General features: G+C 48.6%; 62 protein-coding genes and 1 pseudogene (2 of these 63 cut by a window edge). 12 read left to right on the plus strand and 51 right to left on the minus strand.

Annotation, left to right across the window (positions count from 1 at the left end):
- Together KWJ01_RS18925 and KWJ01_RS18930 are read left to right on the plus strand one after the other, a co-directional pair.
- Positions 1 to 877, plus strand: the 3' portion of a protein-coding gene (locus KWJ01_RS18925) for an EamA family transporter (RefSeq protein ID WP_224998607.1). 44 nt of this gene lie to the left of the window's left edge; 877 of the gene's 921 nt are visible here — the last part of the coding sequence; its start codon lies off the left edge, out of view; the stop codon is at positions 875 to 877.
- Positions 878 to 1,245: 368 nt separating this feature from the next.
- Positions 1,246 to 3,240, plus strand: coding sequence for a T9SS type A sorting domain-containing protein (locus KWJ01_RS18930; RefSeq protein ID WP_224998608.1), 1,995 nt, complete (start codon positions 1,246 to 1,248; stop codon positions 3,238 to 3,240).
- A 121-nt stretch (positions 3,241 to 3,361) separates the two neighbouring features.
- Here the strand turns inward: KWJ01_RS18930 and KWJ01_RS18935 are convergent, their stop codons facing one another.
- From KWJ01_RS18935 to KWJ01_RS18945, 3 genes are all read right to left on the minus strand, one after another.
- Complete coding sequence (locus tag KWJ01_RS18935; protein ID WP_224998610.1) at positions 3,362 to 4,903, minus strand: reverse transcriptase family protein; 1,542 nt, start codon at positions 4,901 to 4,903, stop codon at positions 3,362 to 3,364.
- 225 nt (positions 4,904 to 5,128) lie between these two features.
- Positions 5,129 to 6,778: an SWIM zinc finger family protein gene (locus tag KWJ01_RS18940; RefSeq protein WP_224998611.1), complete on the minus strand. Its 1,650-nt coding sequence runs from the start codon at positions 6,776 to 6,778 to the stop codon at positions 5,129 to 5,131.
- The gene (locus KWJ01_RS18945; RefSeq protein WP_224998613.1) at positions 6,775 to 9,945 is read right to left on the minus strand and encodes a WGR domain-containing protein; all 3,171 of its coding nucleotides are present in this window, start codon (positions 9,943 to 9,945) and stop codon (positions 6,775 to 6,777) included. The genes KWJ01_RS18940 and KWJ01_RS18945 overlap by 4 nt, the downstream gene beginning before the upstream one ends.
- Before the next feature lie 310 nt (positions 9,946 to 10,255).
- Here KWJ01_RS18945 and KWJ01_RS18950 point away from each other — a divergent pair, with 310 nt between their 5' ends.
- Positions 10,256 to 11,710 (plus strand): pyridoxal-dependent decarboxylase, encoded by a 1,455-nt coding sequence (locus KWJ01_RS18950; protein WP_224998614.1) that lies wholly within the window; start codon positions 10,256 to 10,258, stop codon positions 11,708 to 11,710.
- A gap of 137 nt (positions 11,711 to 11,847) precedes the next feature.
- Here KWJ01_RS18950 and KWJ01_RS18955 read toward each other — a convergent pair whose 3' ends face one another.
- Both KWJ01_RS18955 and KWJ01_RS18960 read right to left on the minus strand, forming a co-directional pair.
- Positions 11,848 to 16,539: a DUF3320 domain-containing protein gene (locus tag KWJ01_RS18955; RefSeq protein WP_224998616.1), complete on the minus strand. Its 4,692-nt coding sequence runs from the start codon at positions 16,537 to 16,539 to the stop codon at positions 11,848 to 11,850.
- Between the two features lie 203 nt (positions 16,540 to 16,742).
- Complete coding sequence (locus KWJ01_RS18960) at positions 16,743 to 18,485, minus strand: glycosyl hydrolase (RefSeq protein WP_224998617.1); 1,743 nt, start codon at positions 18,483 to 18,485, stop codon at positions 16,743 to 16,745.
- Between the two features lie 406 nt (positions 18,486 to 18,891).
- Between KWJ01_RS18960 and KWJ01_RS18965 the strand changes: the two genes are divergently transcribed.
- Together KWJ01_RS18965 and KWJ01_RS18970 are read left to right on the plus strand one after the other, a co-directional pair.
- Positions 18,892 to 19,725: a helix-turn-helix domain-containing protein gene (locus KWJ01_RS18965; protein WP_224998618.1), complete on the plus strand. Its 834-nt coding sequence runs from the start codon at positions 18,892 to 18,894 to the stop codon at positions 19,723 to 19,725.
- A 75-nt stretch (positions 19,726 to 19,800) separates the two neighbouring features.
- Positions 19,801 to 20,172 (plus strand): glyoxalase/bleomycin resistance/extradiol dioxygenase family protein, encoded by a 372-nt coding sequence (locus KWJ01_RS18970; protein ID WP_224998619.1) that lies wholly within the window; start codon positions 19,801 to 19,803, stop codon positions 20,170 to 20,172.
- Between the two features lie 24 nt (positions 20,173 to 20,196).
- Here KWJ01_RS18970 and KWJ01_RS18975 read toward each other — a convergent pair whose 3' ends face one another.
- The 8 genes from KWJ01_RS18975 to KWJ01_RS19010 all read right to left on the minus strand — a co-directional run bounded on the left by KWJ01_RS18975 (position 20,197) and on the right by KWJ01_RS19010 (position 31,979).
- Entirely contained in the window at positions 20,197 to 21,555 is a 1,359-nt protein-coding gene (locus KWJ01_RS18975) for an MFS transporter (RefSeq protein ID WP_224998620.1), read from the minus strand.
- 572 nt (positions 21,556 to 22,127) lie between these two features.
- Positions 22,128 to 25,457 carry a putative Ig domain-containing protein gene (locus tag KWJ01_RS18980; protein WP_224998621.1) on the minus strand — a complete coding sequence of 1,110 codons (3,330 nt, stop codon included), beginning with the start codon at positions 25,455 to 25,457 and terminating at the stop codon, positions 22,128 to 22,130.
- 302 nt (positions 25,458 to 25,759) lie between these two features.
- Positions 25,760 to 26,515, minus strand: a complete 756-nt coding sequence (locus KWJ01_RS18985) for a LytTR family DNA-binding domain-containing protein (protein WP_224998622.1) — start codon at positions 26,513 to 26,515, stop codon at positions 25,760 to 25,762.
- Complete coding sequence (locus KWJ01_RS18990) at positions 26,512 to 27,543, minus strand: sensor histidine kinase (protein WP_224998623.1); 1,032 nt, start codon at positions 27,541 to 27,543, stop codon at positions 26,512 to 26,514. Before KWJ01_RS18990 ends, KWJ01_RS18985 begins: the two co-directional genes overlap by 4 nt.
- Entirely contained in the window at positions 27,540 to 28,235 is a 696-nt protein-coding gene (locus KWJ01_RS18995; RefSeq protein WP_224998625.1) for an ABC transporter ATP-binding protein, read from the minus strand. Before KWJ01_RS18995 ends, KWJ01_RS18990 begins: the two co-directional genes overlap by 4 nt.
- A 3-nt stretch (positions 28,236 to 28,238) precedes the next feature.
- On the minus strand, positions 28,239 to 29,486 hold the full coding sequence (locus KWJ01_RS19000; RefSeq protein ID WP_255651143.1) for an FtsX-like permease family protein: 1,248 nt from the start codon (positions 29,484 to 29,486) through the stop codon (positions 28,239 to 28,241).
- A gap of 2 nt (positions 29,487 to 29,488) precedes the next feature.
- Entirely contained in the window at positions 29,489 to 30,646 is a 1,158-nt protein-coding gene (locus tag KWJ01_RS19005) for an efflux RND transporter periplasmic adaptor subunit (protein ID WP_224998627.1), read from the minus strand.
- Positions 30,647 to 30,650: 4 nt separating this feature from the next.
- The gene (locus KWJ01_RS19010) at positions 30,651 to 31,979 is read right to left on the minus strand and encodes a TolC family protein (protein WP_224998628.1); all 1,329 of its coding nucleotides are present in this window, start codon (positions 31,977 to 31,979) and stop codon (positions 30,651 to 30,653) included.
- 250 nt (positions 31,980 to 32,229) lie between these two features.
- Between KWJ01_RS19010 and KWJ01_RS19015 the strand changes: the two genes are divergently transcribed.
- On the plus strand, positions 32,230 to 33,093 hold the full coding sequence (locus KWJ01_RS19015; RefSeq protein WP_224998629.1) for an MBL fold metallo-hydrolase: 864 nt from the start codon (positions 32,230 to 32,232) through the stop codon (positions 33,091 to 33,093).
- 150 nt (positions 33,094 to 33,243) lie between these two features.
- On the opposite strand, the gene KWJ01_RS19020 is transcribed toward KWJ01_RS19015, so the two are convergent.
- The 6 genes from KWJ01_RS19020 to KWJ01_RS19045 all read right to left on the minus strand — a co-directional run bounded on the left by KWJ01_RS19020 (position 33,244) and on the right by KWJ01_RS19045 (position 47,433).
- A complete protein-coding gene (locus KWJ01_RS19020) occupies positions 33,244 to 34,905 on the minus strand; it encodes a glutamine--tRNA ligase/YqeY domain fusion protein (RefSeq protein WP_224998630.1) in 1,662 nt (553 codons plus the stop codon).
- A 338-nt stretch (positions 34,906 to 35,243) separates the two neighbouring features.
- Positions 35,244 to 38,381: a glycoside hydrolase family 2 TIM barrel-domain containing protein gene (locus KWJ01_RS19025; protein ID WP_224998631.1), complete on the minus strand. Its 3,138-nt coding sequence runs from the start codon at positions 38,379 to 38,381 to the stop codon at positions 35,244 to 35,246.
- Between the two features lie 178 nt (positions 38,382 to 38,559).
- Positions 38,560 to 40,974, minus strand: coding sequence for a sugar-binding domain-containing protein (locus KWJ01_RS19030; RefSeq protein ID WP_224998632.1), 2,415 nt, complete (start codon positions 40,972 to 40,974; stop codon positions 38,560 to 38,562).
- A 13-nt stretch (positions 40,975 to 40,987) separates the two neighbouring features.
- Positions 40,988 to 42,565, minus strand: coding sequence for a glycoside hydrolase (locus tag KWJ01_RS19035; protein ID WP_224998633.1), 1,578 nt, complete (start codon positions 42,563 to 42,565; stop codon positions 40,988 to 40,990).
- 112 nt (positions 42,566 to 42,677) lie between these two features.
- Positions 42,678 to 44,381: a RagB/SusD family nutrient uptake outer membrane protein gene (locus tag KWJ01_RS19040; RefSeq protein WP_224998634.1), complete on the minus strand. Its 1,704-nt coding sequence runs from the start codon at positions 44,379 to 44,381 to the stop codon at positions 42,678 to 42,680.
- Between the two features lie 13 nt (positions 44,382 to 44,394).
- On the minus strand, positions 44,395 to 47,433 hold the full coding sequence (locus KWJ01_RS19045; RefSeq protein WP_224998636.1) for a TonB-dependent receptor: 3,039 nt from the start codon (positions 47,431 to 47,433) through the stop codon (positions 44,395 to 44,397).
- Between the two features lie 460 nt (positions 47,434 to 47,893).
- Here KWJ01_RS19045 and KWJ01_RS19050 point away from each other — a divergent pair, with 460 nt between their 5' ends.
- Positions 47,894 to 52,009 carry a two-component regulator propeller domain-containing protein gene (locus KWJ01_RS19050; RefSeq protein WP_224998638.1) on the plus strand — a complete coding sequence of 1,372 codons (4,116 nt, stop codon included), beginning with the start codon at positions 47,894 to 47,896 and terminating at the stop codon, positions 52,007 to 52,009.
- An 89-nt stretch (positions 52,010 to 52,098) separates the two neighbouring features.
- On the opposite strand, the gene KWJ01_RS19055 is transcribed toward KWJ01_RS19050, so the two are convergent.
- The 11 genes from KWJ01_RS19055 to KWJ01_RS19105 form a co-directional block, all read right to left on the minus strand.
- Positions 52,099 to 52,971, minus strand: coding sequence for a family 16 glycosylhydrolase (locus KWJ01_RS19055; protein ID WP_224998640.1), 873 nt, complete (start codon positions 52,969 to 52,971; stop codon positions 52,099 to 52,101).
- 7 nt (positions 52,972 to 52,978) lie between these two features.
- The gene (locus KWJ01_RS19060) at positions 52,979 to 53,779 is read right to left on the minus strand and encodes a DUF1080 domain-containing protein (protein WP_224998642.1); all 801 of its coding nucleotides are present in this window, start codon (positions 53,777 to 53,779) and stop codon (positions 52,979 to 52,981) included.
- 200 nt (positions 53,780 to 53,979) lie between these two features.
- Complete coding sequence (locus KWJ01_RS19065; RefSeq protein ID WP_224998643.1) at positions 53,980 to 56,034, minus strand: DUF2264 domain-containing protein; 2,055 nt, start codon at positions 56,032 to 56,034, stop codon at positions 53,980 to 53,982.
- A 69-nt stretch (positions 56,035 to 56,103) separates the two neighbouring features.
- Positions 56,104 to 57,273, minus strand: a complete 1,170-nt coding sequence (locus KWJ01_RS19070; RefSeq protein WP_224998644.1) for a glycoside hydrolase family 88 protein — start codon at positions 57,271 to 57,273, stop codon at positions 56,104 to 56,106.
- A gap of 69 nt (positions 57,274 to 57,342) precedes the next feature.
- On the minus strand, positions 57,343 to 58,746 hold the full coding sequence (locus KWJ01_RS19075; protein WP_224998645.1) for a BNR repeat-containing protein: 1,404 nt from the start codon (positions 58,744 to 58,746) through the stop codon (positions 57,343 to 57,345).
- A 24-nt stretch (positions 58,747 to 58,770) separates the two neighbouring features.
- Entirely contained in the window at positions 58,771 to 61,038 is a 2,268-nt protein-coding gene (locus KWJ01_RS19080) for a family 43 glycosylhydrolase (RefSeq protein ID WP_224998646.1), read from the minus strand.
- A gap of 93 nt (positions 61,039 to 61,131) precedes the next feature.
- Positions 61,132 to 62,406: a DUF2264 domain-containing protein gene (locus KWJ01_RS19085; protein ID WP_224998647.1), complete on the minus strand. Its 1,275-nt coding sequence runs from the start codon at positions 62,404 to 62,406 to the stop codon at positions 61,132 to 61,134.
- A 200-nt stretch (positions 62,407 to 62,606) separates the two neighbouring features.
- Positions 62,607 to 64,223 (minus strand): RagB/SusD family nutrient uptake outer membrane protein, encoded by a 1,617-nt coding sequence (locus KWJ01_RS19090; RefSeq protein ID WP_224998648.1) that lies wholly within the window; start codon positions 64,221 to 64,223, stop codon positions 62,607 to 62,609.
- Between the two features lie 30 nt (positions 64,224 to 64,253).
- Positions 64,254 to 67,544 (minus strand): TonB-dependent receptor, encoded by a 3,291-nt coding sequence (locus tag KWJ01_RS19095; protein WP_224998649.1) that lies wholly within the window; start codon positions 67,542 to 67,544, stop codon positions 64,254 to 64,256.
- Positions 67,545 to 67,704: 160 nt separating this feature from the next.
- A complete protein-coding gene (locus tag KWJ01_RS19100) occupies positions 67,705 to 68,724 on the minus strand; it encodes a FecR family protein (RefSeq protein ID WP_224998650.1) in 1,020 nt (339 codons plus the stop codon).
- A gap of 86 nt (positions 68,725 to 68,810) precedes the next feature.
- Positions 68,811 to 69,404 (minus strand): RNA polymerase sigma-70 factor, encoded by a 594-nt coding sequence (locus KWJ01_RS19105; protein ID WP_224998651.1) that lies wholly within the window; start codon positions 69,402 to 69,404, stop codon positions 68,811 to 68,813.
- Positions 69,405 to 69,915: 511 nt separating this feature from the next.
- Here KWJ01_RS19105 and KWJ01_RS19110 point away from each other — a divergent pair.
- From KWJ01_RS19110 to KWJ01_RS19120, 3 genes are read left to right on the plus strand one after another with little or no spacing between them, the layout of a single operon-like run.
- Positions 69,916 to 70,083: a hypothetical protein gene (locus KWJ01_RS19110; protein ID WP_224998653.1), complete on the plus strand. Its 168-nt coding sequence runs from the start codon at positions 69,916 to 69,918 to the stop codon at positions 70,081 to 70,083.
- A 19-nt stretch (positions 70,084 to 70,102) separates the two neighbouring features.
- Positions 70,103 to 70,513, plus strand: a complete 411-nt coding sequence (locus KWJ01_RS19115) for a hypothetical protein (RefSeq protein ID WP_224998655.1) — start codon at positions 70,103 to 70,105, stop codon at positions 70,511 to 70,513.
- 10 nt (positions 70,514 to 70,523) lie between these two features.
- Positions 70,524 to 71,861: a carbohydrate-binding domain-containing protein gene (locus tag KWJ01_RS19120; protein WP_224998656.1), complete on the plus strand. Its 1,338-nt coding sequence runs from the start codon at positions 70,524 to 70,526 to the stop codon at positions 71,859 to 71,861.
- Between the two features lie 303 nt (positions 71,862 to 72,164).
- Here the strand turns inward: KWJ01_RS19120 and KWJ01_RS19125 are convergent, their stop codons facing one another.
- Together KWJ01_RS19125 and KWJ01_RS19130 are read right to left on the minus strand one after the other, a co-directional pair.
- Positions 72,165 to 73,265, minus strand: a complete 1,101-nt coding sequence (locus KWJ01_RS19125; RefSeq protein ID WP_224998657.1) for a sensor histidine kinase — start codon at positions 73,263 to 73,265, stop codon at positions 72,165 to 72,167.
- Positions 73,266 to 73,417: 152 nt separating this feature from the next.
- On the minus strand, positions 73,418 to 73,624 hold the full coding sequence (locus tag KWJ01_RS19130; RefSeq protein WP_224998658.1) for a twin-arginine translocase TatA/TatE family subunit: 207 nt from the start codon (positions 73,622 to 73,624) through the stop codon (positions 73,418 to 73,420).
- A gap of 467 nt (positions 73,625 to 74,091) precedes the next feature.
- Between KWJ01_RS19130 and KWJ01_RS19135 the strand changes: the two genes are divergently transcribed.
- Positions 74,092 to 76,308: a S9 family peptidase gene (locus tag KWJ01_RS19135; RefSeq protein WP_224998659.1), complete on the plus strand. Its 2,217-nt coding sequence runs from the start codon at positions 74,092 to 74,094 to the stop codon at positions 76,306 to 76,308.
- Between the two features lie 332 nt (positions 76,309 to 76,640).
- On the opposite strand, the gene KWJ01_RS19140 is transcribed toward KWJ01_RS19135, so the two are convergent.
- The 3 genes from KWJ01_RS19140 to KWJ01_RS19150 all read right to left on the minus strand — a co-directional run bounded on the left by KWJ01_RS19140 (position 76,641) and on the right by KWJ01_RS19150 (position 80,630).
- Entirely contained in the window at positions 76,641 to 78,197 is a 1,557-nt protein-coding gene (locus KWJ01_RS19140) for a YdiU family protein (protein WP_224998660.1), read from the minus strand.
- 221 nt (positions 78,198 to 78,418) lie between these two features.
- A complete protein-coding gene (locus KWJ01_RS19145) occupies positions 78,419 to 79,117 on the minus strand; it encodes an alpha/beta fold hydrolase (RefSeq protein WP_224998661.1) in 699 nt (232 codons plus the stop codon).
- Positions 79,118 to 79,127: 10 nt separating this feature from the next.
- Positions 79,128 to 80,630 (minus strand): NAD(P)/FAD-dependent oxidoreductase, encoded by a 1,503-nt coding sequence (locus KWJ01_RS19150; RefSeq protein ID WP_224998662.1) that lies wholly within the window; start codon positions 80,628 to 80,630, stop codon positions 79,128 to 79,130.
- A 345-nt stretch (positions 80,631 to 80,975) separates the two neighbouring features.
- Here KWJ01_RS19150 and KWJ01_RS19155 point away from each other — a divergent pair, with 345 nt between their 5' ends.
- Positions 80,976 to 82,217, plus strand: coding sequence for a serine hydrolase (locus KWJ01_RS19155; protein ID WP_224998663.1), 1,242 nt, complete (start codon positions 80,976 to 80,978; stop codon positions 82,215 to 82,217).
- Positions 82,218 to 82,364: 147 nt separating this feature from the next.
- Here KWJ01_RS19155 and KWJ01_RS19160 read toward each other — a convergent pair whose 3' ends face one another.
- The 16 genes and pseudogenes from KWJ01_RS19160 to KWJ01_RS19235 form a co-directional block, all read right to left on the minus strand.
- On the minus strand, positions 82,365 to 83,693 hold the full coding sequence (locus tag KWJ01_RS19160) for a TolC family protein (protein WP_224998665.1): 1,329 nt from the start codon (positions 83,691 to 83,693) through the stop codon (positions 82,365 to 82,367).
- Positions 83,690 to 84,370, minus strand: coding sequence for an ABC transporter ATP-binding protein (locus KWJ01_RS19165; protein ID WP_224998666.1), 681 nt, complete (start codon positions 84,368 to 84,370; stop codon positions 83,690 to 83,692). The genes KWJ01_RS19160 and KWJ01_RS19165 overlap by 4 nt, the downstream gene beginning before the upstream one ends.
- 3 nt (positions 84,371 to 84,373) lie before the next feature.
- Positions 84,374 to 86,761 (minus strand): ABC transporter permease, encoded by a 2,388-nt coding sequence (locus tag KWJ01_RS19170; protein WP_224998667.1) that lies wholly within the window; start codon positions 86,759 to 86,761, stop codon positions 84,374 to 84,376.
- 290 nt (positions 86,762 to 87,051) lie between these two features.
- Positions 87,052 to 89,502 carry an ABC transporter permease gene (locus KWJ01_RS19175; protein WP_224998668.1) on the minus strand — a complete coding sequence of 817 codons (2,451 nt, stop codon included), beginning with the start codon at positions 89,500 to 89,502 and terminating at the stop codon, positions 87,052 to 87,054.
- 11 nt (positions 89,503 to 89,513) lie between these two features.
- On the minus strand, positions 89,514 to 91,931 hold the full coding sequence (locus KWJ01_RS19180; protein ID WP_224998669.1) for an ABC transporter permease: 2,418 nt from the start codon (positions 91,929 to 91,931) through the stop codon (positions 89,514 to 89,516).
- A gap of 18 nt (positions 91,932 to 91,949) precedes the next feature.
- On the minus strand, positions 91,950 to 94,352 hold the full coding sequence (locus KWJ01_RS19185; protein ID WP_224998670.1) for an ABC transporter permease: 2,403 nt from the start codon (positions 94,350 to 94,352) through the stop codon (positions 91,950 to 91,952).
- 10 nt (positions 94,353 to 94,362) lie between these two features.
- Complete coding sequence (locus KWJ01_RS19190; protein ID WP_224998671.1) at positions 94,363 to 96,786, minus strand: ABC transporter permease; 2,424 nt, start codon at positions 96,784 to 96,786, stop codon at positions 94,363 to 94,365.
- A gap of 11 nt (positions 96,787 to 96,797) precedes the next feature.
- Complete coding sequence (locus tag KWJ01_RS28390) at positions 96,798 to 97,913, minus strand: ABC transporter permease (RefSeq protein ID WP_370634735.1); 1,116 nt, start codon at positions 97,911 to 97,913, stop codon at positions 96,798 to 96,800.
- A gap of 111 nt (positions 97,914 to 98,024) precedes the next feature.
- A pseudogene (locus tag KWJ01_RS28395) lies at positions 98,025 to 99,233 on the minus strand (ABC transporter permease); the annotation flags it as partial.
- A gap of 389 nt (positions 99,234 to 99,622) precedes the next feature.
- Complete coding sequence (locus KWJ01_RS19205) at positions 99,623 to 102,058, minus strand: ABC transporter permease (protein ID WP_224998672.1); 2,436 nt, start codon at positions 102,056 to 102,058, stop codon at positions 99,623 to 99,625.
- A 10-nt stretch (positions 102,059 to 102,068) separates the two neighbouring features.
- Positions 102,069 to 104,450, minus strand: a complete 2,382-nt coding sequence (locus KWJ01_RS19210) for an ABC transporter permease (RefSeq protein ID WP_224998673.1) — start codon at positions 104,448 to 104,450, stop codon at positions 102,069 to 102,071.
- 75 nt (positions 104,451 to 104,525) lie between these two features.
- Entirely contained in the window at positions 104,526 to 106,925 is a 2,400-nt protein-coding gene (locus KWJ01_RS19215) for an ABC transporter permease (protein WP_224998674.1), read from the minus strand.
- A gap of 134 nt (positions 106,926 to 107,059) precedes the next feature.
- The gene (locus KWJ01_RS19220) at positions 107,060 to 107,809 is read right to left on the minus strand and encodes a GIN domain-containing protein (protein ID WP_224998676.1); all 750 of its coding nucleotides are present in this window, start codon (positions 107,807 to 107,809) and stop codon (positions 107,060 to 107,062) included.
- Between the two features lie 250 nt (positions 107,810 to 108,059).
- The gene (locus KWJ01_RS19225) at positions 108,060 to 110,447 is read right to left on the minus strand and encodes an ABC transporter permease (RefSeq protein ID WP_224998678.1); all 2,388 of its coding nucleotides are present in this window, start codon (positions 110,445 to 110,447) and stop codon (positions 108,060 to 108,062) included.
- Positions 110,448 to 110,657: 210 nt separating this feature from the next.
- On the minus strand, positions 110,658 to 113,066 hold the full coding sequence (locus KWJ01_RS19230) for an ABC transporter permease (RefSeq protein WP_224998680.1): 2,409 nt from the start codon (positions 113,064 to 113,066) through the stop codon (positions 110,658 to 110,660).
- A gap of 320 nt (positions 113,067 to 113,386) precedes the next feature.
- Positions 113,387 to 115,343, minus strand: the 3' portion of a protein-coding gene (locus KWJ01_RS19235; protein WP_224998682.1) for an ABC transporter permease. Its footprint extends 407 nt past the window's final position; 1,957 of the gene's 2,364 nt are visible here — the last part of the coding sequence; the start codon falls outside the window, past its right edge; it ends in the stop codon at positions 113,387 to 113,389.

A 115,343-nucleotide genomic window follows, 5' to 3' on the forward strand; every position in this document is an offset into this window, starting at 1 on the left:
CTGTGTTGTGTGGGGCACTACCTACCTGGCGTTGCGCATTGGCGTAGAAGGTTTCCCTCCCTTTCTCTTTTCGGGCATCCGCCAGGCTGTTGCGGGTAGCATGCTACTGCTGTTCCTGCTCCTGTTCAGAAGAAAGTTTGAATGGCGCTGGAAAACCGTTCAGCAGCAGATAGTTCCCGGCATTTTAATGATCGGCTTTGGCAATGGCCTGGTGGGCTGGGCAGAAATGTATATTCCCAGTGGCCTGGCAGCCCTGCTGTGTTCCCTGATGCCGCTGTTTGTAGTCCTCATCAACCTGTCTTCCGAAGGTGCTGCCAAGCTGAACTGGAAGATCATCAGCGGGCTGATGACAGGCCTGCTGGGCATGGCGGTAATTTTCCAGGAAAACCTGCACGACCTGATGAACAGGCAGTACTTCCTTGGTATTCTGTTTACCTGCATAGCTGCTTTCAGCTGGGCGTTTGGCAGCATTCTTAACAAAAGAAGATCAGCAGGTGCCGATCCATTTTACAATGCTTCTCTGCAGATGATCTCCGGAGGGGTATTTATGCTGCTGCTAAGCCTGTTGTTCGATGATCTTAAAGGCGTTTCCATGACGCAGGAGAGTTTTTATGCACTCATCTACCTGATTGTATTTGGCTCCATTGGCGCATTTATTGCCTACCTCTATGCCCTTACCAAGCTGCCTGTGGGGCTGGTATCAGTGTATGCCTATGTAAACCCGCTGGTGGCGGTGCTGCTGGGTTATGTTATCCTGAATGAAAAGCTAAACGAATATACCATTGTTGCCTTTGTACTGATTGTGCTGGGTGTTTACCTGGTAAACTGGGGATACAGATCGCAAACTATTGTAAAAAAGAAGCTAGGGTTTAGCTGATTGGGAGAAACCTTTCATTTTGTAATTACCCATACTTAAGCTTGTCATCATCTTGGAACGGCCTTAGAATTACACTAGGGCCGTTTTTTTTTTGTAACGCAGCCATTGCTCTTTTAACCTGTACCTGTAGTAAGCTTGGGTGCTTTCCATTGATCAGATTTGTACGCTTTAGGAGTACGAATAAGCGCTTAGCCCAAGCGTCTGTGATTCAACACCAATTTTTGCCGCTCAACATAAAAACCATTGCAGCCGGCAGAAGGTAGCCATAATTTTGTCATTGACAAATTTTTTCCCCAGCCCTCGATCTGCAATTCAATTTTTAGATGAATCCCTTTCTCAAGCCCTTACTACTGTGCTTTGCTCTATGCATGCATGCATCAACCTATGCTCAGTCATTCTGGAAAAAATGGGGTATGCAAAGTGCAGAAACAGCCGCTCACTCCAGCATACTGTACCTGCCAGAGCAAAATACCCTGCTGGCAGCTACTTACAACATGGGCATTTTCAAATCTGATAAAAATGCTGCGAATTGGGAGCATGTACTCTTTCTTGCCAAGGACGAACCCATCTTTTGCCTCTTTGAGACCTCCACAGGAACCATACTGGCCGGTGGAGCAGGTGTAATTTACCGTAGTATTACCAATGGAAATAAATGGGAGTTGCTGCCTGTACCGATGCGCGATGTGCAAAAGATTGCGGAAGATGGGGAAGGCACCCTCTATGCTTACTCTTCTGCAGCCGAAGGCATTTATAAATCAGCTGATGGTGGATTAAACTGGCTGCCCTACAATACCGGCCTTGCAGTACTGGATGTAAACGGCTTATTAAGCGATAAAGAGGGGAACGTATTCTGCTCCACCATAGAAGGTGAAACATCAGGAACAGGTGGTTTGTATCAGCTAGATGCGGCCAGCGATAGCTGGAAAAAGAAATCAATCAAGCTTATGCTGGATGGGGAAACGTATACTTTGAAGGTAGTTTCCATTACCAGTATGGCCACCTCAGCCCAGGGAGAAATTATAATATCTGTTGATGGTGTAATCCTGAATTTCAGTTATCCCGGCATTTTGAAAAATACAATTGAAGGAGCTGCCCGGGAAGATTTGTGGCAGCTGGAAACTGAAAATGCAGCATTGGAACAGCCAATGCATACAATGATGGATGAACTTTTTGTAACCAGCAACAGACATATTTTCGGAGGCAGAACCAGTACATCAACTGCAGGCATCTATGCTAAACTCCAGTACATGCCCGACTGGAACTTTTACATAGATGGAATAGACCCTGTTGCCCAGGTAAAAGGAATCTTCTGTGAGTTGGAAGATGGCTCTGTGCTGCTGACCACCACCTTCTCTAACCAACTTTACATAACGCACGAAACCGTAGCAGGCAAAAAAGTACAGCAGATCAGTTTTAAACTGCCTGAAAGAATGAAGCTTTACGAGGAGACAAACCTCGAGGCAAGTGCCACCTCTGGCAAAACTGTGAAGTTCAAAAGTATGAACAGCAACAAAGCGTATATTCAGGGGAATCACCTTAGGGCAACCGGCCTCTATGATGCTGGTGTTAAAGCCTATATAGACGGCGATTCAGAATATTATTATTCAGAAGTGATAAAGCCCCTGTACATCGAAAAAGCAGAAAACATTATAACACTGGAGGGCGTGCGGGACATCACAGACGGAGAAACCATGGAAATCCGGTCTATAGCTTCATCCGGCTTTCCTGCGCAAATACAAATTACAATGGGAACCGCCCGGTTTGAGGGCAACACCCTGGTATATGAGCAGCCAGGGCCAGTGCAGTTTATTGCCACTGAACCTGGCAACGAAACCTATGCTCCAGCCGATCCTTTAACCGTATACTTTTGCATCTTTCCAAAGCAGCCGCAATTTTCTGTAATAGAAAATCCTGTAAACAACAAGATCATGCTAAGATCCGAGCTTGCCAGCGGTAATGTCTGGTACCTGAACGGAAAACCCTTACACTATGGCGGACAGGAGATTGAAGCCACAAATACAGGCCTATACCAGCTACAGCATATGGCAGACGGTTGTGGATCCGAACTATCTGAACCCTACCTGACTACAGGTTTAAATGATAGCCTGGCCTTAGCCTTAACTGTTTATCCGGTTCCCTTCTCTGATAAATTGATGCTGCAACGTAATGAAAGCCTGAAGGGCAGGAAGCTAAGCATTTCTTTGGCAGATACCAGGGGCATCTCCATCATGGAACGCAGCATACCCGAAACTGAAATTTATCAGCTGGAGACAAAAACACTGGCACCGGGCATGTACATGCTCACGGTAAGGGATGAGCAGAAAGTAGCACGGTACAAAATATTTAAGGCCAGTGGGCAATAAGCTTTAGGCTTTACTGGCTTCATTTACCCAAAAGCACCAACTAACACAAGCCAGGCAGCATGTTCTATGCCGGTGTAAGTCATTACATGTTCCTGTGATAGACCATGGAATTGGGCTGCGCCTACCAAAACTTCCACCAGGGCTTCTTTTTAGGAACCTCTGTTGTCTCGGGCGCTGCTTTTTGCACTGGTTTTTTGGCCGGATGTTTAATGATGTGTTTGTAGTGGTACTGCTTCAGGATGGCTTCCACCCGCGCTACCAGGGGCTTACCAAGCTCGGGATTTACCATGGCAATGTAGTGGGCATATCCTTTAATGGTAGCCAGCAGATTATCGCCTGATCCCTGCCAGGTTTTGTCTTTAATCCCATCTTTCTCTATCTGGAAGAGAAGGGCTTTAAAGTTCCTCACCTTTTTACGGCATACGTTTGGCTTCTGGTTTACCACCACACCGGTCACCTCCTGCCGGCTGCCCTTACGCATAACCCGCAGTTTTTCTGGGTGGGTGACAAATCCTTCGTCTTTGATGATCCGGCGGACATTGCCCAGCAGCTTTGTGAGGTTTTCTTTACCCTCGCCCCTGGCAGAAAAGGAAAGGTCGTCAGCATAGCGGGTGTAGGTAAATCCGTATTTCTTCGCCAGGCCTTTCAGGCGCACATCCAGCCTTCGGCAGAGGATGTTGGTCAGGAGCGGACTGGTGGGTGCCCCCTGTGGCAGGTGGCGCTCCCCGCTGGCAATGTAATAGGTCCTTCCATCCATTTCCACTTCCGTGATGTCTGGTTCGGTACAGATGAGACCAAATATAGAGGCAAACTTTTCGGAATAACCCAGCGAACGGAACACGCCTTTGATCCGCTTATAGCTAACGGTGGGAAAGAAATCCTTGAGATCGAGGTTTACCAGCAAGTCTGGCTGCAGGTGCGGGCTGGCATTGGATACGATAGACTTATTCAGCACAAATCCATGAGCCGCCTCATGCACTTTCACATTCTCCAGGATGTTGGTCAGGATCCATTTCTGGGCCTGCTTTAGCCGGGGCATGGGCGCCGAGATCATACGCTTGCCCCCTGTTTTCTTCTGAATATAGAAGCGCTTGTAATGCGAAACCTTGCTTACTTCCCGGTTGTAGGCCAGAAAGCGCAGGGCAGCCACCTCTGTTTCCATGGCCGCAGCCAGGGCTTCTGTATCCTTAAAAGTGGGCAGGCCATTTAGTTTCAGCTTTGCCTCATCATCATCAGTGCCTGCCAAACCTGCCGATACTCCATCGCCCAGGTAGGAGATCTCCTTTTCTTTTTGGGCTTTCCATGCTGCTGCTCTTTGCAGTCGCTCCTGCTTACGCCGCTCTTTATTCTGCTGTTGCTTCTGGCGAGAGGCCTGCATGCGCTGCTGGCGAATCTCTTTGAGCATCTGCTCCCGGTCTGTATTCTGGCGCTGCTGCACCAGCATATCGGCGAGCTCTCGGCTAAGTTCCCCTTCCCGCCTGATCAGCTGTTCGGGCAGTGAGGGCGCACCTTCGCCATCGGGCCAGAAGCCCAGCTTTTTCATCTCCTCCAGCACTACCTCCTCACGGGAGCTCTGGCGGATACGGTCGTATAATTGCTGGCGGGTTGGTTTTGACTGGTCGGCCATATAAAGAAAAAGCAGCAGCAGGCTTACTTCGTACACTCACAGGACTGGAGTGTTCAACTCAAGCAACCCGCCTTAGCATACGTATTTCACATCTCCGATGTGGCACCGGAAATGCGTATGCTAAGGCAGGGTTGCACCGTTAAGAACGCGCCAGTGACGCGTTGCATTGCTGTATGCCGGAGTGGCGATCCGCCACTCAGATTGCAAGTCTTATTGCCTGCTGCTGCCTGGTTTTAAAGTTAATATTATTCTGTTGTTCTCTTAATATTTTTCTACTGCTTTTTGCCCCCAGCGCATGCGCAGGGCCAGCATATGCTCACAGGGGCCCTTAAAGAGCTTATTCTGCTGATAAAAATTGCAGGTACAAGTAGGTTGCACCAGCCGCTCGTCCCTGTCGATGGTAATAACAGGCTCATACTCGCGCCCCTTGTCTTCTACCCTTCCCTTAATTTTTGTCCCTGTTGCTTGCTGGTCAACCTGCCCCAGCTTTACCCTGTTGGTCTTCAGAAAGAAATGCGCAAACTCCTCCCTTATGCTGGCAAAGCGCAGCTCTGCTACCGGCAGTTCCTCCCGCCGTAGTTCCCTGATGCGATAAACGCCTTTGTGCATATCGTAGATGGCCCGCCCGGCCTGTACAAAAGCGGTGAGGGCCCCCAGCACCAGGCTTTTATCCAGTTGCAGGCGCCCCGCCAGCGAGTCGGCACTCTCCTGCCAGTTTTCCTTAAGGGCCCGGTATACCTGCTGCTGGGTGATGGCATCTACTTCCCGCCGTGGTGCAAGCAGGTCGAAGTTGCCAAGCCGCGACCAGTCGTTGGCCGTCCAGCCGGAAAGGCCAAGGGTAAATTGCATATCGCCCAGGTCGGCCTCGTAGAAAGATGGCATGCCCGTACCGAGCAAGGTAACGCTAAAGCGCTTTGCCACTGGCAGCAAGCGCTCCAGGATCAGGAGACGCCTTCTGCCCCATATCCTTATCTCATCGGGCTCATGGCCGGTGTAGGGAGAGCGCTCGCACACCACCTCGTAATTCCAGGGCTCAAACACTACCTTTATGGGCAGACCTGGGGTAAGGTGAAAACGCATGGCCCGCGGCCCTTCTTTTTCCTTATGCCGCTTGAGGATAAATAGCAGGTTGTGCATATCCATAGGGTGCAGCGAAAGCGTTCTGGCGGGCATGGTCATGGCAGAACTGACCTGCAGAAAACCACGCACCCAGGAGTCGGGCAGGTCTATTTTCACCTCCCGGTAGCCATCGTCCTGTCCCGTTTGCACCTCAAAGCCCGAAGGATCTATTTTAAACTCTGTTTCCTTATAGGTCCTGATCTTCTGGAACTGCTCATAAAGAGCCGAGGAGTAATCGATGTTGGTAGTACCGCATTTAAACTCATCGATATTCTTGAACACCTCATAGCCACAGCTAAGCTTGCCGTAAGAAGATTCGTCCTGGCTGAAACATTCAAAAAAGACCTCGTCGGGATGTACACTGATTACCGGGTCGAGCACCACCCACATATCCCGGTCGCGCTCGTAGATGTAGTTGAAATACTTGCGCCTTGCTTTATAAAAGGGGCCCATGATGGCATCGCGCTGCTCCCGAAGGTCCTGCAACTCCCGGGTTTTCAGGTCTATCTGCTGTTTTAGCGCCTGTTTTTGTGCCAGGGCTTCGGCCAGCCAGAGCGGTTCCTGCTCGGCCAGCCATGCTTTGTACTCGCTGCGCTCCCTGGGCTTAAAGCGCAGGTCAGATACCACCACCTCATGCAGGGCCGAAATTGCCTCCCGGAACGACAGGTGCTTGTTGAGCTGGCCAATAAAATAAGTAGGCTCCCGCAGGGTATCGGGGGCAAAGCTTACGCCTACGGCAGCTGAGCTGCTGTTTACCCTGGTTTCTCCCCCATAGCGGTAGTTGAATATCATACAGTTTTAGGTTCTTTGATGGAAACAGGAGAATCCAGCCCTGGATATCTCTTTTTCATTTCGGCCAGCAGCTGCAGGCAGCGCGCTTTATCGCGCAGGGCAATGGTAATGGAGATACGGGAAATCAGGGGCACCACTATAACGGCTACCGCTTCGCTGGCCAGGGCCTCCTGCTGCAGAAAATCAAACACCCTCTCTTTGGCTACCCGCCCGCTGTTTACCTGCGAGAGCACAGCTGTAAAATAATATTCCAGCGCCTCGATACGACGGGGTTGTCCGGCGGCATATTGCTTCAGGTAATTAGTTACATACAACTGAAGCCTTGTATTTGGGTGCTGGCTTAGCTTAAGCATATACTCCACACCATCCTCCTCCTGAAAATACCTGTTGATGAGGCGAAGTCCCCATTGCTGCACTTCTTCCCGCTTATGATCACAGACGCTCACCAGCAGGGCCGGGGTCCAGTCTTCAGCTTTGAAGTAAGTTTCCAGGTACTGCTTTGTAAACAGCCAGGTATCGTCCCAGGGAGCATCCAGCAGCTTAAGCGTTGCTTCACGCTCGTAACGTGCCTGCTCTACATGGCTTTCGAAATAGGCCCTGGCGAGTTGGCGCAGCTCCAGCAACTCATGGTTTGCGAGGGCAGCAATCCGCTCCAGGGGCACATCTTCCAGCCTTAGGTGCTGCTGTAACAGCTGAGTACCCAGCAGATGAGCGGCCCTAAAGCGGGCATCGATCAGCTTCCAGACTTTATCTTCCGGAATTTCCTTGAAATAAGGCAGTAAGGACTCCTGAAACAGGACCAGCAGATCGGCATGGATGCCTTCATGGCTCTCTTTCTGCCAGAATAGTGGTAAAAGCAACAGCAGCAGTTCCCTCCCAAACTCGCTGCGGTACTGCACCAGTTTTGCCACAATGGGCATTACCTGCTGGCGCACCTCCGGGTGAACGGAAAGGCAAAAGCTCACCAGCACCTCACGCCGCTCATAAAGAATATAATTGGTAAGCTGCCCAAACAGATTTACTCCCAGGGCACGTACAGATGCATATGAGCTTGTCAGCAGTACCTCAAACAGGCCGGCTGGCAGTTCCTCGGCCCTGGTACGATGGCGCAGCAATATTTTTACCCCAAGGGCCTGCATAGCCTCCAGCGGGTGCGAGAGTAGCAGCTGTACCTGCATAAGAGAAGCTTCTTTTAACACCTCCGGGAACAGGATCAGCAGGAGATCCGCTACCTGACTTACCCAGGCATTGGCTGTAGCAACCTCTGCATCCGGTGGCACCAGCACTGGCAGTTGCTGCAGCACATCTTCCACAATGCCCCTGGCAAGGGTAGTGGAAAACAGGTTAGGACTTAAATTATCTTTTGTCCACTGGCCAACCGCAGGCTGCTTTGCCAGCAGCAGCCTCACTACATTTTCTTTTTCCTGCAGCAACTTTCTTCTGGCAGCCTGCAGCCAGCTAATGCCAAGCGCCTGCGCCTCCAGTAGCTTACAGTTGAGCAGGGCAAAAAGAAGTTCTACATCGGGATTGTCAGGATCGTAGCGTTCCCTGGCCAGTTCAAGTCCCAGCTCATGGCTTTCGGGGTAAACCTTGTTGAGCAGATCCAGTACCAGCGCAGGAGAGGTATAATCTTTTGCATGTGGGTTAGCCCTGAAGGCTTTCACTGCAAATGTATTTACCGGCTGGCACTGGTTTGCCTGCAACAGCACCACAAGATCCTGTGGTGCAGCATCCCAGAGGGCCGGAAACGCCTCTTCCCGCTGGGCCGCACCCGGCTGGGCCGCACCCGGCTGGGCAGTGCCAGCTGGAGCTACAGGGGAACCTTCCGGCAGGTGTGTTGCCCGGTAGCGCAGCTTAAGGGTTCTGGCCGGCAGCTCGAAGCGCTGGCTGTTGCGGTACAGCAGCAGGTTCAGGAGCGGATACTGCCAGAAGGGAGGATAATGGATGGTGAGCAGGGTACTTCTGCGCGTCTGGGGATCATAGTCGTAGGTGTAGGTTTGGCTGGGCCCCTTGTTATCGGCATCTGTAAACTGTAGCAGCAAATCCCGGGCAAAAGCAGTATAGCTACTATCGCCTGCCTCACCCATGCGTGTAAAGAGGCGAAGTGCCCTTTTCTGAAGATACTTCCTTGTTTTGTCGGAATACGCAGCCCTGGAATTATCTTTCTTCAGCTCAGTATCGATATGCCGGATGTACTCACCCTCCACCAGAGCGCCACCACCCCAGCGGCTCTTCTTGAAATAGCTTTGATTTTTATCAATGCGGGCATTGATCACCCCCCACACCCTGGTATCATCCAATAGCTCACTTGCTTTCAGCAGGTAGCGGATCTGCTGAAAATAGGGCGGCCGGAAAGGCAGCGTTTGCAAAACAAGCTGGAGTACAGGGCTTACAAAAGAGTGCTTACGCGAAAGCAGGTAAATGGTAAATAAGAAATCGGGCTGCCGGCTCCTAAGCTCGTAAAGCAATTCATTGAGCCCCTCCAGCAGGGCCGAAGCATTTTTGTTCCGAAGAGCTTCCCGCAGGGTAGAAGGCAGCCTGCCCATCAGCTCATCATCCAGTGCATTCTGAGCCGCAGGGGTACCGGCTTTGCTGAGGGCTACGGTGGCAATTCGTGCAATTTTCGGCTCGGTGCTGCGCCTAAGCTCCATTAGCTTATCGGTAGCGAGGGGACCTGCACAGCGCCCCAGGCTCCAGGCCAGGGCATAATTAAAAAATTCATCCTTATGCCGGGGAAGGTTTAGCAGGTAGGGTTCTGCTTCTTTCAACCTCAGCTCACCGGCACGCCAGACCAGACGGGAGAGTTTCCAGTGATCGTCCTGCCACCTGCCCTGGGCAGCAATGCGCAGGTATTCCAGTACTTTTACTGCCTGCTCCTGCCCTGTGGCTGCTCCCTTAAGTGTTGAATGATGAATTGCTCCTGCACTGCCTGCAGACTGGTATCCCTTATCGGTCTTTTCTTTCAGCAGCTTTTCATATACCTTTTCTGCTTCTGCCAGCGAAACGGGAAAAATGGTTTTGGTACCCTCCCGCAAAGCAGTGCCCCGTCTGCCGTAGCGGAAATTCACTACATATTCTCCTGCCCCTACTTCCTGCAGCTCAAGCTCGTAAACTTTATCTGAATTGCCTTCCCTGAAATAGAGCAAGGCCTCTTTGACTATCTGCACCGGCTATTTCTTTAGGTTTAAAATCTAAAAGATTTTGGAAGCAAATGAAAGCCAACACATGAGATTATGGAAAGAATCCGGTTTTTTGTGAACACAATGCCACAAACTGTTATGCTCTAATTTTCAAAAAGTACATCTGTTCTTTCTTTATTTTTATTTTGAATTTTGTGCAAGGATTTGAAGCAGCCAGTGGTGCAGAATTTCAGAATAGATTTTTTCCCAATAAACCATAGACAGCTAGGTTTGAACCTTACAGCTGCTTGACACCCAGAACAATATAACTAGTAATTTTTTTACTGATCAGAAGATCATGCAAAACACCTCATCCATGACAACAGCTGCCCCTACCAGCCTTGATGACAATTCTGTAAACAACATGCTCCTGCACGATTCAGCCAATATAGAGGAGCTGTTTCGGCAGCTAAGCAGCATTGCAGCCAATTATCTAACTAACATCCATGAGCATCCTACCAGCCTGAAAGAGGTCCCTCCTATATCACTAAGCCTGCCAGAGAATGGCCCGGGAGCAGCAGAAGCTACACAGCTATTCCTGCAGCAGATCAAACCATTACTCCTGGCAGCCTCGGGTCCCCGCTATTTTGGTTTTGTAACCGGCGGCGGTACACCTGCTGCTATTGCCGGCGACTGGCTCACAGCTGTTTTTGATCAGAATACCCAATACACCCATGGTAAAGGCGATGCCTCGGCAGCCGTTGAGCAGCAGACCATCCAAATGCTACTGGATCTTTTTGGGCTTCCGCAGCATTTTAACGGTGGCTTTGTAACAGGGGCCACCCTCTCTAACTTCACCTCCCTGGCTGTTGCCCGCCAATGGATCGGGCATCAATATCAGAAAGACATTGCACGGGAGGGCCTGCAGCTTCCTGTAAAGGTGTATGCGGCAGTGCCTCACTCCTCTTCGCTCAAAGCCCTGGCCATGCTGGGCATAGGCAGCAGTCAGGTACAGCTGGTGCCTACCCTGCCCGATCGAGAAGCCATTGATATGAATGCCTTGGAAAGCCTGCTCACATCTGCACCAGAGGAGCCCTTTATCCTGATCTCCAGTGGTGGCACCGTTAATACAGTAGATTACGATGACCTGGCAGCCATTGTAAGGCTAAAAGAAAAGTACCGCTTCTGGTGGCATATAGATGCTGCTTTTGGTGGATTTGCCGCCCTATCGCCCCAATACCGCCACCTGCTGGAAGGGTGGCAAGGCGCCGACAGCATTACTGTGGACTGCCACAAATGGCTGAACGTACCCTATGATAGCGCCCTGTATTTTACCCGAAAGGAGCATGCCCTGCTGCAAACACAAACATTCCAGAACTCCAATGCCCCTTACCTGGGAGACCCCATGGAAAATTTCTCCTATGGTAACTTTGGACCCGAGAATTCCAGGCGGTTCAGAGCCCTGCCGGTATGGTTTACGCTGATGGCCTACGGAAAGCAGGGCTATCAGCAAATTGTAGAAACCAACATAGCGCAGGCCAGGCAGCTGGGAAAGGCGCTCGTAGCCTCTGGCTGTTATAAACTTTTAGCACCCGTACGGCTAAATGTGGTTTGCTTTACCACAAGCGAAGAAAAGGGCCGTAACGAAAAGCTAAAACAAATACTGGAGAAGCTCTATGCAGGCGGCAAAGTGTTTGTGACGCCTACAGTTTACAAAGGCACCCCCGGCTTAAGGGCAGCCCTGGTAAACTGGCGCACCACCGAAAAGGATATTCAGATTGCTGTGGATGAGCTGGTGCGGGCTTGTTCCTAAGTCTCCAAAACTTTGACTGCACCCCTCCGGGCCCTGGGCTAAGTATCTTTATCTATTTACTTCTCCAGAACAAAAAGATTTGCATAACCAGCCCAGGACTTCAGTCCTGGCTATGCTCCGCTCAACCAGACTTCAGCCTAAACTACTTTATCAGGCATCCTTAGCCAATCCCCATCCTGCACAATTTTGCCTTCCCGGATCGACTGATCTATCGCCTGCAGAAGTTCCTGTTTCATGTCTTCAGTTACTCTTGAAAAGCCGAAGAGCCTGGCGATGAGCGGAACTGCCTCCTCAGGCTGGATGGCAACGGAGGCTTTCACCACCTTTTCCACTGCCAGGCTTATTTCTTCGGGAGCAATGAATTTAAGCTTCTTAGAGCCTGATGGAAAGCTGCTTCGATCCCTGATGGGTGGCTCCTGCATCTGTGGGTGCCATAGAAAATCGCCCCTGCTGATGATCTCTCCCTTTTCATGCGCATAGGCTAGTGCTTCCTGCAGGCTTTGCCTGATCCTGGGTCCTACGCGGGTAATTTTTGCAGCCTCTACCATCCGCCTGGCTGCCTCCTCGAAATGCACAGGACTTTCTGTTTCCACCAGCCTGCTCAACCAGCCGGCAAGCTTTTCCAGCGGATAAAGATGGAGCTCCTGTGCTGCTATTTCAGCAGGCAGGCTGGCATAGGTGTAGGCTGGCACTTCTGTCGTACCGGGTCTCTCCCCTTCTTCTCTTAGAAATACATGAGTTGCTGGCTGCTCGTCCTGCCCAGCTTCCTCATCGTCCAGGGCTGACATGCTGCGGGCGGCTTCAATGGCAGCTACCACTCTTTTCAGTTCGCGCTCCGGGTTGCGGAACCAGTCGGTACTCCAGATGCGGTGAATTCGCCAGCCTATGTTTTCCAGCACCTGCTGCCGCAGCCTGTCGCGGTCGCGGGCAGAGCGGGCGGAGTGGTAGGCGGCGCCGTCACATTCAATGCCCAGCAGGTACCTGCCGGGGTGTTCGGGATCTACAATGGCCAGATCGATGTAAAAACCCTGGGAGCCCACCTGCTTTCTAACAGAATAACCGAGGCGCTCCAGCTGGAGGGCTACATTTTCTTCGAAGGGACTCTCGGCTGCTCTGCCGCTTTCTTCGGCAAAATTCAGCTTGCCATGCTGGGCATAGTAGAGAAAGTTTTTTAGTGCCCTGATGCCCACACTCTTTGTGCGCCCGGTATCTATATCATCTGCCGTGATGTTGGTGAACACCTCGCAACGCAGCTTTGCCCTGGTGATAAGAACGTTAAGGCGCCGCTCGCCTCCTTCGTTGTTCAGAGGCCCGAACGACATGCTCACATAACCCTCGCTGGTGCGGCCATAACCAATGCTGATGTAGATGACATCCCGTTCGTCGCCCTGCACGTTCTCAAGGTTCTTTACAAAAAACGGCTCGTGGGGATGTTTCTGGAAAAATTCCTCCAGCTCAGGATGCTTACGCCTTCTTACCTCAAGCTCCTGCTGAATGGCCTGCATCTGAGAAGTACTGAAAGCAACTACTCCCAATGTACGATGTGGCGTATTAAGCGCGTGGGCCATCACGGCATCAGCTACAGCAGAAGCTTCCTGTGGGTTGGTGCGGGTTTTGCCCCTGTCGTAAGCAGTATCCTTCAGGTGATGAAATACCAGCCCCATGCGGTCTTTAGCCCCGGGGCTGGGAAAGATCACCAGCTTGTTTTCATAAAATTCGTGATTGGAAAGGCTGATGAGCGACTCGTGCCGGCTGCGATAGTGCCAGCGCAACATCCGCTGGGGTGCTCCCTGGGCATCGCACATACCCAGGATACTTTGCAGATCAGCAGTAACGTTTTCTTCGTCCTCCACTTCTTTGGTAAGCGAATCGAAAAAGCTGGTAGGGGGCAGCTGTTTGGTATCGCCCACCACCACCAGTTGCTTTGCTCTTAAAATAGCCCCAAGCGCCTCCACCGGCCGCACCTGGCTGGCCTCATCAAAAATTACCAGATCGAACTCCATACTACCCGGGGGCAGGAAGTTGGCAATGGAAAGGGGGCTCATCATAAACACCGGCTTGATTGCCTGAATAGCCAGCCCAGCCTCCCGCATTAGCTTGCGGATGGGCATGTGGCGGGCCTTTTTGTTAAACTCGGTGCGCAGGATGTTAACCTGTCCGCCGGCCTCCAGCCGCGGAATATTCTCCCAATGCCGGGAAGCGGCTCTTGCACGGTTATACTGAAGGTTCAGCAGGTCCAGGCGCTGAAAATGTTTAACTGCCTCCTCGTGGCTGCTGCGTTCAAATTTACGCAGGGCCGGTGCTTCCGTTATTGCCTGCTCCAGCAAATACTCGTACCAGGCTTTTTGCAGGCTGAACTTCAGGTAATCTTTGGCAATAGGCCAATGAATGGATGCCTCTGCCAGGCCAGAGAAGCCTTCTTCGGCAGCTGTTTCTGCCAGGTTATTCCAGGATACTACCTGGTGAATCTCGGGCAGATGCGCAACCCAGTCGCTGATTAACGCCAGTTGTTGCACAAAGGGCTGTAGCAAGAGTGTGGATCCGGCAAAGCGTAAGTTTTCGTCAAGCGCTGTTTTCCTCACTACTTCCTGGATTTCTGCCTCATGCTCCCCCAGCCTGTCGCCAAGCAAATGGTAGTGTTTTTTAGCAACTGCAGCATCCGGGTTAGCTCCTGTATATTCCAGAATCTCCACAGGCCATTTCCGGTTCCTGATCTTTTGGTGCAGCTCTGCCAGGTAATGGGCAGCGGCAGCCAGGGCGGCCCAGTCTGACTTTAGTTTTTGCCAGCGCCTGCCAAAAATGCGTGCAGCCAGGTTTTCGTGTTTAGCCAGCTGGTGGCTAAGCTGCTTTGCCTCCAGGATACTATCCACCCATTTAAGCCTGGTTTCTACATCTTTTGGCAATGCTGTTTTTAGCAAACCAGCCAGCTGTTTGTTGCTCCTGCGGTAATCACCTACGATGAATTTGTACCACTTATCGCCCCACGCCAGCAGGTTCTGCCGGATCTCCAGCACATTTTGCTCCCATGCTTCGGCAATAAATATATCCTGGTACTGCTGGTGCAGTGCTGCCAAGCGCCTGCCCGTTTGCAGCAGCTCTGTTATATCTGCCGATTGGAACATCCAAGCATCTTCGGCTACAGCCAGCTCGCTTAGATCGGGTTGCCGGGAAAGAATTTCTGCAATGTCCAGCAGCTTCAGGCTATCCCTTCTGTCGGTGGGGGGTGTGAGTCCGAAGCTTTCTGCAGCTGCTGTGCTCTGCTGCCTGAGGTTTTCAACAGCCTGCTCTGCCCCCTGCAACAGCTGCTGTAAACGCTCCTGCCCGTGGGGTAACAACACTTTTAAACCACTGCCCCAGAAGCGAAGCTTAGCCGGTGTGCCAATGTCTTTTAACCGGGCCTGGATACGATCTGCCATCGCCTCCGCCTTTCGCATGGTTCCGCCATCCCAGCTGCGCAGATGAGGGAGTGGTATTTGCTGCAAAGAAACGCTTTTGATCTTTTCGGCCAGCTGCAACAAGTGCCCCTTTACCTGGTAGGGCGTAAGACCGCTTTGTCCCACCTCTGTATTTAAGGCACTGCTGTAGTTATTAAGCTCTGTCCGGTAATCTTCCAGCAGGGCTACCTCCTGCTCCAGATGCTGCAGGGCAGGCTTCCCTAACTCCAGCACACGCCTAAGCTCCTCGTGCAGCACCTTTTTATTGGCTTTATGGCTATGCAGCTCCAGGCATGCTTCTCCCAGGTTAATGGTATCCAGGCGGCGCTTTACCACCTCCAGGGCAGCCATTTTTTCAGAAACAAACAATACCTTCTTCCCCTGCCCGATGGCGTTGGCTATGATGTTGGTAATGGTTTGCGACTTACCGGTACCGGGAGGACCCTGGATCACCAGGTTGCGACCTTCATGCACCGCCAGCATGGCCAGCACCTGTGTGCTGTCGGCGTCTACTGCCTGGAACAGCTGGTTTGCTTCGGTTTCATCATCCAGGAAAGCATCTTCCGGAACGGATGGTGGTGGCTCGCTGAAGCCTTCATGGAACAGCGCCTGTAGTACCGCATGCTCGGCTGGTTTACTGCCTTCGGGCCATTTGGCATTATCCAGATCGTGGTAGATCATGAACTTGCCAAAAGAAAAGAAACCCAGTTCAATAGAATCCTGCTCTACCTTCCAGCTAGGCTGATGGCCCACGGCTTCCTCTATCTCTTTGAAATATTTATCGAGGCTAAAATCATCGCCCTCGGGCAAATCAGGCACTGCAATCCCAAACTCTGCTTTTAGCTTTGCCTGCAGTGAAAGGTTTCCCTCCAATTCTGCCAGGGTATAGCGGGTGCGAAAGCGCTCCCTGGCCGTGTGGCGCTCCAGCGAAACGGGAACCAGCAGCAGGGGCGCAAGCCGCACCTCCTCACTGCCAGGGCTTTCGTACCAGTGCAGTTTACCCAGGGCTATGTAAAGAATGTTCACACCCTGCTCTTCCAGGCTGGTTCGGGCAGCATAATAGGTGTTCAGCAGCTTGTTCTGAAGCGATAGCTCTGTTTCTTCTGTCTGGAGCCTTGTATCAGCATAGGCCTGCTCCAGGGCATCTGCAGGTTCCAGGTATTCCAGCCCGGCCTCTTCACCTTCTTTAGCCGCACCCTCCGCTTTTTTCCTGGGCAGAAAAGTCATGGCCTTTCCCTGCTTTACCAGTATATCATAGATGCAGGCAGACTTTTCCTGTACAATATGCAGGCCTCTGCTTTTAGAGCCCCGGTAGTTCAGCAACGGATTCCTTAGCCCCAGGTCGAGCAGTTCTTTGCGGGAGGCCTCCAGGCGCGATAAGATTGTTTCCTGCATAGGATAACTTCAGTGAGTAGGCAATTATGGTGTAAAACCTGCTGCCGTTAAGGCAAAGCAGGCTGTTGGAGTTATAAGGGCGAAAGTACCCTTAATTCAGTGGGGAAAGATAAAAATTCTGATTGTATCCCCTCTTATTTTTCACCATAAAAACCAGCAGGTTCTGCCCTGCTACCGAGAAAGGGCCAGCTGCAGCTGTATGTTTACTCCTCCGCGACCAGGCTCTCTGCAAAGCTGTTGAACGACGCTTCTGACACACTCCAGTCGGGTGCTTTTATTTCTCCCCAGGCATTGGGAGAATCATGCAGGTTAAAATAGCATACCCCCACCACAGCGGGGTTGGACTTTATTGTTTTTGTAGCACCTTTCAGCCAGCGTTCTTGGTAATCATCTGGCCCCTTTACACCAAACTCTGTAATAAAGATAGGTTTATCGACAAAGCGCATCCGGTAAAACTTTCGCTGAAAGATTTGTTGAAACGACTCCTGTTTCCGATGATCAGTAATATTTTTATCGGGTAGTCCATAAATGGCTATGCTGATGTAATCAACATACTCGTCTCCCGGCCACCACTCCAGTGAACCACGGTCGCCGGCGGGTCCCCATACAATGCGGATGTTACTGGCCAGCGGTGCGCCAAAGTCTACAAAGTAGCGAAATGCCTTGATGTACTGCACAGGATCTTTACTTTGCCACTGGTACCTGGTGATGGGAATTTCCATTTCATGGGCCCATCTTAAATATACTGTACTGCCTGCATCTGAAATGGTCGCATACAGCTCCTGCAGTACATCATCATAATCTCCCCTAAGGGTCTTTTCCAAAACATTGGGCCCGCCTTCTGCCACTGTTGTATCCTTGGGCTCCATGGTAACAATCACATCATGCTTGCGGGAAACCACCTCATTGAAAATTTTACGAAAGCTACCGCTCCTGACCTCCTCTATATCTGTAAAAATATGTTCTACCGATACTGCGCTGTGGTCGGTTAATGCCAGTTCAGGATCGTATACTCCCAGCATCAGGCCCTTTGCTGCCTCTTTCTTCTCTCCCGCTGTGTAATCAGCAGCTAAGGTAACCGAACCAGGCCTCGATGCACTGTTATGCACTGCAGCATTCAGGTACTGGCGAATGCTATCAACATCAACTTTAAATATTTCAGGGTTGTACTCTTCCTTATTTACCTTATCAGTAACCATGATCAGTGCAGGCTTGTTGGCAAATCTTAACCTGTGCAGTTTACGCCTGATGATGTTTGTAACAGAACTGTCTTTAGGGTAAACATCGGTAAGCTCTTCTGATTGCGCCCTGATGGTAAGACTTACAACATCTACAAAATCACCCCCGGGCCAGTATTCCATTGCACCCGGATAGCCTGCAGGGCCCCATACAATTTTAGATGCCGGTGCAGTTTGTTTACATAGCCCTGCGAAATGACGAAAACCCCTGATGTACACCAGCGGGGACTGGTTTTGCCAGGGATACAATTCTACCGGCACCTCCATTTCAGGATTCAGTCGCAGATAAGTAAGTCCCTGCCTGTTAGCTATTGCGGCACATAACTGTTTGATCTTTTTATCATACCGGCCTTCGGATATTGCCTTCCAGGTAGCTTTATAAGCCCCTTTTTTACGAGTACCGGGCCATATTTCTACAGTTAACAGCAGATCTCCATCTTCGGCCAGGGCTTCTTCCAGCTCCTGCGAGGGCTCCCATGCTCCCAAATTATTCCATTTAACTGCATAATGCCTGATCTCCTGCACCTTATTTTCTGCAGCACTCTGATGCTGATGAAAATAGGCAAGCACAGGTTCTGCAAACCTTGCCTCAACCCTATCCTCTGCGGGTATCACATAGTTTATCAGATCATAATACAACACTAAAAAACCCAAGCCCACCAACACTACCCCTGCAATCAAAACACCAAAGATCCTGCTCAACTTCATTCTACTTTTCTGTTATCTGCAAATTTTAAGATGATTCAAAACCCATTAAAATACTGCTACCGGCTGGTGGTTAGCATTGGTACCTGATGTTGCCGCTCCATAGTATCTGTACATAAAGCTGCATGAGCAACTAAGGCTTTGACTGTGTTTTATCTTTTAACAGAATCCTTAACAATACTCCTTATGACAATTGTTTTGGATTACTTTATAAAAAAATTGAGGAGTATAGGATTTTTCCGCTCGTGCTGCACAGGTTATGAAAGACTGCACTGCCGGAATGGAGACACAGGCCTTGCTGGTTCCTGTTTTTGGCTGAAGAACATTTGACTGTTTTAGGTTTTAGAAAGGGTAAGTACTAAATTCCCAGACACCAGCCATTATCTACTATTCATCAGCTGAAGGCCCCATGGCAACTGTATATTATACCATACCACCCCCGGCGCACCTGGCACCCTATATCAGGTTCTTTTGGGTACTGGAAAGCGATCATCGTTCGTACCTGCACCAGGCCATGGCCGATGTATGCCCGGAGCTGGTGTTCCACTACCGGGGTCAGTTCGATGAGATAAAAGCCAATGGGGTGCGGGTGAAATCGTCTGTTGCCGGCCTGCAGGGCCAGACGAGCAACACATCCCGTTTCCACATCAACCAGCGCTTTGGCATATTTGGCACTTACCTCTACCCCTACACACTCACCCTGCTGTTTGGCATACCGGCTACCGAAATTGTAGACCAGTATACAGATCTATGTGGCATATTGGGTGCCGAAGGAAAACAGCTGGAGGAAAAAATAATGGAGGCGGCACATAATACAGATAGGGTAAACATCCTAAGCCGGTTCCTGGAACACCGGCTGAAGGGGCACTCCGGTAAAGCTGCAGCATCAGCCATTTGTAGTTCTGTACACCTGATCATGCAGGAAGGGGGCAGCTTAAGAGTAGATGCCCTGGCTCAGGAGGCATGCCTCTCCCAGCGGCAGTATGAGCGGAAGTTCAGGCAGCTCACGGGTTTTAGCCCAAAACTTTTTTCAAGAATCGTACGCTTTCATTCAGCTTTCAATGCTTACAAGCAGCCCTCCGGAGGGGGGGATGCTGCCGGGCACACCCTTACCCAGCTGGCCCTGGAGAAAGGGTATTATGATCAGTCGCATTTCATCCAGGACTTCAAGCAGTTTTCAGGGCTTAATCCCGGTCGCTTTTTCTCCGGTAAGGCGGAGGGCCTGGACTGGTTGAGGGGCTGAAAATGTCGGGTTTTTCCAATTACACTCCTGCCTCCTGCACTACCTTAGCATCATTAATAACCAAAAGCAAGTACCATGAAAATTCCAGCACAATACCTGCCCCTAATGCCTTACCTGATCCTGAAAAACGCAAAGGCATTCTCCGATTTTGCCAAAACTGTTTTCGGCGCAAAAGAGCAGCTGACTGTTCCTGCAGCAGATGGCAGCATAATGCATGCAGAGCTAAAAATACATGATGCAGTGATTATGCTTGCACAGGCCGGCGATAACTGGAGCGAGAAAACGGCCGGCATGTATATTTATGTTGAAGACGTTGACAGCGTTTACCATGCGGCAATCAATGGTGGTGCGCAAAGCCTGATGGAACCCCAGAAAAAGGACTATGGCTACACCGCAGGATTCAATGATCCTTTTGGCAACCAATGGTGGATAGTAGCAGCGGAATAACCCCCTTCTGTTGCAGGTAAGGCACTATGCTTTATGCTCATCCACATCATTTACAATAAGGGTAAGAAAGCCACCAACGATCATGGCACCACCTCCGAGCACCAGTGCCAGCACTGCCTCACCATCAAAAATATTGTTGGTTACATAGTCCAGGATGGAGCCCGCTATAATCTGGGGTATTACAATAAAGAAATTGAAAACCCCCATATAGTAGCCCATTCGCTTTGCCGGAAGGGCACCTGCCAGAATGGAATAGGGAATAGACAGGATGCTGGCCCAGGCAATACCTACCCCTACCATAGATACCAGCAGCATATAGGGATCAGAGATGAAGTAGACGGAGATCAGGCCAAGGCCACCAAGCACCAGGCAGATAAGGTGCGTTAGTTTTCTGCTGGTGCCTTTCACCAAAAAAGGTAGTAGCAAGGCAACCAGGGCAGAGATGCCATTATACACAGCAAAGCAAACGCCTACCCAGTCGGCACCCTCATTATAGAGTACAGAGGTGGTATCGGAGGTGCCATATACATGGCTGGTTACAGCTTTGGTAGTATAAATCCACATAGAAAAAAGTGCAAACCAGGAGAAGAACTGCACCACTGCCAGCTGTATCATGGTTTTAGGCATAGAGAAGATGCCCATTACCGTTTCTTTTACCCCATCCCAAAAGCTGGTGTTCTCGTTCTCAGCCCGGAATTCCTCCATGTCTTCAGGCGGATACTCACTGGTACGAAACACCGTCCAGAGCACTGCGGAAAAGAACACCACACCACCCACATAAAACGACCATTTCACCGAGGGTGGAATTTCTCCTTCGGGAGCAGTATTGGGAATGCCAAGCCAGTTATTGAAAATGAAGGGTAACAGTGAGGCCACAACGGCGCCTACGCCTATAAAAAAAGTCTGCATACCAAAACCAGTGGTGCGCTGGCTGGAGGGGAGCAGATCGCCCACCAGGGCTCTGAAGGGTTCCATGGAAACGTTGATGGAGGTATCCAGGATCCAGAGCATGCCTACCGCCATCCATAAGACAGAGGCATTGGGCATCACGAACAAAGCAGCAGAGGCCAGCAGTGCACCAATCAGGAAAAACGGACGCCTGCGGCCCAGGGTAGGATGCCAGGTACGATCGCTTAGGTAGCCAATAATGGGCTGTACAAACAGGCCCGTGATGGGAGCAGCCAGCCAGTACAGCGCAATTTCGGTACCACCCAGCGTTTCGAAAATGCGGCTCACATTTGCATTCTGGAGGGCAAAGCCAAACTGGATACCCAGAAAGCCAAAGCTCATATTCCATATTTCCCAAAAGCCCAGCTTTCTTTTTCCGGCAACCAGGGTTGGTTGTGCTGTTGAGGTCTTTGGAGTTTGTACTGCCTGTGCCATAGAAGTTCTTTAAAAAATTGAGTTGGTGCTCTTTAGGCTGCAAACGATTGCAAATCTAAGTATTATAAAACCCACACAAAGGTGGGTAAACAGTCTTTTATCTTTAAAGCCAGCCTTAGCAAACTTAACAGCTGCTACCGATGATACAGAAGAAATGCTACCTTATAAGAAGGAGGGCTGCAATACTAAAAACAGGCTTTGGATAGGCGAAAGATACTTAGTTTTAGTAACATTCCAATTAAATATATAGCCTTAGCAGCGTAGACAGCTACAATATTCATAAAAAATTATGTTTGTTGCTTTATGAAAAGAAGTTCTGTAGAAGGCCTGCCAGTGTGTGGAAGTAAAAGGTTCAACACATTTTATACACTGAAGCTCAAGGTTAAAACAGCTACAGCGCATGAGCTGGTTTCAGGGCTGTATGGTCTTGGCATACATGCGCCAACCCAATATCATGCTTAACAACAAATCGGCCTTAGTTATTAAACTAAGGCCGTTTATTGATATTGTGGTGTTAAAGTGCTGACAATAAATCTGATCAGTAAAGTCAAGCCTGAACAGGCACAGGCAATTTACTGCTTAACAATCCTGATGTTGCTTACTGCCTGCTCATTGCTAAGCTTCAAAATATAGATACCCGCTTTTGAGGTAAGGAGGAAACCGTTAAGCTGGCTATTGATGTGCTCCATAGAACCTGTGGTGCTAAGTATTAACCTGCCATCCACTGAAAGTAAACTGGCCGCTATAGCCTTTGCCGGGGCTTCATTCATACTAATCAGCACACTGCCCCTGGTAGGGTTAGGAAATACCTTTATTGCAGAACTGGCGTTCAGGCCATCTTCTATGCCTGTTGGTGCCTGAACGGTAAGCGTAAACTGCTGATCTGTTTCCAGGATACCATCGCTTACTTTCAACACAATCTGATGTTCTTTTACATCTGAAAGCACAGGAGAACCAGATAATATGTGAGTACCAGCATCCAGGCTTAGCCATGAAGGCAGCGTTAGGGCTGTATAATAAAGGGGATTCCGGGGCAGGTCTGCATCTGTAGCTGATAACTGATACGAATATAATTCTCCAGCCCTTGCAGTGGTTACTGGCTGTGAAATAAATGTTGGTGGCACATTTACTTCTTGTACCTCAACTGCAATTTCTTTTACATCGGTTAAATAGCCATCCGTCACAGTGATATTGAATGTATACCTGGCCGGCCCCTGTTCTTCGGAGGGTGTCCAGTTAAAGACACCTGTAGATGGCTCTATGCCTGCTCCATCGGGTACACTGCCACTAAGGCTGTACCTTAATTGTGTAGCCTCATGGTCAACGTCAGTCGCGGTAATTGTAAAAGAATAGGGCTGTAACTCATTCATCAACTGTGAAGATATTGCAGCTAACACAGGAGCATCATTCTCCGGGTTCAGATCATACCGGAATCCTCCCTTCACTGCCTGGGCCGCTTCGTTGCCTGCTTTATCCTGGTAAGAGATATCTACTGAGTATACGGCTCCTTCAACCAATGCATCGTGTGGTGATGAGCTTGCCTCCACCACATGTTCCGTGCCGGATAACTTGCTACCCGCTAGCAGTATGTTGTGGAGTTGTGCCATCTCATGGGTAGCATCCAGCGTTAAAACATGAGGCGCATGAGCATCAGCCAAGCCACCGGTTCTGTTAAAGGTGATTTTTACTGTGCCTGCTCTGGCTGTTTCTGGCAGTGTGAAGTTTATCTCCACTCCCTGGGCTAATCCAACAGCTGTAATCTGCTCAAGTGATGGTGATTTTGTATAAATATCTCCGCTGATTGCAAAAGAGTGATTAGCACCAGCCTCCACCATTTTGAATGTGTTCTCACTTATCAGGCGAGTTGGAACACTAAAGTCGGTTGGATCCATGATCAGATCTGTGTCATATTTTCCCCATGCCCTCAAGGAGCCATCATTTTTAAGTCCTACACTGTGAGATGAACCAGCAGCAACCTGTTTCCAGTCTGTATCACTGCCAAGCTGTACTGGATTTTCTATGTACTGAGGCTGAGTAGAACCCGTTCCTAACTGATAAAAATAATTTGCTCCCCATGTCCAGAGTGTGCCATCTGCTTTTATCGCTAAAGTATAATTCATACCGAGTGAAACAGACTTCCATGCTACTGATGGACTAATCTCTACTGGTTGCAGAATAATATTATTTATGTCACCAGTACCAAGTTCGCCATACCAGTTACTACCCCACATCCAAAGACTACCGTTTGTTTTGATAGCCCCGGAATGATTATTCCCTGCACTAATCTTATCCCAATCTGAATCCTGTCCAATCTTTACCGGATAGTTTCTCCCAACCTCTTCACCATCACCTAAATAGGACCCTGCTGAACCCCAGGACCATAAAGTTCCGTCTTTCTTGATAGCCAATGCATGACTATAACCTGCATCAACTGTTTTCCAGTCAGCATCTGACCCTATCTTTACAGGTAAAACCCTAGTTGTAAAAGTACCATCACCCAGTTGTCCGTATCTGTTATCACCCCAGGTCCAGAGGGTTCCGTCCTTTTTTATAGCAAAGCTTTGCTGCCAACCGGCAGATACCATAGTCCAGTCTGTATCTGACCCAATTTGCACAGGCACTGCTCTATCTAACAGGGTACCATCACCTAATTGACCATACGAATTATTGCCCCAGGACCAAAGTGTGCCATCAGCTCTTAAGGCCAGCGTGTGGGAGTTACCCGCAGCAACAGCACTCCAGTTAGCGGTAGAAATAGTCTCTTCTGGTGTAGCAAATTTAGCAGGCACACTATTCCCAAGCTGACCATATCTGTTACCTCCCCAGGTCCATAAAGAACCATCTGTTTTCAGTGCAATGGAATGGCTTTCACCGGTTAATATTTCTTTCCAATCTTTTGAATCACCAATCATAACCGGCGTGGTTTCAGCCTGTAGTGTACCATTCCCAAGCTGCCCTGAATCATTACTGCCCCAAGCCCACAGGCTACCATCAGTTTTGATTGCAAGCGTGTGGCTGTAGAATGCATTTACTTTCTTCCAGCTTGTTTCATTTCCAATCTGAGTAGGCCTATATCTGTTTGCTGTTGTTCCATCTGCTAACATTCCATTGTCCTTTGATCCCCATGTCCAAAGTGTTCCATCTCTTTTGATCGCAGTTGCATTATAATATCCCAGGTCAACAACTTCCCAGTCAGTGTCAGATCCTATTTGTACAGGCACTTTAGAATCCTCCCCCTCATATCCTAAAAGGCCAAGCCAGTTTGCGCCCCAAGCCCAGAGGGTTCCATCCTCTTTTATCGCAATTGTATTCATCAATCCTGCGTTAACGGCCTTCCAGCGAGATCCTTCCGCTATAAGTTCTGGAGTATTGCTAGATGATTCATTGCCATTTCCCAACCGTCCGGCAGTATTATCACCCCATGCCCACAGGGTTCCATCGTTCTTCAAAGCAACGGTATGGTAAGCACCTACTGAAATCATTAGCCAGTCTGTATCAGTACTGGTTTGCACAGGAGTAATCTTAGAAATGTTTGTTCCGTCTCCTAGCTCACCACTTTGATTGAAACCCCAAGCCCACAGAGTTCCATCTTTTTTAATGGCTACTGTATGATGAGCGCCAGTTGATACAATTTTCCAGTCTGAATCAACTCCAATTTGAACAGGTGTGATTTGTTCAGTATATGTACCATCACCTAATTGACCGTAATTATTCCTGCCCCATGCCCAAAGTGTTCCATCAGTTTTTATACCAAGTGAATGAAATTCATGTGTACTGATCACAGACCAGGAAGTTCCTACCGCAACATTAGCCGGCTGTTTTGCTTGTTGAACCCCTTTAGCCAATTGTCCTTTGTCATTGAGGCCCCAGCCAAATAGTTTATCACTTTCTTGGGCTATCACTGCCTGTATACAGCTTAATAACAACACCAAAAATATCGTAAAGCATTTTCTCATTGGAAGTATGTTAATCAGTAAGCACAGTGTTTGCCTGCTATAGACAAGCAAACACAGTCAGAGGGATTGATTTAAGTATTAAACTTACTACAAACCTGATAAAGTAAAAATGACACAGCGCCAGCCAAACAGTACGCACATGTAATGTTTAAGTCGATTAATACTTTTGTATGGCAGCAGCATACCTGGCTATATGCAGTTTGTTATTCTGGATGAGCCGACCAGAAGTATCAGCTTACTTTGGTAGGCTATTTACTCAACCACTCCTTGAAAATGGCTGCTTTTTCACGGCTGATGTCGATCTCCTGGTTGAGGGGCTGCTTCAGGTGAACGGTGAGGCCCTTGTAGGTAGAGCGTATCCTGTCGATGGTATGGATGTGGATGAGGTACTGCCGGTTTGCCCTGAAAAAATGGGCAGGGTTCAGGAGCTCCTGGATTTCATCCAGGGTAGCATATTCGGCAATGAAGCGTTCGTTACCAAAGGTGTGGAGGTAGATGAGCTCCTCTTTATGGAAGCAGGCGATGTCATCTACTTCTACAGGCACCATGATGTTGCGCTGGGTAACCAAAAAGCGTTCTTTGTACTTTTTGCCAGCTGTTGCCGTGCTTCCCAACAGCTGCTTTAGCTGCTCGCTGAGCAGGTGGGTGTTCTCCAGCTTTTTATACTTCTGCAGGGCTTTCTGCAGCTCTGCTTTATCAATGGGCTTGAGCAGGTAATCTACGCTGTTCAGCTTAAAGGCTTTCAGGGCGTACTCATCGTAGGCGGTGGTAAAAATAATGGGCGCTGCTACCTCTACCTGGCTAAAAATATTAAAGCTGATGCCATCGGAGAGCTGTATATCTGCCAGCACCAGGTCGGGCTGGGGTTGCTGCCTGAACCAGGCTAAGCTGGCGGCTACACTATCGAGCACGGCCAGTACCTGTGCGGCCGGCTCCAGCTCCTGCACCATTTTCTGCAGGTTACGGGCTACCAGGGGTTCGTCTTCAATGAGTAGTATGTTCATAGCAGCGGAAGTTTTACAGTGAAGCTGGTACTGGTTTCTTCTACCCTCATGGGTTTGGCAGAAAGGTAGGCGTACAAGGAGCGAAGGTTTTGCAGACCCTGCCTGTTAGAAGCATCGATGATGTTTTTAGGCTGAAGGTTGTTGCACACACAAAGATAGCCTGAAGCAGTTTCGATGGTAATGGTAAGCGGGTTTGCCTTGTTCAGCACATTATGTTTGATGGCGTTCTCGATCAGCACCTGCAGGCTTACTGGCACCACCCCCATTTCCAGATCATCTTTGCGGATATCAAAGTTAAAGCGCAGCCCATCGCCAAAACGGGTTTGCAGCAGGTTGGTGTAGTTGGCAATAAACTCAAGTTCGGTGGCCAGGCTTACCTGGCCCGTTGCCTGGTGCTGCAGCAGGTAGCGGTATACTTTCGAGAGCTGCTGCAGGAACTGGGAGGCCAGCGCCTGATCTTCATAAATAAGGCTGTTGAGTGAGCTAAGGGCATTGAACAGGAAATGCGGGTTCAGCTGGTTCTTAAGGTTATCGAACTGCACCTGTGTTTTTTCACGCTCCAGCCGCTCTGCCAGCCGGATGGAATCCTTCCAGCGCCCAATGAAATAATCGGCTACAAAACCCAGGTTTAGGGCAACTGCCGCAAAGATATAGAGCACGTAGGTTGACAGTTTAAAGAAGCCCTCTATCTTGAAAGGCACATAAGGCTCACCAAAAACTTTAAGGATGTAGCGTACAAACAAGGCTACTGCAATACCCAGCAGCATCTGCACCACTATGCGCAGGCTCATGGAACGCTCATAGGGTAGCAAGCGGTTAAGCAGCTTGTTAATCCCGTAAAAAGACTCCCATAAGAGCACCACCAGAACCAGCGATGTGAGTGCCATCAGCAGGTGAAAAGGCAGGCTTAGTTCCGGCAGTACATACAGGCGTACAACAAAGCCCACTACCACAATGGCAACGATAATGCTGTAAGTGCGCAGCAGCCTTTTTTTCTCTCTCAAGCCAATGTTGATTATGGCATTCAAGATACCAAAATGTTTGATCCTGTAATACGACCATCAACCATTTCCACAATGCGATCGGTGCGATGGGCAAAGGCATCATCGTGTGTAACCGCAATAATGGTTTGCCCATAGGCCTGCTTCAGCTCCTGGAAAATTTCGAGCACCAGCCCGGTGTTGTAGCTGTCGAGGTTGCCGGTGGGTTCATCGCCCATCACTATGGCCGGATCATTGATCATGGCCCTGGCAATAGCCACCCGCTGCTGCTGCCCGCCGGAGAGTTTGTTGGTTGGCTTCAGGGCCTGGTCTTCCATACCCAGCAGCTTCAACTTACTGTAGGCCCGCTCTTCTATTTCTTTGGTGCTGTAACGCCCCAGCTTTTGTGCCGGCAGCATTACATTTTGCAGCACCGTAAACTCGGGCAGCAGGTAGTGAAACTGAAACACAAAGCCAATGTGCTCGTTCCGGAAACGGGCCAGCCCATTTTGCTTCATGCCGCTTAGCTTCTGCCCCCTGATGCAGAGCTCACCTTCGTAATCGGTATCCATGGTGGAGAGTACGTACATGAGCGTGGATTTACCACAGCCCGATTTACCCACCAGGGCAACAAACTCTCCTGCCTGTACCTGCAGGTTTATGTTCTTGAGCACCTGAAACTTCTGTGGTTCGTAGAAGTACTTGTTCAGCTGCCGGGTTTCTAATACTGTCGTTTTCATGGCTTACTGTCCTCTGATAATTTCTATTGGATCTACGCCTGCGGCTTTGCGGGAGGGCATATAGCCGGCTATGGCTGTGGTAAGCACACCAAATATGATCCCGATAAGGTAGTACTGAGCATCGAAGTTTACAGGCAGGTGGTCCATGGCAATCATGTCGCCACCATCGAATGGTGCCTGCACAATTAAGCTGGAAAGTCCCCATCCAATGAGCAGGCCCAGCAGGCTGCCCACAACACCAATAATCAGCGACTGGATCATAAAGATCTGTTTTACATCCCTGCCTGCAAAACCGGTTGCTTTCAGGATGGCAATGTCCTTCATCTTGCTCATGATAGTCATGTTCAGGATGTTGTAAATACCAAAACCAGCCACCACCAGGAGAGTAATGGATACAGAATAGGTAAGTATGTTGCGGATTACTACCCCCATCAGCATGGTGGCATTGGCAGTTTCCCAGTCTTCGGCTTTGTAGCCTCCTAACTTTTGCAGCTTAGGGGCCAGGGCTTTTGCCTCTTTAAAATTGTGTAGCTTGATGTTGATGTCGGTAACATAGCTATTGTCAACACCCAGGATCTTCTGCACAGTACTGATGTTGGCGTAGCTCTTGCTGTTATCGATGGTGCCAATGCCCATCTGAAAAGTGGCCACCACCTTCAGGCTCATTACCTGCCCGGCAGGCGTAGTAATCACCACCCGGTCGCCCCGCTGTACCCCCAGCTTTTTAGCCAGTCCTGTGCCCATGATTAGTCCGTTATGGGTGGCCACCAGGTCCTCCAGTTTGCCAGACCTGATCTTACTCTTCAGGTCGAAGAGCTTGTCTTCTTCCAGGATATTTACACCTGCCACTGTGCCGTTCAGCTGACTTGGACCATTGTTGTAAAACACCTGCGTTGCCAGCTGGGGGGCGGCTCCTTTTACCTGCGGGTACTGCCGTATCATGGCTGCCAGCTGTGCAGCATTACGCAATTTTGGCTGCTCGTTGCGTGCTTTCTGATGGTGCACCACGGTAGCTGCCTCCGGGTAGTGGCGTTCCAGCAGGGTGCTGCGCTGCTCGTTTACATCATGGTATATGCGTATGTCGGGCACAGAAGTCATGGCCAGGTCTTCTGTCAGGTCATTAAGGCCCGACATCAGGCTGATCATGGTAATAAACATGCCAATGCCAAAGGTTACGCCCATCATGGCCACGAAGGTTTGCCGTTTGCGGGAAAGCAGGTGCGTTTTGGCTATTTGAAAAGACAGCAGCATGGCTATTTCATTAAGAGTTGTGTTTGTGCATCCAGCCCGGCAAGCACCTCCACCCGGTCAAGGGTTTCAATGCCTTTTTGTATCCGGATCTTGCGTTCTTCTCCCTCCTGCCTGATCCAGACAGAGTCCTCACTGACAAGGGCTTCTTTTGGGATCACAAGCGCATTTTGCTTACGTGCTATGATGATGTTGCCTTCGGCGGAAAGACCTGAAAATCCTGCCGGCAAACTATCTGTAAAAGTTGCCTCTACCCGAACCGCCTGCTCCCTTGCACTTACCTGCGGATAGATCTTGCTAACCCTGGCCCGGAACAACTGTCCCGGAAATGCATCGAGCTCAGTGAGCACCTCCTGCCCCAGGGAGATTTTTCGGATGTCGAGTTCATCGATCTGGAGTTCCAGGTGGAATTGTTCACTTTTACCCAGCGTGGCCAGCAACTCGTTGCGTTTTACCAGCTCGCCAACCCGCTTGGCGGTGTAGTATACTTTTCCATCGCGGTCGCTTCTTACAATGTAGCGGCCACTTTCATCAGAGGCTATGTTCAGCTGGCTCCTGGCAGAGGTAAGCTCCTGCTGCAGCTGGTTAATAGTACGCTGCAAACGACTTTGCTGTGCCCGGTATTCGCTTTGAGAATTTTCATAGGCCAGGCGCATGCGGTCCCACTCTGCCGGGGAGGTAGCACCAGCCTCTATCAGGTTTTTATAGCGATGGTAGTTTACCGAATCATAGGCCAGCTTAGTTTTGGCAGCCTGTACCCCCGCCCGCAGCTCCTGCAGCACCGGGGAGTTTTCGCTTAGGTTAAGCTGGGCCAGGCGGTAACGCTCCTGTGTTTCGGTAAAGCGTGCATCCTGCTGGCTGCTCCCAAGGATGTAGACTGGATCGCCGGCTTTAACTTCTGCTCCTTCCTCCACCAGCTTTTGGGCAACCACTCCTTCTGTCTGGGCAAAGAGCTGGTACTCTTCATCGGGCACCAGGTAGCCGGAGGCATACACTGCTTCTATAATCTCCTGTTGCTGTACGGGGATGGTTTCTGTAGTATCGTTACAAGATGTAAAGGCGAGTGTGGTGAGGGCAAGAAGGCCCCATAGGTGGTTTAGTTTCTTTGGGGAAAAGTTTAAACCCTTTGCCTGGTAGTGTATATATGCATTTAATGTTCTCATGACTTTAATAGGTATTTCTGGTGGTGATAAGGGCACTGTAGTAGAGGTGATCGGAGAGCGCTTTCAGGAGGCTGTTCTGGGCTCTTAGCTTCTCGTGGTACACATTGATGAGCCCGTCCAGGGGCAAAACGCCGGCATTGTATTTCAGCCTTGCCAGCTGGTAATTCTGATTTCCCAGGGCAAAGGATTCCTGGGCAAAAGCCAGGCTCCGGCTGCTCTGCTGGTAGTTGGTGAGCAGCTCCTGCTGTTCCTGCTGCAGCTGGTTAGCTGTATGCTGCAGCTCCAGTGTTGCGGCCTCCCATTGCAAATGGGCTTTACGGGTGGAGGCAAGGCGGTGGAATCCGGTAAAAAGAGGCCAGTCCAGCCGCAAACCTGCAATACCAATATTAAACCAGGGCTGTCCGCTTTCTGTAAAATTAAAGGCATCGCGCTGCGCCTGCCGGGTGTAGCGGGCGTAGGCCGATAGCTCCGGCAGCAGCTTACGCCGTTCGCGCTGCCAATTGAGTTTGCTGCTCTGAACCCTTGCCTCTCCCAGCCGGTAAACTGGCAAAGCAGTGTAGGAGTAGGCTGGCGCCTGGAGTGTCCGGATCTCTCCCCCGGGTTCTTCGGTTAAAAGCAGTTCCTCCCCTGGCGCCAGCCCCAGCAGCACCTTCAGGCGGCTAAGGTTGTTGGCAAAAACAGCTCTGTTTTCTTCCAGGTTACGGTTACTTTCCAGCTGCAGGTTACGGATGCGATTCGCTTCCAGCGGCTCAAGAATACCATTTTGCAGCTTGTGCCCAGCCTGCACCATCAGCGAATCGTTGGCTGCTTTAGTATTTAGCGCCAGCGCTACGGCCTGCTGGCTTAGCAGGGTTAGGTAGTAGGCCCTGGCCACACTTTCGGCTGTGTTTAGCCTGCTGTGCTCGAGCTGCAGCGCTGCAGTTTTAGCCTCCATGGCTGCCTGCTGTGTGCCAGTCCAGAGGCTGGCGTTGATGAGGGGCATGCTGGCCTCCACCCCCAGGTTCAGGGCGTAGGGCTGACCAAAGCTAACTTCCAGGTAAGTGCCTGGCTCACCCCCCAGCACTTCTGCCGGGATCAGCTGCACCGGCAAGCTAAAATAATAATCCAGGGTGGAAACTGCCTTTAGCTGCGGCATCAGGGCGGCTCGCTGCATGGGCTTTGCCTGGGCTGCGGCATCGGCAGTATGCTGTACTGACTTAAGCTGCAGGTTGTTTTGCAGGGCATAGGCAATACTGGCATCTACATTTTCCAGCACCAGCTGTGCCTGTGCGCTTAGGCTGCCAGTCTGCATCAGGCTGCCGAGCATCAGGATAAAAATGAGTATTGGGCGCATGGCTGTTTGTTTTTTCACCAAAATTGCTGCCCAGCGCATTTAGCTGAAAATTTCTTTGACTGAAGCCTGAAAAAATGGGGTTGAAATGTAGTGTTCAGAAAATAAAGTGAATGGCCAGAAAGGGCAGAAACTGCTGTTACATGCATCTGGCATCAAGAACCTGCAAGCAGGTCCTCAAGCAACATCAGCACCTTAAACATCTGGTATATAAGCCGGTTAGCATTAGGAGACCCATTAATTTTTTTACCTTATGGATACTAACATGCACCAAAGCGGGGATGACAAGTTCATTCCCATGACATCTTTCTCGAGCGGAAAAGGGCATCAGGTCGGGGAGGATGTTTATTATTACACCAACCAGATCGTAAACTTTGCCCTGGTGGGTACAACTGAACACTGGGTACTGGTAGATGCCGGCATGCCTAAATCTGGCTCCGAGATTATTTCTGTGGCTGAAAAAAGGTTTGGAGAAGGCAGCAAACCTGCCGCTATTATTTTAACCCACGGACATTTTGACCATGTAGGCGGTATTGTTGAACTAATTGAAACATGGGGCGTACCGGTCTACGCGCATACATTTGAATTTCCCTTCCTGACCGGGCAGCAAAGTTATGCAGAACCCGATGCTACAGTTGAGGGAGGCATGCTGGCTAAAATATCATCCATTTACCCACATGAGCCAGTCAACATCAGCGGAACGCTTCGTTCCCTGCCTGCAGATGGAAGTGTGCCTGAAATGAGAGGCTGGCGCTGGATTCATACCCCTGGTCACACCCCGGGACATGTTTCTCTATTCCGTGAAAGTGACCGTACCCTTATTGCCGGCGATGCCTTTGTTGCCGTTAAGCAGGACTCGTTCTACAAAGTGCTGGTGCAAAAAGCAGAGATACAGGGACCTCCCAGGTACTTAACCACCGACTGGACCTCCGCCAGGCTTTCGGTAAAAAAGCTTGAAGCCCTGCAGCCACAGCTGGCCATTACGGGCCATGGCCCGGCTATGGAAGGCAGAGCGCTACGCGATGGCCTTAGCAGGCTGGCCCAGGAATTCGACAGGATTGCCCTGCCGGATCATGGTAAATATGTAAAAGACAGGGATAAAACTACAGATCGTTAAACAGACTCAGCTGGTTTCGGGTTCTGTTACCAGATCACAGAAACAAAGAAAACCTCCTGCTTTGGAAATTGAATTGTCATGCTTCAAGAACCAAAAGCCAGGAGGTTTTTTATGTATTCAGGAAATGGGATTTTCAGCTGCCCCCTTCTTTTACTTCTTAGATTCCTTGGCCCACATATCTCTTAAGCCTACGGTACGGTTAAACACCAGCTTATCTGCAGTAGAATCGGGATCCAGGGTAAAATAGCCCTTGCGCAGAAACTGGTAGCGCTCCTCGAGTGTGGCTTCTTTCAGTGCTGGCTCGGCATAGGCTGTTTCTATCACCTGCAGGGAGTCCGGGTTGAGGTGCTCCTTGAAATCACCTTCGGCATCGGCTACATCTTCGTGCATAAAGAGGCGGTCGTACAGCCTAACCTCAATCGGCAGGGCCTGTGCTGCACTCACCCAGTGAAGGGTGCCTTTTACATTGATGCCTGAGGTGTCGGAACCGCTCCTGCTCTCAGGCACATAGGTGCAGTGCAGTTCTGTGATATTGCCCTGCGCATCTTTCACCACCTCCTCGCACTTAATGATGTAGGCATGCTTTAAGCGCACCATTTGTCCGGGCGCGAGGCGGAAGAACTTCTTGGGTGCATTTTCCATGAAATCCTCCTGCTCGATGTACAGCTCACGGCTGAACGGGATATCCCTGGAGCCACTGTTTGCATCTTCGGGATTATCCTCACCCGGCAGCATCTCCACCTCTCCTTCGGGATAGTTGGTAAGCACTACTTTAAGAGGATCCAGCACTACCATACGGCGCTGGGCAACTTTGTTCAGGTGATCGCGCACGCTAAACTCCAACAGCCCCACATCAATCAGGTTTTCACGCCTGGCCACACCAATGCGCTCGCAAAAATCGCGGATACTCTCCGGCGTATAGCCCCTGCGGCGCAGGGCGCTGATGGTAGGCATGCGCGGATCGTCCCAGCCGCTTACGTACCTGCCATTTACCAACTGCAGTAATTTGCGCTTGCTCATTACCGTATAACTTAGGTTCAGGCGGGCAAATTCATACTGCTGCGAAGGAAAAATTCCCAGCTGCTCAATAAACCAGTAGTACAGATCGCGGTGCGGGATAAACTCCAGTGTGCAGATGCTGTGGGTAACATTTTCTATGGCATCGCTCTGGCCATGGGCAAAGTCGTACATGGGGTACACACACCAGGTATCGCCGGTACGGTGGTGATGGGCATGTTTAATGCGGTACATGAGCGGATCGCGCATGTGCATGTTCTGATGCGCCATATCTATTTTGGCCCTGAGCACCTTCTCACCATCGCGGTACTTACCCTCCTTCATTTCCTGGAACAGGCGCAGGTTTTCTTCTACACTACGATCGCGGAAGGGGCTGTTGGTACCAGACCTGGTGGGCGTACCTTTTTGTGCGGCAATTTCTTCGCTGGTGCTGTCGTCTACATAAGCCAGTCCTTTGCGGATCAGCACAACGGCCCAATCGTACAACTGCTGGAAATAGTCGGAGGCGTAGAGCTCGTGCTGCCAGTTAAATCCCAGCCAGCGAATATCATTCTTAATGCTTTGTACGTATTCGGTATCTTCGGTGGTGGGGTTGGTATCGTCGAAGCGCAGATTGGTGTACCCGCCAAACTCCTGCGAAAGACCAAAGTTCAGGCAGATGCTTTTGGCATGACCAATATGCAGGTAACCGTTTGGCTCCGGCGGAAAGCGGGTAACAATGCTTTTGTATTTTCCGGTTTTAAGGTCGTTGGCAACAATCTCTTCGAGAAAGTTTGGGCCTTTATTATCACTCATAAAAATCTATTGCTTCAGCTTATGTAGAAAAGTTTAAGGGGCCTGAAGGCGGCTAACCTTAGACAACACTGCAAAATTACTGTTTTTTGGGAATTTCTTAGCGCTGCATCCTTTTGATGACAGCCGGAAGCTTAAATATCATGCGCTGATAATTGTTCAGGACGCTAAGTTTCTGGAACAGTACACTGTGGTAAACTTTCCATCGATAACCTTTTGGCCAGGGCAGGACACCCTTTGATGAAAACCAAAAAAAAACATGACCTGGCCTTTGCAGCAGCAAACAGGGGCCAGGTCATGCAGAAAAAACACCTTCAGGATAGCCTGAAGTCTTTACAGCACTACTTTTTGGTTAGCAATCCGTTTTCGATGTAGCGGATTACATAGGAGTAGCTGTACTGATCGTCCAGGAGCCTGTACTGCTCATAAGGAAGTGCTCCCCAGCTGTTATCGCCTCCTACGCCACGCTGCTTCAGGTCTATGTGCAGGCTTACCGCATTTCTTTTTTTCAGATCTGTAGGATGCTGCTGTTTCTTGGTCAGGCCCGGGTCCAGGTCTTCTGCCCGGTAGGGTAAAGCACTGAAACCAATTGGTTGTACACCTTCTATTCTAAGGCCCACTCCGTCTTTATTGGTAAGCTGCAGCCAGCGAACATCTGTTTTATAGCCGTTCTCCTGCGGGCGGATGTAATTTGCCACAAACTGGTTTTCAACCTTATCCTGGTATAGGCCTATAAAAGCCGATGATTTTCTGTCGCTGTAGTTTTCCCAGGGTCCTCTGCCATAGTAAGACAGGTTTTCCATTTCATCAGGCAGCTCCATGCGCATGCCAAAGCGCGGCAGCTCCGGCAGGTCCCTGTTTTTCATATCCATAGATGCGGTTACTTTGATGGAAGCATCGTTCTGGATCAGGTATTCCACCGTATAGGGTACATTAATCCCTGTTAACTCGTAATTAACTGTAATGGGCAGTCCTTCCGGACCCTGCTCTCCCACCCTTACCTCTTTCACTTTCCTGTCTATATGAGCGGTGCGCCAGATGCCCAGCTTCTCCTGCATGCCATTGCCAAAGTCGTTATCGGTTGGCGCTCGCCAGAAGTAAGGTTCGGGGTATTGGTTAATGATGCGGCTGCCTTTTTTGCCATACCAGTTAAGTCTGCCGTTTTTGGTGTTGAATTCTCCTTCAATTTCGCCGGAGCTGAACCGCAGTTTGTTGGCCTCTTCTTTGCTGATCTTTAGCGCCGTTTCGGCAACAGCTGCTTTTTTGAGGTAGGCATTGCTGCTAAAGGCCAGCTGCTCCCTTGCAATTTCATGCCCGGCCGGTATCAGTGCCGTTGGTTTAGCGGTATAAGCATAGAGGTTCAGGAAATATTCATCTCCCTCTTCCGGGGCTATTTTAGGCAGCTTCAGTTTTACTTCTTTCTGCTGGTGTGGCGCAAGGGCTACCGTAAAAGCCTCTTCTTTCTCCAGTTTACCATTTTTGTAAAGCTGCCATTTAAAGCTGTAGTCTTTAAGGTTGGTAAAGTCGAAGCGGTTTTCTACGGTAATCACTCCTTTTGCGAGATCTTTAACTCCAAAATGAACATTCTGGTAGATCTTTTTTAACTCATGGATACCCGGGTGTGGGCTGCGGTCGGCTGCCACCAGGCCATTGGCGCAGAAGTTTTCATCGTGCTGCAGGTGCAGGCCTCCCAGGTCGCCGCCGTAAGCCCAGTAGGTTCTGCCGTTATCGTCGGTTGATTTCAGGCCCTGGTCTACCCAGTCCCAGATAAAACCGCCCTGCATATGCTTGCTGCTGTTAATAACATCCCAGAGCTCCTGCAGGTTGCCGTTGCTGTTGCCCATGGCGTGTGAATACTCGCACATGATGTAGGGGCGCTCCTGCGGTTTAGAGGCATATTCTTTCATGCTGTTATAGCCGGGGTACATGGGACCAACAATATCAGTATTCCAGTCCTGGCCTGCCTGCTCAAACATTACCAGGCGGGTGGGGTCCTCTTTTTTGATCCAGGTGTAGGCATCGTGAAACACTTTACCATTGCCGCACTCATTGCCCATAGACCAGATGATTACGGAAGGATGGTTTTTATCCCGTTCCACCAGGCGGGTAATGCGGTCCATGTGCGCGGGTGCCCATTCTTCCAGGTAGGCGGGATGCTTGCTTTTATCGAACCAGCCCTGGTGTTCAGCACCCATGCCGTGTGTTTCGATATTGGCTTCATCCACCACATACAAGCCATACTCATCGCACAGGGCATACCACTCCGGATCGTGCGGATAGTGGCTCATGCGTACAGCATTGAGGTTGTACTGCTTCATCAGCTGTACATCTTTGAGCATGGTTTCCCGGCTGGGCACATGGCCCAGCACATCATCATGCTCATGACGGTTTACACCTTTAATGGTAACAGGCACTCCGTTTACCATCAGCTGTCCCTCTTTCAGCTCTACTTCGCGGAAGCCTGTTTTACCTGCCGTATAGGCAACAGCCCTGCCTGCTGCATCTTTCAGGCTAATGATGTACTCGTAAAGGTTAGGCTCTTCTGCACTCCAGCGGGCTACCTGCTTTAGGATGCCATTGAATGTTAGTGGATCTGCAGCAGAAGCAAAGCTTTTCTCCTGTGAAAATACCTTTTTGTTGTTTTTATCATACAGCTCCAGGGTAAGTGTTCCTTCCTGCTGCTTGCTCCCTTCAAAGGCCCGCAGGTCTACCGAAACCTCCAGCTCACCATTTTTATAGGTTTTATCAAGCCCTGCGTTGATGGTAAAATCCTCTATGCTTAGTTTGGGCAGGGCGTGCAGGTACACATCCCGCTCGATACCACTTAAGCGCCAGAAGTCCTGATCTTCCAGGTAGCTGCCATCGTGCCAGCGGAATACCTGCACGGCCAGCTGGTTTTCGCCTTGTTTTAAATAGGGAGTGATATCAAATTCAGCAGGTGATTTCGCCACTTTGCTCATGCCCACTTCCTGACCATTCACATACACCTGTGCATAGCCGGAGATAGAGGCAAAATGCAGCATTACCTCGCGATCCATCCAGGTGGCAGGCAATGTAAATGTTCTGCGATAGGTACCTACCGGGTTATACTCATTATCTACAAAAGGCGGGTTCTTTGGAAAGGGATATACAATGTTGGTATAGATAGGGGTATCATAGCCTTCTATCTCCCAGTTGGAGGGTACCGGTATTTCATCCCAATCCCCATCGTTCAGGCCTGGCTGGTAAAAATCTTTCGGACGATCTGCCGGTTTCTTTACCAGGTTAAACTTCCACTTGCCATTCAGGGACTGGTAATATGGCGACTGCTGCTTATCACCTTTTCGGGCGGCGGCGGCATTATCGTACAGGATAAAGGTAGCATGACCCTTTTCTTTATTCCGTTCATACACCTGGTGGTTCTCCCACTCATTCCCGGGCGACTGTCCGTAAGCGACAGCTGCGTTCATGCCTAATAGCAGCAATAAAAGTTTTCGCATTTTGTATAGGTTGTTTTCAGTGATCAAGATCGGGTTACTTCACTGTTTATAAAACAGCATCTGTGATGGTACTGCATGTTTATCTGAGGCAGGCGGTAAAACTGGTTTGCTATCACCAACACCTGGCACACCAAAAAAATGCATTTTACCTATTTTTGAAAGCATATGTGTCTCATACTTAGTCTACAGTAAGGCTCACCTCCTGGGGCTTTAAGCCACTGGATTGAAAGGAAATGTTTACTTTTCCCGGTTTATGCTGACTTTGTACATATGCCAGCAGCTTTCCATGCTGTGCTTTCCTTTTGTTGGACCTGTAATCTTCGTGGCTCGTGAGGCTGCCGCTTTCCAGCCCCAGCAGTTTTGCAGGCCCCTCTACGGCAACAATAATCTCGTTATCTGCAGCATATACAGGATTACCCTCTTTATCTACTACCATAACTTCCAGCTGTGCCAGTTCTTTGTTAGCAGCATTCAATTGCTTTTTATCTGCCACAACCTTAATGGCATAGGGTTCACCAGCAGTTTTAAGGGCATGGGTACTTACTTCTTTTCCGGCATTATATCCTTTAACCAGTAAGGTTCCCGGCTGATAGGCTACATCCCACTGAATAACCCTTCCGGTTGCATCTGAAAGCTTTTTCCGGCCTAAGGATTTTCCATTGAGAAATAGTTCGGCTTCCTCGCAATTGGTGTAGCTGCTTACCCTTACCTGTTCGCCAGTCGGCCAGTTCCAGTGTGGGGCCGGATTCCGGCCCCTTCTTTCTTCTTCTTTCGGTATTTCCGAAGTTCCAATGTAGATCATGGGTTCGCTGGCCCAGAGGCTTTGCCGAAAGTAGTAGTCTGGTTTGGGAAAACCTGCCATATCCAGGATACCGGCACCACTGCTGCGGCTTGGCCAGCTTCTGGCTTCTCCCAGAAAGTCAAAGGCCGTCCAGATAAATTGCGATGAGATGTAAGGGTTGTTTTCCACGGCAAGCCATGCCTCGAGGGCATCGCCATTTTCGCTGCCATAAATAATTCTGTTGGGGTATTTCCGGTGATCTTCCTCGTAACGATATTCCTGATAATTGTAGCCTACAATATCAAGCGCATCTGGATAACTGGTATGGTTAGACATGGCTACCCCGGCCAAAGCAGCTGTTACCGGGCGGGTGGTATCCCACTTCTTGGCTTCCTTCACCAGCATCTCTGCGATTTCGCCCAACCTGCTGGCAGGCGGATTACCGGGTACATATCCTTTTCCATAAATTTGAGGATTGCGCCCTTCATCGAGTACCGGGTGGGTGTAAGGGTCGTTAGGGTAATCTATTTCGTTGCCAATACTCCACATGATGATGGAGGGGTGATTGCGGTTACGCAGGATCATATCACGCAGATCCCGGGCAGCCCATTCTGTAAAATGCTCAAAGGCGCCATCCTTGCCGGGGGTACCCACATTCCAGCCCTCAATCCATTTATTTTTTCCCACCTCCCACTCATCGAAGGCTTCGTCCTGCACCAGGAAGCCCATTTTGTCGCATAAATCGTAGAGGTAATCCTGGTGTGGGTAATGGCTCATGCGAATGGCATTGCAGCCCAGGGCTTTTAAAGACTGAAGCCTGCGCTCCCACACTTCCTGCGGCACGGCAGATCCCAGGGCGCCTGCATCCTGATGAATGCATACGCCTTTGATTTTCATGTTCTGACCATTGAGAAAAAAACCTTCGCTGGCATCGAAGCGGAACGTACGGAAGCCAACATTTTGCAGCAATTCATCTGTTGTTTGATTATTTACCGCCAGGCTTACTTTAAGCTGGTACAGATTAGGGTTTTGCGGTGACCACAGCTGTGGATCGCGGACCTGAAATTCAAGCCCTGCTTCTGTGGCTTTTCCAGCCCCCAGCGATACTGTTTTTTGCGCTTCTGCCACTGCCTGCCCCTGCTGGTTAAGCAACTGCCCTTTTACCAATACCTGCGCGGCCGCTGCCGATTTGTTTTCGAGCTTAACCGCCGCGGTGGCCTTCGCCTGTGCTGCGCTCACCTCCGGCGTGGCAAAAGCAACACCCCACTGGCTTATATGAACAGGCTCTTTTGCAATCAGGTATACATTCCGGTAAATACCAGAGCCGTTGTACCACCTGGAATCGGCTACCTTGCTGTGGTCTACCCGAACAGCAATGGTGTTTTTACCACCTTTGTTCAGGTATGGGGTAATTTCGTATTGAAAAGGAATATGGCCATTGGGCCTTTTGCCAAGGGAATGCCCGTTTATCCAAACTTCGCTGTTCTTATAAACGCCATCGAAATACAGAAAGAGGTGCTTCGCCTGGAGCTCAGGAGCAATATCAAAGGTTTTACGGTACCAGCCTATGCCGGCGGGCAGATAGCCTGTTCCGCTTGCCCACTGATTACTGAACGGTCCTTCTACACTCCAATCGTGGGGGAGCTCCAGCGCCCGCCAGCTACTGTGGTCAAAGGCTGCTTTTTCTCCCTGGGGCACCTCCCCTTTATGAAAATACCATCCTTCGTTGAACAACTGCTTTACCCTTCCGTTTTGGGCAAAAGCGGTGCAGGCCCACAAGGCTGCAACTATGCATATGTAAAACTTTTTCATGTACATAAGTAGGTTACTTTATATTGCCAACAACTGTAATAATGCTGCGGGGAGGAATGGTAAACATATCCTCTGCACGGCCCCTGCCGGCTGTGAGCGCATCGCTTTCTGAAGTCTGGTAGAAACGCAGATTCTCTACCTGAATTCCGGCGAACTCCAGCTTTACACCAACAGCTGCTATGCCTGAATTGATGATTACGCTGATGATCTGGTTGTCCTGCGGATGGGTGTAAGCCGAGAACAGCAGGGAAGAATCGTCTACTGATAAATCAGAAGATTGCGCAGCAATTCTGACTGCTCCCGGACGTATGAAACGGCTGTAATTACCCAAAGCCCACAGGAGCTTGCTCTCGTAATAATTGCCGTTGGTCTTTTCTTTATCTACATAAACGAGTCCGTCTTTATAGTTGTAGGGCGATACACCCAGCCACCAGTGCCAGGCTGTGGCATTTGCCACCACCAGGTCGTTATGAATTACCCGGGCCAGGTAAATGGCCGGATCAATGCCTAAATTTCTACCCTCTCCTTTTATTTCACCCTCATTATCGCCCAGGATGCAGTATTCCGACATCCAGTATTCCAGGTTCGGCACAGCCGCTACTGCTGCCGCCAACTGATTTCTTTTTTCAACAGCCTCCGGAAAAGGTGAGGTGGTAAAGTAGCTGTGTGCTGAAATAACGTTTCCTACCCTGGAAAAACCTCCGATATAGAGGGGTGAGGCTGGATTGAAAAAATCGTATACCTGGTTGCCACGCCCCGGCCTGTCTTCTGTTGCATACAGATAGTTGATCTTGCCTGCCTCTGCTACGTCTATTTTAGTATCAATGCTTTCTTGCTCTAACTGCTCATTCAGCTCTTTCACAATACCAAAAATTTCTTCGTTGGTGAAAGGGGTTCCCTCCTGCCCCCCATCACTCCAATCCCACTGGGGTTCGTTCACCGGGCTAAGGTACTGTATATCGATTCCCTTATCCTTCAAGCCCTTCAACACTGTTAGCAGGTAAGCCGCATAGGCTTGGTAACGGTCGGGGGCAAGGTTGGATTTTCCGGCAGTGGCAAAAGCTTTCCCGTTCTTGTTGAGCCACACAGGCGGGCTATTTGGAAAAGCCAGGAATTTTTGAACACCTCTTTGCCTGGCCGCCTGCATAAACCACTGTTGCCCCTGCTGCCGTTGCCAGTCGTAGGTACCATCTTGCTGTAAAAAAGATTCTGCCCGTCGCCACTCATCTCCAATACCGCTGTTACTGCCCTGCTGTGCACTACCTGCTCCAATGTTAAACCTCCACAATGACAAACCAATGCCCTTTGGTTTGCCCTCAGCAGTGGTATCGGTACTGAAGAGCAGATCTGCAATGGCATTGCGTTTATCATCTGGCCAGTTACCAACAAACTGGCAGGCCCAGGCATCCGATGCACCGAAGTTATCAATGGTCTGATAGGTTTCAGCAGGATTAAGCCTGATGGTGACTGTTTTGGTGGCCATGTCATCAGGCATTCTGCCGGCTTCCTCAGAACTTAGTCCGCAGCCCCAGCACAGAAAACAAAGTACAATAAGCAGTATGGATGCACTTATTGATGTGGTTTTTGTCACGATTAGGTATTTGATGATGAATAGATGGTATTTGCTGCCAGAATCAGAGAAATGTTGCAGGAAAGCATAAAGCTATTCCTGCAACTTTCTACAATAAACCAACCAACAAAAATCAATTACTATATCCGGGATTTTGCTGCAACAGATTGTTTGATGCCTGAATCTCTGATCGGGGAATCGGCAACCAGTAGTGCCTTTCCTCAAACCTGCGGCCGGCAAGCGCTACCTTTCTCTGGTAGGTGAAGGTACCGTCTGGCTGCTTCAAAATTTCAATGCCATAGGCCGGTTCATTTTCTGTTACATCTGCAATTCTCCATCTGCGTACATCATAGAAGCGATGTTCCTCAAAGGCCAGTTCTATGCGGCGTTCCTGCCGGATACGTTCGCGCATTTCTGCCTGCGAGAGCCCTTCCGGCAGCGGAGGCATTTCTACACCTGTTCTGCCCCTGATGCTGTTGATGGCCTCATATACGCTGGCATCAGGACCTGTTGCTTCGTTTCTGGCCTCGGCATAATTCAGTAGTATTTCTGCATACCGGAAATAGATCCAGTTTTGGGTACCGGCCACTTCCCAGGGATTTTGGATGGGCAGGTCCTCGTTAACATACTTCCGCAGGTAGTAGCCAGTCTTGGAGGTATTCCAGTTGGAGGGGCCATCGTTGCTGTCTAAACCTCCGGGCAGGAAAGTTTCTACCTGGCGGTTTCGGTAAGGAGCACCGTTGAAAAGAATGGTTTCGTAAAAACGAGGGTCTCTGTTCTCGTAAGGTGCGGCTGCATGCGCAGGATTCTCCCAGTTAAATTCAGAGCCATCCAGCATGTTATAATCATCTACCAGGTTTTGCAGCGGAACATTACCGCCCCATCCATCATAGCCGTTAGGTCCGTTGGCTATTTCCATGCGCACATGTTTGGCGTTGAGGTTATGGTACCTGGCAAAAATGATTTCTGCATGGGTGCCAGGGGTCAGGAACAATTCGCCATAACCTCCCTGGTAGAGGCCATACATGCCCAAATCCATTACCTCTTTGGCAGCAGCAGCGGCTTTTTCCCATTTTGCGGCATCATTTACACCACCTGTGTACAGGGGGCTTGCAGCATACAGCAGCAGCCTTGCCTTTAAGGCCAGAGCGGCTCCTTTGGTAGCCCGGCCCAGCTCCCAGTCTCCTTCGTTGTTCAGGGGCAGCCCGCTGCCAGCCTCATCGAGTTGCTGAACGGCATAGTTAATACTTTCTTCAATTGTGGCTCTTCTGAAAAGCTCTGGATCTGTGAAATCCTCTCCCAGCTGGGTTACCCTGTCGCCCATCAGCACCACACCACCGTAGTTACGAATCAGGTCGTGATATCGAAAAGCCCTGATAAATTTCAGCTCGGCAATCAGCTTGTTTTTGCGGCTTTGGCTCATCGGCACCTGGTCAATGTTCGTAAGGGCATAGTTTACTTCGCGTATGCCACGGTAGCTCCTGCCCCAGAAGGTGCCAGCAATGCCGGTGTTCTCAGGAGAAAGGTTCCCCTGCTGAATTACCCAGGTGTTATCATCGTTGTTGTAGATAGACTCGTCGGTAAGCGAACTCCACAACGCATACTCCAGGCCGCGGCCAAAGCCCGGTGGCACGCCCTCTGCTTCTTTATTCGTTAATCTTACGCCCATGTACCTGTTGATCACATAAGATTCGAAGAGGGTGGAATCGGAAAGAATAGCCGCATCAGATACACGGTCCGTAGGTACCACATCCAGAAAATCGTCCTGGCAGGAGATGAAGGTGGCACAAACAACAGCAGCTATATAGAAAATATGTAAAGTCTTATTGCTTTTCATGTTGAGGTTTAAATTAAAATCTGACATTCACACCCAGGTTAATGATTCGCTGCTGCGGGTAAAACTGGCCGCTTTCGTTGTTTCCTTCCGGGTCATAATCTTTCACTTTAGTGAAGGTTAACAGGTTAAAAGCGTTGGCATATACCCGCAGGTCGGCAATGTTCACTTTTGACAGAAGCCCTGCAGGCAGGGAGTACCCCAGCTGAATGTTCTTTAAGCGAACAAAAGAGGCATCGTTTAGCCAGAAATTATTACGGTACAAACCGCCGCTGATGGCCGAAGAAGCTCTTTCATCCACGCGGGGGTAGGTTCCCTCCGGGTTGGTGGGAGACCAGCGGTTGTCGGCCCAGCTGCTGTAAAAGTTGCCGATGGTACCAGACTCAGGCAGCACGTACTGGCTTACCCTGGACTGCCCGGAGAACAGCACTGCAAAATCAAAGTTTTTCCAGCCGGCATTCAACGACAGACCATAGGTCAGCTGCGGAATGTTGCCATATTTGGTTCTCACCATGTCGTCGGCAGTAATCTCACCATCGCCATTATAATCCTGGTAAATCAGGTCTCCTACCTTAGCGCCTGGCACAGAAGGATACTGCTCAAGATCTTCCTCGCTGCGGTAAATACCAATGGCATTGTACAGCAGGTAGGTGTAGAGGGTTCTTCCGGTTTCCTGCTGATAATCCAGTACACCAGGGGCTTCGTCTTTGAACACCAGCTCGTTTTTGGCATAGGTAAGATTACCCGATACACCCCAGCTGAAATTGCCTGTTCTGTTATAGGAAAGGGTGGTTTCCAGGCCCTTATTGTTTACTTTACCTATATTTTCTGATGGCACCAGTGTTTCTGCATCATAAGGATTTACGATACCGCTGGTAGCAGGAATAGAGGCATTGCGGGTGGAAAGAATGTTGTTTCTTTTCTGATCAAAGTAGATCAGTTCCAGACCAAAGTTTTTCAGGAAAGTTGCATTAATGCCAATATCTGTCTTGGTGGCTACCTCCCAGGTAATATTCGGGTTGCCCAGCTTCGTCAGGTTAATGCCTGGGTACACATTATCGCCTATTACATAGAAGTTATTGAAGGAGTAGTTATCGTAGTACTGGAACTGGCCCACATTGTCGTTGCCCAGCTGCCCCCAGGAAGCCCGGAGCTTCAGGTTATTGATAAAGGAGATGTTATTCTTAAAGAAATTCTCCTCTGATATGCGCCAGCCTGCCGATACAGATGGAAAGAATCCCCACTGGTTGTCTTTAGGAAAAATGGAGGAACCGTCTATCCTTAACTGCACCTCTGCCAGGTATTTCTCATTGTAGTCGTAGGCAATTCTGCTGATGTAGCTTCTCCTGGTAAAGTTGTAGCTGCTGCCCCAGTTGTTGTAATCGGTAGCGGCAGCTCCACCCTGCGATAATTCCGGGGTTTGGGTAGTAGGAAAATGCAGGCGGGAAGCTCCCATGGTCTGTTGCCTGAATTTACTCTGCTCATAACCAACAAAAGTATTTACGTTGTGGCTGCCAAAGTTGCGGAGGTAGTTCAGTTTTATATTGCCCACCGTCATAAACTGGTCAAAGCTCTCCTCATTCAGCTGTGCTTTACCATTGGGGCCACCGCCGGCAACTGTTTCGTCGTAGTTCCCGGTAGTGGCGTTGTACCGGTACAGTGCGTAAGGGGTTCTGAAATTTTTAGAAGTGCTGAAAGATCTGTCAGTTGAATAAAAACCGTCTAGGGAGAGTCCTTTCACCAGGGGAAGATCGTAGCGCCCCTTTAAAATACCATTGAATATGTAGGTAGGATTGCTGTGGGTACCCCCGGCACTGGTGGCCATCATGATAGGGTTCATGTTTTCCACACCTGTAGAAGGCAGGCCATTGGGGTAACGGGCCACCACCGTAGGATATGCCCGGTAAATGGAGCGAAATATTGTTCCGGCACCCTCTGTCGGAAACTGCCTGTCTTCCTGACGGCCGGAAAGGAACAGGCCAACGCTTAGCCTATCTGTAATATCGGCATCTATATTAGATCTGAAATTGTACTGGTTGTACTCTGTTGCGCCGTTTTTGTACAAACCCTCCTGGAATAACTTGCCCAGGGATAAAAAGTAGTTGATTCGCTCGGTGCCACCATTTACAGAAAGATTGTGCTGGTTCTGGAGGGCTACCCGTTGCAGGGCTTCCTGCTGCCAGTCGGTATTGGGGTAAAGAAGCGGATCGGAGCCATCCCCGAACTTTTGTATTTCCTCTTCGGTATACACCTGGTTTAAACCTCCATCCTCATTATTATAATAGGCAATCTCATTCCTGATCTGAGCATACGTGGCAGCATCGGCCATTTCAGGCAGGCGTGTGGGGGAGGAAAACCCCTGGTTAAAGGTATAGGAGATGGTTGGTTTTCCGGCTTTCCCTTTCTTGGTAGTCACCAGGATAACCCCATTTGCAGCCCGGCTGCCGTAAATAGCGGCAGAGGCATCTTTCAAAACTGTAATACTCTCAATATCGTTAGGATCCAGCCGGTCGAGGCCACCAATCTGGCCCGGCACCCCGTCTACAACTATCAGCACATCATTGTTACCGGTAGTTGCCAGGCCCCTGATGGAAAAATTAGAACCATCGTAGCCTGGTTCGCCACCGCGGTTATTGGCTATAACACCGGAAATACGGCCAGCCAGGGAGTTCGAAACGTTTGGCTGGGGGCTCTGGGTGATTTCCTTGCCCTGCACTTCCGATACAGAACCTGTAAGGGTAGCCTTCTTTTGGGTACCATAACCAACAACCACCAGCTCCTCCAGGCTTTCAACATCCTCTACCAGCGTTACATTGATGGTAGACTTGCCTCTTACGGGTACTTCCTGGCTCATATATCCAATAAAAGAAAACACCAGTACAGCATCTTCTCCCGGAACCTGCAGATTGAACCTGCCATCAGCATCTGTAACGGTTCCACTTGAAGTTCCCTTCACCAGGATGGCCACGCCGGGCATACCTTCTCCGGAGGCCTGCTCCACCACAGTACCATTCACTGTTAGTCCCTGCGCAAACGAAGTCGCAATCGTATGCATGAAAAGACATAAAAATAGAATGTACTTTTTCTTTGTTAGTAGTTTTTCTTTCATAAGCTGAAAAATTGATTGGTTTGTCTCTTCTATATTTTCTACTGTGGCTTTATGTAAGCCGTAGTTTTGAATACAGCGCTGTTCAACGATCGTTAGCTAGTATGTGCAGCAGCCGGTGTATAGTATACCCCAGGCTAAGCACAGCACTTTATGTAAATAATGCTGCTTAAATGAGCTGCCCTGTAACAGCCAGCACTGCTGTGGCTGCCCCCTGCCTGCACTATAGTTTAAGGTCTTCTGAAGATCTCTGCTCTTGGAAATTGCCGACCATCTGTTACAAACTTCAGCAAAAATTGAGCATCGGGAGGGGCAAAAAATGGCAAATGAGGGGGTACAAACTGTTCAATTATGCTTAAATTAATGCATTATATATGAGTTACCTGCTTTGCCAGGTGCTGTTCCTGAAATGAAAAAAAATATCTTTTCACTCCTTTTCCTCATCCTCTGTTGCATCAGCAGCCATGCGCAGCATACTGCCGGACTTGTGCCTAAGGAAATAAAGAAAGGGCTTAGATTTTACCTGATCGATGATGAGGCCGGACTCTCGAACAACACCATCAACAGCATGGTGCAGGACAAGCAGGGATTTATCTGGATAGGTACCATGGATGGATTGAACAGGTATGATGGCAGCAGCTTTGTTAAATATAAAATGGATGGCCGCTCTCCTTCGCTCTTGTATAATTACATACAGCACCTGGCGGTAGACGAAAAAGGAGACATCCTGATTTCTACAGATGGAGGATTAAATGTTTTTGATGTAAGCAAAGAAGCTTTCCGGGCTTATACCACCGAAAACGGTCTGCTACAGAACTACGTGAATACTGCCATACCCATGCCCGATGGCAGCATTATCCTGGGCATTTATAAGGGTGGCATACAACTGCTGCAGCCCAATGGCAGCCTTAAACAACTAAATGGATCGGTACGGGAACAAAAAGACCTCTCCTCCATAGAAATATCCTGCATGGCCCTGCAGGGCGACAGTATCTTATGGGTGGGTACCTACAATGGCGGCTTAAATAAATTTCGGCTTAAGGATAAAAAGGCAGATCACATCACTTTTAGCTACAAAGAAGCCGCTTCAACCATCAACCACCTCTACCTGGATCAGGAGGGCAACACCTGGGTAGGTACAATGTCGGGGCTCTATGTAATTACCGTTTCTGCAGACACCATTTTTACAGGAGCCTCTCACAACCGGGGCAAGGGCCTAAGCGATGCAGAAGTATTATGCCTGCAGGAAGATGATAGGGGCAATATATGGATTGGTACCCGCAACGGTGGCTTGAACATAGTTAACAAGCAGGAGTTCCTGACGAAAAAGGGGCAGGCCCAGTTTGAATGGTTTCTACCCAGAGATGATGGCGAAAGCGTTTACAACCGTACTGTATCCAGCATTCTTAAGGACCGGAACGGCAATATGTGGCTTGGCACCAGCACAGGCATCAATTTTGTAGATCCCAAGGGCGAAAAACTAATGCTGCTCCGCCGTAAGCCCACAAGCAGTGGAGAAACGCTGGCACACAACCGCATTGGTGCCCTTGAGCATGATGCAAATGGCGATCTGTGGATCGGAACAGATGGCGGCGGACTCAACCTGGTGGAGGCCGCAAGCGGCAGCATCAGGCACTTTCAGCATTCACCCACCGATCCTGCCAGCCTCAGCAACGATTATGTTCTAGCTTTGAAAAAGGACAGCCGGGGATATCTGTGGGTGGGCACCTACCGCGGGGGGCTCAGCCGTATGGATCCTGAAACAGGAAAGTGCAGGCATTACCTGCAGGGGCCGGTAAGCAGCGGCAGTGATGTCAGAACCATTGTGGAAGATTCTAGAAACAGGTTGTGGGTAGGCACCAACCGGGGTGGACTCTACCGCTACGATGAACACGCGGATAAATTCCTGCCTATTGAAAAGACAGGTGCATTGGATATCCGCGACATAGAGGAAGCCCCAAACGGAGGCCTGTGGCTTGCTACTTATGGAGATGGCATTGGCTTTTATCTGCCTGAAGCAGATTCCATAAGATTTTTCAACACCTCCAACACAGCAGGTTTAAGCAGCAATATTGTTTTTTCCCTGGTGCAAACCCTAAATGGTGAAATCTGGGCAGGCACACAATATGGGGGACTTATAAAATTTAACCCCAGCACCGGTTCGGTACAGGTTTATTCTGAACAGCATGGTCTTGCCAACAACACCGTCAGTAGCCTGCTCCTGGAAAATGAGCAACACCTGTGGATCGGTACCTTAAGCGGCATTTCCCATCTGCATATCCCCACGGAAAAGATCAGCAGTTTAGCCTACCCTGCAAACAACAGTGCCGGCGAATTAAACCACAATGCGGTAAGCAGGGGGGCTGGTGGCTACATATATTTTGGAGGAAATAAAGGCATTAGTTTGTTCCATCCTCAGGAAGTAAGAGCAGCGCAGCCTGCTCCTCCCCTTATGCTCACCGCTCTTAAGCTGTTTAACAAGCTGGTACCGGTAAATCATGATGATGAACAGGCAGTGCTCCGGCAATCCCTCTCCCATCAAAAAGTGGTTGTACTACCCTATGACCAAAGCCTGATCTCGATTGATTTTGCTGCCTTACAGTACCCTTTTTCTGATAATGTTTCATACTCCTACACCTTAGAGAACTATAACAGCCACTGGATTGAGGCAGGCAATGTGGGCACGGCAAACTTCAGCAATCTGCCCCCTGGCAGGTACCTCTTCAGGGCTAAGGCACAGCACTCGTCCGATGCGGAAAATGCCTCCTACGCAACCCTAAGCATTATTATTACGCCTCCTTTCTGGAAAACACTTCCGGCCTATGTTATCTATACCCTGCTGCTGATCCTGCTCTTTTATGGGGCCATGAAATACTACACCGAACGGGTTAAACTCCAGAACTCGCTGCTCTTGGAGAAAAAGCAGCGCCAGCTGGAGCACGACCTCAATGAGGAAAGGTCACGCTTTTTCACCAGTTTTTCGCATGAGCTTAAAACACCACTCACGCTTATTCTGGCACCGATAGAAGATTTAGCCGCTAAAGCAAAAAGCAGAGAAGATAAAACAAGCCTGGGGCTGGTGCAGAAAAATGCCAGATACCTGCTACAGCTCATCAATAAGCTGCTGGACTTCAGAAAAACAGAAGTGGGCCTCAATGAGCTAAAGCTTGCCCAGTACAGGCTTAAGCCCATTGTTGAGAACTGGTTCAACAACTATAAGCCCCTGACTTACAAAAAGAAGATTAACTTCTGTTACCAGGCTCCGGAAGAGGAAGTTGTGGCGTGGGTAGATCTGGAAAAGCTCCAGATCATGGTCTACAACCTGCTCACCAATGCCATTAAGTTTACTCCTAAAAATGGTACCATTGAATTAAAGCTCTTTGCCGACCACACCCATGTGTACATTCAGGTGCAGGATACAGGCGAAGGCATCTCCCCGGATGCCCTGCCACACATCTTCGAGTGGTACTACAGAGCCGGTGATACAAATAAAAAAGGTACCGGAATAGGCCTGGCCCTCTCACAAAGGCTGGCAGCGCTTCACCATGGTAACATTCTGGCAGAAAGCAGGCCAAAAGAAGGCAGCAGCTTTACCATATCGCTGCCCCTGGATCACGAACTACCCCCGCACCTGCAGCAGGAGCTGGAAGCCGTACTTAGCCCTCAGGAGGACACACAACTGATTCCCCTCCTGCCCGGGGAAGAACTGGCAGGCCCCCAGGAAGAGTGCGAAGAAAAAATTATTCATACCGGCGATGGCAACAGGGAAGTGCTCCTGCTCATTGACGATAACCCGGGCATCCTTCAGTATCTCAGCGGCCTGCTGAAAAACGACTATCACCTTATTACCGCACAGGATGGAGTGCAGGGCCTGGAAAAGGCCTGCCAGTATGTTCCTGATCTGATCATCTCCGACATCTGCATGCCTGGTAAAAACGGACTTGAGCTATGCAAATGCCTGAAACAGAATGCTGCTACCACGCATATCCCGGTAATTCTGCTAACAGTCAACGACAGCGATGAATCTATCAAAGAAGGGTTTGAGGAAGGGGCAGATCACTACATCACCAAGCCCTTCAATGGACAGCTACTTTTAACCAGGATCAAAAGCCTGCTCAGCAAACGCAGGCAACTCAGAGAATACTTCCAGAATAAAACTGGAGAAACTGTAAGTGCAGAGGAAGAGAACTCGCCCCTTTTCCGCCGGGAAAAGCAGTTCCTGGAAGCCCTGGAAAGCACCATCCTTTCCCAGATTCAGGCAGATGAGGCCAATGTTGAGGCTATTGCACATTCTATGGCCATGAGCAGAACATCGCTTTACAGAAAAATTAAGGCAGTTACCGGGCAAAACATCAATGAATACATCCGAACCGTTAAATTAAAAAGAGCTGCCCAGCTCATGAACGAACAAGGGCTAAATGTATCTCAGGCCGCACACGAGGTAGGCTTTAGCAGCATGAAATACTTCCGTAAACTATTCAAAGACCAGTTTGGGAAGCTGCCCTCCGATCTTACTAAAGAATAGACCTGGCATTTACCGCACCACAAGGCATGTATTCAGGTGAGGCAGCAGCAGCATAACAGAAATAAAAAAGGGTGATGAATGAACAAGCTCTATTTTGATTGCTTCTGATAAACCCTCACATAATCTACCATATACTTCCTGGGAAAAGCAGTGGCTGAAGGATCTCCGCCGTTTGAGCCAAGGGCAAGGTTCAGCAAAATGTAATGGGGCTGGTGAAAAGGATTGAAGCCATCAGGATTAAGGGTCTGGCTTAGGTCAACCTCATTGAGCAACTCATCATCCAGGTAAAGCCGGAGGTAACTTTCTGTCCAGTCCATTTTCCAGACATGGAACTTCTGCGGCCATTCAGGATCCTTTTCGATAAAATGGGTAAAAGGGATTTTTTGCTCATCCCAAACTGCCCGATTTCTTTCATCAGCCCAGGCAGCATTCGCCAGGATTGTTCCTTTCCTGTTCACTCGGTAATACTCCATCAGGTCTATCTCGCCGTTGGCCGGCCAGGGCTTGGTTTCGCCCAGGGTCCAGATGGCAGGCCACAAGCCCATGGCCGTATCAATTTTTGCACGCACCTCCAGCATGCCGTATCTAAAGCTTCTTTTACCCCTGCTGTTAATGCTTGCCGAGGTATATTCCGCAAACTGACGATTCTGCTTCCAATCCTGGCTGGAGGCTTCATAGCGGGGGTTGCTTACCTGCTCACGCTTTCCTTCTATCACCAGCACTCCGTTAGAAACATTAGCGTTCTCCGGCTGGTACCACTGCAGTTCCTGGTTTCTTACAAAGCCTCTTTCATACGACCAGCTGCTGCTATCAGGCTTTCCGTCCTGCTCAAACTCATCGTGCCAGAGCAGGCTGTAGCCTTCCTTTGCTGCCGGCGGGGCAGTGTCTGGCCTGTAGGCGGCCTGTTTTTTACTGCAGGCAAAAAGGCCTATGATCAACAAAAAGAGATAGCTGTGTTTCATGCTCACATCAGGGCTTCTGCTCCAGCTTTCTGATCTTTATTTCCCTGAAATCTATAGCCTGCCCTTCGCTTTGCAGGGCAATGAAGCCCTCCTTCAGCAATTTACCATCCTGTTTAAGGGAAGGATCGAAACCATTTACCACCCCTCCCCCAACCTGGGGCTTGCTGTATTGCAGCACGGTATCGCCATTGATGAGGTGGGTGATCAGCGAATCTCCCCATACGATAAGTTCTGCCCGTACCCACTCACCGGCCTCATACGTTTTAGAGCTTGATTCGATACAATGCCTGGGATCTACCTGGCCCTGGTAAACTACATCGGTGCCAGGAGAACACATATTGCCGGTGGGCCGGGGTTTGCCATCGCCAAAACCGGCGAGGAGCTGCAACTCTACAGAAATCGGCCAGTCCTGCTCCTTCAGAATGGTTTTGGGGTCCTGGCTGTGAAACATAATGCCGCTGTTTTTATAGGTGTAGTCCGGCGCATCTTCCATCCATTGGTCGGCAAAGCGGTACTCTGCTACCAGGTGGTAAGAAGAGAAAGGTTCCTTATAGTACAAATGCCCGAAGCGATTATTAAAGGTTTCGTAATCATCATAGCGCACCTTCAGCAGTCCGTCTTCTACCCGAAAGGTATTGGCATAATTATCACCAACCTCATGATGGTGAATCTTTACAATCCAGTCGTTAAGATCCTTGCCATTGAAAAGCGTCTGCCAATCCTCCTGGCTGTTATCTGTCTGAATGGAGGTGCACTGAATAAAAATGAATGCCGCCACAAGCAATGCAGCACCTGAATAAACCTTCATGCTCTGTTTTTAATAAGTATCACTAACAATTTGAACCCTGTACCACTGTAAAGCAATCAACAAAAATCATCAACCCGGCTGTATTATTGAAAATATGCAGTCTTCTCCAAGTTAAGCATCAGGCTTCGCAATCCTATTTTAAAACCGGGTAAAAGAACCCCTGCACCAATGTTTCTTTTTATGCGGGCATACACTTATCATCACTCAAACCTCACTACTTTCCTGTGCTGATCCCTGAACAACACTGTAATGCTATTGTCGCTTTTAGCCTGCTTTATGCTCTTCACAGGCACGAGCTCTTCATCTGTCCACTGCTCACCTGATTTTTTCCAGAGCATGAGTGTGGCATACAGTTCAGGCCCCTGCGGTTGGGGTTTAAACGAATCGGAGACATTGATCACTTTGCTTTCCTCACTAACAGGGTTCAGTCCACTGGTCTCCACTACTTCCATGCCCTCCCAGCCCTCCAGGGGAACCATGGCCAGCTGATAGCTGCCGTTGTCGATGATCTGCACTTCGTAGCCTTTTACCTTTTGTACCTCTTGCCTGATTGGGGCATGTAGCTGCGGCAAAGCATAATGGCCCAGGCGAAGCTGCCCTATATCGGTACTGATGTTTCTGTCGATGCGCAAAATGCCGTTGGGCAGGGGGATATCGGCCAGCTGCAGTTTATACTGATCGTTGGTTTCCAGCACAACATCACGGTAGTACACCCCTTCTTCAAACTTTTTGAAAGTATACAGCCGCAGGGCCTCCCAGGCACCTTTGCTGTTCCTGAACACATAGTTCATGGCTACTGCTCCCTCCTCACCATCGGCCTGCCAGGGAAATGCACTGTTGTAGGAGAGGCGGTTGTAGTTCTCAGTTGATCTGAACTTTTGCCAGTCGTCGGCTACCTTCTCGTGACACCAGGCGCGCACCTCTGCAGCACCAATGGCGGGGTAGTCGGTGATGAGGATGTTAGAACCTTCCTGGAAGTTGTTGTACACCTTATTACTATCAAACTTATCCTCCCAGGGGCCTTCGTTTTCTGTAGCGGTCCAGAAAGGGTTATCTGCCGGTACCAGCAGGCCCAGAAATGCCTTGCCCATCCAGTACACACTGCCACGGCAGCTATAGACCTGTACGGCAGGCTCATAATGCCCGTAGAACCCAAGGGTAGGAACCCCATCTTCCATAAACCCGGGGTTTTGCATAAACTGGAGCAGGGTACCTGAGGCTATTCTGCGCATCCAGCCCCAATTGATGTCTTCATCCTGCAGAAAACCCATAAACGGAAAAGGACTGATGGAGGCAAAGCGATAGCTAATGCTGCGGCCCCACATGATCATGTTGCCGTCTTCTGAAAACAGGTAGGGATAGTTGCCGTTCAGGTCTTTGAAGTTATCCTGAAACCGGGAAGCATACCGGGGATAATACTCTTTACCAAAAAGCTCTGACCAGAGTATGCCGTACAGCTGGAAAGCCCACATGCTGTAGAAATCGTAAGCAGGAGAATCGTTGTACCAGCCATTGCCCCTGTAATGTGCCAGCGATTTTTCCAGGTATTCTTCCAGCAACGCTTCGTTTACCGCATACCCCTGCTCTTTGAAAAAGCTTAAGACGAAGATGTTGAAGAACTTCCAGTTGGAGTCTACCGTTGGCCCGTCGCCATAGCTGATCATGGTGGCGGCAAGCTTGTCTTTTTGCTCCTGGCTAAGCGGATCCCAGATGGTTTCCGGCGTTACAAAGAGTGAAATAGCCAGGGCACCAAACTCTACCAGGATCTGGCTGGGGCCACCATTCTTTGCCCGATGGGGAATAAAAGAGGGACTATCAGGATCGAGTAGCCTGCCGATCTGATGCCTGTAATACTCCGCCACCTTTATGCCCCCTAACTCCAAAGCAGGATTCTCTTTCAAAAGCGGGGCTGCTACAAACAGGGTGCGGCATAAGCCTTCCAGCTTTTCCGTAGGTACCTGCTTTTCGTTGTGAGGGTAACTTTTACCTGGCTGCTTCGGGAACTTCATCGGGTCGTTCAGCTCGTTTATGTAGCCGAAAGCACCTTCCAGCAGGTAGCGGGCGGCATCAGCCCAGTGCGCCCGCGTCATGCCCGTGTGCGGGCTCAGCGTATAATCAGGATTGCTGATCGTGAAAACCGGCTTATCTGCTACTCCTTTTGCTTCAGAAACAACAGACTGAGCCTGTAGCATCCCTGCAGAAAATGCACTACAGCAAAGGAAAAGCAGTATCAGGCTATATTTGGGGTGCTTCATAACTGTTGCACGATTGTAAATTGATCAGGCAGATTAAAAAACAGATACTGGCAGAATGTTAATTTGTATTTACTTTGGCAGGCTTTTCTCTACATAGCGGTACATTTCGGAGGCTGCCAGCAGAAAAGCTCCTACCCCAAAGCCAGAGGTTGAATTAACATCCACCACCTGTCCCGGAATTGCTCTTTCTCCAATAGGCTGCACATAGCCTACTTTACCATTTGGTTGCATGGCAACATTGGTTAGGTAGTGGTATCCCTTTGCAGCAGCCGGCAGGTAGGTACTCTTATCGAAGTGCCCATTATTAATCCCCCACAGCAGGCCGTAGGTAAAGAAAGCAGTACCGCTGGTCTCTGGTCCGGGGGCATGTGCCGGATCCAGAATACTGCGTGTCCAGTAGCCTTCCGGCTGCTGTGATTTTATAATGGCTTCTGCCATTGCTTTATACCGCTGCACATAAAAATCATGTTTGGGTGCATCTTTTGGCAGGTCCTGCAGCACTTTGGCCAGGCCGGCAAATACCCAGCCATCGCCACGTGCCCAGAAGTCTTTTTTGCCGTTTGCACTTTTATGTTTCGGGTATACGTACTTGGCATCGCGGTAGTAGAGCTGTTCTTCCGGATCATACATAATGGAATCGGCGTAGCTGTAGTACTCATACAGTTTCTCCAGGTACTGCTCATTGCCGGTTTGCTTGTAGAGTTTTGTCATTACGGGCATTACCATATACAAGCCATCGGCCCACCACCAGTAATCCCTGTTAGGGGTGCTCATCTGGTACTCCATCACCTCTCGGGCACGGGCTATCTTGCGCTCATCCTTTTCTTTATCCAGGTTATAAAGATCAATGTAGGTCTGGAAAGCAATCTGCCAGTCGCCAAAGAGTACATAATCATCCTTTTCGCCATAGCTGTACTTCCAGTTAGCCTTGTCTGCAGACTTGGCCCCCATCCACTCGTTCTTCTCCGCCCAGGCTTCAGAATACTGCCGGTATTCCTCCTTATTTGTCACCTTATAGGCTTCCATATTGCCGGTGTGGTAAGCTGCCACATCCCAGAAAGCCCAGCCGTGTTCAGGATTTGTTTCCTGCCAGTATTCATTTACTTTATGTATGACCCGGGCAACCTCTTTCTTTGATTTAGGCAGGGCAGGATAATTAGACTGACTGAAGGCTGCCATCAGCACAAAGCCACCCAGCAGAGCTCCTATGGTGTAGTAGGTAGTTGGTATCTTCTTCATCTTTAACATCATTAAAATCAATTATTACTTACTGATACACAGTTTAAAAAAGGGCTGAACCATCAATCATCAGAAGTCGGGCTTCCACTCCACCACCTGGATGGGTTGCGGCGGAATACTGGCACGGCCTTCTCCATCTACCTGTTCCACCTTCTGCACAAATAGGTTCAGGATGCCTTTATCTTTCCAGAGTTCTGTGTCATAACTGGGCTCCCAGGAGCCTAAAGATTCTTTAGTCAGGTCCAGGATCGTCCATTTTCCACTCGCAAGTGAATTAATGACCGCTGCCGAGGCTTTACTTCCCCGCTCCTCATCCCGAAAAAGCATGAGCACCGAGGTATTGCTGCCTGCATTCTTCACCAGCACCTGTGGCCTTGCAATGGGAATCCGTTTGGTACCTACGCCGCTTAGGCTGAAGGGGGTGGTACGAAAATCGAGCGGAAGCATTTGCCAGCTGTTGCCATTGTGATACACCAGGTGGTACTGTGGAATTTCAGAACCAGCCTCCCGCCAGTAGGTGGCAATAAAAGGGTTCCCCCTGGCATCGGCCCCCATGGAAGTCTGGTTGATAAGCTCACTGTTTTGTGGTATCTCCCAGGCTTTTTCTGCAGTAGCTTCGGTGATAGGCAGGGCATACGGAGCTCCGCCAGAGTTTTGCCAGGTTTTGCCCCCGTCTGTTGAGCGGGCATAGCTAAGGTCGTGGTTGCTGGCCACATCGGGACTTTCGCGCCACACCCAGGAAACATGCAGCGTGCCCTGCCCATCGATGTAGGCCTGCCAGTAAGCATTGCGCTCCCCCTCGCCGCTGATAAGGTTACTGTGCAGCTGGGTCCATTGCCTGCTGCGGGTATCGTAGGTGTTAATCACCATATTGCCCTGCCCCGATCCGCCATCGCGATAAAAGAACAGGAGGTTGCCATTTTGCAGGCGGTAAAACTCGGGGTATGATACTACCTGCTCCTGCCGGCCCGTCATGGGCATCTTTTCTGTGAGCGTTAAGGAACCCGGACTGATACTGCGGGCATAGTTTAGCGGGTTGTTGTGGTGGTCCCAGGCGAGGTGTAAATACCCTGCCCCATCTACCATAATGCTGATGGAATTATGCGCATCTGCAGCATTTCCCTTGAAGGAGGTTTGCTGTACCTCCCATTCGTCAGCGCCTGTTTTACGTTTGGCCAGTACCACATGCTGATCGGCACTATACCAGGCTGCATATTGTGTATCTTTATGCGTAACAAGTGAGTTTTTGCGGAACACCGCCACATTCACAGAGTTGTTTGCCCAGCCACCTTCAGACACCTGCTGGGTTACGGGCTCCGATTGACGTGCCGTTGAACAGGAGCAGAAAATTACCAGAGTGGCTCCCACAACCAAGACCTGCTGCAGGCGTAGCCTTACATGCTCCACTAGCAGCAAAAAGCTTCTGGAAGTTAAACAGGCAGCCTGGGCAAATGTGTTTTTCTGTCTTTTCATCACTGGGATTATTCCGGTACTACCTTAATCTATCTGGGCATTCTTCAGGCTGATGGGTTCTACTCCCTGGTGTGTTGGCGTAACCTGCCTGATGCTGCCGTCCTCATTAAACTCCAGTTTATCAATACTAACCTCCCGGTTGTAGCCGGCGGCACTTCCCATTGTGATTCCTTTTGGATAGTTAAAGCGGTGGTACACTATGTACCACTCATCCCGGCCGGGAATCTGAATTACCGAATGGTGACCTGTTGCATAAATGCCTGCGGCCGGATCTTTGGCAATCACCAGGTTATTTTCAGGCACATTGATTTTACCCAGTGGTGTGCTGGCAGTTCCGTAGCGTACGCGGTAATTTTCGCTGCGGGTATCGTCTTCAGACCACATAAAATAGTAGGTACCGTTTCGGTACAAGGCATGTGCCCCTTCACGAAAGGTGGCATCCGGGGTCATTATCCTGGTAGTGCCTGGCCTGAGTGAAACCATGTCGTCGTTAAGCTCGGCACCGGCCATATAGCCATTGCCCCAGTAGAGATAGCTTTTCCCGCTTTTAGGATCGGTAAATACATCCGGATCGATCTGCTGTCCTCCCTTCACCCCTTCCGGCAGCTTGTCGATCAGGGGTTTTCCGCTGTCTACAAATGGTCCTGTGGGATGATCGGCCACGGCTACCCCTATTTTCTGGGCAGCAGTAAAGTAGTAAAAGTATTTGTACTGCCCGTTTATCTTCTTTTCTATGATGGTAGGTGCCCAGGCATTCCGGTCGGCCCAGCTAACATCTTTGTGCAGGTCCAGGATCACGCCTTCATCTTTCCAGTTCACCAGGTCATCAGAAGAAAAAGTCTTGAAATAAGTGCCAGACCAGCCGGTGAAACCATCACTGGTCGGGTAAATGTAAAATCGGCCGGTTTTTTCAGCGTACATCACATCCGGATCGGCATAATACCCCTCCAGAACGGGGTTATGCACCACTTCTGCACTCAGTTGGTATACCTGTGGCTGCCTTCCCTCAAGGGCTACCGTATAGGCTACAGGTCCTGCCTCAAAATTCTGCGGACCGGTGGGTGTAATGCTCATGCCCGGAAACAGTGTGATTTCGGGATCAAAGCTTTTCAGGTCTTTTCCGGGTTTTACAGGCAGGCGTAAGGTATTGGCGGCAGTATCTAAAGCAATGTTTATTTTCCTGATCTGTGGCGCTTTTGCAGCCTTTACCAGATCGTCTGCCACGCCCCACTGCTGCACCAAGCGGGCAGCTTCGGTTTGTGTGATGGGCAGCACTGTGCCATGGCGTGGGTGAAAATCCATGCTTACCTCCTGATCTATAACACTGAAATTCTGCAGATCGGTGCTTTTGGTAAACTGGTACTTTCCCTTCGTGTACACATCGTACATCAGGATGTATTCGTCGCTGTTGTTGAGCCTGAAAACCCCGGAGCCCTCTACCGGATCTGTAGTCTGCTGCACATATTTATCCTGCAGCACATAGCCTTCTGTGAGTTTGTCGGAAGTGGCAATTTTAATGCCCGACCCCTCTCCTTCTGTTTTAAAGAACAGGTGGTATTTCCCATCCTTAAAAATAATATCCCCATCGATGGACGCCCCATTGGTAGGGCTGAAGAAAAGCTGCTTTGGAGCACTTTCCAGGGCAGTAAAATCTTCATTGGCATAGGCATAATAGATCTTATCCGGATCATCGCCATGCTTCATCGAAAAATAGATCATATATTTTCCGGCTTCGGGATCGTAGATTGTCTGGGGCGCCCATACCCTCAGCAGGCTGTCGTTACCCGGAAACTGCTCCTGAATGTTTACAATGCTGGAGGTCCAGTTGATAAGGTCGGTAGATTTCAGGAGCACCATGGCCCTGTTAGAGCTCCAGCCGTTGGCAGATACCATATCGGTTACCACCATATAAAATGTTTTTCCATCGGCTCCGCGCAGAATATGCGGATCGCGCACACCGCCTGTAGAACTGATTGCTTCAGAAGATATCACGGGTTTGTTCCTATTCAGCGCTCTGTAGTTATAACCATCGGTGCTGAGGGCAAAGCGAATGGCTTCCTCACTTTTCTGGTTGCCGGTAAAATAGGTAAACAGGTAGGCACTGTAGGGCTCTTCTGCAGGCTTGGTGGTAGCATCCTCGTTCACCACCTCACCTTCTGTAGCATTGCCTGTTAGCTGTTGCCCACATCCCGAGACGAGTAAAAACAAAATTAAGCCCAGGCAACCCACCCTGGCAGCTGCATAGCCTTGATGTAAAATTCTCTCCGGCTTTTGATAATACGCTGTGCTCATGCTTGATTCCTTGATTTTCTTCCTGTTTCCTGCTCTAGACACCCTCTATTCTTGAAACCCACTTTCCACTGGTAATTCTCTGCTGATATAGGATCAATCCAGATGTAGTGCATGATCGGCAGGGAAGTCCTCGCCTGTCCATGCTTTTACCGCAGTCCAGGGTGCAGCGGGTGCAGACCAGAAGGGATCGGTTTCGGGTAAACCCAGGGGCAGAAAAATGGTAGCACAGAGGTACAGGCTACCGGTGGTAATATAAAAATCCGCTGCATCGGGCTGGTAGCCGTACAGGCCAATATTGAGCCAGCCATCTTTTGTGAAGGCAGAAGGTGCCTGTAGGGTCTTGTTGTTTACGGCAGTGAGGGCACTCCGTACCTGGGCCGGGCTCAAAGATCCCGGCAGCTGCTGCCGCATAGCCATATCGGCCAGGTGATGGAAAGCCCCGCCCCGATAGGCGATAGAACGTCCTATAACAGGAAAAGAGCCATCGGTATTGATCAGTCGTTCCTGTATTTCGGCATAACGCTTACTGATTTTATCAAACTTTGGTGCGTAGTTTTTGTAACGACCATTTTTCTCTGCTGCTACCTCCAGAATGGTAGCCAGGTAAGGCTGAATAACATAGCTGTTGTAGTAATCCAGGGCGAAGCTCATACCATCGGAAAACATACCGTCACCCACATACCAGTGCTCCATAAATTCCCTTACGCCAAATTCCACCCTTACCGCATCATATTCAAGTCCGTATTTGGCAAAGAAGGCTTCGATCATCCCTGTAAACAGGATCCAGTTGGTGTACACGGGCACCATCTCCCTGGTATCCTTAAAAGCTGCTACCACCTGTTGCTGCACATGGGGCTCCAGGTGCTCCCACAGCCACGGACATTTAATGAGGCCCAGGGCCAGGAAAGAAGCATCTACCAGGGGCTGCCCACCCTTCCACTGCATATAGTCTTTTGCTTCGGGATTTACGGCATTGGCTACTGCTTTTATAGCCCACTGCCGATACTGGTTCCGCAGGGCTACTTCTTCTTTAGAGCCTCCTTCCAGGTTTAGCCACGGACCAATGCCGCTCATTACCCTGCCAAATGCTTCGAGGTAGGCTACTTTTTCACGCGAGGCCTTATTATCGATTTTAGCCGACAGGGCAACGGGCATTTTTTCTTTTAACTGATCGGCTGCCAGGTTTGACAATACCGGCCTGGCTACCTTATCCATCTGCTGCAGCCATATTTCCCTGTCTCTGCTGACAGATGACTGCTTTTTCTGGGCAAGTCCAGTACTAAGCAGGCTAGAAAATGCAAAAATGAGGCTGGTGAGCAAAAGTAGTTTCTTCAATTTCTGTTGTTTACCTTCTGCGAGTATTGTCATGTGTAGGTATTTACAGGTACCGGACTTTAGCAAAATATTTGTGAAAAATGCTTTAGAAATCTAAACAGGCTCAAAAGCAAGAAGAAAAATGACAGTAATTTCAGTTAGCTGTAACCTTAATTACTGTCATCTGTTCTTTTCATCTGGTAGCTGGTACTTTAGTCTTTAAGTTTAACTTTTAATTACTTGCCAAGCCAGTATTAATAACCCGGATTTTGCTCCAGTACGGCATCCTTATTCAGGTCGATTTCATTTTGTGGAATCGGCATCAACAGATGTGTCTGGGTCAGGCCTGTGATCGGATTTATAGGAGCATCATCATTCAGGCGGGTTGCTCTTTCTACCAGCGTTCCAGTGCGCATCAGCGTAAAACGGCGGTTTTCTTCGGCCAGCAACTCTCTTACCCGCTCATCCAGGATGAAGTCCAGTGTAATATCCCCTGCCTCTACAAGCGGTGCATGCGCCCGTTCCCGTAGTACATTGATGGTTTCAGCAGCCTCCTCGAGTTTACCCTGCTTGAACTCTGCCTCTGCCCGTAACAGATATGTCTCACCCAAACGCATCAGGATGTGATCTTTCCACATACCATAGCCAAATACATCCTGCGGATCGAAATGGCCCCATTTCGTGATATATGGGTTGATGATGAAAAGTGTATCCGGACCCTCATAAGGCACTTTCTGGCCGTACAGATCTGGATGGGCAGGATCGTTATACCAGAACTCCCTGCGTATGCTGTAGCGCGAGTTGCGCATATCACCTTCATCATAAAGATCGTACAGCACCCAGTTATTCAGCCTCATTCTGGCTATGCCTCTGCCACCGAGTGAATCAGCAGGAATCAGACCTTTTCTGTTATGGTAAGAGGCTTGCCAGTTACGGCGATGTTGTGGATTGTCCGTCATACCACCGGGAACATTTCTTGGGTTTTCGGCTTCCATTACCCAAATAGCTTCGGTATTGCCCTGGTTTCTGCGCTGGTTGCCATAGATAAACATATCAGAGAAAGGATCTCCGGGTTGATTAGCTTTTACGCCGTAGCGCTCGGTGATAAGGCTAAACTTGCCGCTGTTAATAATAACGTCCGTTTGGGCTTCGGCTTTAGCAGGCTCTCCAATGCGCAGGTACACCTCCGCCAGGAGTTGATTGGCCATGTATTTATTGGCTCTTGATTGCATCTTATCACCTAAGAGATCAGTCAAAATATCCACATCTGGTAGGTTTTCTGCGGCAAACAAAAGATCTTCCAGAATCTGTGCATTTACCTGCTCAAGGGGAGCGCGAACGAAATCTGTTTTGGGAGCGGTAAGCGGCTCAGTGATGAGGGGCACACCACCAAAAGCCGTGGCAAGTGTGTTGTAGGCTACCCCTCTAAAGAACCGGGCCTCTGCATTGATACGAGTTTTAACTTCATCTGAAATACCTGTAAGGGCAGGGTCTTCTATGTTCTTAACAATGATGTTGGCATTGTTAATCATCGTATAACTCCAGTTCCAGGTGTGGTCTGCAGCGCCATCGGTAGAGTTTAAGCGTCCATATTCAAAATAGGGGGCCTCCATACCCTGTGGCTGGGTGGGCCATACAATATCGGTTCCAACCTGCCATACCGATACCCATCCCTGTGCCCAGCTAACCGAATGGAATGTACTATAATGATTGTATAAGCCAATCAGTGAGGCTTCAAAGCCAGGAAGGTCAGTTAGTGTAGAGGGGGCATAGTCGCTTAGTACTTCTTCGTCCAAAAAACTATCATCACATGCAGCAAAGACCTGCAGGCTTAGGCACATGTAAAGGGCATATTTTATATACTTTTTCATAGGTATCTATATAATAATTGAGCGAGGGTATTAGAGCGTCAGGTTTAGGCCGAAAGAAATGGTTCTCACAAGGGGATAGTTGTTATTCCAGCCTTCTGAACCCCTTGATACCTGGTTACTTTCTGGATCCCAGCCAATCCAGTTGGTGAAGGTGTGCAGGTTTCTGCCAGTAGCGTAAACTGTTAAACCCTGCATGCTAAACCTATTTAGTAAAGAGGCCGGCACGGTATAGCTCAGGCGCACATCTTTGATTCTTAAGTAGCTGTTTTCCCTTGGAAAACCATAACCAATGGTATTTCTGTAGTCCAAAGAGGGCCATTCATTGCTTCTGTTTTCAGGTGTCCAATAGCCTACTGCAGCCGGTATATTTCTGCGGCCGGCTTCATCACCGTAGAAGATATCGGGATTACCCTTCAGAGATCCTTGTGAAGTTTGCAGGAATACACTTAGGTGAAAGTTACCATAATGGAGGGTATTGGTTAAGCCTCCATACCATTTGGGCAAGGTACTACCCAGGATCATCCGGTCTTCACTGTTAATTACCCCATCTTCATTCAGGTCCTGGAACTTTAAGTCACCAGGTTTTGCATTCAGGGTGGAAGGAATATCATCTCCATCCTGCCAAACACCCTGCCAGTTGTAGTCATAGATAATGCCTAAGGACTCACCTATAAACCAGCGATTGCCCACGTCATCCTGTCCGTCGCCATAGAGCTCCAGAATTTCATTTTTAAAGGAAGTGAAGTTCAGATTTGTTTCCCAGCGAAATTTGCCTGCGTCGATGTTAATGGTATTCAGCGTAAGCTCAATTCCTTTATTTTGCAGCTCACCCAGGTTATCCCAGACCACCGAATAGCCTGTGATATTCGGTATACTTCTTCTCAGCAGGATATCTTCTGTTCTGGATCTATACACTTCCAGCGTACCATTAATCCTGTTCCTGAGAAACCCAAAGTCAACCCCCAGGTTTGCCGTGGTAGTAGTTTCCCAGTTAAGGTTGGCATTTCCCATATTGTCGGCCAGTACTCCAATAAAACTCTCACCACCAAATGGGATTCTCACCGCTCTGGCTTTGGTAGCTGTTTGCGTGGGGTCAATGGCCTGGTTACCGGTCTGACCATAGGAAGCCCTTAGTTTCAGATCATTTACAAACCTGGAATTTGACAGGAAACCTTCATTGGCTATATTCCACCCAAGTGCTACTGAAGGGAACACCCCGTATTTATTGGTATTGACACCAAAAGCAGAATAGCCGTCCCTTCTTGCTGTTAACGTTAAAAGATAGCGGCTATCATAGGAGTAATTTATCCTTCCCATCTGAGAAAGCAGTGCAGTGCGGTCGCTATATGATGACACTGTCCCAGTTTGACCTGCACCAAGATCATAATAATCCAATTCATCATTCACAAATTGATTTGCAGTCGCTCCAGAAGAAAAGTAGTTGGATTTTTGGGCACTATAGAGTCCGGTAAAATCAATGCGGTGTTTACCAAACTCCCTGTTAAACATCAGGATGTTTTCGATTACCCAGTTCCGGGTTTCGTTATTATTTGCATAGCCTTCACCAGCCATATTATTTGCCGCCCTTCCAGTATAACCTGATTGCCGGCCAATCTCATAGGTAGTAGAAGCATTCATCCGATAAGTAAGCCCTTTAAGAAATCCTGGAGTTACTTCAGCATATGCATTAGCCGTTATAAGTTTTCTTCTGTCGAGCCGCTCTGTGGCCAGCCCAAGCAAAGGGTTTGCAAATAATAGTTCAGGGAACATAGGGTGGATCAGATAATTACCCTGTTCGTCATACACCTGACCATAGGGACTCATGGCAGTTGCATTTAGTAAATTTGCCCTGCCTCCGTCAGAATTATGATCAGCAAAGTATAGAGAGGTACCTGCTTTTAAAAAGCTGGTGAAAGTTGCATCCAGGTTAGATCGTACACTTGCCCGCTGAAACTGATAACCTTTCACCACACCATCCTGATTCAGGTAACCACCTGTTACATAATATTGCAGATTATCGGTACCACCGGAAATGCTTAGGTTGTGCTCAGTGATTTTGCCAGTCTGGGTGGCTGCATCAAGCCAGTCGGTGGTAAGGCCGGCATTATAATTATCTACCTCATAGGTATTGGGCAGTACCTGGGTTTGGGTAAGTCCTCTGGCAATCATATAGTCTTCGTACTTCTGTACATAAGATTCCGCAGAGGCCGGTTCCAGGATATTTGATAAACCCTCAACCCCATAATAGCCATTGTAGCTGATCCTGGGTTTGCCGGATTTCCCTCTTTTGGTAGTCACCAGCACTACACCATTCGAGCCCCTGGTGCCATAAATGGCTGTTGCTGAGGCATCTTTCAGGATCTCGATAGATTCAATGTCATTAGCATTGAGGTCGTTGATCTCGCCAAAGAAAGGCGTACCATCTACTACAATAAAAGGGGAGGTTCTGGCATTGATAGAGTTCAAGCCCCTGATCTGCATACCACCTGAGCTGCCGGGTACAGAGGATCCCTGGGTGATGTTAAGGCCTGCCGTGGTGCCCTGTATGGCCTGGGTCATGTCTGTTACCGGCAGGCTTGACAGTCTGTCTTTAGGTACAGAAGCTACCGAACCGGTGATGTCTGAGCGCTTTTGGGTACCATAACCAACCACTACCACCTCATCCAGCTGCTCCAGGTCGGGCTGTAGCTGCACATTGATGGTTTGCTGGCTACCTACCATCACTTCTTTGCTTACATAACCTACAAATGAATAAACCAAGATGGCCTCCGGTCCCGTTGCTTCAATTTTATACCTGCCATCCATATCTGTTACCGTACCTGTACCTGTGCTTTTCACCAAAATGTTTACACCGGGCAGGGTTTCACCGCTGGTGCCATCGGTTACTGTTCCACTCACGGTTACAGCCACCCTCCTTACTTCTATATCCTTAAGGGGCTCCAGCAGAAATGCCTGCCGCCGGGGCTTCAGGATGATATTAGTGCGGATTACATCGATGCTTATCTCGTTCTCGAAAATGTTGGTTAAAACATCCCTGATCTTTTGCTCCTTTGCCGCAATGGAAACTTCCTTATCTGCCTGGATCTCCTTTGGTATGTAAGTGAACTTTACATCGGCCTGATCTTCAATTGCATGAAGGATGCTTTTTATTTTTTCATTTCTGATGTCGAGAGTCACGGTACGTTCCAGCACTTCCTGGCCTCTTAGCTCATGCGCATGAACCAAAAAACTAGACGCGCTTAATGTTACAAGAAGTATCTGAATGATGCTCACCTTCATAAAGAATAGAAATATTTCTTGTAATGATTTGGGTTTATTCATAAGTTTATGAGTTGATTTTTAAAAAATTGACATAGGGATTCTTGTCTCGCATGAGCTGCGAGAAAAATGGCTGATGATGTTGCGAGCATCATCAGCTTTTCTTTTTTAAGAGATTGTGTATTAGTAGAGGCTTTTCTTCATAGGCATTTCTAATAGTATTTTATTTACAACCTTCGCTTTCAATCAGTATATAGGAATCTGTTTTTCTATAGGTAGCATTGATAGCAGTGCTAATAATATCCAGCCTTTCATAAAGGCCTTCGTCTGTAAATGAAGTTGTTAGCTGACAGCTGGAAAGCTTTTCCTTATCGTAGCTGATGGAAATTCCATAGCTTTTTTCAATAGCTTTCAGTATTTCCACTACAGAAGCGCCCTGGTATTCTACCATGCGCAGGGATAGATCTTCTGAAATTACTTTCGGGTTTGCAATCAGCCCCCGCTCCACTTTTTCTTTTGCGGTATTGATAACCACCTGCTGATTAGGTGTGAGAATGATTTCCTGCCCCGGGTTATCCTGCTTATCTGTTGCCTCGTGGGTGGATTTATAAACTGACACTTTCCCGGTTCTTACCACCACAGATACTTCCTCCTCTTCATCATACGCTTTAACCAGAAAGCTGGTACCCAGTACTCTTGTTGTTACCTCCTCTGTATACACATAAAAAGGCCTGCTGGCATCTTTTGTGATCCTGAAAAAGGCCTCGCCTTTCAGGTATACTTCGCGTTTGGAAGCACCAAACTTCTTTTGGTAAGAAATCTCGCTGTTGGGCTGAAGCTCTACTTCACTACCATCCTCCAGCACCAGCGTCTGTGGGTATTCCTTCCCGTTTGTATACTCGATTAAAGCATCAGTATCTGCATAATAGGCTGCACGGGGGTCCTGGTTCAGGAATAGGAAAAGGGCAGAGAAGGTAATCAACAAAATAATGGCTGCCGCTGCACTGTAATACCAGCCCCTGTTACGCCAATTGCTTTGATCTTTTACATCAGCTTCTGAAACCTTAGCCTGAATACTGTTCCAAATCCTTTTTTCGGTCTGTGCTTCCGACACCTCCTGCTGCTGACTTTGATCATCAGCAGATATTTTATTGTACCAGCTTACCACCAACTCTTCTTCTTCAGGCGTGCATTTACCCTGAAGGTACTTGTCCAGAAGAATTTGGAATTTGCTTGAATTCATGTTTTCGCTCATGTAATAGGTAAGACACTTAAAACGGAATGTACCCTAAAGCGAAAGTGAATTATTTTTTAAGAAACCATAAAAAATTAGTACAGCAAAAGAAGAATTAAATAGATAAAGTCTTTTAACTGCACCTTGAGCACCTTTAACGATTTGGTGACATGATATTCAATGGCTTTTTCAGATAGCTTCAGGCTTTTTGCAATCTCCTGTACCGACTTTCCTTCAAAACGGCTAAGCCGGAAAATAGTCTGCGATTTTTCAGGCAGTGCATTTACTGCATTTTCAAAGGCCTCATTTAAATCGTTGTATTGCACTACCTCTTCGGTAGAAGATTCGCTCCTGGGAATAAATGTTCTGTAAAAGTCCCAATAGGATTTGTGTACTACTTTAGAGCGTATAGCATTGATAACACGGTACCTGACTGCAGAAAACAGATAGTGAGAAAGGTTTGTGATGATTAAGGTATTTCTCTTTTCCCAAAGGGTAGTAAACAGCTCCTGCACTACCTCTTCTGCCTCCTCTGCAGACTGAAGCTTAGCAGCGGCAATGGCATACAGGCGTTTCCAGTATAACTTATATATCTGCTCAAAAGCTTCCATATCACCGGCTCTTAGGCCAGTAAGCAGACATTCCTCCTGGATGTCTTCGGCTGCTGTATGTTGAGGTAAGCTTTGCAAGTTATTTCATGCTGTACAAGACAATAATAAAAATTATAAACTTAACTCGCAATCGATTGCGCGAAAGAAATCACTACTTAAGCAGGATTCAGCTTTATTTATTGTAAAATCTACACTTTTTGAGTTATAGCCTGTTGTGTTGCAGTAACTTTTGTGTTCAAACATCCGATTTTCAGCTCCTTTTTTCTGCCCCAGCGCTGCTAAAAGCGCCCCTTATCAGTTGGTCGTCAGTTACTATAAATCTATAAGCTGCCGGGCTGACAAAACCCCATAGATATTCAATCCTACTGCTCTGCTGGAAGCTTAGTACTGCCTCAACCGCTTTATCGGTGAAAGCCGGGGGTTTGTCGGGTATAATCCCCCCTCCGGCCATATTTTTTTCAGGCCAGAAATTCTCGCCTTTACTTTACATCATCATCAGCAGCAAATGGCTGCATCATGAAAGTTAAAACAGAACAACAACATTACTGCATACTACCTGATGGAACGATACATAAACCACCCAAAGCATATGAAAACAGCAAGAGTTGAAGAATATACAGCACTGCTAACAAAGCTTAACGGAGTGCTTGCCAATACCATTGATCAGCTTCAGCATGAAGCTACACTTCTGGAAAACATGCTGGCAAAGAGCCGCAAAAGCTTCAGTTCGTCCATTTCTAAAGCAACTACTCTTTAAATCTATAAATTTAAAAAGCATGAGAAATCTCATAGAAAAAAATGCACGGGTGATCTACGACAAAGAGCTGGACTGCCTCTATGTACATTTGATTGGATTTATCTCTTACAATGACCTGGTAAGGGTGCTGCAATATGAATTTCAGATGGTCCAGTACTACAAACCTGATAAATGTGTGGTAGACCTGACTGCAATTAAAGTTTACCCATCAGGCGGCAAGGAGTATATTAAAGACGTGTGGTTTCCGCATATGGAAAGCAATGGCATGCAGTACGTTGCCTGTGTTGTTCCTGATAATCCTTTCGGAGAAGCCTCTATGCAAAAAGCCCATGAAAAAGCAGCGGAGCATAAAAAACTGGAAGTAAGGCATTTCAGGGATATCGCCAGTGCAAAAGCATGGGTAAGTTATTCAATGGCAGGCAACGTTTAACCATAAAGCAATGACTAAATCAAAATATCCCCTTTTAGCGCTGCTACTGCTGCTGGGTTTGTTTTATTCCTGTGAGGATTCAGGAGTTGATCCTGAACAGGATAGTACCGCTGAAACAAACGTTGAGGAATCGGATGATTATGCTTTCGATACAGACATCACATACATTGTTCTTGATGGAACAGCGGTATATGTTACCGGCAGCGGCGCAACAGCAGAGGGCACTGTTGCAACCATTACCACAGCTGGCACCTATAGTGTGAGCGGCAGCCTTACAAACGGACAGCTTATTATTGATGCGGCTGCTACTGATAAGGTAAAGGTAATGCTGAACGGGGCAAACATAGCAAATTCTTCCAATGCACCTTTATGGGTAAAAAGTGCAGCAAAAGTAGTTCTTTACCTGGCCCCTGAAACTGAAAATTCACTCACTGACGGAAGCGCAAACTCCCGGGAAGGAGCCTTGTACAGTGCCACAAAACTCTCCCTCTTTGGTACAGGAGCGCTTAGCGTTACCGCCAATGCAGATGGAGGCATGGTGAGTGCCGGAGGTATGATCATCAAGGAAGGCGTTTATACCGTATCCGCAGCAGGCTCTGCCATTAAAAGTGATAAAAACCTGGTGATTGATGGAGGCACCTTCACCCTCGCAGCCGGAAATGATGGCATCCATGGAGAAGAATCCCTAACCTTCAATGGCGGCGATATCCTGATCTCCAGATCTGAAGAAGGCGTGGAAAGTGCAGAGATCACCATCAACAGCGGTACCCGTATACAACTAACCGCTACAGATGATGGCCTCAACGCCTCTTCCGGCGACGATAGCTCCGAGAATCACTTCTACATGCGGGGTGGCTACCTGTATATTAATGCCGCCGGTGATGGAATCGACGCTAATGGCTACATTGAAATGACAGGGGGAATTGTTGTGGTAGACGGCCCCACCGCCAGTGGCAATGGGGCAATTGACTATGACAAGACCTTTACCATTTCCGGTGGGCTTCTGGTAGCGGTAGGCAGCTCCGGCATGGCACAGGCTCCAAGCCAGTCTTCAACACAAAATGTAGTTAAGGTTTCATTTGGCTCTGCTAAACAGGCCGGCCACCTTGTTCATGTGCAGGATAGCAATGGAAACGGATTACTGACTTTTAGTCCGGCTAAGAGCTACCAGTCCCTGCTCTTCTCCTCCCCTTCCCTGAGCACCGGTTCTGCTTACCAACTGTACCTGGGAGGAGGCGCCAGTGGCACAGCCACCAATGGCCTGTTTGAGGATGCTGCCTACACAGCAGGCACGCTGAGCAACAGTTTTACCATTAGTGGCTCCGTTACAACCCTCAATGCCAACTAAACGGCTGCTACTTAACTTGCCTCTGTGGCTTTAGCTGGTAACTCCGGCAGTTTCTGAACGCCCCTGCCGGAGTTACCAGCTCATTATACAACTTATCGGGACATTTCTGCCATTCACAGATACTCTCCTAAAATGGCGCAATTTCAGTACCCTGGCCTCCGTCATAAGCTAAATCATATCTAAACTTTTAACTTATGAGTGACTTGTCCTGAAACAGGCTGATTTTGTGTCAACTTATTTCATGACAAGTCAATGTTTTATCTACTTTGCTTTCAGAGGCTTATGGCAAGCTGCCGTTACTGCTTAAACATTTATGGTAAGGGTAACGGTAAAGTATCCCCCTGTGCTGTCGATGCTTAACGTATGGCTGTGGGGGTACATATGCGCCAGGCGCTGTTTGGTATTGCTCAGGCCCACGCCTGTACTAATTACCGGGCGGGGTGTTTCAAACAACCTGTTCCGGGTGTAAAAGCTTATTTGGTTCTCCTCTGCCTGAAGCCTGATCATGATATCAACATTTTCATGGTTGCTGATGCCATACTTGAAAGTATTCTCCACAAAAGTCATCAGGATCATGGGTGGAATGGTTTTATTGCTGAGGTTGCCACTTTCGGAATAATGGAGCGTTACCCGCTTGCTGAGGCGCAGGCGCTGCAGATCTACATAGTCCCGGATGCAGGCAGCCTCACTTTCCAGGGGTACCAGGTTATGCGTTACCTCATCTGTTACATACCGCATAATGTTGGACAGCTTCAGGATGGAATCTGCCGTATGCTCACTCCCGATAACGGCCAGTGAGTAAATATTATTGAGGGTATTGAAGAGGAAATGTGGGTTAATCTGTGCCTTCAGGAATGAAAGCTCTGCATTTACCTTGTCTCGCTCGGCCTGTAAGGCCCGCTTTTCGGTAATACGCAAACGCTGGTTAGTTTGCAGGGCAATGCCCAGGGAAACAATCATCAGGAAGAGAAACGAAGAAACAACATCGAAGTGCGGACCCCGGCGCTCGCGAAACGCTGGTGGCATACGTCCCTCCTGCCCTATTTCACGGAAAGGAGGCCCCGGCATGCCTTCTACCCGCTCGCGAAACTCATTGTTGGATTGGCGCTGAACGATGAACCTGTCGAAAGGACGCAAAAAAGCAAAACCGGCAAACAGCAGTAAAATGGCGGCTACGTACAGGAAATACTTTTTTTTGACATACAGCTGCGGGTAAATCCAGAACACATGCACATAAAACAGCGCAATGTACGAAAGGTTAAATATCCAGAAGTTGGCACTGTAGAGCAGGCTGGCAATACTCTGGCTGCCGGGCAGCTGTGTTAGAAACAAGATGGGCAGGCTAAGCACAATCAGCCAGCCCACCACATGTGATAGTATTGTAGTTCCTTTTAAGGCACGCATCGGTAAACAACATCTCTCCTTTTAACTTCAATCCTGCAGGTGCTGCTGTCATCGAGCGGTTGAAAAAGCAAACAGCTACCGGCATTACACCAGTTCTGGCATAGAGAAAAGCGCAGGATGGCAACATGCCTGCGCTTTCCCGGCAGGGTCTGCTATTCTTTCAGAGTGGCGCTGTCACGGGCGCTGTCTATCTCTTCCCTGATTTCCTTTGTTGCATCCTTAAACTCCCGCATGCCTCTTCCCAAACCTCTGGCAAGTTCCGGAATACGCTTGGCGCCAAAGAATATCACCACAATAAATAAAATCAGCGCAATTTCAGAAGTTCCCAGTCCTCCGATAAATGCCAGTGTAGTTATCATAGCTGTGTTTGTTACAATTTGAATTCGGGCTGCAAGTTACACAAGCTGCAGCATCTATGCTGTAAGGTGGGGATAAATAGATTGAATGTATCGGCAAAAATTTCAAGAAACCTGATGTACAGCACATTCTCCTGATTTACCTCATACAAATCCACTGCTGCATGCCAGTGTTGAGTTTACCCTGTGGCAGCAGGCAAAAATGGAACAGGCAGCGCTAAGTAATAACGCTTTAATTATGGTGCTGGAGCTGAAAAAGTCATCTTAAAAAGGCAATTACATGCCTGTAAATATACATTTTAATATATTATTTAGCATTTTTTACATGAATCTGATGATTCAACATTGTTCTGTAACTATCTTGCGACAGAGTTGTGTTGAGGATTTAAGATTCTACCCCTTTTTTATAGAGGAAACAGGCCTGAAAATTGGCCTTTGGTAGAGGTCTGATGTATACTAAAGATAGCTAAATGATAGACAACCCTTTAACTAAAGCCAAGGTAGTAGCACCACTATTGTTTTGGTCTGAAGAAAGCGGGCTTAAGAATAGAACTATTTCTAAAATGCGGGCGGAGCTGAATGCCCCTGCCGCAAAAAAAAGCACCACCCTCCTCCAGATGCACGGCCACAGCAGGCAGGATGATTATTTCTGGTTAAGAAACAGAGAAGACCATGAGGTAATTTCCTATTTGGAGGCAGAAAACACCTACCTGGAAAATGTAATGGCACCCCTCAAAAGGTTAAGAGAGGGCCTCTACCAGGAAATGAAGGGCTTCATCAGGGAAGATGAGGAGTCGGTACCCTATAAACTTGATCAGTACTATTACTACACCCGCTTTGAGCAGGGTGGAGAGTACCCCCTGCACTGCCGCAGAAAAGGCTCTATGGAAGCGCCTGAAGAAGTAATAGTGAATGGCAATGCCCTGGCCAGGGGCAAGGCTTTCTGCTTTTTTACCGTGGCAGTAAGCCCCGACCACAGCCTTGCAGCCATTTTAGAAGACAGCGTTGGCAGACGTTTCTACAACATCAGGTTTAAAGATGTGGCCAGCGGACGCTTGTTGCCAGACCTTATTAAAGCCACTACCAGAAACCTGGTGTGGGCCAATGATAATAAAACAGTTTACTACGTACGCCAGGACCCGCAGACCTTAAGAAGCTGCAGGGTATATAAACATGTGCTTGGCACGCCAGCCAGTAAAGATGAGCTGGTGTTTGAAGAAAAAGACAGCACCTTTAGCTGCCGGCTGAGCAAAACGAAATCAGGCGAATACATTATTATAAAATCATACAGTACCCACAGCAGCGAGAGCCGGGTACTGAGGGCCGGTAATCCCGAGACCGGTTTCCTGCTTGTTCAGGCCAGGGAGAAAGATCACCTGTATTCGGTAGAGCATCATAACGATAAGTTTTACATACTTACCAACCTGGATGCCATCAATTTTAAGCTTGTAGAAGCCCCTCTTGCCAGCCCTGGAAAATCTAACTGGCAGGATGTGCTCCCTCACCGAAGGGATGTACTGCTGGAGGGTATTGCTGTTTTCAAGAACTACCTGGTGGTTGAGGAACGCAGGGAAGGTTTAAGCAACATACGCATCATTAGCTGGAAAAAAGACAGGCAGGAACAGCTCCTCTCTTTCAATGAGCCAACCTATGCAGTGTACCTTGCGGAAAACCATGACTTTAACTCAGATGTGCTGCGCTTTGACTATTCTTCCCTGACCATACCAAACTCTACCTATGCCTACGACATGGACAGCAGGCAGAAGAAGCTCCTGAAAAGGCAGGTGGTACCGCATTTTGAGGCCGGAAATTACAGATCGGAGCGCATAATGGTTACTGCCCGTGATGGGGTAAAGGTGCCGGTATCCCTGGTGTATCATAAAGATACCCCCAGAAATGGAACAGCTCCCTGCCTGCAATATGCCTACGGCAGCTACGGCAGGTCTATCAGACCTTATTTTAACCCCAGCCGCTTAAGCCTGCTGAACAGAGGGTTTGTGTTTGCCATTGCCCATGTGCGTGGCGGACAGGAAATGGGACGCCAGTGGTATGAGGATGGGAAACTGCTCAAGAAGAAAAATACCTTCCATGACTTTATTGCCTGCTCAGAGTACCTGATCAAAAGGGGGTATGCTGCAAAAGACAAACTATTTGCCATGGGTGGCAGCGCCGGTGGTATGCTCATGAGTGTTGTTGCAAACATGCGTCCCGATCTGTACAAGGGGATTATTGCTGCCGTACCTTTTGTAGATGCCGTTACCACCATGCTTGACGAAAGCATTCCGCTAACCACCAGCGAATACTACGAATGGGGCAATCCCGGCTTAAAGGAATTTTATGATTGTATCCTGAGCTACAGTCCTTATGATAACATCAAAGATCAGGATTACCCGAATATACTGGTAACTGCAGGTTTGCACGACAGCCAGGTACAGTACTGGGAGCCTGCCAAATATGTAGCAAAGCTAAGGGCAAAGAAAACCGATGATAATGTACTCCTGCTGCACACCAATATGACGGCAGGCCATGAAGGTGCTACAGGCCGTTTTGAATCTTTGAAGGAGATAGCCATGGGCTATGCTTTTTTGCTGGATTTAGCCGGTAAGGCAGAAGCAGTTCAACACATGAACCGGAATAAAATCAATGTTCCCGGCTATTCAACTGCCTTTCAATTTGCTGGTTCTTAGAACATGTCTTCACTTCAGTGTCAGATCAGTCAGCCTTACAGGGTGTCCTTTCTTTGACTAATCTGAACTTTTCCAAATCCCTGAACATCAGTGATGATAGCAAAACGGCCTTAGAAAATATACTAAGGCCGTTTTCTATTATAAAATATCTGTATTTGCGAACGTAGCGCAGCAAACTGGTTTATGCATGCTTATACTCCGGATTGCTTCGCTGCGCTCGCAAACAAGAACAGTAGTTAGCTTTACTGCCCTGAACTTTTATACCTGGCAGTTTTAGTTTACAGTCTCATAAAATAGGGAATGAATTACCCTTATAAATGCATCCTGTGTAATTACGAGCTGCACGACAGCTGGGAGCATCCGGCTTTCTGCGTTGCCCATTCCGGCCTTTTGGCGAAGAATTCGTCTCCCTTACCGGAGTAAGGCTCTTTCATGGCTGCCTCCAGCTTATTAAACAGGCTACTATCGCCCTCTTCCAAACCTTCTATCGCCTGGTGCAGCAGGTAGTTTCTTAAAATAAAGCGCGGATTGCTCTTCTTCATTCGTGCCCTGCTCTCTTCGCGACTGCTGGTATTTGCTCTTACCCGCTCTACCCACTTTTGCATCAGGCTGTACAATGCCTGTCGCTGGGGCTGGTCAGGATCTTCATAAAAGCTTTCGCTAAAGTGGTTTACCACCTGCTCCTCTCCTTCCAGCTCCAGCGGAAGATCGATAAGCAACTGGTAAAAGATGGTCATGTCGGGTTTCAGGAGGATGAGGGTCTGCTCCCACTGAGTTATCAGCGCTGCATCTTCCTGCGCTACCCTGTCGAGCCCCAGCTTGCCGGCCATCATGGCAAAAAACTTTTCAGATATCAGCTTTTCATATTCTTTCAGTGCAGCTATCAAGCCATCGGTAGATTCAAAGATAGGTGCAATGGCATTTGCCAGGCAGCCTAGGTTCCAGTAGGCTATACCCGCCTGCTGGCCAAAAGCGTACCTTCTGCCCGGCAGGTCGGTGGTATTGGGTGTGAACTGGGGGTCGTAGTCATCCAGGAAAGAATAAGGACCGTAGTCGATGGTAAGGCCAAGGATTGACATATTGTCGGTATTCATAACGCCATGTACAAACCCAACCCTTAGCCATTCCACTATCATGCTGGCCGTACGCTCAATCACCTCTCTGTACCATAAGATGAGCTTATCTTCTCCTGTTATATGAGGATAGTACCTGCTGATGGTCCAGTCCACCAGCTGCCGCAGGTGCTCATATTCTTTACGGGCAGCCAGGATTTCAAAATTACCGAAGCGGATAAAGCTTGGGGCTACGCGCATAACGATAGCGCCGGGCTCAAACTCCGGATTTCCATTGTAGAACATATCACGCAGCACCTTATCGCCGGTAGAAACAAGACTAAGGGCCCTGGTGGTGGGCACACCCAGGTAGTGCATGGCTTCGCTCATCATGTATTCACGTACAGAGGACCGTAGCACGGCTCTGCCATCGGCCCGGCGGGAATAAGGGGTAAGGCCGGCGCCCTTTAGCTGCAGCTCCCAGCTTTTGCCCTCTTCCGTCTGCCATTCTCCCAGCGTAATGGCCCTGCCATCGCCCAGTTGCCCTGCCCAGTGGCCAAACTGGTGGCCGCCATAGCATGCTGCATAAGACTGCATGCTAGGGGCAAGCCTGTTCCCGGCCAGGATTTCCACATCCTCTTTGTTTGGTTTTTCTATACCCAGCTCTGCAGCAAGCTCTTCAGACCAGGCCAACAGCCGGGGGTTGCTTACTGCCGTTGGTGCGGCCCTGCTGTAAAGTACCCCCGGAGTTTGCCGGGGCTGCAGATCTCCACTCTCATCACCTTTGAAGTTATGTACAAATTCGTTCTTATATGCTTTGTTGCTTAATCGTTCCATGTGCTATCAGTTAAAAAATCTGCCCTGCTATTTACAACACCTGTGAGCCAGGCAAATAGCTGGTTACCTTATACAGGTTTGTACGGGAATAAAAGGTCAACATATGAAAATAAGGCAAAATTCGGTTTTTCTAAGAAGTGAAAGCAGCAGCAGCCCAGGGATGGCAACGCCAGCAGTAAGCCAGAAGTATAAGTAATGGATTGCAGCCCCTGCTGGCGGGTTTATGGTTTACCTTTTGCGTGCTGGTTTTTTGCCTGCTGTTCTTCTAAAAACTTCACAATTGGTGAGTATACCTCTTCAGGATAGGTCCACAGGCTGAAATGATCACCCGGCACCTCTACCGCATACTGATCGGGAAAAAGGATGATAGAATCTTCCCGGGCATGAATTCTTAAATCAGGCTGCACTTTGAGCTTCACGTAGCCAGGATTAAAAATAAGCCTCATCTGGTTGATAACCTTGTAGCTGTCTTCCCTGCTTAGTCTTTTAAATACTGAGTTGAAGATACCAGCAGAAGGTTTGTTCCGGTATTTTTTCCACACAATGTAATGCCGCACCAGAGGATTAAAGTAGAGCCCTCTCTTTACAAAGCTGTAGATTAAGTGACGGTTCTGAACCGGGCTTACCACCCTGTCCATATCTGTCCAGGAGGCAATCTGCACAATCGGGCAGTTAACCAGATGTTTGATATAGTAAGCTACCCAGCCTCCTGTTGAATGGCCTATTACCACATCGTGGCTGGTAATGCCATACTGCTCCACCAGTTCTTCTGCAAAAAGCAGTGGGTTAAGCTCCGGCCTGGGCTCTTTGCCCAATAGCTCCCAATAATCTAAAAAGACCTTTTCCCCTGGCAGGTGGTCCTGTATGCTGCTAAAAATAGATGGATCTTCTCCAAATCCGGGAATAAACAATAATCGCATTTATAGATCTTTAAAGCTTTACATCAATTTTTTCATCTTCCTGCATCTTTTGCCGAACCTGCCGGTAAGCCATTGGGTTAAAAACTTCGGTTTCTTTCCGGAAACTGGAGGCCAGCCGCGGATACAGTACCGTATTTTTTCCCCTCTTGTTCTGGTACCAGCTTTTGCAGCCCGAGCTCCAGACAGTACCCTTAAACTGCTGCTGTAACCAACTGTTGTAAGCCTGCTGCTCCTCTTCCAGCACATCCAGGTAGCTTCCTTCGCCCAGCCTCTCCAGCTGTGCGAGGTACTGCATGAGATAGTTCATCTGCGATTCCATGATGTGTACCACAGAGTTATGGCCCAGCCCCGTATTAGGTCCCAAAAAGTAAGCAAAATTAGGATAACCCGCGATGGTGGTGCCCAGGTAAGCTTCGGCACCCGTATCACTCCATTCCTGCACCAGCTCGCGGCCATCGAGGCCAATTATTTTTGTATATAAATTGATGTCTGCAGCAACAAAGCCGGTACAAAAAATAACGGCATCCAGTTGGTGCTCTTTCCCGTCTGCCGTTACAATACCCCTTTCGGTAAAGCACTCTATGCTTTCGATTACCAGGTTTACGTTTTCACGATTAAAGGTTGGATAGTAATCGTCGGAGCGAAGGATTCTCTTACAACCAATGGTATAATCGGGGGTTAGCTTTCTGCGTATGCGGGGGTCCTTTACCTCTTTTTGCAGTTTTAACAGCGAGATACGCTCCAGGAGCTTATTCATGTTTTTATTCCCAACAAACCCCAGCCCAAACAGCTCATTTAACCAGAAAATAGCATTCCTTTTTATTTGCAGCAAGAAGGGAAAATGCCTGTATAGTTGCCTGCCGAAAGCGCCGATTTTATAGTCAAACCTGTGGGTAACCCAGGCGGGCGTTCGCTGCAGTACCGTAAGCGCTGCAACCTGGGGCGCTATGCTGGGCACTATCTGAATGGCGCTGGCCCCTGTGCCAATTACGGCTACTCTTTTTCCTTTCAGGCTGTACCCTGTATCCCATTGGGCAGAGTGGAAACATTTCCCCTGAAAATGCCCGAGCCCTGAAAAATTTGGAATATGGGGGCGATTCAGGGGTCCGGGCCCCATCAGCAGCAAAGCAACAGTTGTGGTATTGCCCTGCCTGTCGGTTACCGCCCAGCATGCCTGAGCTTCCATAAACCTGGCCTCCACAATATCTGAGTTGTAGCGAATGTGCTTCTTCAGCCCGTTGCGGAGGGCAACATCTTTCAGGTAAGCCAGAATTTCAGGCTGCCGCCCATACTGCCTGCTCCAGTTGGGGTTTGGTTCATCAGCAAAACTATAAAGCGGTGAGGCAATATCGCAGGCGCAGCCCGGGTATACATTATCGCGCCAGGTGCCGCCCAACTCAGCTGCTCTTTCAAAAACAACAAAGGAGTCTCTGCCGCTTTTTTTTAACTGCAATGCTGCAACAAGTCCTGCAAAGCCTGCTCCTACTATGCCAACGCTATAATCTGCTTTCATTTCAATCTGGTACTGGCACCCATGCATCAACTTTAACCATCATGGATAGGCAATGATGATCAACTAAACTGTATATGAATAACTTCTGACACCTGAAATGTTATAAAAGCCCTGCTCTTTCACCCAGCATAAAAAACAGATGCTGCAATACAATCCCTGAACTGTAAGCACAGCATACCATAGGCCTGCTGTGCAGCTCTTACCCAAGGATATTCCTGACATGGCAGCGATTAACTTAATAAATATCCTATTTTTCAGAAAGTAGGTTTTTTAACAGATTTAAGCTAAAATACTGAAGATGATCGTTTAACTTTAAAGCCTGTTTTCAGACTTGTATTTTCAACAATGACCCTTCTTCAAAGAATACAAAATATATTACTAAACGGCATCACTGTATCTGTTATAGGTTTATCCCTGATCTCATGTCAGGACGAAAAAAAAGAAAAGCTGGTGAGCAGCGTAATACCTCAGGAGCAGGAGATCAGGGAGCAGGTGTTTATACCGGCTCATTATACCGAGGCCAGTGCCCGCCTGCTGGGTAGCCAGCTCGATTCAGTTTTTACGCAATTACATAAAAAAAAGGGCTTCAACGGCACGGTGCTGGTTACCAAATACGACCAGGTTGTGTACAAAGGTGCTTTCGGCTATTCAGATTTTCGCAGTAAAGACACCCTAAATACGGAAACAGCTTTTCAGCTGGCTTCGGTGTCCAAACAATTCACGGCGATGGCCATCATGATGCTGAAAGAGCAGGGCAAGCTGGGCTACGATGACACTCTGCAGCAGTATATTCCCAACTTTCCCTACCAAGGTATTACCATCAGGCAGTTGCTCACCCACCGCTCCGGCCTTTCTAACTATACCTATTTCAGCGACAAACTATGGTCAGACCGCAAGCAGCCCATGGCCAATGAAGACGTGCTGAAGCTGATGGAGACGCACCAGCCGGAAGTTTACCACCAGCCCAACACCCACTTCGATTACAGCAATACAGGATATGCACTGCTGGCCTCTGTAGTGGAAAAAGCTTCCGGGATGCCCTTTGCTGCCTTTATGCAAAAAAACATATTTGAGCCACTGCAGATGACGCACACCTTCACCTACAACGACTCTATTGCACAAAGGGAAAATGTTGCTACCGGCCACACCGGCGGCAAAAGAAAAAGAACCCCGGATTATTTAGATACTGTACTGGGCGATAAAGGCATGTATTCTACAGTAGAAGACCTTTACAAATGGGACCAGGCACTCTATACCGAAAAGCTGGTGAAAAAAGAAACCCTGGAAGAGGCTTTTACGGGATCACGCGTAAGGAAGAAGCTAAAGGAAGATTATGGCTTTGGCTGGCGCATTAAAGCTGTAGACAGCGGCGATACCGTGGTATACCATGCCGGCCTGTGGCACGGCTACACCACCTACCTGCTGCGCAATCCAAAAGATCACAGCGCCCTTATTGTACTCAGCAATGTGCCCAATGGCAGCCTGAAGTATTTAAAGGAACTGCAGCATTTTCTGTACCCGGCCCAGCCCGTAATGACTGCCGAAAACAAAAACAAAGAGATCAAAGCAGCCAGGGCCCGCCTGTAGTAACTTGCCATAAGTTTGTTAGAACAGAAGGCCTGCCCTGTATCTCTACAGAACAGGCCTTCTGTTATTCGCCTTTTAACAGCCTGGCAGGGTTAACGCGAGCTAATTTAATGATGTGGTAGCAGACAAATTTTCCATCAATCAAAATCATCTCCCCCTGTAAAACTCAAGGATTTTCATGCGCAGGAGGTAATCGTATTTTGCTGTAATGAGGCTGATGCCTGACCTGTCGAGGTTGTTCTTGGCAATCAGGTAATCTACCGGGGTGCCTACCCCTGAATTAAAGCGGATCTCTGCTGCCCTGAAGGCTTCCTGGAAGGCTGCCACCTGCTCCTGCAGAATCTGGTAGCGCTCCCGTGCATTGCTCATGTTCAGGTGCGCCTGCTCAATATCGAGCCTAAGCTGGGTCCTGGTGGTTTCTTCTGCCAGATCGGCATCCTGGAGGTCCAGCTTAGCCAGCTTTAACCTGTAGTGGGTGTTTAAACCGTTAAGAATCGGAATCCGCAAGGTAAGGCCAACATTGGTGAAGAGGTTGTTCCGCAGCTGTGCATCGTAATAGATCCGCTCGCCATTGATGGTGGCCGCACTGGAGTAATTGCTGTTGAGGTTGCCATTCAGGAGCAGGGTAGGGTAAAACAATCCACGGCTGGCCCTTATGCCGGCTGCAGCGCTTTGGGTACGCAGATTAGCCGCTTTTACCAGCGCAAGCTGGTCTATGGCCATGGTATAGGTCTCCTGCGGGTTGCCCACCTCATCTTCCAGCACCAGTTCTTCCAGGGGCAGGCGCTCCAGCTCAACAGCACCGTTGTAAGGTACATTCATCAGCTGCGCCAGGGCGAGCTTTGCACTCTGCAGCATATTCCTGTTGTTGGCCAGTGCAAGCTCCTCCAGCTTTAGCTGCCCGGTTAACTCGGCAATCTCCGGCGGATTGATAGCTCCTTTTTCATGCAACACCTGCAGCCTTTCCAGCTGCTGCTCTGTTACGGCAACCTGCCTGGTGGCTACCGCTACCTGGTCTTCGTTACTAAGCACCTGCAGGTAGGCCAGCATAATGCTTAGGCTAAGGTTATCGCGCGCCTGCTGCAGCTCCAGCTCGGCGGCACTGTGTGCATAATTCGTTTGCCTGATGGTGTTTTGCTGTACCAGTCCGCTAAAGAGTACCAGGCTGGCCCCTGCAGCGTAAGTGGCATATTTAACCTCCTGGTTCACATAGGCATTGGTGAAAGGATCGATGCTTCTGCCCTGGTTAAGGCCATGGTTCACGCTGGCGTTCACTTCGGGCAGCAGGTTTGCTTTTGCCTGCGAGTAATTTACCCGCGCTGCCTCTGCCCTAACGCTGCTCTGCCTCACCCCGATGTTATTCCGAAGGCCTGTTTCTATTGCCTCCTGCAGGGATAGGCTGTTGCCGGCAGTTTGTGCCAGCAGTATGCCATGGGTGGATAACAGCAGTAGTAATAAATTCAGGATACGGTTCATAGCGGCACGTGTTGATGTTGTATCTGGCCATCGAGCAGGTGAATGGTGCGGTGGCCGTAGGCTGCATTTTTTTCTGAATGGGTCGCCTGCAGAATGGTAACGCCATCTTCCCTGTTCAGCTGCTGGAATAGCTGCATAATCTCATCGCCCTGGGCAGAGTTAAGGTTGCCGGTTGGTTCATCGGCCAGAATTAGCTTGGGCTTGGCTATGAGTGCCCGCACAATGCCCACGAGCTGCTGCTGTCCGCCGGAGAGCTGGTTCGGGAACAGGTCTTTTTTGCCCACAATGCTAAAGCGGTCCAGCATATCGGCCACCATCGATCTTCTTTCAGATGATTTTACGCCCTGGTACAGCAGCGGGGCCTCGATGTTCTCGTACACCGTGAGCTCATCAATAAGGTGGTACGATTGGAATACAAAGCCAATGTACTGCTTATAGAGCTCTTTACGCTGCCTTTCCTTCATGGCAAAAACAGACTGATCCAGGAAGAGGTATTCGCCTTCCGAAGGCTCATCCAGCATGCCGATAATGTTCAGCAGGGTAGATTTGCCGGAGCCGGAAGGCCCCATGAGAGATATAAATGCACCTTCCTCAATGTTTAGGTTGATGTCTTTCAGTACAAAGTTCCGGTTGATACCACTCTGGTACCATTTGTAAATGCCGTTTAGCTTGATCATAATTTATTCAGTTCTAAGGTTTTTAACAGGATTGTTGAGGGCTGTTTTAAGCGCCTGCAGGCAAATGGTCACTACTGCTATCAGCAGGGTAAGTAAACTGGCCGCTATAAAAACCCACCACTCTACATCAATTTTATAGGTAAAGCTCTCGAGCCACCTGTGTACTGCAAAGAGGGCTAGTGGTGTGGCTATAAAAATGGCTATTATCACCAACTTTATAAAGTCTTTCGATACCAAAGTAAGAATGTCGGCAACGGTGGCGCCCAGTACTTTGCGTATGCCAATTTCCTTGGTGCGGCGTACCATGGCGTAAGCAGTAAGGGCAAACAAGCCTAAACAAGCCAGCAGAATAGCAACAGTAGAAAAGGTTGTAAACACACCGGCCATGCTTTGCTCTGCTTTGTAGAGGGCTGCATAATTCTCGTCGAGGAACTGGTACTCAAACGGACGGTGCGCTACACGCTCCTTCCAGGTTTGCGCCAGATTGTTAAGGGTGGCTGCTGTGTTTTCACTGTTTATCTTTAAAAACAGGTTTACGGTTAACCGCTTATCCATAAAAATTACCAGCGGCGCAATAGGCTCATGGAGCGGCCTGAAATGAAAATCCTTCACCACAGCGCGCACTATTCCTTCCCTGCCTTTTGCTACTCGTTTTCCAACTGCTTCTTCCGGGGTCCAGCCAAGTGCTTTCACTGCTGCCTCGTTAAGCATATAAGTATAGCGGAGGGTATCACCCCATTTTAGCGGATCGGCCTGCTGAATGTCTCCCAGGGTATAGGGTTCACCGGCGATAATCTCCAGCCCCAGGGTGTTGACCAAATCTTCATCTACAGGCAGTGCATTTACTGTTATTCTTTTACCATCCTCGCCAGAGGTTAATCCATCACTCCAGTCAATGTGGGTAGGTTCCTCATAGGCACCCCCTGCCGAAATAACACCGGGAACTGCCGCCAGGGCTGCTTTCAGCTGATCATACTGCTCGAGCATGGCATAATCCATGGGCAGCACCAATACCTGGTTTTTGTTATAGCCCAGCTCCTTGCTCTGCAAATAAGCCAGCTGCTGCAGAATAACAATGGTGGCAATGATCAGGAAAATAGAGATGGAAAACTGAAAAACGATGAGTGCCTGACGCAGGCCCGCAGCGCCTGTAAAGGAAAAACCAGATTTCAATATCCTGATCACCTTGCCGCTGGATAAGACAAAGGCCGGGTAAGCGCCTGCCAGAAAAGCGACCAGCACCGATAAAACTACTAAGGCAAGCAGGGTATAGGGCGCCACCAGCACCTCCCGCTGCAGCTCTTTACCAGCCAGCTGGTTAAAGTGGGGCAGCAGCATTAAAGCAATCAGTAAGGCCACCACCACCGCTATAAGCGAAAGTAAAAAAGCTTCGCTGATGAACTGGTAAAAAATATCCCTTTTGCCGGCACCCAATACTTTGCGCATACCAATCTCTGCACTGCGGCCGGCAGACTGTGCTGTACTTAAATTGGTGTAGTTTACACAGGCAATCAGCAGGATAAGAAGGGCAACTGCCGCTAAAACGTAGATGTAGGTAATATTGCTGTTAGGCTCAAAACCATCCTGCTGTGCGTGCAGATGCACTTCTGTTAAAGGCTCCAGGTGATAAGTCATGTAGTTGTTGCCCTCCAGCTTTAACTCCTCCCGGTTTACCTCTTTCATATAGTTTTCTATCTTAGCCTGCAGTGGCTCAATGCTGGCTTTATCATTCAGCAAGAGGTAAGTAACGTAATTGGCCTCACTCCATTTTTCTTCTTTAGAGGCACGTAGATTGGAAAAAGAAACAACAAAATCGAACTGGATCTGGGAGTTCTCCGGCACATCTGCTGCAATGCCTGTGATCAGAAAATCTTTCTGCCCTCCTACTTTCAAGCTTTTACCTACCGGGCTTTGGTCTCCAAAATACTTCCTGGCCATTGCCTGTGTTATTACCAGCTTATCGGGTCCATCCAGTGCAGTGGCCGGGCTGCCTTCCAGTAAGGGAAAGGAGAACACGGAAAAGAAGGTAGAGTCGGCATAAAGAAAATTCTTTTCCTCAAACATTTTGTCCTCTAGGGCCAGCACACGCGGGTATTTCAGCAGGCGCACATAAGCTTCTGTTTCCGGAAAACGCCTGCTAAACTCCGGCCCCACCCGGGTGCCAGTCATGGCGGTTTTGGTTTCTGCATCCCCAAAATTATACTCCCAGGTAACCCGCACAATACGGTCGCCTTTATCGTGCATGCGGTCGTAGCTAAGCTCATGCCAGATATAGATGCCAATCAGCAGACAGCCCGTAATGCCTGTAGCAAGTCCCAGCAAATTGATGAGCGTATACAACTTGTTTTTTTGCAGGTGGCGCAGGGCTATTTTAAAGTAGTTGCGTAACATAGGTGTAGGCGGCTTGGGTAATGAAGCTATAAAAAATATCCTGTTTTGGGTAGAAAAAGCTTAGCAGACCGAGGCTTACTTAAGCGATTTTCCCGCAGCATTGCCATTTAGGTTCGCTGCCATTCAACTAAGTGCAGAGGGCGTGCCACTTTACAATATCACTGATTTACAAGCAATTAACTAATGCACAATTTAACACAGCGTTCGATAACGCACAGCAGGTGTACGAAAATGATACACCCCTGCTTGCGGGCAGGGGTGTAGCTGATACTAATATGTGGAGGCTCCTTTTACTCAGTTCTTAAATTCTTTACAGGATTTGATACAGCCGCCCTGATCGCCTGGAAGCTGACGGTAAGGAGGGCGATCAGGATAGCGATCAGGGAGGTAAGCGCAAATACCTGCCAGCCAACATCTACCCGGTAGGCAAAAGTTTGCAGCCATTCGCGCATTACGTACCAGGCCAGCGGCGAGGCCACCACTACTGCCAGGATAATGAGTTTCAGGAAATCTACGGAAAGCAGCGCCACCAGGCTTGCAACACTGGCACCCAGTACCTTTCGTATGCCAATCTCCTTGATGCGCTGTTCTGCACTAAAGGTGGCAAGCCCAAACAAGCCCAGGCATGAAATTAAAATGGCCACAATGGTAAAGTAGCTGATCATGGAAGCAAGCCTGTTTTCCGCTTCATAATTCTTTTGAAAGTCCTGGTCCAGGAAACTGTATTCGAAAGGCTCGTTCGGGTTCAGGGCATTCCATGATTTTTCTATGTAGTCCAGGGTACCTCCCATATCTCCCCCAGCAACATGGGCAATGATGTAATTTTGGTTAATACTGTTGTTCAGTAAAAAACCAAAAGGATCTATGGTGTTGTGCAGGTCTTTAAAGTGAAAGTCATCTACCACACCCACCACCTCAAATCGTTGCTGTTCCCCCTGCCAGTCAAAGGCAACCCAGCTGCCTATGGCTGCTTCAGGAGAGGAAAAGCCCAGCTCAGCTACCCCTTTTTTATTTAAAATGATGTGTGCGTTGGTATCGGCAGGAAACTGTGGGGAAAAAATTCTGCCGGCTACTGGTTTGATCCCAAGCGTTTGCAGGAAAGAATCATCTACAAAATTGATGTATACAGATTTTGCATTCTGTACACTATTTCCCTCTTTGTACATGAACCAGTCGGTAGGGTTAAAAATGCCCGGGTAGTAATAAGAAGCCCCCACAGTCTGTATCCCAGGGTTATTGTTAAGTTTATCTTTTAAGGCCGGGTAAATTTCCTTTGCCGTAGCACTTCTAAGAGGTATCACTACCTGCTGATCTTTGATAAAGCCCAGGTCTTTTGACCTCAGATAGCTCATCTGGTTTGAAATGATCACAGAGGCAATGATGAGCACCACCGAAATAACAAACTGGAAGATAACGAGCCCTTTTCGCAAAGAAGTTGCCGCCATTGAATTGGAGAACCGGCCTTTCAGCACGCGAACCGGCCTGAAGGACGAGAGGTAGAAAGCCGGGTAGCTGCCTGCCACTAAGCCCGTGGCGAGGGTAAGCACAACAAAGAGCAGGAATAGCTTTGCATGCGCCTCAAGCGGCAGAATGATTTCCCTGCCGGACACCTGTTCAAACACAGGCAGCATGAGTAATGTAAATGCAATAGCAAACAGGAAAGCAGCCAGCGCCATCACCAGCGATTCTCCCAGGAACTGCCACACCAGGGCCTGTTTTTCGGCACCCAGCACCTTGCGAACGCCCACTTCCACACTTCTTTTAGAGGAGCGGGCTGTGGAGAGGTTCATAAAATTAATGCAGGCAATGAGCAGCGTAAGCACCGCGATGGAGGCAAGTATGCGCAGATAGGTAAGGCTGCCGGCCGGGGTAACATTATTCTCTATCCCTGAATGCAGGTGAACGTCTTTGATAGGGGTTAGAAACAGCTCCCTGCCAGAGTTTCGCTCCTTTAACTCCTTACCCATGTGCCGCTCAATAAATGCAGGAAATTTCTGTTCCAGCTGCTGCACATCGGCTCCTTCCTTCAGCAGAAAATAGCTGAAAAACATGTTGTTGTTCAGCATATCGGTGTTGTTCTGAAACAAGCTTTCGAAGTTTCCTCCCCTGGCTGACATCACGAACCTGGCATCGATGTGCGAGGGACTTGTACGGGGCCTGAAAACACCTGTGATGGTAAAATCATAATCTCCATTGGTGTTGCTGCTGATGCTGATTACTTTATTAAGCGCTGGCTGATTGCCGAAAAGCTTTTTTGCTATTTCTTCTGATACCACCAGCGTGTTAGGATTCTGGAGGGCAGTTTGGGGATCGCCTTCTACAAAATCATAAGTCAACAGCTTAAAGAAATCTTCATCAGCCAGGTAGCCACCGGTTTCATAAAAGGACTTAACGCCTGCCCCCTGCTCCCGGTACTGCATAAGTGTTTTATCATCCTGAAAAAGCTTCAGCAGCTTGGTATTTTCTTCAATCTCGGGAAACTCCTGCTCAAGCCCCTCTATAACAGCCCCCGCAATGGTAGCCCTGCGCTCGGCTTCTCCTTCATTCTCCCATATAACGCCCAGCTGGTACAAACGGCCATCGTGCTCATGGTAGGTATCGTAACTGTACTCATGATAGATGTACAGCGAGATAAGCATACAGCAGGTTAAGCCGATGGATAAACCAAAGATGTTGATGAAGGAAAATCCCTTATGCTTCATCAGGTTGCGTACTGCAACAGTGATATAATTTCTGAACATTGACATCCCTATTATTCAGTTCTTAGATTTTTAACAGGATTGGCCAGCGCAGCCCTGATGGTCTGATAGCTGATGGTGATCAAGGCAATCAGTAGTGCAAAGAATCCTGCCAGGGCAAAGATCCACCAGCTGATATCGGTACGGTAGGCAAAATCTGCCAGCCACTGGTCCATAAAGTACCAGGCAATGGGCGAAGCAATGAGCAAAGCAATGCCGATCAGCTTCAGAAAATCTCTGGATAGCAGCAATACAATTCCACTCACAGTAGCACCCAGCACTTTGCGGATGCCTATCTCTTTGGTTTTGCGCACCACTACAAAGGCAATAAGCCCCCACAAGCCAATGCAGCAGATAAAGATAGAGATGGCCGAGAAGGCCTTAAACAACTGGTAATCGCGGGTTTCCTGCTCATAACTTAGGGCAAGCGTATCATCAATAAAAGCAACCTGGTATACATTTTCGGGATACACCTTTCGCCAGGCCGATTCTATGCTGGCCAGGGTGCTGCGCATATTGCCGGGCGATAGCCGGATACCTGCCGCATAATAGAAATATGGAAAAGGTGTTAAGGCTACAGAAGCAATATCATCGTGCAGTGAAGAGGTGTGAAAATCTTCGGTAACGCCAACAATAGTGGGTTTCATTTCATTGAGACCCAACTGTATGGTTTTACCAATAGCCTCTGCCGGATCGGTATAGCCAAGGGTTTTGGTCAGGGACCTGTTTACCACCACGGCGCTGCCAATATTTTCTTCTTCTGAAGGAAGAAACCACCTGCCGGCCAGCAGCTCCATTCTGTAGGCATCCCGGTAGGCTCTGTCGCAGGGAATAACGCTGGCTGAATAGCCAGTATTAGCGGATAGCTGCGGCGCATGGAGGCTCACCCCCAGTCCATTATCGGATATAGGAGCGCCCAGGCAAAACGACAGCTCCTCGATACCTGTTTGGTTTTGCAACAAGCTCCTGAACGCTTCAATCTTAACACTATCGTTAAGCGGGAGAGATACCTCTACTACCGCTTCCTTGTTAAAGCCCAGCTCTTTATTTTGGAAATACTCCATCTGCCGCGCAATAACCAGTGTACAAATGATCATGCCGATAGAGGTGGTAAACTGAAAAACCACCAGTGCCTTACGCAACAGCACTGAAGATTTGCCGGGCATGGCCAGCTGATTTTTCAGAGAGGCAATGGGGTTAAAGCCCGACAGGATGAGCGCAGGGTATACGCCTGATATAAACGTAATGACCAGGATGAACGCCACAGCCCCAAGCAGGAATGCCAGGCTAAGAATGGGTGCAACTGTGATGGATTTATCTAAAATCTGGTTTACAATGGGCAAGGCCAGCAGGGCAAGCCCCAGGCCTAACAGGGCTGCACTAAGGGTTACCACAAGGGTTTCCAGCATATAATGGAAAAACAGCTGCCCCTTAGATGCACCGATGGTTTTGCGGATTCCCACCTCCTTCGACTTGGTGAATGCAAAGGAAGTAGACATATTGATATAATTAATGCAGGCTATCAGGATAATAAAGCCACCCAGCAGCACCAGCATGGTGAGGTACCTCGAACTAACAGTATAAGAAGGGTTACTGTCTTCGAAGGTTAGGTCGAAATGGATATCAGAAATAGGCTGCAGGTATAACTTTCCTTTTTTATCTGCCTCTTCGGTGGCATTGCGCTGCTGTATTGCCTGCAGCGCACCTTCTGCCGAAGCTAGTGTTACGCCTTCATTCAATCGCACATAGGTATATCCACTGGCCGTAAATCCCCAGGTGTTAAGATCCAGGCCAGACAACAAATCGCTATTCAGGGTAGAGAATGATACCAGCATGGTAAAGGGTAAATGACTGGTCTGAGGCAGGCTCTTTAGAATACCTACCACTTCTACATCTACCTTATTATCGAGGCTTATGAGTTTGCCTACTGGGTTTTCTGTTCCAAAATACTGCTGCGCGCTGTGTTCTGTGAGGATGGCCTGCTGTGGATTTTGCAGTGCAGTGGCCGGGTTGCCAGCCAGCCATAAATCCTCAACCCCGGCAAAATCCAGCACATTAAAGAAGAGAGAGTCTGCGAACACCACATTCTCTTCAATGAATGGTGCCTGGCTGCCTATCCTAACCTGCATATCACTGGCAAAGTGAATCTGGGTAGCCTGAATTCCAGGATACTCCTCCCGCAAAAACCGGCCTGTTGGATAGGGAACGGTAGCCTCATGTACTACTTTATCTTCCCTCTCGTTTTTGCTCACTACCCGGTAAACCCGCTCGCTGTCTGAATGAAAAGCATCAAAGCTATTCTCATAATGGGCTATCAAAAAGATTACCAGCACGGCGGCAATGCCTATGGATAAGCCCAGCAGGTTAATAAAGGTAAAGCTCTTGTGGCGCCAAAGGCTGCGAATGATCTGATTTAAAGTATGTACCAGCATAAGAAAGGCAGTTAAAAATTATTCTGTTCGCAGATTTCTCACAGGATTCCGTAGCGCCGCCCTGATGGCATGGAAGCTCACCGTAACAAGGGCAATGGCAATGGCACTTAAGCCTGCTACCACAAAGATCCACCAGCTGATGTTGATGCGGTAGGCAAAATCCTGCAGCCACTGCTGCATAAAGTACCAGGCAACAGGCGAGGCAATTAAAATGGATATGAGCACCAGCTTTACAAAATCTCCCGAGAGAAGCAGCACTATATTTTGTGAACTTGCCCCAAGCACTTTGCGGATGCCAATCTCCTTGGTACGCCTTTCTGCGGCATAGGCGGCTAATCCAAAGAGGCCCAGGCAACCTACAAAAATGGCCACTCCGCTAAAAATCCATAGTAGTGATCTTAGCTTATCCTCTGCCTTATACATCTTGTCGAAGCTTTCATCCAGAAAATTATACTCCAGGGGGTATTCCGGAGAGAACTTCTCCCAAACCTCCTTCACATAGGGAAGTGCCTTTTCTATACCTGCTGCTTTTATTTTTACGGCTACTTTCCAGTATGCTTGCGGATAAATTTGCAGCACAGCGGGTTCTACTCGCTCATATAAGCTTTTGTAGTGAAAGTCTTTTACAACTCCAATAACCTGTCCCCTTTTTACTGAATCTGCATTTCGCCAGGTAGGCCATAGCAATGTTTCTCCCAATGCCTGTTCTGGCGTGCCAAGTCCTAGTTCTTTAACAGCTGTTTCGTTGATAATAAAGCCATGGTCTTTATCCGTTTTCATCTCCCTTGAAAAATCCCTGCCTGCCACCAGTTCCAGACCAAGGGTTTTGATGTAATCATGGTCTACCATTAGCTGTGTGGCTTTTTTTTGTTCCCCTTTACCGGGTACTGTCATCATGCCATCTCCAAACATATCGCCCGGAAAGCCATATCCTACTGTTACACCCTCAATAAAAGGTGATTGCAACAGTTCATTTTTAAAAGTTTCAACATTTGAGCTCATGCGCTCCCCTCTCATGGGGAAAAACATGATCTGCTCTTTCTCAAAACCAAGTTCCTTGCTATGCAGATAGGTCACCTGCCTGCGCACCACAATAGCGCTGATGATCAACAGAACCGATAAGGAAAATTGAATAACCACTAACCCATGCCTCAGCCAGGGTGTTTTACCTGGCCTGCTATCACCTGAAAATGTGCCTTTTAAGACTTTCACAGGCTGAAAACCTGATAAAACAAGGGCTGGATAAAAGCCGGCAAGCACCCCAACAAGTACTGCCAACAGGAGCAATAGCAGCACGTTCATTGGATCAGCCAGCAAGTCGAATGCAATTTGCTTTTCTGTGAACTGGTTGAGTAAGGGAAGAAACAACCAGGCAAAAAGGGTAGCCAGCACTACACTAATAAGGGTGAGGAAGATAGTTTCAAGGATGAACTGCACCATCAGTTGGCTGCGGTTGGCCCCTATGGTTTTGCGTACCCCCACTTCTTTAGCACGCTGCAGGGATTTTGCGGTAGCCAGATTCACAAAATTGAAACAGGCAATTACCAAAATAAAAAGTGCTGTAACGATCAGTGCCTTTACATAAATAATATTTCCCCTTACAGCCATATCATATCTAAAGTCGGCTGAGTACAAATGAATATCATGTAAGGGCTGAAAGAGAGGCAAATAGGTAGTAGTTTCATCTCCCTGCAGGAAGGGCTGTGTATAGCGCTGAAACTTTGCCTGCAGTCCCTCTACATCTGCTCCCTGCTTTAATTTTACATAGTTGTTAAACGAGTACCAGTCCCAGCTTTGCATCCGCTCTTCGGCTATTCCAGCGGCCACCAGAGGAAAGATGTATGTGATAGGTAAATGAAACTTAGGATTATTTTGAAAAACACCGCTTACCTGAAAAGGGCTTTTGCTGATGGTTATTTTTTTGCCTACCGGATTCTTATCACCAAAATATTTACGGGCCAGCTCCTGGGATATAACTACTGAATTAGGATCCTCAAGTGCTGCTACAGCAGATCCATAGGTGAGTTGAAGCGGGAATATTTCAAAGAAGTTTTGCTCCGCAAGAATCCCTCCCTCTTCGTATAATTTAGTATCACCTACCTCAAATAGCTCCTTGTTTGGATTATTGAGCACCCTAAGGGTGTTCTCCACCTCAGGAAACTCCTGTTGCAAAGCTGTCGCAAACATGGGAGGCGTTGTAGCAACCTGGCTTGTCCCTTCTTCGGTCGTAATCTGGTAATAGACACGATGAATCCTGCTCCCTTCCGGAATGAATTTGTCAAACTGCATTTCATCCTGCACAAATAAACCTATCAGAATGCAGGCGGTAAGGCCAAAGGTTAAACCGGCAATATTGAGAAAGGAAAAAGCCTTGTGCCGGATAACGTTCCTTATCGCTGTTTTGAGAAAGCTTGAATACATATGAATGCGTTTACTCGATTCTTAAATTTCTAACGGGGTTTCTAAGTGCTGCTTTGATGGCATGGAAGCTGACTGTTGCCAGGGCGATGGTTACAGCTGCCAGTCCTGCCAGGGCAAAGATCCACCAGCTGATGTTGATACGGTAGGCAAAATCCTGCAGCCACTGCTGCATAAAGTACCAGGCTATGGGTGAGGCAATTAAAATAGATATGAGCACCAGCTTTACAAAATCCCCGGAAAGCAGCATTACAATATTCTGCTCACTGGCGCCCAATACCTTGCGGATGCCTATTTCCTTTATGCGCCGCTCGGCAGCATAGGCGGCTAAACCAAAGAGTCCCAGGCACCCGATGAATATCGCCAAGCCTGTAAAAATCCAGAGCAGGGTTTTTAGCTTGTCTTCTGCCTTGTACATCTTGCCGAAACTTTCATCAAGAAAATTGTACTCCAGCGGATAATCCGGAGAGAACTGCTGCCATACCCCTTTTACGCCAGCAATTGCATCGGAAGCACTGGCTGTCTCTATTTTCACAGCTACCTTCCAGTATGCTCCGGGATAGATCTGCAAAACGGCTGGTTCTACCCGGTCGAACAGGCTCTTATAGTGAAAGTCTTTCACAACGCCAATCACCTGTCCCTTCTTCAGGGAGTCCGGATGGTTAGCCCCCCATTCGCCCCAATGCAGGGGCTGGCCCAGCGCCTTCTCCGCTGAACCCAGCCCCAGCTCCCTTACCGCAGTTTCATTGATAATAAAGGCTTTGTCGGGATCTGTTTTCATTTCCTTCGAGAAGTCTCTTCCGGCCACCAGCTCCAGTCCAAGGGTCTTGATGTAATCATGGTCGATCAGGAGTTGGGTAACCGGGTAAACAGTCTGCTCACCTCCGTTGGGCACAATGACTTGATCGCCCGCCACCATATCGCCGGGAAAGCCATAGCCTATAGAGACAGATGACACGCCAGGTACACGCTGCAATTCATTTTTAAATGTACTGTAGTTCTCAAACATGTTGGTGCCCCGCATTGGGAAGAACATGATCTGTTCCTTATTGAAGCCAAGGTCTTTGCTATTCAGATAACTTACCTGCCGGAACACAACCACAGCACTAATGATGAGCAGGATTGAAAGCGCAAACTGCACAACCACCAGGCTGTGCCGCAGCCAGGGAATTTGCCCGGGCCTGGCTTCACTTGCGGCAGTACCCTTCAGCACTTTAACAGGCTGAAAGCCAGAAAGCACCAGTGCAGGATAAAAACCGGCGGTTACCCCAACAAACAGCGCCAATGCGAGCAACAGCAGTAGCACCAAAGGATTTATTAACAGTGATAAGGATATTTGTTTATCAGCAAATTTATTGAGCCAGGGCAGCAGTAGTGCCACAAAACCCACAGCAAGTAAAATACTTACCCCTGTTAAGAGGATTGTTTCTATGATAAACTGCACCATCAGCTGCTGGCGGCTGGCACCTATCGTTTTTCGAACGCCCACTTCTTTTGCACGTTTCAGCGATTTGGCCGTAGCCAGGTTCACAAAGTTGAAACAGGCGATGGCAAGAATAAAGAAGGCTATAATACTGAGTGCCCGTACATAGGTAATGTTGCCCCGCACTGCCATGTCGTACTTGAAGTCTGCAGAGTATAAATGAACATCCTCAAGTGCCTGTAACAGGGGCCTGAATTCATGCACACCTACGCTGGGATCGGGAGGATTCCGTAAGTCTAGAACTTTTTTAAACTTAGCTTCCAGCGCCTGCGCATCGGTACCCCTTTTTACTCTAACGTACGTGTTAAACTGATGCCAGCCCCAGCTCTCCATCCGCTCAGCTGGTAGCTGGGCTGCCGACATGGGTAAGATATAATCCAGCGCCAGGTGAAATTTAGGATTATGCTGAAAAACCCCCTTTACCTGAAGGGGCTGTTTCTCCATCAACACCTCTTTTCCCACCGGGTTTTCAGTACCGAAATAACGTTGGGCAAACTGCTCTGAGATCACGATCGAAGCAGGTTCTTTCAAAGCACTGGCCTGTGTTCCCCATTTGAGCCGCAGGGGGAAAATCTTAAAAAAGTTTGAGTCCACATAAACGCCCTTCTCCTCATAGATCTTCTTGTTGTTGGCCTCAAATAAATTTTTTGACAGAATCTCCATCACCCTTACAGATTCTACTACCTCAGGTAATTCCTGCAGAAAGGCAGGGCCATACATGGGTGGCGTGCGTGGGGTCAGTTCAATAGCCTCTGCGGTGGTTCGCTCCTGATAAACCCGATACACCTGCTCCCCTTCCGGAATAAATTTATCAAACTGCTGTTCGTCCCACACAAAGAGCGAAATCAGCAGACAAGCTGTAAGACCCAGGGTGAGTCCTGCCACATTTATAAAGGTAAAACCTTTGTTCCGAAGCAGATTACGGTAAGCAGTTTTAAAATAATTCCTGAACATATGGGTAGGGGTTATTCAGTTCTTAAGTTTTTTACAGGATTGGAAGTGGCCGCCTTAAGCGCATGAAAGCCTACTGTAATCAAGGCTATACTCACTGCAGCCACCCCGGCAATCAGGAAAACATACCAGCCTATATCGATCCTGTAGGCAAAATCCTGCAGCCAGCCATTCATGAAATACCATGCAACTGGGGAGGCTATCAACAGCGCGATAAGTACGAGTACTACAAAATCCCTGGAGAGCAGCATGACAATATTTTCTACGCTGGCTCCCAAAACCTTTCTGATACCTATTTCCCGTTTTCTTCTTTCTGCAGAAAATGCTGCAAGTCCGAACAACCCCAGGCACCCCACAAAAATTGCCAGGCCTGTAAAGATTCCCAGAAGGGCCTTTAATTTATCTTCGGCCAGATACATCTGCTCAAAATTTTCATCAAGAAATTTGTATTCAAGAGGATAATCCGGGCTGAAGCTGTTCCATACAGTTTCTACCTGAGCCAGAGAGCTTTCCATCCGGGCAGTTTCCATTTTTACGGCTACTTTCCAGGCCGCATCAGGAAAGATCTGGAGCACCGCCGACTCCACCTCTTCATAAAGGCTCTTGTAGTTAAAATCTTTAACAACTCCAATTACAGGACCTACCTTTAGGGAATCCGGGTTAGTGTCATTCCATACCTGCCACGTTATTTCTTTGCCTATGGCATTTTCAGGCGTTCCAAACCCGAAATTCCTAACTGCAGTTTCATTGATTATGTAAGCTTTTTCCATGTCTGTACTCATAGCTTCAGAAAACGGCCGTCCCGCAACCATTTCCAGGCCAAGCGTTTCTATATAGTCATAGTCAATCATCAATTGTGTGGCAGGTTTTCTCACAAGCTGTCCGTTTTCTTTAACCCTAATGCCATGTGCCGCAACAGCATCGCCTGGGAAACCGTAGCCTATAGAAACCGAAGATACCCCCGGAATCTGTTCAAGCTGGTTCTTGAAAGTCTCCTTGTTACTAAACATCTTTTCTCCACGCATAGGAAAGAACATGATTTGATCTTTGCTAAACCCCAGGTCCTTACTATGTAAATAATCTACCTGGTTGAAAACCACAATTGCGCTGATGATCAGTAAAACAGACATTGAAAACTGGAGGACTACAAGACCGTGACGTAGTAGCGGTATTTTACCCGACTCCTGGTCACCCACGGCTGAACCTTTCAGCACTTTAATGGGCCTGAAATTGGAGAGTACCAGTGCAGGATAAAGCCCCGCCAGAATTCCTACAATGATTGTGAGGCTGAAGAAGATTAATAATACAATGGGATCAGCTAAAACAGCATAGCTAATTTCTTTTCCTGTGAATCTGTTGAGCCATGGAAGTAATATGGCGGTAAGCAGAAGGGATATTATAATGCTGATGAACGTAAGGAAGATAGTCTCGCCAAGGAACTGGATGATCAACTGTTTTCTGTCGGCTCCAATAGTTTTACGAACCCCTACTTCCTTCGCCCTTTGCAGTGATTTGGCAGTTGCCAGGTTAACGAAATTGAAACATGCTATGAGTAAAACAAAAATGCCGACAAATGTAAAAGCCTTTACATAGGTAATGTTACCCCTGATGGCATTATCATAAACAAAACTTGATGAATAGAGGTGAATTTCCCTGAGCGGCTGGAAATGGAATTTATTAACAGAAGGTTCACTACCTTGCTCAATTTCCATTGCTCTTATCTGTTGTTCTGCAAGAGCCTGAAATTTTGCCTCTACAGCTTCTGCATTTGCTCCTTCCTTTAATTTTACATAATTATAAAATTGCTCCCAGCCCCAATCCTGCATTCTATCCGCAGGATTACCCGCGAGTGAAAGAGGTAAAAGGGATTCGAACTGCAAATGGAACTTGGGATTCTTCTCAAAAACACCCTTAACTGTTAAAGGTGTCTTATTCATTATAATTTCGTTGCCTACCGGATTATCATTTCCAAAAAAACGATCTGCCATTTCTTCTGAAATGATGATGGAAGCGGGATCATCAAGAGCCCCAACCGATGATCCGTATTTTAATTTTATTGGCAATACTTCCAAAAAAGTGGAGTCAACAAAAATTCCACTCTCCTGGTACATTCTTTTCTCCCCTACCTCAAAAAGACTTTTAGCGGCGGAAGTCATCATAACCCTGGCGGTTTGTTCCACTTCGGGAAAATTCTCTTTTAGCGCAGTGGCAATTACCACAGTGGTAACTGCAAGATCTTCGGTTCCCTCATTGTTGGTGTGCTGATTATAGATGCGGTACACCCGTTCACCTTCTGGCACAAATTCATCAAACTGATACTCATCCCGGATAAACAACGCTATCAGGAAGCAGGCGGTAAACCCCAGGGCCAATCCTGCAATATTTAAAAAAGAGAAACCTTTGTGCCTTAAGATATTGCGGTAAGCTGTTTTGAAATAATTCCTGATCATGCCTCTTCAATTAATGGTTTTTGGAAAGAACACCAGACCCGGCACTGTACCTGCAGAGGATGTGCCAATCTTTATTTTACCTGATTATGAGCAATTTAAGCCTTTACAATAGCAGGTAAGCGTGCGATACCGCACAGCAAGTGTGCGTTTTTGATACACTGCTGCTTCAGCACTTATGCGCTTTGATTAGGCTGCATGAACATTGGTGATAGAGCATTTGCAGAAGTTACCCGAGCACTATATTGCAGCAGAGCTAATAAGTGAAGCAGCAGTAAGGAGTATAAATGATGGTACGATGCAGGAGCAGCCGTCTCAACACTTCACGATAGTTGTCCCTGCCGTGCCCTCACCTTTACACTACAAATTTTAGTAATGCCAGCTATTGCATGCTACTCATTTCGTAAATTATGGATAGGATTGCTGGTAGCCGCTTTCACTGCCTGGTAGCTGATGGTAAGAAAAGCAACAACTGCCGCAACAATACCGGCTACAATGAACACCCAGAGCGATAAATCAATGCGGTAGGCAAAATCCTCCAGCCACTGCTGCATAGCCAGCCAGGCAATGGGAAAGGCAATGACTGCAGCCAGGAGTACCAGCTTTAGAAAATCTTTGGATAAGAGGGTAACAATGCTCGCCACATCTGCTCCCAGCACCTTACGGATGCCAATTTCCCTGGTACGCTGCTCGGCAGTGAAGGTTGCCAGCCCAAACAGGCCCAGGCATGCCACAAAAATAGTAAGTCCTGCAAAGATGCCCAGGATCTGACCAGCCTTCTGCTCCGATGCGTAGGTCTGGTTAAAGCGGTCATCGAGGAAAGAATATTCAAAGGGCTCTGCAGGCGCAAGGGCCTCCCACTTCTGCCGCACAGCTGCAATCAACTCTCCTACCCTGTCTGTTTTTACTTTTGCGATCACAGATCCGTTGTTTTTGCCCAATACCATTACCAGCGGCGAAATGCGCTCGTGCAGCGATTTAAAATGAAAGTCGCCCACGACTCCAATAACCCTGAAGTGGTGTTTTCTGCCATCGTTGGTGGAGGTGGTCAGGGTTTGTCCAAGGGCCTCTTTTCCCCAGCCAAAGGCTGTTGCAGCAGTTTCGTTGAGTATAATGGCAGTAGAATCAGAGCCATAAAGGGATGAAAAATTACGGCCCGCCACCAGCTCCAGTCCCAGTGCTGGTATGTACTGATCATCTACCTCATACCTTAGGGTTTTTACCTGCTGCGAGACATCATCATCAGGATATACCATAAAGTTGTTGTTGTAGGAAGGGCCTGCCGGCAGGTAGCCCGAAGTGCTTACATACTGCACCCGCGGATCCTGGAGCAGCTGCTGCCGAAACACCTCTGCCTGCCCGCCCAGCAACCATGTTTCGGGCAGCACCAGCACCTGGTCTTTCTCGTAGCCTAACTTTTTATTCTGAATATACTGAAGCTGCTGGTATACAACGGTAGTACCAATGATAAGCACAATGGAAATACAAAACTGAAAAACCACCAGTCCGCTGCGCAGGCTCCAGCTGCCTTTACCAGGTGCACCTGCCGCCGATGAGGCAGATCCCTTTAGCACAGAAACCGGCTTAAAGGAAGACAGGAAGAAGGCCGGGTAACTGCCCGCCAGCACCCCCACAAAAAGTCCAAACAGGAGCAGCCCGGGTATTAGCAAGGGCCTTTCCATGAGCCGCAGGCCTAGGCTTTTGCCCGACAGCTCATTGAAAACGGGCAGGGCCAACTCTACCATCAGCAGGCCCAGCAGCAGGGCCAGCAGGCTTAGCAGAACAGATTCGGTGAGAAACTGCCCCACCAGCTGTCCTTTTCCGGAACCCAATACCTTGCGCACCCCTACCTCCCTTGCTCTTTTGCTGGCACCAGCTGTAGAAAGATTCATAAAGTTGATGCAGGCGATCAGGAGCATAAAAGCGGCAACGGCAGCAAAAATATACACATAACGGATATCGCCACCAGGTTCCAGGGAAGTGAGCAAATCCGAATGGAGGTAGATAGCACTAAGTGGTTGCAGAAAAAGGCCCAGGTCGTTACCCGCTTCCCGGAACTGTGCCAGGCTTATGCCCATGGATTGCTGGAGCTGTGGTCCCATGTACTTTTCCACTACCTGTGGCAGCTTGGCCTCCAGCTGTTTATAGTCGTAGCCCTCGGGGAGCAGCAGATAGGTGTAAAATTCAGATACCATCCAGGAAGGATTACGGGCATCGGGAAAAGTAGCCATGGAAGCCAGCATATCGAAACGGAAATGAGAGTTAGCAGGTATGTCGGCCATTACACCGCTGATGGTAAACTGTTCCTTCCAGTCCTTTAGCTGCAGCACCCTTCCTATAGGATCTTCATCTCCAAAATAGTTGCGGGCAGTGGATTGAGAAATAACCAGGGCGTTGGGCTGCCCCAGGGCCGTGGCCGGATCGCCTTTCAGCAGCGGCAGCGTAAATACTTTGAAGAAGTTGGAGTCAGCAAAAGCAAAACTGCTTTTGCTGAATACTTTATCACCATAAAGAATTTTAGGAGTGCCCATGGGGCGCAGGCGTGTAGCCTGTTCTACCTCCGGGTAATCCTGCACAAGTGCCTGCGCCACGGGTGGCATAACGTGTGCTTCGTTCATTTGCTCGCCCTGCACCGATCCCCGGAACACAACCCGCACAATGCGGTCTGCCTTTTCATGAAAGCGGTCGTAGCTCAGCTCATGCTCCACAAAAAGCATGATCACCAGGCAGCAGGCTATGCCAATGGCAAGGCCAAAAATATTGATGGCGGAAAAAGCTTTGCTGCGCCAAAGGCTTCTGAAAGCTATTTTTACATAATTCTTTAGCATGGGCGTAGCTTTATTCAGTTCTTAAATTCTTTACAGGATTGGCCTTAGCTGCTTTAACTGCCTGCACGCTTACCGTTGCCAGCGCTATAAAAAGAGCAAGCAGGCCTGCACTCAGAAAGTACCACCAGCTGATGTTGATGCGGTAGGCAAAATCTTCCAGCCACCTGTGCATGGCATACCAGGCAATGGGGGTGGCAATAATTATGGCCAGCATCACAAGCCTCAAAAAGTCTTTAGAGAGCAGGGCTGTTATATCCAGCACAGTGGCCCCCAACACTTTTCTTACCCCAATTTCCTTAATGCGCTGGCGGGCAAACAGGGCCACAAGGCCAAAGAGGCCCATGGCTGCAATAAATACAGTAAGCAGGGCCACATAATTAGTTACCTTCAGGAGTCCCTCCATGAGCGAATACTGCCCTTCTACCAGTTCATCCATTGGGGTATGGCTAAAGCTTCTGCGCGCTGGCATAGTTTTGAAATCCTGCTCCAGCCCCGCCATAATCTCCTGGCGGTGGTCTGTATCGAGACGGATACTTAAGTAGCGGTTAAAGCCCAGGGCAGGCTTTCCATTGTACCAGTGCAGCAGGGGCTCAATAGCCTGTTGCAGGTTAGAGTAATGAAAATCATCCAGCACACCAATAACGGTACCTACCTCATCACCACCTTTGCCTTTTATCTGTTTCCCGATAGGATTGGCCCATCCAAAGGCCTCTGCCGCCGAGCGGTTAATGATTATACTGCCCTCTTCGCCAGCCGCCAGTGCATCATTAAAATTACGCCCCTCCACCACAGGAATCTGGTAGGTTTCTGCAAAACCGGCATCTGCAGGTACATGTCGCAGTAAGATCTCCCTGCCGGTTTCCACATCTATGTAGGTATTATAGTTTTGCCAGTAGTTGGTAGGGATTACGGGGGTGGTAGAAACAGACTTTACATAGGGATTGCTCCTTAGCGAGTTCAGAATAGTTTCAAAGCGGCTTTCTGCCTGGGCAGGGTCCCTGAAAGACAGGTCCAGGTTTACAACAGCCACTTCTGTGGTGTTAAAGCCCAGGGATGCCGCTTTCATATAGCGTATCTGGCTGTTTAGCACAATGGCAACGCCAATGAGTACAACAGCCATTGTAAACTGCACGGTGATGAAAATATTCCGTAACCAGCCCCTGCTATCAGCTTTGATGAACTTGCCCTTTACCGCCTCAGATACCTTTACCGAAGTAAGGTACCAGGCCGGGATGCTCCCCGCCACCAGCACAATAAGGGCTGCAATAAGCACAAACAAGGCCAGAAGCACATAATCCTGCTGCCACTGAAACTGCAGTTCACCAAAGCCACTGCTCATTACCACATTTACCTGGGGCAGCAGTAGCTGTAGAAAAAGGTAAAAGCCCAGCAAGAGCGAAGTAAAAACAAGCAGTGCGTTTTCCAGGCAAAACTGGTACACAATACTGCGTTTGCCCGACCCTATAATTCTGCGTACAGCCACCTCTTTGGTACGGCTGAACACGATGGCTGTGTTGAGATTAAGGAGGTTGGCGATCATGACCAGCACAATAAAAACAGCCGAAGCAAGAGCTCCCGCAATGATAGAGCCGATGAGCGGATCACCTTCTGACTTTAACTGGCTAAAGGGCACGGTTTTTACCATACTCTGCTTTGCTTCATCTGCATAAAACTGTTTTACCAGTCTATCAATCTTCTGATCGAGAAGCTTGGGGTCAGCACCCTCCCTTAGGCGCAGGTAGTTTATAGCAAAGGTATTGTACCAGTCGGCTCCCTGCTTAAAATCATCTGTATCCTGCAGCAGCTGTAAAGGCAGAAGCACCTCAGCCCGCAGGCTTGAATTAACAGGCATGGCATCCAGTACTCCTGTAACTGTTAAGGGAATGGTATCGGCAGCCATAATGGTCTTACCCAAAGCCTTTTCGTTACCGAATAACTGTGTGGCTACATTTTGTGAGATAACAACACTGTACTTGTCTGCCAGTGCCTGTTGCGCATTGCCTTCTTTCAGGGGAAAGGAAAAAACCTTAAAGAAACCGCTGTCTACATACTGGGTACGTTCCTGCACTTCTATGCTGTTGTGCTGCAGCCACAGATCATTCCAGCGCTGCCAGTGTGTGGCAGCAACTACCTCAGGGCAGCTTTTCTGAATTTCGTACAGCAGCGGAAAAGTGGTTTGGTCATAGGATTCCCCATTAGCACTAAAGGTCTTCAGATAATAGAGATTATCGCTATCCTTATGGAAACTGTCAGTGGTGTAATACTGCTGCACCAGCAGCAATAAGGTCATCATGCTTGCCAGGCCCAGGGACAACCCAATGATATTGATCAGGCTAAAGCCTTTATTTTTACGGATATTCCGGATGGCGATTTTTAAATACTGTCTGAACATGGCCGTGAGTGAGATGCAGGTTAAAAATAATAGTTCCGTTTACTTCACATTTCTACAGTGCTGATTTACTTTTTCCTATTCACTCCGCAGATTCCTGACAGGGTTAGCCAGGGCTGCTTTCAGCGACTGGAAGCTCACTGTAAGTAAGGCAATCAGCAGGATGGTAATACCGGCAACGGCAAAGGTGGGCCAGCCTATGGAGATGCGCATTGCAAAATTTTCCAGCCATTTGCTGATCAGCAGGTAGGAAAGCGGTGTGGCAATAACAAACGAAACAAGGATCAGCTTTACAAAATCTTTTGAAAGCAGCGCCACTATGCTGCTGACAGAAGCGCCCAGTACTTTGCGCACACCTATTTCTTTGGTGCGCTGCTGGGCTATAAAAGTGGCCAGGCCAAACAAACCCAGGCAGGCAATGAAAATGGCAATGCTGGTAAATACCAGAAACGTCTGGCCCATCTTTTCATCTGCAGCATATTGCTTGTTGAACTCCTCATCCAGAAAGGCATATTCATAGGGCATCTGCGGAAAAAGCTCCTTCCATTTCTGCTCTACAAATGCCATGGTAGATGCCATATCGTTTGTTTTAAGATGCAGACTGATGTAACTGAACCGGTTAGGATTGATTGCCATGACAAGCGGTTCAATGGACGCCTGCAGGGAGCGGTAATGAAAATCTTTATAAACCCCGATAATCTCCCCGTCCCTGCCAAAACCAGCTGACAGCTTCTGGCCAATTGCTTCTTCAGGATTGGCCCAGCCAAAGGCTGCTACTGCTTTTTCATTGATTAGAAACCCACTTTCTGCATCTGACCGGATCTCTTCATTGAAGGGTCGGCCGGCAACCATCTCAATACCGTAGGTCTTCAGAAAATCAGCATCAACAAACAGGTAAAACATCGACTGGCTTTTATCATCAGCTACCCCCATCAGGGAAGTACTGAAATTATCCATCTCCTCTCCCGGTATGGATGCAGAGCTGGCTACACTGATGATGGATGAATGGCTCTGAAATTCATTTTTGATCTGCTCATTGTTATCAGCAATAGAGGCTCCGCGAACAGGCAGCACCAGCACTTGCTCTTTTTCAAAGCCCAGCTGCTGGTTTTTCATAAAATTCAGCTGCCTGTATACTATAATGGTACCCACAATCAGCATCAGGGAAATGCTAAACTGGCATACCACCAGCACCTTGCGCAGGGATGCTCCCCCGGAACCTTTGCTCAGGCTGCCTTTCAATACCCTTACCGGTTTGTAAGACGCTAAAAACAAGGCAGGATAAACCGCCGCCACAACGCCTACAACCAGGGTTAGTCCCAGCATGCTTGCCACAAACCCAGGGGTAAAAATCTGTTGCAGGCTAATGGCCTGGCCGGATATGGTTTCGAACAAGGGGCGGCTCACAAATACAATAAGCAGGGCCAATACCAGGGCAACTGCTGTGAGTATGATGGTTTCAAACAAAAACTGCACAAACAGGGAGCTTTTGGCTGCACCGAGTACCTTCCTCACCCCTACTTCCTTAGCCCGCTTGGCAGATTGAGCTGTTGTTAAATTAACATAATTCAAAGAGGCAATCAGCAGGATCAGCATTGCTACAACCGTAAAAATATAGATGTTGATGGGATTGCCCGGTGCTTCTGCCTCATAGCGTAAATTAGAATAGAGGTGTATGTCCTGCACAGGCTGCAGAAAATACCGAAAGGTGTATCCAAACTCTTTTAGCCGCTCACCCTCATAGGCATTGGCGATTGATGCTACCTTTTTCTCAAAAGCACTGATCTCCACATGCTCTTTAACCTTGATATAGGTATAAAACATGGTGGCAAACCAGTTTTCAACGGCATCCTCATACCATTCTTCCTGCTCTATGGTAGCGAAAGAAGTTACCAGGTTAAGCTTTAAATGGCTCCTTTCAGGGAGGCTTTTCATAACGCCGCTCACCTCATAATCGCGCTCATTGATCCTTAGTGTTTTACCGATAGGATCTTCTTCTCCAAAATATTTCCTGGCAGTTTCTTCAGCAATCAGGAGGGTTGCAGGTCGGTTTAGTGCAGTTTGTGCATTTCCCCTGATCAGCGGTATGGTGAATACATCGAAAATCTCCGGATCTGTCAGGTAGAAATTATTTTCATAAAAAGCCTTTTCTTCCCCGTACTTCACCAGCTTGTTATCCTGCTTCCAAAGGCGGGCAGCAGCTTCCACTTCAGAAAAATCTTTTTTCAGCGCGGGCGCAAGCGTACCAGAGGTTTGTGCAAACACCCTGTTGTCTGCACTGGCCTTAATATCAATGGCAACCCGGTACAGGCGTTCAACATCCTGATGATAGTTATCGTAGCTCAGTTCATTTTTTATGAAAAAGGCAATGAAAAGACAGGCTGCAATGCCTATCGCCAGTCCGGCCACATTCAGGAATGTATAGCCCTTATGGCGTTTAGTGTTTCTTAGCGCTATTTTCAGGTAATTCTGCCACATAAGTCAATCGCTTTAAAAAATGTTAGAATAGACCGGCACCGGATCTAATACTTAAACAGCAGCCCTGCAAACACCCACCACACTAGTTTAAGAAAACAGAGGCCTTTTTCTCTGCCATAGCCCTGGGCCTGTTATTATTTTTTATTGATAGTTGATACCCCCAGCACAAACCTGTTCAGCTGCGGATCGCCGGAATACCGCAATTTAACATCTCCAAAGGCCCAAAGGCTTATTTCGTCGCTGGCGTACAAGTTGAGGCTGTTCTCACCAAATATGCTGGTGGAGATCTGGTTGCCAGCCATATTTTCCGTATCAACCCTGTTCTCCCCGAATAAGCGGTAAGACTGTACATTTGACTCACCATTTCGGATCGACAGCCTGTTTTCCCCGAATGACTGTACTTTTAGGCGGCCGGTTTCCAGGGAAGCAAGTACCACCTGGGTTTCGCCCAACTGGCGGATCCTGAATTTTTTGCTGATTAGCGCATCTTCACAGCTAAGCTTTTCTTCACCGCTAATCTGAATGCTCTTTAGCTTTTTGAAGGTTACATAGGCAGTTATTTGAACATCCCTGTAAATGGGTACCTTTTGTGTGTAGCCGTCTTTTACAAGCTCCTCTGTTTTAACCGTAAACTTTGCATCATCCAGGTAAAGACTAAGCTTGTTTCCTTTCACCTTATAATTGATCTTTTCAGGAGCAATGCCACTGTACTCAATATCAAGCTGCTCATGCTCTCCTTCCTTCAGCACCACATTAATCAAGGGGCCTACCTGCAGCTTTTCAAACCCGGGCAATGCTACACTGATGGGTTCGGCTGGAGCCTGTGCCACTGCAAGCGTAGCAGTTATGAGCAGCACTATAAGGGGTAAGGCAAGATTTTTCATTGTATGTCAGCATTTAAAGCTCAATAATATAAAAGTATGAAAGAGGGCGCTTGCACAACAACCAACAGAAGGCGTGCCATTCTCTCATTTCGCTAATTTACAGCCATTTAACACATAGGCAAGCTACCACAGCGTGCGATTCCGAACAGTTAGTGTGCGCTAATGATACACTAAAAACGATAGCCCTACAGCCTGTACATCCCCAACATACGCTCCTGCCCTATCCATTTCTAAATTTTTTCTGATGCTTCTACTCTGTTCTTAAATTCTTTACCGGGTTACTAAAAGCGGCATGTACCGATCGATAGCCTACCGTGATACCGGCAATCAGCAAGCTAAACAGAATGGCTGCCAGAAAAACACTTAGCCCCAGGCTTACCTGGTACTCGAAGTTCTGAAGCCAGGCATTCATAAAATACCAGGCTAGGGGTGCTGCTATGGAAAAGGCAATAAAAATCAGCACAAAAAACTCTTTGGTGAACAGGAGAACAATATTTGTTACCGAGGCCCCCAGCACTTTACGAATACCTATTTCTTTGGTGCGCTGCACGGCCATAAACGATACCAATCCATACAGACCCAGGCAGCTTATGAAGAGAGCAATGCCAGAAAAGATCCGGAACAGGGTGTACATTTTCACTTCTTCCCTGTAAAAATTTGCAATGTCTTCCTCCAAAAAAGTAAATTCAAAAACGCTCTCCGGAAAGGTTTGCTTCCATTGTTGTTCAATTTGCCCCAGGGTTGAGCGCAAGTCAGCCATGTGAAGCTTGATACCGGCAAAGCGCATCTGGTCCCTTCGCTCCATAAGTACCGGACCTATGGCTTGCCGCAGCGATTGCGAATGAAAATCTTTTACAACCCCAACTATGGTTAGGGCTCTGCCAAAATTGGATACAGTCCGGCCAATGGCTTTCTCCGGGTTATCAATATGCATGGTCCGTAGCAGGGCCTCATTTACCAGCACCGCAGCAGTATCTCCAACCTGCCGCAGGTTCCGGCCGGCCAGCAAGGTTAGTCCATAGGTTTCCAGGTAGTTGGCATCAATGGGCATCATCTGGCAAACGATATCGTCTTTCAGGCCGGAGCCTTCAAAATTATAGGTACCAAACCAGCCTCCATCATTAGAAGGTGGCGTAAAGCCAAAGCTAACATTTTTAACGCCCGATAGCTGCTCCAGCTGAGTGCGCAAGGGGTAAATTGCCTGTTCCTGTGTGTTTGCCGGCAGGGGCACGGTAATCAGCGCCTCTTGATTGTACCCCAGCGGGAGGTTCCGAAAATAATCCAGCTGACTGGATACTACAAGGGTACCGATGATGAGCACCTGTGCAATAACGAACTGCATAACAATCAGGCCCTGGCGCAGCGTTAAAGCCCCTGTTTTAGGGGCAGTAATTTTATTTTTGATTGCTGCCACGGGCCTGAAACCAGAAACCAGCATGGCCGGGTAAAAGCCCGCCAGAAGTGTTACCACCAGGGTTATAGCTGCCAGGAAAGCCAGCAGGGTAGCATCCTGCAGGGGCCTGAACGATATGGCTACCTCCAGCAACTCCTGCAGGTAAGGCAGGGCGAATAAGGCTGCCACCACCGCCACCACCATTGCCAGAGACGTGATTAGAAAGGTCTCGGCCAGAAACTGCCGGAGTAACTGGTTTCGGTTTGCGCCTAAAACCTTGCGCACACCCACCTCTTTTGAGCGTTTTACCGACTGGGCCGTGGCCAGGTTGATAAAGTTGATGCAGGCAGTAAACAAGATGAACAACCCTATCAGAATTAACCCATTGATGTTTTCAGGCGGCATGATACGCCTGTTATAGTTACTGAAGCGGCTATCGTGGTGCATTTCACTTAAAGGCTGCAGCAGGTAGGCATAGCGATTCTCGCCGGTATACTTCTTTTGCACCACCGGAAACTTAGCTTCCAGTAGCTGTGGGTCCACCCCTTCTTTCAGCAGCAAAAAATGTGAGTAAGAATTGGAAATATTAACCCAATAGGTATGGTCCTCCACCACTGGCGTAGGCAGCGTTGCATAAGAAATCAGGATTCTGAACGGCAGATCGGTGGTGGCCGGAAAATCTTCTACCAGGCCGGTAATCTGTAAGGGTGCCTCTGAATTGAAGGTAATGGTTCTACCCAGAACTGTTGCAGGGTTGGTGGCGGCGTCTGGACCAAAGTACTTTTCTGCCACACTTTTGCTTAGAACCACGGTATTTGGCTCTGCCAAAGAAGTCTCCGGGCTGCCAGCCAGCCAATTAACATCAAAAATCCTGAAAAAAGCAGGGCCCACATTAGCAATACCGGGCTCCCTGAAAACCTGGTCGCCTACCTTAATCAGGCCGCTTCCGTAAAAGCGTGTGGTGGCAGCTTCCTCAATTTCGGGAAACTCCTCTTTCAGCGCTTTTCCTACCGGTACAGGCGCATTTGTACTAACGCCTCCCTCCCCTGTCATGAATTGGGTGTTCACCCGGTAAATCCGCTCTGCCTTGGCGTGATGCCGGTCAAAACTGCTTTCGTACCGAACCACCAGGAACAGTAACAGGCAGCAGGCAATTCCCAGGGCTAAACCGGCAACGTTGATAGCGGTATGCGCTTTATTCCGGCGAATGCTACGGAAACCAATGATGAAGAAGTTCTTGAGCATGAGCGAAAAATTAAATGTGGAATAACTATGTCAACAGTACTGCCTACACTGATTTAGCAGAAAATTTTGCTGCAGCCGAGCCTACCAATGCCGCTTTGAAGGACTAAAAAAAGCCTTCAGCACCTGTTCCGCTGGCTCTACTCCGGGGGACCTGGCAGTTCCTGATACCACCGCAGCCGCTGCAGCCCGACCTACAGCGATATGAGCGGTTTATTCGCTACGCAGGGATTTTACAGGGTTTGCTACTGCTGCTTTGATTGCTTTAAAGCTGACCGTAAGCAGAGCAATAAGCATGGCCCCGGCGCCGGCCAGGCCAAAGATCCACCAGCTAAGTTGAATCCGGTAGGCAAAATCCTGCAGCCAGTGGTTCATGGCGTACCAACCCAACGGAAAGGCGATGAGTGCTGCCAGCATTACCAGCTTCAGAAAATCTTTGGAGAGCATCAGCACAATGCTGGATACGCTGGCGCCAAGTACCTTGCGAATGCCTACTTCCTTGCGTCGCTGCTCAGCAGCAAAGGTGGCAAGGCCAAATAGCCCCAGGCAGCCAATAAGTATGGCCAGTGCTGCTCCTATCAGAAAAACTGTCTGCCTAATTCTATCCTGCTGGTAAAACAATTCCCACTGATTATCCAGGAAGTGGTACTCGAACAAATGGCTCTGATCTACCTGCTGCATTACAGCCTCCAGCTGCTCCAGGGTGGCAGCCACATTACCCGGCGCTACCCGAACGGTAAAGTAATCGATGCTATGCACAGGGTTATTCTGATAACCCAGCACCATGGGCGCCATTGGCTCCCGCAGCGACTGAAAGTTAAAGTCTCTTACAATACCCACCACCCGCACCTGATACGGCACCTCCAGACTTTCCACACTGCCGCCAAAGTCAGCTGCCGGAATCTGGATAAGCTGTCCGGAAGCCTCTGTAATTCCCAGCGCCCTGGCAGCAGTTTCATTCACCAGTACCGACGAAGAATCGGCAACACTGCCCGCTGTGAAATTTCTGCCCTGCAGCAGCTCTATTTCAAAAGTTGGCAGAAATTGTTCGTCCACTGCCAGGAAATACATATCATTCCCCAGCTGTGCGGAGCTGTTGGGCTGCTTTACTTTTACTTTGGGCAGGCTCTTCCACTCGCCGGGTACGCGGGAGCTTACAGAAACACTGGTAACCTGCGGCAGGCGGCTAAACTCATTCCTGATGGTTGCGGCACCCTGCCGAACTTTGCCACTGTTGATGTCGATGACCAGCAGCTGGCTTTTATTAAAGCCCATATCCTTACTGTTGATGTACTGCAGCTGCAGGTACACCACCAGGGTGGCTAACATCATGATGATGGAAACAGAAAACTGGAATACCACCAGGAAACGGCGCAAACTAATGCTTTCCTTCCCTACAGGCAGCTTGCTCTTAAACAGCTCTATAGGTTTTAAGCGCGATTGAAACAGTGCCGGGTATAAACCCGACAAGGCTCCCACCAACACCAGAGAAAGCAGCACGCCCAGCCAGATCCGGTAATCTGTACCAAGGCCAAGGCTTAGCTCTTTTTGAGTAAATGCGTTAAAGGAAGGCAGCAACAGTTTGATTAGCACATAGGCCAGTGTAAAGGCCAGAAGGGTCATCAGGAACGATTCTGCCAGGAATTGGATTGCCAGCCCACCACGCGAGGCCCCGGCTATTTTGCGCACCCCAATTTCCTTAGCCCGCCTGGTAAACATGGCAGTGGTCAGATTCATGTAATTGATGCAGGCAATCAGCAGCACAAACAGGGCAATTGCTGAAAAAACATAGATGTAGTTAATATTACCCAGCTTGCCTAATGTGCCCTCAATATCAGCAGAGTTGAAATGGACCTCTTTCAGGGGCTGTAGCACAAAGCTGCTTTTGTGCTGGCTTTCGGGGCTGCGGTTAGCAGCCACCAGTGTATTCAATTTTGCTGCTATCACCTGCGGATCTGCCTCTTCGTTTAGCAACAAATAGGTGTAAAAATCATTTGAGTCCCAGTCGGAGTTAATGTTTTCCTGAAAATCGGGATTCGATGTTATGGTAGACTCCGAGAAAAGCAGGTTAAATGATAATTGAGAGTTTACCGGGAAATTTTCCAGCACACCTGTTACCATGTAAGGAGTGCTGCCATCGTTTACCCTAATTGTTTTGCCCAATGCAGCCGTGGTTTTGAATAATTTCAGGGCGGTTTCTTCTGTTATAATTACCGAATTAGGGGCGGTAAGAGCAGTTTCGGGATTACCCTGCAGCAGCTTAAAGCTAAAACTTTGCAGGAAATCGGGACTGCTTAACCAAAACTCTTCGTAGAAAACACTGGTGTTCTCGGTTGTTCCAACGTTTACCCGTCCCAGAACCACTAACCTCACGGCCTGCTCTACTTCAGGAAAATCGCTCTTGGCCTTAACAGAAACATTATATGCGGTACTGCCTAACTTGCTTTCTTTTCCATCTGCACTGCTACGCTCCTCTACTACCCTGTAGAGGTTATCGGCATGCGCATGAAAACGATCAAAAGTAGTTTCATCAACAATGTAGAGTGCTATCAGCAAAAAACAGCATAGACCGCTTGTTAAGCCTATCAGGTTAATGAAGGAGAAAGTTTTATTTCTCATCATGTTACGCCAGGCAATTTTTATATGATGTCGGAACATAAGAATTAGGGTATGTGGGGTCAAAAATTATATTGTTCACATGGCTGGGAGGTATGCTATCTCTCCTGCTGATGAATTCTTCAGTTAGTATGCCAGATGCGCAAGCACCTATTTACAAGCAGCTTATGATTTACGCACCATGGAATAGTGTTCGGTATCGTACAGCAGCTGTGCGTTTTCACTACAGCTGCTGCTGAAAAAGTAGTTTCATCCAGGCAAATGGTACACCCCAGGCGCTAAATTTGATGAATTACACTAATCCAGCCTACGGCATTTGAGGAGTCTTATTCATCTTTTAAGCTCCGCACCGGGTTACTGGTGGCAGCCTTCACTGCCTGAGCTCCCACGGTAAGCCAGGCAATCGCCAATGCAGCCAGTCCGGCTCCTATAAAATACCACCATGCTAACTCAATCCTGTACTCAAACCCATTCAGCCAGTTTTTTACCAATAGGTAGCTTAAGGGTAAAGCAATACAGATAGCGAGGCCTACCAATCGTGTAAAATCGCTGGAGAGCAGGTAGACAATACTGAACTGGCTTGCACCCAAAACCTTGCGTATACCTATTTCTTTTCGCCTTCTTTCGGCGGTAAAAGCTGCTAAGCCAAACAAACCCAGGCAGGAAACAATAATGGTGATGCCAGAGAAGTATTTGGAAAGTATGGCTACCCGGTTCTCTGCGGCATAGAGGGCCTGGTAGTCCTGGTTTAAAAATTTGTAATCCAGCGTGTAGCCAGGGTTAAACTCCTCATAAAACTGCTGGAGCCCGGTAACTGCTTCTCTTTCCCTTCCGGCGGCCACACGTGCCATAATCTTATAGGTATCGGTTGGTTTAACAATGAAAAACAGGGGCTTTACCGCTTCATGCAGCGATTGAAAGTGAAAGTCTTTGGTTACGCCAATAATCTGCCTGTCTTTTCCCCATACGTTTACATATTTCCCAACGGGGTTGTCAAGCCCCATTGTCTCAATTGCTGCTTCATTGAAGATGATACCCAGGCTGTCGGAACCATAGTCTTTGGAGAATGCCCGTCCTGCAGCCATGTGAAGGCCTAAGGTTTCAATCATATCATAGCTAACTTTTGCAAGTTCAAACTTTATGATATCCTCAGGATTCTTCCCCTCCCAGTGCACACCCGTAGTGGTAGTTTGTTGTGCCAGAAAACTATGGGAAGTACTGCCAGCATTTACAATACCCGGGATGCGTTTAATTTCTGATAGAAAAAGCGACTCATCCTGTGCAGCCCTGCCTTCTTTTTCAAAATAGATGATCTGCTCTTTGTGGTACCCCAGGTTTTTGGTCTGTACATAGTCTAGCTGTTGGTACACCACAAGCACGGCCACAATGAAGATTATAGAAAGGGTAAACTGAAAAACCACCAGTCCCTTACGGGTAAACACTTCTGCTGCCGAGCTGCTCAGTTTACCCTTTAAGGCAGTAATCGGATTAAAGCCGGATAGGTACAGGGCCGGGTAACTACCAGCAATTAGTCCGGTCATGAGGGTGATGCCCAGTATGGATAGGATCAGGGACAGATTAAAACTGATGCTTAATTGCTTGCCTGTTATTAAGTTGAATTGTGGCAGCAACAGCACCACCAGCAACAGCGCCAGCAGTAAAGATAATACCGTCATGACCATAGATTCTCCCAGGTATTGAACAATGAGTGTTTTACGGTAGGCACCTAATGTTTTTTTGATTCCTACTTCCTTTAGCCGGCGGGTAGCCCTGGCCGTAGAGAGGTTCATGAAGTTGATGCAGGCAATCAATAGAACGAAAATGGCGATGATTGAAAAAAGCCGTACATACTCAATTCTGCCGCCCGCCTGTACGCCATTTTCATATGTGTCGTAGAGGTACTTATCGGTATACGGCCTTACAAAAACATCCGCATTGGAGCCACTAGCCTTTTGCTTCATAAAGCCGGATATTTTACTATTGAAGGTCTCAACATTTGTTCCTTCTTTCAGGAGCACAAAGGTACGCGGACCTGTATTGCCCCAGTCCTGATGCTCAGGGCCCATAAGCTCTTTAAAGATCTCGAAAGACACCAGAAAATCGAACTGGTCAGAAGAGTTGGGTGGAGTACCCGTAAAAACGCCGGATACCTGTAACTGCCTGTCCTCCCCAAACTGTACAGAGTTACCAATGATGTTTTCGGTAGTTCCGAATAATGTTCTGGCCAGTGCTTCTGATATAACAATCGAACTTTTATAAGCCAGCACCTTATCCCTGGCGCCC

It is taken from the genome of Cesiribacter sp. SM1, assembly GCF_020178975.1.
Lineage (GTDB): Bacteria > Bacteroidota > Bacteroidia > Cytophagales > Cyclobacteriaceae > Cesiribacter.

Excerpts from the sequence above, each read along its gene's own strand:
- KWJ01_RS18930 (WP_224998608.1), top strand. The coding sequence starts at position 1,246 with ATGCATGCATCAACCTATGCTCAGTCATTCTGGAAAAAATGGGGTATG.
- KWJ01_RS18940 (WP_224998611.1), bottom strand. The coding sequence starts at position 6,778 with ATGATATTCAACTACCGCTATGGGGGAGAAACCAGGGTAAACAGCAGC.
- KWJ01_RS18950 (WP_224998614.1), top strand. The coding sequence starts at position 10,256 with ATGCAAAACACCTCATCCATGACAACAGCTGCCCCTACCAGCCTTGAT.
- KWJ01_RS18955 (WP_224998616.1), bottom strand. The coding sequence starts at position 16,539 with ATGCAGGAAACAATCTTATCGCGCCTGGAGGCCTCCCGCAAAGAACTG.
- KWJ01_RS18960 (WP_224998617.1), bottom strand. The coding sequence starts at position 18,485 with ATGAAGTTGAGCAGGATCTTTGGTGTTTTGATTGCAGGGGTAGTGTTG.
- KWJ01_RS18965 (WP_224998618.1), top strand. The coding sequence starts at position 18,892 with ATGGCAACTGTATATTATACCATACCACCCCCGGCGCACCTGGCACCC.
- KWJ01_RS18970 (WP_224998619.1), top strand. The coding sequence starts at position 19,801 with ATGAAAATTCCAGCACAATACCTGCCCCTAATGCCTTACCTGATCCTG.
- KWJ01_RS18975 (WP_224998620.1), bottom strand. The coding sequence starts at position 21,555 with ATGGCACAGGCAGTACAAACTCCAAAGACCTCAACAGCACAACCAACC.
- KWJ01_RS18985 (WP_224998622.1), bottom strand. The coding sequence starts at position 26,515 with ATGAACATACTACTCATTGAAGACGAACCCCTGGTAGCCCGTAACCTG.
- KWJ01_RS18995 (WP_224998625.1), bottom strand. The coding sequence starts at position 28,235 with ATGAAAACGACAGTATTAGAAACCCGGCAGCTGAACAAGTACTTCTAC.
- KWJ01_RS19000 (WP_255651143.1), bottom strand. The coding sequence starts at position 29,486 with ATGCTGCTGTCTTTTCAAATAGCCAAAACGCACCTGCTTTCCCGCAAA.
- KWJ01_RS19005 (WP_224998627.1), bottom strand. The coding sequence starts at position 30,646 with ATGAGAACATTAAATGCATATATACACTACCAGGCAAAGGGTTTAAAC.
- KWJ01_RS19010 (WP_224998628.1), bottom strand. The coding sequence starts at position 31,979 with ATGCGCCCAATACTCATTTTTATCCTGATGCTCGGCAGCCTGATGCAG.
- KWJ01_RS19015 (WP_224998629.1), top strand. The coding sequence starts at position 32,230 with ATGGATACTAACATGCACCAAAGCGGGGATGACAAGTTCATTCCCATG.
- KWJ01_RS19020 (WP_224998630.1), bottom strand. The coding sequence starts at position 34,905 with ATGAGTGATAATAAAGGCCCAAACTTTCTCGAAGAGATTGTTGCCAAC.
- KWJ01_RS19025 (WP_224998631.1), bottom strand. The coding sequence starts at position 38,381 with ATGCGAAAACTTTTATTGCTGCTATTAGGCATGAACGCAGCTGTCGCT.
- KWJ01_RS19030 (WP_224998632.1), bottom strand. The coding sequence starts at position 40,974 with ATGAAAAAGTTTTACATATGCATAGTTGCAGCCTTGTGGGCCTGCACC.
- KWJ01_RS19040 (WP_224998634.1), bottom strand. The coding sequence starts at position 44,381 with ATGAAAAGCAATAAGACTTTACATATTTTCTATATAGCTGCTGTTGTT.
- KWJ01_RS19045 (WP_224998636.1), bottom strand. The coding sequence starts at position 47,433 with ATGCATACGATTGCGACTTCGTTTGCGCAGGGACTAACAGTGAATGGT.
- KWJ01_RS19050 (WP_224998638.1), top strand. The coding sequence starts at position 47,894 with ATGAAAAAAAATATCTTTTCACTCCTTTTCCTCATCCTCTGTTGCATC.
- KWJ01_RS19055 (WP_224998640.1), bottom strand. The coding sequence starts at position 52,971 with ATGAAACACAGCTATCTCTTTTTGTTGATCATAGGCCTTTTTGCCTGC.
- KWJ01_RS19060 (WP_224998642.1), bottom strand. The coding sequence starts at position 53,779 with ATGAAGGTTTATTCAGGTGCTGCATTGCTTGTGGCGGCATTCATTTTT.
- KWJ01_RS19065 (WP_224998643.1), bottom strand. The coding sequence starts at position 56,034 with ATGAAGCACCCCAAATATAGCCTGATACTGCTTTTCCTTTGCTGTAGT.
- KWJ01_RS19070 (WP_224998644.1), bottom strand. The coding sequence starts at position 57,273 with ATGAAGAAGATACCAACTACCTACTACACCATAGGAGCTCTGCTGGGT.
- KWJ01_RS19075 (WP_224998645.1), bottom strand. The coding sequence starts at position 58,746 with ATGAAAAGACAGAAAAACACATTTGCCCAGGCTGCCTGTTTAACTTCC.
- KWJ01_RS19080 (WP_224998646.1), bottom strand. The coding sequence starts at position 61,038 with ATGAGCACAGCGTATTATCAAAAGCCGGAGAGAATTTTACATCAAGGC.
- KWJ01_RS19085 (WP_224998647.1), bottom strand. The coding sequence starts at position 62,406 with ATGACAATACTCGCAGAAGGTAAACAACAGAAATTGAAGAAACTACTT.
- KWJ01_RS19090 (WP_224998648.1), bottom strand. The coding sequence starts at position 64,223 with ATGAAAAAGTATATAAAATATGCCCTTTACATGTGCCTAAGCCTGCAG.
- KWJ01_RS19095 (WP_224998649.1), bottom strand. The coding sequence starts at position 67,544 with ATGAATAAACCCAAATCATTACAAGAAATATTTCTATTCTTTATGAAG.
- KWJ01_RS19100 (WP_224998650.1), bottom strand. The coding sequence starts at position 68,724 with ATGAATTCAAGCAAATTCCAAATTCTTCTGGACAAGTACCTTCAGGGT.
- KWJ01_RS19110 (WP_224998653.1), top strand. The coding sequence starts at position 69,916 with ATGAAAACAGCAAGAGTTGAAGAATATACAGCACTGCTAACAAAGCTT.
- KWJ01_RS19115 (WP_224998655.1), top strand. The coding sequence starts at position 70,103 with ATGAGAAATCTCATAGAAAAAAATGCACGGGTGATCTACGACAAAGAG.
- KWJ01_RS19120 (WP_224998656.1), top strand. The coding sequence starts at position 70,524 with ATGACTAAATCAAAATATCCCCTTTTAGCGCTGCTACTGCTGCTGGGT.
- KWJ01_RS19125 (WP_224998657.1), bottom strand. The coding sequence starts at position 73,265 with ATGCGTGCCTTAAAAGGAACTACAATACTATCACATGTGGTGGGCTGG.
- KWJ01_RS19130 (WP_224998658.1), bottom strand. The coding sequence starts at position 73,624 with ATGATAACTACACTGGCATTTATCGGAGGACTGGGAACTTCTGAAATT.
- KWJ01_RS19135 (WP_224998659.1), top strand. The coding sequence starts at position 74,092 with ATGATAGACAACCCTTTAACTAAAGCCAAGGTAGTAGCACCACTATTG.
- KWJ01_RS19140 (WP_224998660.1), bottom strand. The coding sequence starts at position 78,197 with ATGGAACGATTAAGCAACAAAGCATATAAGAACGAATTTGTACATAAC.
- KWJ01_RS19145 (WP_224998661.1), bottom strand. The coding sequence starts at position 79,117 with ATGCGATTATTGTTTATTCCCGGATTTGGAGAAGATCCATCTATTTTT.
- KWJ01_RS19150 (WP_224998662.1), bottom strand. The coding sequence starts at position 80,630 with ATGAAAGCAGATTATAGCGTTGGCATAGTAGGAGCAGGCTTTGCAGGA.
- KWJ01_RS19155 (WP_224998663.1), top strand. The coding sequence starts at position 80,976 with ATGACCCTTCTTCAAAGAATACAAAATATATTACTAAACGGCATCACT.
- KWJ01_RS19160 (WP_224998665.1), bottom strand. The coding sequence starts at position 83,693 with ATGAACCGTATCCTGAATTTATTACTACTGCTGTTATCCACCCATGGC.
- KWJ01_RS19165 (WP_224998666.1), bottom strand. The coding sequence starts at position 84,370 with ATGATCAAGCTAAACGGCATTTACAAATGGTACCAGAGTGGTATCAAC.
- KWJ01_RS19170 (WP_224998667.1), bottom strand. The coding sequence starts at position 86,761 with ATGTTACGCAACTACTTTAAAATAGCCCTGCGCCACCTGCAAAAAAAC.
- KWJ01_RS19175 (WP_224998668.1), bottom strand. The coding sequence starts at position 89,502 with ATGTTCAGAAATTATATCACTGTTGCAGTACGCAACCTGATGAAGCAT.
- KWJ01_RS19180 (WP_224998669.1), bottom strand. The coding sequence starts at position 91,931 with ATGCTGGTACATACTTTAAATCAGATCATTCGCAGCCTTTGGCGCCAC.
- KWJ01_RS19185 (WP_224998670.1), bottom strand. The coding sequence starts at position 94,352 with ATGTATTCAAGCTTTCTCAAAACAGCGATAAGGAACGTTATCCGGCAC.
- KWJ01_RS19190 (WP_224998671.1), bottom strand. The coding sequence starts at position 96,786 with ATGTTCAGGAATTATTTTAAAACTGCTTACCGTAATCTGCTTCGGAAC.
- KWJ01_RS28390 (WP_370634735.1), bottom strand. The coding sequence starts at position 97,913 with ATGTCTGTTTTACTGATCATCAGCGCAATTGTGGTTTTCAACCAGGTA.
- KWJ01_RS19205 (WP_224998672.1), bottom strand. The coding sequence starts at position 102,058 with ATGCTAAAGAATTATGTAAAAATAGCTTTCAGAAGCCTTTGGCGCAGC.
- KWJ01_RS19210 (WP_224998673.1), bottom strand. The coding sequence starts at position 104,450 with ATGTTCAGACAGTATTTAAAAATCGCCATCCGGAATATCCGTAAAAAT.
- KWJ01_RS19215 (WP_224998674.1), bottom strand. The coding sequence starts at position 106,925 with ATGTGGCAGAATTACCTGAAAATAGCGCTAAGAAACACTAAACGCCAT.
- KWJ01_RS19220 (WP_224998676.1), bottom strand. The coding sequence starts at position 107,809 with ATGAAAAATCTTGCCTTACCCCTTATAGTGCTGCTCATAACTGCTACG.
- KWJ01_RS19225 (WP_224998678.1), bottom strand. The coding sequence starts at position 110,447 with ATGCTCAAGAACTTCTTCATCATTGGTTTCCGTAGCATTCGCCGGAAT.
- KWJ01_RS19230 (WP_224998680.1), bottom strand. The coding sequence starts at position 113,066 with ATGATGAGAAATAAAACTTTCTCCTTCATTAACCTGATAGGCTTAACA.